Annotated in this window: 111 protein-coding genes and 9 tRNA genes (1 of these 120 only partly in view); 66 read left to right on the top strand and 54 right to left on the bottom strand. The window is 69.0% G+C overall.

Features of this window, described 5'->3' with window-relative positions; all coding sequences use genetic code 11:
* The 9 genes from BMZ45_RS09910 to BMZ45_RS09870 form a co-directional block, all read right to left on the bottom strand.
* Window positions 1-352, bottom strand: partial view of an aromatic ring-hydroxylating oxygenase subunit alpha gene (locus BMZ45_RS09910; RefSeq protein ID WP_091635686.1) — the 5' end (the start) only. It extends 749 nt beyond the left edge of the window; 352 of the gene's 1101 nt are visible here — the first part of the coding sequence; it begins with the start codon at window positions 350-352; its stop codon lies off the left edge, out of view.
* A 112-nt stretch (window positions 353-464) separates the two neighbouring features.
* A complete protein-coding gene (locus BMZ45_RS09905; RefSeq protein ID WP_056173035.1) occupies window positions 465-689 on the bottom strand; it encodes a hypothetical protein in 225 nt (74 codons plus the stop codon).
* 1 nt (window position 690) lies between these two features.
* The gene (locus tag BMZ45_RS09900) at window positions 691-1320 is read right to left on the bottom strand and encodes a peroxiredoxin family protein (protein ID WP_091635684.1); all 630 of its coding nucleotides are present in this window, start codon (window positions 1318-1320) and stop codon (window positions 691-693) included.
* 557 nt (window positions 1321-1877) lie between these two features.
* Window positions 1878-3869, bottom strand: coding sequence for a M2 family metallopeptidase (locus BMZ45_RS09895; RefSeq protein ID WP_091635681.1), 1992 nt, complete (start codon window positions 3867-3869; stop codon window positions 1878-1880).
* A gap of 1101 nt (window positions 3870-4970) precedes the next feature.
* On the bottom strand, window positions 4971-5471 hold the full coding sequence (locus tag BMZ45_RS09890; RefSeq protein WP_091635679.1) for a hypothetical protein: 501 nt from the start codon (window positions 5469-5471) through the stop codon (window positions 4971-4973).
* Window positions 5472-5574: 103 nt separating this feature from the next.
* Entirely contained in the window at window positions 5575-5841 is a 267-nt protein-coding gene (gene minE, locus BMZ45_RS09885) for a cell division topological specificity factor MinE (RefSeq protein ID WP_056173045.1), read from the bottom strand.
* Window positions 5842-5843: 2 nt separating this feature from the next.
* Window positions 5844-6653: a septum site-determining protein MinD gene (gene minD, locus BMZ45_RS09880; RefSeq protein ID WP_055901526.1), complete on the bottom strand. Its 810-nt coding sequence runs from the start codon at window positions 6651-6653 to the stop codon at window positions 5844-5846.
* Between the two features lie 25 nt (window positions 6654-6678).
* Entirely contained in the window at window positions 6679-7461 is a 783-nt protein-coding gene (gene minC / locus BMZ45_RS09875) for a septum site-determining protein MinC (RefSeq protein WP_091635676.1), read from the bottom strand.
* Window positions 7458-8072 (bottom strand): GNAT family N-acetyltransferase, encoded by a 615-nt coding sequence (locus tag BMZ45_RS09870; protein ID WP_056173054.1) that lies wholly within the window; start codon window positions 8070-8072, stop codon window positions 7458-7460. The genes minC and BMZ45_RS09870 overlap by 4 nt, the downstream gene beginning before the upstream one ends.
* A gap of 193 nt (window positions 8073-8265) precedes the next feature.
* Here BMZ45_RS09870 and BMZ45_RS09865 point away from each other — a divergent pair, with 193 nt between their 5' ends.
* From BMZ45_RS09865 to BMZ45_RS09845, 5 genes are all read left to right on the top strand, one after another.
* Window positions 8266-9471 (top strand): sensor histidine kinase, encoded by a 1206-nt coding sequence (locus BMZ45_RS09865; protein ID WP_091635673.1) that lies wholly within the window; start codon window positions 8266-8268, stop codon window positions 9469-9471.
* Window positions 9468-10145 (top strand): response regulator, encoded by a 678-nt coding sequence (locus BMZ45_RS09860; RefSeq protein WP_056173064.1) that lies wholly within the window; start codon window positions 9468-9470, stop codon window positions 10143-10145. The genes BMZ45_RS09865 and BMZ45_RS09860 overlap by 4 nt, the downstream gene beginning before the upstream one ends.
* A gap of 443 nt (window positions 10146-10588) precedes the next feature.
* Entirely contained in the window at window positions 10589-11665 is a 1077-nt protein-coding gene (locus BMZ45_RS09855; RefSeq protein ID WP_091635670.1) for an SRPBCC family protein, read from the top strand.
* A gap of 320 nt (window positions 11666-11985) precedes the next feature.
* Window positions 11986-12354 (top strand): DUF423 domain-containing protein, encoded by a 369-nt coding sequence (locus BMZ45_RS09850; RefSeq protein WP_091635666.1) that lies wholly within the window; start codon window positions 11986-11988, stop codon window positions 12352-12354.
* Window positions 12355-12357: 3 nt separating this feature from the next.
* Window positions 12358-13032, top strand: a complete 675-nt coding sequence (locus tag BMZ45_RS09845; RefSeq protein WP_091635663.1) for a DNA-3-methyladenine glycosylase family protein — start codon at window positions 12358-12360, stop codon at window positions 13030-13032.
* Between the two features lie 296 nt (window positions 13033-13328).
* Here BMZ45_RS09845 and BMZ45_RS09840 read toward each other — a convergent pair whose 3' ends face one another.
* The 13 genes from BMZ45_RS09840 to BMZ45_RS09785 form a co-directional block, all read right to left on the bottom strand.
* On the bottom strand, window positions 13329-14033 hold the full coding sequence (locus tag BMZ45_RS09840; protein ID WP_091635660.1) for a class I SAM-dependent methyltransferase: 705 nt from the start codon (window positions 14031-14033) through the stop codon (window positions 13329-13331).
* Window positions 14030-15121, bottom strand: coding sequence for an acyltransferase family protein (locus tag BMZ45_RS09835; RefSeq protein WP_175489023.1), 1092 nt, complete (start codon window positions 15119-15121; stop codon window positions 14030-14032). Before BMZ45_RS09835 ends, BMZ45_RS09840 begins: the two co-directional genes overlap by 4 nt.
* A 92-nt stretch (window positions 15122-15213) precedes the next feature.
* Window positions 15214-15699: a metal-dependent hydrolase gene (locus tag BMZ45_RS09830; protein WP_091635656.1), complete on the bottom strand. Its 486-nt coding sequence runs from the start codon at window positions 15697-15699 to the stop codon at window positions 15214-15216.
* Window positions 15700-15703: 4 nt separating this feature from the next.
* Complete coding sequence (locus BMZ45_RS09825; RefSeq protein ID WP_091635653.1) at window positions 15704-16138, bottom strand: GNAT family N-acetyltransferase; 435 nt, start codon at window positions 16136-16138, stop codon at window positions 15704-15706.
* A gap of 7 nt (window positions 16139-16145) precedes the next feature.
* On the bottom strand, window positions 16146-16451 hold the full coding sequence (locus tag BMZ45_RS09820) for an NIPSNAP family protein (RefSeq protein ID WP_091635650.1): 306 nt from the start codon (window positions 16449-16451) through the stop codon (window positions 16146-16148).
* Between the two features lie 69 nt (window positions 16452-16520).
* Entirely contained in the window at window positions 16521-17321 is an 801-nt protein-coding gene (locus tag BMZ45_RS09815) for a M15 family metallopeptidase (RefSeq protein WP_091635648.1), read from the bottom strand.
* 9 nt (window positions 17322-17330) lie between these two features.
* Window positions 17331-17876 (bottom strand): hypothetical protein, encoded by a 546-nt coding sequence (locus tag BMZ45_RS09810; protein ID WP_091635645.1) that lies wholly within the window; start codon window positions 17874-17876, stop codon window positions 17331-17333.
* A gap of 1 nt (window position 17877) precedes the next feature.
* A complete protein-coding gene (locus tag BMZ45_RS21645) occupies window positions 17878-18024 on the bottom strand; it encodes a hypothetical protein (RefSeq protein ID WP_175489022.1) in 147 nt (48 codons plus the stop codon).
* 44 nt (window positions 18025-18068) lie between these two features.
* Window positions 18069-18251: a DUF4177 domain-containing protein gene (locus tag BMZ45_RS09805; RefSeq protein ID WP_091635643.1), complete on the bottom strand. Its 183-nt coding sequence runs from the start codon at window positions 18249-18251 to the stop codon at window positions 18069-18071.
* Window positions 18248-18436, bottom strand: coding sequence for a hypothetical protein (locus BMZ45_RS09800; protein WP_056173091.1), 189 nt, complete (start codon window positions 18434-18436; stop codon window positions 18248-18250). The genes BMZ45_RS09805 and BMZ45_RS09800 overlap by 4 nt, the downstream gene beginning before the upstream one ends.
* Window positions 18433-18804 (bottom strand): hypothetical protein, encoded by a 372-nt coding sequence (locus BMZ45_RS09795; RefSeq protein WP_091635640.1) that lies wholly within the window; start codon window positions 18802-18804, stop codon window positions 18433-18435. The genes BMZ45_RS09800 and BMZ45_RS09795 overlap by 4 nt, the downstream gene beginning before the upstream one ends.
* Before the next feature lie 12 nt (window positions 18805-18816).
* The gene (locus BMZ45_RS09790) at window positions 18817-19680 is read right to left on the bottom strand and encodes an SPFH domain-containing protein (protein WP_056173098.1); all 864 of its coding nucleotides are present in this window, start codon (window positions 19678-19680) and stop codon (window positions 18817-18819) included.
* Window positions 19681-19942: 262 nt separating this feature from the next.
* Complete coding sequence (locus BMZ45_RS09785; RefSeq protein WP_091635637.1) at window positions 19943-20860, bottom strand: hypothetical protein; 918 nt, start codon at window positions 20858-20860, stop codon at window positions 19943-19945.
* A 106-nt stretch (window positions 20861-20966) separates the two neighbouring features.
* On the opposite strand from BMZ45_RS09785, the gene purT reads away from it, so the two are divergent.
* Both purT and BMZ45_RS09775 read left to right on the top strand, forming a co-directional pair.
* A complete protein-coding gene (gene purT / locus BMZ45_RS09780; protein WP_091635634.1) occupies window positions 20967-22166 on the top strand; it encodes a formate-dependent phosphoribosylglycinamide formyltransferase in 1200 nt (399 codons plus the stop codon).
* A 49-nt stretch (window positions 22167-22215) separates the two neighbouring features.
* Window positions 22216-22635: a hypothetical protein gene (locus tag BMZ45_RS09775; RefSeq protein ID WP_091635631.1), complete on the top strand. Its 420-nt coding sequence runs from the start codon at window positions 22216-22218 to the stop codon at window positions 22633-22635.
* Window positions 22636-23525: 890 nt separating this feature from the next.
* On the opposite strand, the gene BMZ45_RS09770 is transcribed toward BMZ45_RS09775, so the two are convergent.
* From BMZ45_RS09770 to BMZ45_RS09755, 4 genes are all read right to left on the bottom strand, one after another.
* The gene (locus tag BMZ45_RS09770; RefSeq protein WP_091636387.1) at window positions 23526-24749 is read right to left on the bottom strand and encodes an endonuclease/exonuclease/phosphatase family protein; all 1224 of its coding nucleotides are present in this window, start codon (window positions 24747-24749) and stop codon (window positions 23526-23528) included.
* Between the two features lie 109 nt (window positions 24750-24858).
* Window positions 24859-25302 carry a hypothetical protein gene (locus tag BMZ45_RS21640; RefSeq protein ID WP_091635629.1) on the bottom strand — a complete coding sequence of 148 codons (444 nt, stop codon included), beginning with the start codon at window positions 25300-25302 and terminating at the stop codon, window positions 24859-24861.
* Between the two features lie 166 nt (window positions 25303-25468).
* The gene (locus BMZ45_RS09760; protein ID WP_091635626.1) at window positions 25469-25798 is read right to left on the bottom strand and encodes a hypothetical protein; all 330 of its coding nucleotides are present in this window, start codon (window positions 25796-25798) and stop codon (window positions 25469-25471) included.
* A 116-nt stretch (window positions 25799-25914) separates the two neighbouring features.
* On the bottom strand, window positions 25915-26658 hold the full coding sequence (locus tag BMZ45_RS09755; RefSeq protein ID WP_091635623.1) for an arginyltransferase: 744 nt from the start codon (window positions 26656-26658) through the stop codon (window positions 25915-25917).
* Between the two features lie 138 nt (window positions 26659-26796).
* Here BMZ45_RS09755 and BMZ45_RS09750 point away from each other — a divergent pair, with 138 nt between their 5' ends.
* Window positions 26797-27438, top strand: a complete 642-nt coding sequence (locus tag BMZ45_RS09750; protein WP_091635621.1) for an EF-hand domain-containing protein — start codon at window positions 26797-26799, stop codon at window positions 27436-27438.
* A 159-nt stretch (window positions 27439-27597) separates the two neighbouring features.
* Here the strand turns inward: BMZ45_RS09750 and BMZ45_RS22195 are convergent, their stop codons facing one another.
* The 5 genes from BMZ45_RS22195 to BMZ45_RS09730 form a co-directional block, all read right to left on the bottom strand.
* The gene (locus tag BMZ45_RS22195) at window positions 27598-28728 is read right to left on the bottom strand and encodes a sigma-70 family RNA polymerase sigma factor (protein WP_091636384.1); all 1131 of its coding nucleotides are present in this window, start codon (window positions 28726-28728) and stop codon (window positions 27598-27600) included.
* A gap of 29 nt (window positions 28729-28757) precedes the next feature.
* On the bottom strand, window positions 28758-28928 hold the full coding sequence (locus tag BMZ45_RS21635) for a hypothetical protein (protein ID WP_175489021.1): 171 nt from the start codon (window positions 28926-28928) through the stop codon (window positions 28758-28760).
* Between the two features lie 272 nt (window positions 28929-29200).
* On the bottom strand, window positions 29201-30037 hold the full coding sequence (locus tag BMZ45_RS09740; RefSeq protein ID WP_091635618.1) for a hypothetical protein: 837 nt from the start codon (window positions 30035-30037) through the stop codon (window positions 29201-29203).
* A 1-nt stretch (window position 30038) separates the two neighbouring features.
* The gene (gene tesB, locus BMZ45_RS09735; RefSeq protein WP_091635616.1) at window positions 30039-30938 is read right to left on the bottom strand and encodes an acyl-CoA thioesterase II; all 900 of its coding nucleotides are present in this window, start codon (window positions 30936-30938) and stop codon (window positions 30039-30041) included.
* A gap of 92 nt (window positions 30939-31030) precedes the next feature.
* Window positions 31031-31603, bottom strand: coding sequence for an N-acetylmuramoyl-L-alanine amidase (locus tag BMZ45_RS09730; protein ID WP_091635613.1), 573 nt, complete (start codon window positions 31601-31603; stop codon window positions 31031-31033).
* Between the two features lie 41 nt (window positions 31604-31644).
* On the opposite strand from BMZ45_RS09730, the gene BMZ45_RS09725 reads away from it, so the two are divergent.
* From BMZ45_RS09725 to BMZ45_RS09705, 5 genes are all read left to right on the top strand, one after another.
* Window positions 31645-32145 carry an MOSC domain-containing protein gene (locus tag BMZ45_RS09725; RefSeq protein WP_091635610.1) on the top strand — a complete coding sequence of 167 codons (501 nt, stop codon included), beginning with the start codon at window positions 31645-31647 and terminating at the stop codon, window positions 32143-32145.
* 61 nt (window positions 32146-32206) lie between these two features.
* Window positions 32207-32737, top strand: coding sequence for an alpha/beta family hydrolase (locus BMZ45_RS09720; protein ID WP_091635607.1), 531 nt, complete (start codon window positions 32207-32209; stop codon window positions 32735-32737).
* Between the two features lie 97 nt (window positions 32738-32834).
* Window positions 32835-35021 carry a bifunctional 23S rRNA (guanine(2069)-N(7))-methyltransferase RlmK/23S rRNA (guanine(2445)-N(2))-methyltransferase RlmL gene (gene rlmKL, locus BMZ45_RS09715; protein WP_091635604.1) on the top strand — a complete coding sequence of 729 codons (2187 nt, stop codon included), beginning with the start codon at window positions 32835-32837 and terminating at the stop codon, window positions 35019-35021.
* Between the two features lie 11 nt (window positions 35022-35032).
* Window positions 35033-35620, top strand: a complete 588-nt coding sequence (locus tag BMZ45_RS09710; protein ID WP_217643179.1) for a class I SAM-dependent methyltransferase — start codon at window positions 35033-35035, stop codon at window positions 35618-35620.
* Between the two features lie 1006 nt (window positions 35621-36626).
* Entirely contained in the window at window positions 36627-37499 is an 873-nt protein-coding gene (locus BMZ45_RS09705) for a pirin family protein (protein WP_091635598.1), read from the top strand.
* A 70-nt stretch (window positions 37500-37569) separates the two neighbouring features.
* Here the strand turns inward: BMZ45_RS09705 and BMZ45_RS09700 are convergent, their stop codons facing one another.
* Window positions 37570-38466, bottom strand: coding sequence for an NAD(P)/FAD-dependent oxidoreductase (locus BMZ45_RS09700; protein WP_091635595.1), 897 nt, complete (start codon window positions 38464-38466; stop codon window positions 37570-37572).
* A gap of 183 nt (window positions 38467-38649) precedes the next feature.
* On the opposite strand from BMZ45_RS09700, the gene BMZ45_RS09695 reads away from it, so the two are divergent.
* Both BMZ45_RS09695 and BMZ45_RS09690 read left to right on the top strand, forming a co-directional pair.
* Window positions 38650-39105 carry an Rrf2 family transcriptional regulator gene (locus BMZ45_RS09695; protein ID WP_091635593.1) on the top strand — a complete coding sequence of 152 codons (456 nt, stop codon included), beginning with the start codon at window positions 38650-38652 and terminating at the stop codon, window positions 39103-39105.
* Window positions 39106-39243: 138 nt separating this feature from the next.
* On the top strand, window positions 39244-39501 hold the full coding sequence (locus BMZ45_RS09690) for a hypothetical protein (RefSeq protein ID WP_057161340.1): 258 nt from the start codon (window positions 39244-39246) through the stop codon (window positions 39499-39501).
* Between the two features lie 115 nt (window positions 39502-39616).
* Here the strand turns inward: BMZ45_RS09690 and aqpZ are convergent, their stop codons facing one another.
* The 9 genes from aqpZ to mfd form a co-directional block, all read right to left on the bottom strand.
* The gene (gene aqpZ / locus BMZ45_RS09685; protein ID WP_091635590.1) at window positions 39617-40327 is read right to left on the bottom strand and encodes an aquaporin Z; all 711 of its coding nucleotides are present in this window, start codon (window positions 40325-40327) and stop codon (window positions 39617-39619) included.
* Window positions 40328-40488: 161 nt separating this feature from the next.
* The gene (locus BMZ45_RS09680) at window positions 40489-40848 is read right to left on the bottom strand and encodes a hypothetical protein (protein WP_091635588.1); all 360 of its coding nucleotides are present in this window, start codon (window positions 40846-40848) and stop codon (window positions 40489-40491) included.
* A gap of 257 nt (window positions 40849-41105) precedes the next feature.
* Window positions 41106-41966, bottom strand: a complete 861-nt coding sequence (locus BMZ45_RS09675; RefSeq protein WP_091635585.1) for a pirin family protein — start codon at window positions 41964-41966, stop codon at window positions 41106-41108.
* A gap of 128 nt (window positions 41967-42094) precedes the next feature.
* Complete coding sequence (locus BMZ45_RS09670) at window positions 42095-42475, bottom strand: hypothetical protein (RefSeq protein WP_091635582.1); 381 nt, start codon at window positions 42473-42475, stop codon at window positions 42095-42097.
* Window positions 42476-42542: 67 nt separating this feature from the next.
* Window positions 42543-42911 (bottom strand): hypothetical protein, encoded by a 369-nt coding sequence (locus BMZ45_RS09665; RefSeq protein WP_091635580.1) that lies wholly within the window; start codon window positions 42909-42911, stop codon window positions 42543-42545.
* Between the two features lie 155 nt (window positions 42912-43066).
* On the bottom strand, window positions 43067-43741 hold the full coding sequence (nfi, locus tag BMZ45_RS09660; protein WP_091635577.1) for a deoxyribonuclease V: 675 nt from the start codon (window positions 43739-43741) through the stop codon (window positions 43067-43069).
* A complete protein-coding gene (locus tag BMZ45_RS09655) occupies window positions 43741-44256 on the bottom strand; it encodes a histidine phosphatase family protein (protein ID WP_091635574.1) in 516 nt (171 codons plus the stop codon). Before BMZ45_RS09655 ends, nfi begins: the two co-directional genes overlap by 1 nt.
* A 10-nt stretch (window positions 44257-44266) precedes the next feature.
* Window positions 44267-44683: a GlcG/HbpS family heme-binding protein gene (locus BMZ45_RS09650; protein ID WP_175489020.1), complete on the bottom strand. Its 417-nt coding sequence runs from the start codon at window positions 44681-44683 to the stop codon at window positions 44267-44269.
* Between the two features lie 317 nt (window positions 44684-45000).
* The gene (mfd, locus tag BMZ45_RS09645) at window positions 45001-48465 is read right to left on the bottom strand and encodes a transcription-repair coupling factor (RefSeq protein ID WP_091635568.1); all 3465 of its coding nucleotides are present in this window, start codon (window positions 48463-48465) and stop codon (window positions 45001-45003) included.
* A 570-nt stretch (window positions 48466-49035) separates the two neighbouring features.
* Here mfd and BMZ45_RS09640 point away from each other — a divergent pair.
* Window positions 49036-49509: a MarR family winged helix-turn-helix transcriptional regulator gene (locus BMZ45_RS09640; protein WP_091635566.1), complete on the top strand. Its 474-nt coding sequence runs from the start codon at window positions 49036-49038 to the stop codon at window positions 49507-49509.
* A gap of 122 nt (window positions 49510-49631) precedes the next feature.
* Window positions 49632-50057 (top strand): organic hydroperoxide resistance protein, encoded by a 426-nt coding sequence (locus BMZ45_RS09635; protein ID WP_091636382.1) that lies wholly within the window; start codon window positions 49632-49634, stop codon window positions 50055-50057.
* A 64-nt stretch (window positions 50058-50121) separates the two neighbouring features.
* Here the strand turns inward: BMZ45_RS09635 and BMZ45_RS09630 are convergent, their stop codons facing one another.
* Both BMZ45_RS09630 and BMZ45_RS09625 read right to left on the bottom strand, forming a co-directional pair.
* A complete protein-coding gene (locus tag BMZ45_RS09630; RefSeq protein ID WP_091635563.1) occupies window positions 50122-51171 on the bottom strand; it encodes a class I SAM-dependent methyltransferase in 1050 nt (349 codons plus the stop codon).
* A gap of 126 nt (window positions 51172-51297) precedes the next feature.
* Window positions 51298-51852 carry a GNAT family N-acetyltransferase gene (locus BMZ45_RS09625; protein ID WP_091635560.1) on the bottom strand — a complete coding sequence of 185 codons (555 nt, stop codon included), beginning with the start codon at window positions 51850-51852 and terminating at the stop codon, window positions 51298-51300.
* Between the two features lie 50 nt (window positions 51853-51902).
* Between BMZ45_RS09625 and BMZ45_RS09620 the strand changes: the two genes are divergently transcribed.
* The 4 genes from BMZ45_RS09620 (at window position 51903) to BMZ45_RS09605 (ending at window position 54801) form a co-directional block, all read left to right on the top strand.
* Window positions 51903-52253, top strand: a complete 351-nt coding sequence (locus BMZ45_RS09620; protein ID WP_056173206.1) for an MmcQ/YjbR family DNA-binding protein — start codon at window positions 51903-51905, stop codon at window positions 52251-52253.
* A gap of 91 nt (window positions 52254-52344) precedes the next feature.
* Window positions 52345-53259 carry a cation diffusion facilitator family transporter gene (locus BMZ45_RS09615; RefSeq protein ID WP_057162775.1) on the top strand — a complete coding sequence of 305 codons (915 nt, stop codon included), beginning with the start codon at window positions 52345-52347 and terminating at the stop codon, window positions 53257-53259.
* A gap of 109 nt (window positions 53260-53368) precedes the next feature.
* The gene (locus BMZ45_RS09610) at window positions 53369-54355 is read left to right on the top strand and encodes a YwqG family protein (protein WP_091635558.1); all 987 of its coding nucleotides are present in this window, start codon (window positions 53369-53371) and stop codon (window positions 54353-54355) included.
* Window positions 54355-54801, top strand: a complete 447-nt coding sequence (locus BMZ45_RS09605) for a GNAT family N-acetyltransferase (protein WP_091635555.1) — start codon at window positions 54355-54357, stop codon at window positions 54799-54801. Before BMZ45_RS09610 ends, BMZ45_RS09605 begins: the two co-directional genes overlap by 1 nt.
* Before the next feature lie 19 nt (window positions 54802-54820).
* Here the strand turns inward: BMZ45_RS09605 and rlmJ are convergent, their stop codons facing one another.
* Window positions 54821-55684 carry a 23S rRNA (adenine(2030)-N(6))-methyltransferase RlmJ gene (gene rlmJ / locus BMZ45_RS09600; RefSeq protein WP_091636379.1) on the bottom strand — a complete coding sequence of 288 codons (864 nt, stop codon included), beginning with the start codon at window positions 55682-55684 and terminating at the stop codon, window positions 54821-54823.
* A gap of 69 nt (window positions 55685-55753) precedes the next feature.
* Between rlmJ and creB the strand changes: the two genes are divergently transcribed.
* The 6 genes from creB to BMZ45_RS09570 all read left to right on the top strand — a co-directional run bounded on the left by creB (window position 55754) and on the right by BMZ45_RS09570 (window position 61470).
* Window positions 55754-56431: a two-component system response regulator CreB gene (gene creB / locus BMZ45_RS09595; protein WP_091635552.1), complete on the top strand. Its 678-nt coding sequence runs from the start codon at window positions 55754-55756 to the stop codon at window positions 56429-56431.
* A 9-nt stretch (window positions 56432-56440) separates the two neighbouring features.
* On the top strand, window positions 56441-57889 hold the full coding sequence (creC, locus tag BMZ45_RS09590) for a two-component system sensor histidine kinase CreC (RefSeq protein ID WP_091635549.1): 1449 nt from the start codon (window positions 56441-56443) through the stop codon (window positions 57887-57889).
* Window positions 57890-58093: 204 nt separating this feature from the next.
* Window positions 58094-59470, top strand: a complete 1377-nt coding sequence (gene creD, locus BMZ45_RS09585) for a cell envelope integrity protein CreD (protein WP_091635546.1) — start codon at window positions 58094-58096, stop codon at window positions 59468-59470.
* 58 nt (window positions 59471-59528) lie between these two features.
* A complete protein-coding gene (locus tag BMZ45_RS09580; RefSeq protein ID WP_091635543.1) occupies window positions 59529-59900 on the top strand; it encodes a hypothetical protein in 372 nt (123 codons plus the stop codon).
* Window positions 59901-59980: 80 nt separating this feature from the next.
* Complete coding sequence (locus BMZ45_RS09575; protein WP_091635540.1) at window positions 59981-60589, top strand: GNAT family N-acetyltransferase; 609 nt, start codon at window positions 59981-59983, stop codon at window positions 60587-60589.
* Window positions 60586-61470: a carbon-nitrogen hydrolase family protein gene (locus BMZ45_RS09570; protein ID WP_091635537.1), complete on the top strand. Its 885-nt coding sequence runs from the start codon at window positions 60586-60588 to the stop codon at window positions 61468-61470. The genes BMZ45_RS09575 and BMZ45_RS09570 overlap by 4 nt, the downstream gene beginning before the upstream one ends.
* A gap of 139 nt (window positions 61471-61609) precedes the next feature.
* Here the strand turns inward: BMZ45_RS09570 and BMZ45_RS09565 are convergent, their stop codons facing one another.
* Window positions 61610-62152, bottom strand: coding sequence for a phosphatase PAP2 family protein (locus tag BMZ45_RS09565; protein ID WP_091636376.1), 543 nt, complete (start codon window positions 62150-62152; stop codon window positions 61610-61612).
* 5 nt (window positions 62153-62157) lie between these two features.
* The gene (locus BMZ45_RS09560; RefSeq protein WP_091635535.1) at window positions 62158-63339 is read right to left on the bottom strand and encodes a glycosyltransferase family 4 protein; all 1182 of its coding nucleotides are present in this window, start codon (window positions 63337-63339) and stop codon (window positions 62158-62160) included.
* A 194-nt stretch (window positions 63340-63533) separates the two neighbouring features.
* On the opposite strand from BMZ45_RS09560, the gene BMZ45_RS09555 reads away from it, so the two are divergent.
* The 6 genes from BMZ45_RS09555 to mdoH all read left to right on the top strand — a co-directional run bounded on the left by BMZ45_RS09555 (window position 63534) and on the right by mdoH (window position 72798).
* Entirely contained in the window at window positions 63534-63944 is a 411-nt protein-coding gene (locus BMZ45_RS09555; RefSeq protein WP_091635532.1) for a GntR family transcriptional regulator, read from the top strand.
* 29 nt (window positions 63945-63973) lie between these two features.
* The gene (locus BMZ45_RS09550; protein ID WP_091635530.1) at window positions 63974-64903 is read left to right on the top strand and encodes an ABC transporter ATP-binding protein; all 930 of its coding nucleotides are present in this window, start codon (window positions 63974-63976) and stop codon (window positions 64901-64903) included.
* 28 nt (window positions 64904-64931) lie between these two features.
* Entirely contained in the window at window positions 64932-66749 is a 1818-nt protein-coding gene (locus tag BMZ45_RS09545) for a hypothetical protein (RefSeq protein ID WP_091635527.1), read from the top strand.
* Window positions 66750-66836: 87 nt separating this feature from the next.
* The gene (locus BMZ45_RS09540) at window positions 66837-69002 is read left to right on the top strand and encodes a S9 family peptidase (protein WP_091635525.1); all 2166 of its coding nucleotides are present in this window, start codon (window positions 66837-66839) and stop codon (window positions 69000-69002) included.
* Between the two features lie 371 nt (window positions 69003-69373).
* On the top strand, window positions 69374-70897 hold the full coding sequence (locus tag BMZ45_RS09535; RefSeq protein WP_091635522.1) for a glucan biosynthesis protein: 1524 nt from the start codon (window positions 69374-69376) through the stop codon (window positions 70895-70897).
* The gene (mdoH, locus tag BMZ45_RS09530) at window positions 70894-72798 is read left to right on the top strand and encodes a glucans biosynthesis glucosyltransferase MdoH (protein WP_091635519.1); all 1905 of its coding nucleotides are present in this window, start codon (window positions 70894-70896) and stop codon (window positions 72796-72798) included. The genes BMZ45_RS09535 and mdoH overlap by 4 nt, the downstream gene beginning before the upstream one ends.
* Before the next feature lie 25 nt (window positions 72799-72823).
* On the opposite strand, the gene BMZ45_RS09525 is transcribed toward mdoH, so the two are convergent.
* The 6 genes from BMZ45_RS09525 to BMZ45_RS09500 all read right to left on the bottom strand — a co-directional run bounded on the left by BMZ45_RS09525 (window position 72824) and on the right by BMZ45_RS09500 (window position 80873).
* Complete coding sequence (locus BMZ45_RS09525) at window positions 72824-73195, bottom strand: ExbD/TolR family protein (RefSeq protein ID WP_091635516.1); 372 nt, start codon at window positions 73193-73195, stop codon at window positions 72824-72826.
* A 101-nt stretch (window positions 73196-73296) separates the two neighbouring features.
* A complete protein-coding gene (ppx, locus tag BMZ45_RS09520) occupies window positions 73297-74826 on the bottom strand; it encodes an exopolyphosphatase (protein WP_091635513.1) in 1530 nt (509 codons plus the stop codon).
* Window positions 74823-76922, bottom strand: a complete 2100-nt coding sequence (gene ppk1 / locus BMZ45_RS09515; RefSeq protein ID WP_091635511.1) for a polyphosphate kinase 1 — start codon at window positions 76920-76922, stop codon at window positions 74823-74825. The genes ppx and ppk1 overlap by 4 nt, the downstream gene beginning before the upstream one ends.
* A gap of 40 nt (window positions 76923-76962) precedes the next feature.
* On the bottom strand, window positions 76963-78312 hold the full coding sequence (phoR, locus tag BMZ45_RS09510; RefSeq protein ID WP_091635508.1) for a phosphate regulon sensor histidine kinase PhoR: 1350 nt from the start codon (window positions 78310-78312) through the stop codon (window positions 76963-76965).
* Between the two features lie 11 nt (window positions 78313-78323).
* On the bottom strand, window positions 78324-79031 hold the full coding sequence (gene phoB / locus BMZ45_RS09505; RefSeq protein ID WP_055909545.1) for a phosphate regulon transcriptional regulator PhoB: 708 nt from the start codon (window positions 79029-79031) through the stop codon (window positions 78324-78326).
* A 198-nt stretch (window positions 79032-79229) separates the two neighbouring features.
* Window positions 79230-80873 (bottom strand): M48 family metalloprotease, encoded by a 1644-nt coding sequence (locus BMZ45_RS09500; RefSeq protein ID WP_254776589.1) that lies wholly within the window; start codon window positions 80871-80873, stop codon window positions 79230-79232.
* 230 nt (window positions 80874-81103) lie between these two features.
* Between BMZ45_RS09500 and grxC the strand changes: the two genes are divergently transcribed.
* The 4 genes from grxC (at window position 81104) to BMZ45_RS09480 (ending at window position 84851) form a co-directional block, all read left to right on the top strand.
* The gene (gene grxC, locus BMZ45_RS09495) at window positions 81104-81391 is read left to right on the top strand and encodes a glutaredoxin 3 (RefSeq protein WP_254776588.1); all 288 of its coding nucleotides are present in this window, start codon (window positions 81104-81106) and stop codon (window positions 81389-81391) included.
* A gap of 187 nt (window positions 81392-81578) precedes the next feature.
* The gene (locus BMZ45_RS09490; RefSeq protein ID WP_175489047.1) at window positions 81579-81914 is read left to right on the top strand and encodes a carboxymuconolactone decarboxylase family protein; all 336 of its coding nucleotides are present in this window, start codon (window positions 81579-81581) and stop codon (window positions 81912-81914) included.
* A gap of 253 nt (window positions 81915-82167) precedes the next feature.
* Window positions 82168-83181 (top strand): isocitrate dehydrogenase, encoded by a 1014-nt coding sequence (locus BMZ45_RS09485; protein WP_056173276.1) that lies wholly within the window; start codon window positions 82168-82170, stop codon window positions 83179-83181.
* A gap of 326 nt (window positions 83182-83507) precedes the next feature.
* The gene (locus BMZ45_RS09480; protein WP_091635497.1) at window positions 83508-84851 is read left to right on the top strand and encodes a Na+/H+ antiporter NhaC family protein; all 1344 of its coding nucleotides are present in this window, start codon (window positions 83508-83510) and stop codon (window positions 84849-84851) included.
* 64 nt (window positions 84852-84915) lie between these two features.
* On the opposite strand, the gene BMZ45_RS09475 is transcribed toward BMZ45_RS09480, so the two are convergent.
* A complete protein-coding gene (locus BMZ45_RS09475; RefSeq protein ID WP_091635494.1) occupies window positions 84916-85674 on the bottom strand; it encodes a Bax inhibitor-1/YccA family protein in 759 nt (252 codons plus the stop codon).
* A 155-nt stretch (window positions 85675-85829) separates the two neighbouring features.
* On the opposite strand from BMZ45_RS09475, the gene BMZ45_RS09470 reads away from it, so the two are divergent.
* From BMZ45_RS09470 to BMZ45_RS09415, 13 genes are all read left to right on the top strand, one after another.
* A tRNA-Pro gene (locus BMZ45_RS09470) sits at window positions 85830-85906 on the top strand.
* 41 nt (window positions 85907-85947) lie between these two features.
* A tRNA-Arg gene (locus BMZ45_RS09465) sits at window positions 85948-86024 on the top strand.
* A gap of 39 nt (window positions 86025-86063) precedes the next feature.
* Window positions 86064-86140 (top strand) — tRNA-His (locus tag BMZ45_RS09460).
* Between the two features lie 50 nt (window positions 86141-86190).
* Window positions 86191-86266, top strand: a tRNA-Lys gene (locus BMZ45_RS09455).
* Window positions 86267-86460: 194 nt separating this feature from the next.
* Entirely contained in the window at window positions 86461-86949 is a 489-nt protein-coding gene (locus BMZ45_RS09450; protein WP_139215453.1) for a hypothetical protein, read from the top strand.
* A gap of 604 nt (window positions 86950-87553) precedes the next feature.
* Window positions 87554-88330, top strand: coding sequence for a hypothetical protein (locus tag BMZ45_RS09445; RefSeq protein ID WP_139215452.1), 777 nt, complete (start codon window positions 87554-87556; stop codon window positions 88328-88330).
* 127 nt (window positions 88331-88457) lie between these two features.
* Window positions 88458-89342, top strand: coding sequence for a hypothetical protein (locus BMZ45_RS09440; protein WP_091635487.1), 885 nt, complete (start codon window positions 88458-88460; stop codon window positions 89340-89342).
* A 123-nt stretch (window positions 89343-89465) separates the two neighbouring features.
* Window positions 89466-89562: transfer RNA gene (locus BMZ45_RS21630), tRNA-Ser, on the top strand.
* A 289-nt stretch (window positions 89563-89851) separates the two neighbouring features.
* Complete coding sequence (locus BMZ45_RS09435) at window positions 89852-91936, top strand: alkaline phosphatase D family protein (protein WP_091635484.1); 2085 nt, start codon at window positions 89852-89854, stop codon at window positions 91934-91936.
* 126 nt (window positions 91937-92062) lie between these two features.
* Complete coding sequence (locus tag BMZ45_RS09430; RefSeq protein WP_091635480.1) at window positions 92063-92578, top strand: HIT family protein; 516 nt, start codon at window positions 92063-92065, stop codon at window positions 92576-92578.
* A 175-nt stretch (window positions 92579-92753) separates the two neighbouring features.
* Window positions 92754-93158, top strand: coding sequence for a hypothetical protein (locus BMZ45_RS09425; protein WP_091635477.1), 405 nt, complete (start codon window positions 92754-92756; stop codon window positions 93156-93158).
* Between the two features lie 279 nt (window positions 93159-93437).
* Window positions 93438-93980 carry a GNAT family N-acetyltransferase gene (locus tag BMZ45_RS09420; protein WP_217643178.1) on the top strand — a complete coding sequence of 181 codons (543 nt, stop codon included), beginning with the start codon at window positions 93438-93440 and terminating at the stop codon, window positions 93978-93980.
* Window positions 93981-94185: 205 nt separating this feature from the next.
* Complete coding sequence (locus BMZ45_RS09415; protein ID WP_139215451.1) at window positions 94186-94803, top strand: hypothetical protein; 618 nt, start codon at window positions 94186-94188, stop codon at window positions 94801-94803.
* Window positions 94804-94896: 93 nt separating this feature from the next.
* Here BMZ45_RS09415 and BMZ45_RS09410 read toward each other — a convergent pair whose 3' ends face one another.
* Entirely contained in the window at window positions 94897-95496 is a 600-nt protein-coding gene (locus tag BMZ45_RS09410) for a TetR/AcrR family transcriptional regulator (RefSeq protein ID WP_217643177.1), read from the bottom strand.
* A 140-nt stretch (window positions 95497-95636) separates the two neighbouring features.
* Here BMZ45_RS09410 and BMZ45_RS09405 point away from each other — a divergent pair, with 140 nt between their 5' ends.
* From BMZ45_RS09405 to BMZ45_RS09330, 16 genes are all read left to right on the top strand, one after another.
* Window positions 95637-96656, top strand: a complete 1020-nt coding sequence (locus BMZ45_RS09405) for an SDR family oxidoreductase (RefSeq protein WP_091635465.1) — start codon at window positions 95637-95639, stop codon at window positions 96654-96656.
* A complete protein-coding gene (locus tag BMZ45_RS09400) occupies window positions 96653-97351 on the top strand; it encodes an NAD-dependent epimerase/dehydratase family protein (protein ID WP_139215450.1) in 699 nt (232 codons plus the stop codon). The genes BMZ45_RS09405 and BMZ45_RS09400 overlap by 4 nt, the downstream gene beginning before the upstream one ends.
* Window positions 97344-98597 (top strand): MBL fold metallo-hydrolase, encoded by a 1254-nt coding sequence (locus BMZ45_RS09395; RefSeq protein WP_091635460.1) that lies wholly within the window; start codon window positions 97344-97346, stop codon window positions 98595-98597. Before BMZ45_RS09400 ends, BMZ45_RS09395 begins: the two co-directional genes overlap by 8 nt.
* Before the next feature lie 70 nt (window positions 98598-98667).
* Window positions 98668-99504: an SAM-dependent methyltransferase gene (locus tag BMZ45_RS09390; RefSeq protein WP_091635457.1), complete on the top strand. Its 837-nt coding sequence runs from the start codon at window positions 98668-98670 to the stop codon at window positions 99502-99504.
* A gap of 195 nt (window positions 99505-99699) precedes the next feature.
* Window positions 99700-100014 (top strand): DUF2845 domain-containing protein, encoded by a 315-nt coding sequence (locus BMZ45_RS09385; protein WP_139215449.1) that lies wholly within the window; start codon window positions 99700-99702, stop codon window positions 100012-100014.
* A 90-nt stretch (window positions 100015-100104) separates the two neighbouring features.
* Window positions 100105-100190, top strand: a tRNA-Leu gene (locus tag BMZ45_RS09380).
* Window positions 100191-100225: 35 nt separating this feature from the next.
* On the top strand, window positions 100226-100855 hold the full coding sequence (locus BMZ45_RS09375) for an alpha-ketoglutarate-dependent dioxygenase AlkB family protein (RefSeq protein WP_091635448.1): 630 nt from the start codon (window positions 100226-100228) through the stop codon (window positions 100853-100855).
* A gap of 170 nt (window positions 100856-101025) precedes the next feature.
* Entirely contained in the window at window positions 101026-102324 is a 1299-nt protein-coding gene (gene tig, locus BMZ45_RS09370) for a trigger factor (protein ID WP_091636373.1), read from the top strand.
* Between the two features lie 166 nt (window positions 102325-102490).
* Complete coding sequence (gene clpP, locus BMZ45_RS09365) at window positions 102491-103117, top strand: ATP-dependent Clp endopeptidase proteolytic subunit ClpP (RefSeq protein WP_056173335.1); 627 nt, start codon at window positions 102491-102493, stop codon at window positions 103115-103117.
* 185 nt (window positions 103118-103302) lie between these two features.
* Window positions 103303-104595, top strand: coding sequence for an ATP-dependent Clp protease ATP-binding subunit ClpX (clpX, locus tag BMZ45_RS09360; RefSeq protein ID WP_091636370.1), 1293 nt, complete (start codon window positions 103303-103305; stop codon window positions 104593-104595).
* 247 nt (window positions 104596-104842) lie between these two features.
* On the top strand, window positions 104843-107275 hold the full coding sequence (gene lon, locus BMZ45_RS09355) for an endopeptidase La (protein ID WP_091635445.1): 2433 nt from the start codon (window positions 104843-104845) through the stop codon (window positions 107273-107275).
* 222 nt (window positions 107276-107497) lie between these two features.
* Window positions 107498-107770: an HU family DNA-binding protein gene (locus tag BMZ45_RS09350; protein WP_056173345.1), complete on the top strand. Its 273-nt coding sequence runs from the start codon at window positions 107498-107500 to the stop codon at window positions 107768-107770.
* 11 nt (window positions 107771-107781) lie between these two features.
* A tRNA-Val gene (locus BMZ45_RS09345) sits at window positions 107782-107856 on the top strand.
* Window positions 107857-107935: 79 nt separating this feature from the next.
* A tRNA-Asp gene (locus tag BMZ45_RS09340) sits at window positions 107936-108012 on the top strand.
* Between the two features lie 111 nt (window positions 108013-108123).
* A tRNA-Asp gene (locus BMZ45_RS09335) sits at window positions 108124-108200 on the top strand.
* A 195-nt stretch (window positions 108201-108395) separates the two neighbouring features.
* The gene (locus tag BMZ45_RS09330; RefSeq protein ID WP_091635442.1) at window positions 108396-110387 is read left to right on the top strand and encodes a peptidylprolyl isomerase; all 1992 of its coding nucleotides are present in this window, start codon (window positions 108396-108398) and stop codon (window positions 110385-110387) included.
* Window positions 110388-110727 lie beyond the last annotated feature (340 nt).

Genomic DNA, 110727 nt, shown 5'->3' with positions numbered 1-110727 from the left:
CGTCCAGGCCGTAGGTCCAGCCGTGGTAGCGGCAGCGCAGCGAACGCGCGGCCAGGCCGTCGCAGCTCGCGATCGGTCCCGCGCGATGGCGGCAGACGTTGTGCAGCACGCGGATCTCGCCGTCCTCGCCGTGCACCGCGATCGCCGGCAAGCCGGCCAGGTCGGCGACGACGTGATCGCCGGGCTGGCGCAACTGGCACAGGTGCGCGACCAGTTGCCAGCCGGGGTCGAAGATCAGGCGCCGGTCCAGCGCCGCCATCGTCGGCTCGGTGTAGTAGCGCGCGGGCAGCGCGGTGGCGTGCTGCAGCGGCTGCGGCGCCAGTTCGGCGGTCGGGGCGGGGCGCGGGCTCATGGCCGCAGTATTGCGCCGCGCGCGTGCGCTCCGCAAAGGGGCGCGCCAACGCGACCGGCCGGCGGATCGCTCCGCCGGCCGGTCCTGGACTGCGATGGTGCCGGAGCGGGGCTCAGCCGCAGCAATAGCACTGCAAGGGCTGGCCCGGACCGCCGGGACCGAGGTCGCCGCCGAAGCCCTGGCATTCCTGGCGACAGGCCCAGGCGCTGCAGGCTTCGTTTTCGGCTTGTACGCCGCTGCCGTCGCCGGCGACGACCTGGAATGCGCCGAAGCTCATCGCGGTGGAGAACAGCAAGGCAGCCAGGGCGATGCGCACACTGCGTGTCCGATGCTTCATCTCAACTCTCCTTGGTGGTGGGGCCCGCCGCCGACGCCTCCTTGCGCCGCACCGCGGTCAGTACGCCGTTGACGCCTTCCTTGGTATTGATCGCGCCCACGCGCGCATAGCGCACGCGGCCGTCGTGGCCGATCACCAGCAGCAGGGGCACGTTGCGCGCGCGGAACAGCATCGCGCTGCGTCGGTCCTGGGTGGCGATCACCGGAAATCCGAAACCGTGCTCGCGCGCGTAGGCGCCCGCGGCGGCGGGCGGGTCCAGGGCGATGCCGATCATCTCGGCGCGTCCGCCCGAGGCGGCGTCGAGCTGGCCGGCGATGGCCTTCACCAACGGCGCCGAGGCGCGGCAGTGCGGGCAGCCGGTGGTGAAGAAATACAGCACCTGGTAGTCGCCCTCGGGCTGGCCCAGCGTGCGGCCGGCGCCGTCCAGCGAGGTCATCGCGATGCGCGGCACGTACATGCCGATGTAGGGCTGGGTTGCGCGCTGCGCCAGCCAGCGCTGATTCTCGCGCGCTTGATGCAATTGCCAGCCCAGCGCGACCACCAGCGCGCTGGCCAGCGCGAGCGCGGCGATCAGCAAGGGCAGGGTCCAGCGCGAGACCACCCGGCTATCCGTAGGCGTGGGGTTCGACATGTCGGCGACCGTAGCAGCGCATGCTCGGGCATAACTTGACGAGGCTCACAACGAAGCGATGCGGGGCGGGGCGAGATGCGCGCTCGCACTGCGCGATGCGCTGCATCTGTTGCGGAGCCGTCTCGTTTCCTTCCTTCGAAAAGGGGGCTGGGGGGCTTTGGTTTCGCACGAGCAACAGCAAATCCCCCGGCGCCGCGAGTAAAGGATCGACATCGATTCGTGCGGGGCGCCCGCCCCCTTCTTCGAAGGGGGCGATGAATGGCGGTTCCTTTTTGTGAGGCGGCGCGAGATGCGCTGTTCCGAAGTCGCCTCGTTCCCCCCTTTGAAAAAGGGGGGCTAGGGGAGGGGGGCTTTGGTTTCGCACCAGCAACAGCAAATCCCCCGGCGCCGCGAGTAAACGATCGACATCGATTGGTACGGGGCGCCCGCCCCCTTTTTTCGAAGGGGGCGATGAATGGCGGTTCCTCTTCGGGAAAGGGCGTGGTTCGTCGCGACGCCTGCAGAAAAAACGAAGGCCGGCGAATGCCGGCCTTCGTCAGGAACATGGCGTGCGGCGATCAGCCCTTGCCGGCCGCCGGCTTGGCCGCGGCGGCGATCTTGCCGTCGGGCTGCCAGCCGCAGGTCTTGCCTTCGTTCTGCTGCTTCAGCCAGGTCTGCAGCGGGGCGAAGTACTCCAGCACCGCCGAGGCGTCCATCTTCTCGCCGCCGGTGAGTTCCTTCAGGGTCTTCTGCCAGGGCTGGCTTTGGCCCTTGCTCAGCATGGCCTGGAACTTGGCGCCGGCTTCCTTGTTGCCGTAGAAGCTGCACTCGTACAGCGGGCCCTTGTAGCCCGACGCGTCGCACAGCGCCTTGTAGAACTGGAACTGCAGCACGTGCGAGAGGAAGTAGCGCGTGTACGGGGTGTTGCCCGGCACGTGGTACTTGGCGCCAGCGTCGAAGAATTCCTCGCCGCGCGCGGTCGCCGGGGCCACGCCCTGGTACTTGGCCTTCAGGTCCCACCAGGCCTTGTTGTAGTCGCCCGGCTTGATCGAGCCGTCGAACACGCCCCAGCGCCAGCGGTCGATCATCAAACCGAACGGCAGGAACGAGACCTTGGCCAGGGCCATGCGCATCTGCGCGTTGATCAGCGCCTCGTTGCTCTGCTGCTGATCGCCGACCAGGCCGATCGACTGCAGGTACTTGGGCGTCATCGCCAGCACGATGGTGTCGCCGATGGCCTCGTGGAAGCCGTCGTGCGCGCCGCCCTGGAACAGCGGCGGCTGCTTGTTGTAGGCCATGTAGTAATAGACGTGGCCGAGCTCGTGGTAGATGGTGGTGAAGTCTTCCTCGTTCGGCTTGATGCACATCTTGGTGCGCACGTCGCCGGCCATGTTCATGTCCCAGGCGCTGGCGTGGCAGACCACGTCGCGGTCGCGCGGCTTCACGAACTGGGTCTTGCTCCAATAGGTCTCGGGCAGTTTCGGCATGCCCAGCGAGACGTAGAAGTCCTGCGCGCGCTCGGTCATCTGGCGCGCGGTCGCGAGCTGGGCGTCGACCTCCAGCTGGGCCTGCTGCTCGGGCTCGCGCGAGTCCGGGTTCTTGGCCATCTGGGCGTCGAACTGCTGCTGGTACTGCGCGGCCAGGGCGCCGTTGACGTCCAGGCTGCCGGCGTTCTTGTACGGCGCCAGCACGTCCCAGAGGTTGCCCCAGTCCTGCTGCCACATGTTGCCCATCAGATGCGCGGGCAGCATGTTGCCGGCGACGTGGCCCTTGTCGGCGCCGTAGGTGGCTTCCAGCTTGGTGCGGGTGTAGCAGTGCAGCTGCTCGTACAGCGGCTTGACCTGGCCCCACAGGCGGTCGGTCTCGGCCGCGATCTCGGCCGGGCTCATGTCGTAGCCCGAGCGCCACATCTCGCCGGTGTCGGCGTAGCCCATGTCGCGCGCGCCTTCGTTGACCAGTTCGACGAAGCGCGTGTAGTCCTTGCGCATCGGCTGGGCGATGGTGTGCCAGCCCTGCCAGGCGTCGAGCTGGGCGTCGTAGTCGCGGCTGCTGCGCAGCACGTCCTCGAGGTCGCCGAGCTGGCGGCAGTTCTTGGCGTCGCCTTCGCCCGTGCAGTACTTGCCGGAGCCGTACATGCCGTCCATCTTGGTCGCGATCCGGGTCAGCTCGGCGAGCTTGGCCGGATCCTTCGGCGCCGGCATCGCGGTCAGCAGCTTGAGCAGTTGGATCGAACGCGCGGTGTCGGGCGACATCGGCTGGCCTTCGAAACGCTTGGACTGCTCGATCCAGCTGTTGAGCTGGGTCAGCCAGCGCTCGTTGCTCTTGGCCGCGATCATCGCGCTGTCGTCGTTGATGTAGGTGTTCGACAGCCACTGCGCCGAACTCATCTCCGGGTACATCGCCTTGTATTCGGCGTTGACGCGGGCAATGAACTGATCGGCGGTTTCGCCCTGGGGCACGGTGGTCGGCGCGGTGCCGGTGGTGGGCGGACTCGGTTCTTTCTTGCAACCGACCACACCGATCACGGCGGCGGTGATGCTGAGCGCGAGCAGGGCGCGTAAGGGCTTCATTGGGTGTTCTCTCCGGGACGAATGCACCGCGCCGGGCGCGGGGTGCCCCGAGGCTAGAGGCCTGTCCGATGCGGCGCAAGGCCAAAAAGGCCGAAGCCCGCGTGCCCGCCCGCCTCGGTGCGCGTGCCGCCGCGACGGCTTGCCCGTGCTTGCCGGACCGCTGTGCGCGCGGCGGCGGGCGGCTTGCCCGGTTGCGGCAAACCGCGGCGCGCGCGGTCGCGGTTTCGCGCAGCGCGGGTGGGGCGCGGGGCGGCGGTTAACGGAATCGGTGACGCAGAGCGGCAACAGGCGTGCCAGTTACGTACAGCTGGCGTTCATATTTGCGTGAAGAAGGGGTGAAGACCGCCATCGTTATGCCGTCAATTGGCGGTCTTTATGCTTCGTAATGGCGTTAACTGCGCGCAAGTCGATGCGAGATCGAGTGCGTGGAACCGGGGTTGTTGAAGCCCGAATCATCGACTAAAACCGACAGCAGTCATAAAAAAATCATTTGATTTGTGACGAAGAAGCGGGAAAGGTGACGCTCCAGGGCAGTGCTGCATGGCCATGGGGATGGTTGCCCGGTACGCCAAGGAAGGTCTGAACTCGCGCAGGCGCGCCTCGCGCCGCGCAAGACCGACCTGAAAGACGCCGGGGAGGGCGTCGGGAGTGCTGGGCGGCGGTGTTGCCCGGATCGTGAAAGGGGTTGTTAGGGAGCGGTAGCAAATGCTCGACGGCGTCGGCCTGGATGGCCGCGCCGAGCCATGGATGCTCGTCCGGCGCTCTGCGGAGCGGCGGGCGCGAGGTAGGAGATGGACCGGTCGTCGGCGGCTAGGGAAGCCGTCGGGACGTCAGCGGCGATGGTGGTGGGTGTGGAGTTACAGGCTCGGCGGCAACCTCCGGAGGACGGCGGCCGCGGCGAAGGATCGCACGGGTGCGCGGGCCGCCAGGCCGCGCAAAGCGGGTACCCATTGGATCGACCGTGCCAGGGACGGTATCGGATGCGGGGCTGTAGCGAGCCCCAATGCGTGCGCCCGGAGGGCGTGCGCGACGGCCGCGGTGGCCGTCGCCGGGCAGCGCCTGCGGGCGCGCTGCGCGGCGGCGCCGCGGTAGTCGACGGGATCAGGCGGTCGGCGTCAGGGACGACGTCGGCAGCAGCAGGACCCGCTGGGCGGCGTCGGCCAGGCCGCGCTCGTGCAGCCATTGCCAGGCCGCGTCGGCATCGTGTTCGACATAGGCCCGCGCCGAGCCCAGGCGGAAGGTATAGCCCCAGGCGTCCATGTCGGCGAGCACGCGCTCGCGACCCACGCCGGGCAGGGCCTCGCCGAGCAGGCTCTGCAGCACGCACACGGCGTCTTCTTCCTCGACCGAATCGGTGGCGTCGGTGTGCACCGCGGCGCGGCGCGGCGGCGGCAGCACGATCAGATGCGCGGCCTCGTGCAGCAGCGAGTGCACCGGCGTGTCGGCGCGCGCGTACACATCGCTGCCGATCAGGCCGGCCTCGCATTCGCCCCAATAGCTGCCCGGTATGGGCTCGCCGTCGGCCACCCGCACCAGGCTCAGTCCGTAGCGCGCGAGCAGGGCGGCGACGGCGTCGAAGTCGATGTCGGACAGGGTGAGCATGGAGCGGGTAACGAGCGGCCGGTAACGAGCAACTGATATGCGCGCAGCGCTTTTGCCGCTGCTCGCTACTGGCTACTCATCTCTGGTTACTGGCCGCTCCGCTTCACGCCTGAGCGGGATTGGTCCGGTCGGGCAGGGCCACGGAGATGTCGAGCACGTCGTGCTCGCCTTCCTTGACCAGGTCCACCTTGACCGACTCGACGTCGACGTTGACGTACTTGCGGATCACCTCGAGCAGCTCGCGCTGCAGCATCGGCAGGTACTCCGGGCCGCCGCGACCGGCGCGCTCGTGGGCGACGATGATGCGCAGGCGGTCCTTGGCGACCGAGGCGGTCTGCTTCTTGGCCAGCAGGAAGTCGAACAGTCCCATGCTCAACCTCCGAAGATCTTGCTGAAGAAGCCTTTCTTTTCCACTTGCACGAAGCGCATCGGACGGGTGTCGCCGAGCAGGCGCGCGACCGCGTCGTCGTAGGCCTGGGCTGCGTCGGACTCGGTTTCCAGGATCACCGGCTCGCCCTTGTTGGAGGCGTTGAGCACGTCGCCGGATTCCGGGATCACGCCGATGGTCTTGAGGCCGAGGATTTCCTCGACGTCGCCGACGCTGAGCATCTCGCCGGTTTCCACGCGCTTGGGGCTGTAGCGGGTCAGCAGCAGGTGTTCCTTGACGCGCTCGCCGTTCTCGGCGCGGCGGGTCTTGGACGCGAGCAGGCCGAGGATGCGGTCGGAGTCGCGCACCGAGGACACTTCCGGGTTCACCACCACCACCGCCTGGTCGGCGAAGTACATGGCCAGGAACGCGCCCTTCTCGATGCCGGCCGGGGAGTCGCAGACGATGTAGTCGAAGCCCTCGGCGATCAGATCGTCGAGCACCTTCTGCACGCCTTCCTTGGTCAGCGCGTCCTTGTCGCGGGTCTGCGAAGCGGCCAGCACGAACAGATTGTCGAAACGCTTGTCCTTGATCAGCGACTGCTTGAGCGTCGCTTCGCCGTTGACGACGTTGACGAAGTCGTACACCACACGGCGTTCGCAGCCCATGATCAGGTCCAGGTTGCGCAAACCGACGTCGAAGTCGATCACGGCGACCTTGTGGCCGCGGCGCGCGAGGCCGCAAGCGACGCTGGCGCTGGTCGTGGTCTTGCCGACGCCGCCCTTGCCCGAGGTGACTACGATGATTTCGGCCAAGTTGTATTCCTCCTAAAGTGCGGCCTCAATCCAGCGCCGCGATCATGATTTGTTCGTCTTCGAGCCAGACCTGCACAGGCTTGCCGCGCAGGGTCTTGGGAATGTCTTCCAGCACTTTGTAGTGGCCGGCGATCGCCACGAGTTCGGCATAGAACTCGCGGCAGAAGATGCGCGCCTGCGGATTGCCTTGCGCGCCGGCCAGGGCGCGCCCGCGCAGCGGGCCATAGATATGCACCGAGCCGTCGGCGATCACCTCGGCGCCGGCGCCGACCGCGGTCAGCACGGTCAGGTCGCGGTTTTCGGCGTAGATCTGCTGGCCCGAGCGCACCGGCGCGGACTGGATCAGTCCGGGCGCGGCCGCGGCGGCGGCCGGCTTGGCCGGCGCCGCGGGTGCCGGGGCTTCGCGACGCGCCGGAGCGGGCGCGGCGGCCGGCGCGGCGGGTGCCGGCGCGGCTTCCTCGTCGCCGCGCTCGTACTGGGCGCGGAACTTGGCCAGCAGCGGCAGGCCCAGCGCTTCGGACAGGCGCTCGGTCTCGCTGGTGCCGTAGGCCAGGGCGACCGGCAGCACGCCGGCGGCGCGCAGGCCATCCAGCAAGGCCTGCGCGGTGGCCGCGTCCGGGGTATGGCTGAGGCCGCCGAAGTCGATCACCACCGCGGCGCGCCCGAACAGCTTGGGTGCGCGCTGCACGCGGCCGCGCATTTCCTCGATCAGGCGCGCGACGTCGAGCGTGCGCACGCGCAGGTTGGCGATGCCGACCTGGCCGATCTTGAGTTCGCCCGCCTGTTCGTAATCCACCGCCACGCTCATGGGCAGGTGCCCGTCGGGCGCTGCGCCAGGGAGTCGTCGTGGGCGAGGGCGATGCGCGGACGGGTCAGCCAGGGCTGGTCGGGCAATTGGTCGCCGTAGGTGTCGCGCACCCAGGCGTAGCTGCACAGGGGCTTCATCAGCATCGCCGCGCGCACGTCGGCCTCGGCCATCACGTGCTGGCCGACTTCGCGGAAGCCGAAGCTGCCGTGAAAGAGCAGGGCCGGGTCGTTGCCACCTTCCAGGAACACCTCGCAGGCCAGCTGCGGGTAGCGCAGCTCGGCATAGCTCTGGGCGTCGGCATAGAACGCGCGACCGACGCCGCCGCCGCGACGGCGGCTGGCGACCACGATGCGGTCGATATAGAAAAAGTCCGGATAGCGCTCGCGGAACCAGCGGAAATTGCTGCTGTCGTGCTCGCAATGACTGCCCATGCCGATCAGGAAACCGGCCATGGTTCCGTCGCGCTCGGCGACCCGGAAGTACTCGGCGCGGTCGAAGAAGTGGCGCAGTCTGGCTGCATCCAACGGCAGGATGGCGGGTCCGGCGGCGTTGTTCAGTGCAAGGACGGAATCCAGCTCGTGCTCACGCACGTCGCGGACGACGATCGACATTCCGGGCTCCAGTATTCGAAGCCGGCCACGAAATAGGTGGCCGGCGGGCCGATTATCGCATGGCAGCCCCCTCCGGGCGACCGCCGCGGTGGTCGGGCGGCGAGATGCCGAATCGGGCCGCTGGACGGCGCCCTCAGGCGTTCCATTACTTTCGGACGGCTCCGGGGCGGGCCGCAGCCGTTAGCATGCGTTCATGCTGGCACGCCTCACCCATACCCGATTGCTGCGCTATGCGGGCCTGTTCACGTGGGGCCTGCTGGGTTGCTGGCTGCTCTCGATCTGGCTGGACCCGGGCTATTTCCAGCTCGAGCCGGGCCAGTCGCTGGTGCCGGTCTACCTGCAGGTGCTGCGCTGGGTCGCGGTCTACCTGACCTTCGGCGTCGTCTATTGGTGGATCACCCGTTCCCTGGGCGAACGCCAGACCGGCGTCGTCGATCATCTGTTGCTGCTGGTACTGACCGGCTGCGCGATCGGGGTCAGCTACTACTCCAATACCGGCCTGGGCAGCGTGCTGTTCATGGTCATCGCTGGCCTGCTGCCGTGGATGCTGCCGCTGCGCGTGGGCATCGTCTGGCTGCTGGTGGGCAACCTGGCGATCACCCCGGTGTTCGTGCAGGCGCTGGACATCCCGCCGCTGGTGGCGGTGCTGCAGTCGCTGCTGTACATGGGCTTCTCCAGCTTCGTGTTCGTGACCGCGCTGGTCGCCCTGCAGCAGACCCAGGCGCGCGAGGAGCAGCGCCGCCTCAACGCCGAACTGCGCGCCACCCGCGCCCTGCTGGCCGAGAGCGCGCGCATCAACGAGCGCACCCGCATCTCGCGCGAGCTGCACGACCTGCTCGGCCATCACCTGACCGCGCTGAGCCTGAACCTGGAGGTCGCCGGCCACCTGTCCGACGGCCGCGCCAAGGAACACGTGCAGCAGGCGCATACTCTGGCCAGGTTGCTGCTGACCGACGTGCGCGAAGCGGTCAGCCAATTGCGCGAGAACGGCGCGATCGACCTGGCGGTGGCCTTGCGGCCGCTGGCCGAAAACGTACCCGCGCTCGATATCCGCATGGACATCGAGTCCCCGCTGACCCTGGACGATCCCGAGCGCGCCCACGTGCTGATGCGCTGCACCCAGGAAATCATCACCAACGCCGTGCGCCACGCCGGCGCGCGTCATCTCGACATCCAGGTGCGTCGCCACAAGGACTGCATCGTGATGGACGCGCGCGACGACGGCCACGGCGCCGACAATCCCGTCTCCGGCAACGGCCTGCGCGGCATGCGCGAGCGTCTGGTCCAGTACGGCGGCGATCTGCGTATCGAAACCCGGCCGGAGGCGGGCTTTTGCCTGCATCTCATGTTGCCGGCCTCGGCGGCTGCGGCCGCCGCCTGTGAAGGAGTCACCGCATGACCCCCAGCTCCGACAATGCCCGTCCCGCCCGCACCATCCGCGTCCTGCTCGTCGACGACCAGACCCTGGTACGCCAGGGCGTGCGCTCGCTGCTGGCGCTGGCCGAGGGCATCGAAGTGGTCGCCGAGGCCGGCGACGGCCGCCAGGCGGTCGAGATCGTCCCGCAGGTGCGTCCGGACGTGGTCCTGATGGACATGCGCATGCCGGTGATGTCCGGCCTGGAGGCGCTGCAGGCCCTGGCCCGGGCCGGCAACCTGCCGCCGACCATCATCCTGACCACCTTCGACGACGACCAATTGGTGCTCGCCGGGCTCAAGGCCGGTGCCAAGGGCTACCTGCTCAAGGACGTGTCCCTGGAGCAGTTGGTCGGCGCGATCCAGGCCGTGGCCGACGGCGGTTCGCTGGTGCAGCCGGCGGTGACCCAGCGCCTGCTGTCGGGCCTGGAGCACATGCGCAACGATTTCGTCAGCCTGGACCGCCCGGATCCGCTGACCGAGCGCGAGACCGAGATCCTGCGCCTGATGGCCGGCGGCTTCTCCAATAAGGAGATCGCCAACTCCCTGGGCGTGGCCGAGGGCACGATCAAGAATCACGTGTCGAACATTCTTTCCAAGCTCGGCGTGCGCGACCGCACCCGGGCCGTGCTCAAGGCCTTCGAGCTGCAGCTGGTCTGATCGTCGGGCGTCCGGCCCGGCGCAGCGCGCCGGGCGTTCGCGGCCGTGCGAGCCGGTGGCTCGCACGCGACGGCCGCTCCCCAAACTCGGCGTGCGCGACCGTACCCGGGCGTGCGCAAGGCCTTCGAGCTGCCGTGGGTCTGAGGCTTGCGATCCACCGGCCCGGCGCGGCCGCCGGGCCTCGCCGGCAGGGCCTTAGCGCGCCCGTTGCGCCCACTATCCGGCCCCGATCGATGCGCCTGGCGACGCGTTCGCTGCGCGTCCTCGCACCGTGCTTTGCCGTAGCTTGCGATTTCGCCGGACCCCGGTCCGGGCCGTGCCCCGGCCCCGGCTTGCCCGCATCGGCCGGTTGCGACGTATGACTGCCCCGATTGCAGCTTCCTTGATACGATTGTGGGTCTGCGCCCCGGCCCGATCCGGGTCCCGGCCTTGGAGAAACCTGAATGACCCGTCTGATCGAGTTTTTGATTTCCCTGGCGATCGTCGCCGTGCTGTTCCTGGTCGTCGGCGTCGTGCTGCCGTCCAGCCGCCACCTGTCGCACTCGGTTGAGACCAACCGCAAGATGACGATCGTGTTCGACACCTTGAACAGCCTGCACCGGTTCAAGGATTGGAATCCGCTGGTCATGAAAGACCCGAACATGCAGCTGAAGCTGGTCGGCCCGGATGCCGGCGTGGGCGCGCGCCTCGAGTACTCCTCCAAGGAAAAGAACCTGGGCGACGGCAGCTGGGAAATCACCGCTTCCGAGCCGGGTAAGCGCGTCGCCTACAAGATCGACGACATCCTGCGCGGCAACAACAAGCGCACCGAATTCACCCTGCGTCCGACCGGCCGCAACAACCGCAACGTCGAGATCACCCAGACCTACGACGTCGAATACGGTTGGAACATGCTGGGCCGTTATTCCGGTCTGTACGTCAGCAGCAGCGTCGGCGAAGACATCAAGCTCGGCCTCTCGCGCCTGAGCAACATGCTGGCCGCGGTGCCGAACCTCGACTACGCCGACCTGAGCAAGGACAACCCGGCCAACAAGCCGAAGTTCGTCCAGCGCGAATCCGAGAACCTGCTGATCGTCACCGCCGCCGTGGACCGCGACAACGCCAAGGTCCAGGCCCAGATGAACAGCAACATCGAGTGGATCAAGAAGGTGATGGCCGCCAATGGCCTGGAAGCCGCCGGTCCGGTGCGCATCATCACCAACGAGTTCGGCACCGAGACCTATTCGTTCGACGTCGCCCAGCCGGTGCGCAAGATCGGCGCGACCGGTCCGGCCACCGAGCTGAAGGTCAACCTGGAAGGCCCGGTCAAGTCGGTGTTCCTGGGCCCGGCCAAGGTCGCCACCGTCCCGTTCAAGGGCCACATGGCCAACCTGGCCAAGGTCCGCGACGCACTGCGCGCCTGGGCCATGACCCAGGGCGACGAGACCATCGACCGTCCGTACGAGACCTGGAAGGCCGGCGTCGAGAAGAGCTTCACCGAGGAAGGCGACTACGACGTGTACTGGACCGTCAAGGAATAAGCTTTCCGGCCATGCGCTATACCGAACGCGCCGCGGATTCCGCGGCGCGTTTTTTTATGGGGTCGTTCGGCGGATGGATCGGCTCCAGCACCGGAGTGGCGATCGCGGCTTACGCCGCTCCCGCAGAAAGCGGCGACGCGGCTTCGGCTTTCTGTGGGAGCGGCGTAAGCCACGATTCGTTACCGGTGGAATTCGACTGGCCACGCAGCCGCCGAACACGCCCAAACCCGAACTCACCGCCACACCGAATCGCAAGCTGCGCCGCTTGCCACGCGCACCCCGCCTGCTATCGTGCCGACACGCACGAGCGGACCCTTCGCATGACGTCGCCCACCTCCACGCTTCCTTCCACGCGCGCGCTGGCCGTCGCCGGCGCGCTGCTCGCCGCGCTGTCGGTGGCGCTGTCGGCGTATGCCGCGCATGTCGCCGACCCGACCGCGCAGTCGCGCCTGCAGATGGCGGCGCTGTTCGCCTTCGGTCACGGCATCGCGTTGGCCGCGCTCGCGCCCGCGGCCGCGCGCCGGCTGGCGCGGATCGCGCTGGCGACGTTGCTGATCGGCGTGCTGCTGTTCGCCGGCGGCCTGGCCTCGGCCTACTTCTTCGGCACCAGCACGCGCATGCTGCCGTTCGGCGGCAGCCTGATGATCCTGGCCTGGCTGCTGTACGCGGCCGACGCGGCGAGGCGCTGAGCCATGCCGCGCCACAGCCGCGGCTTCGACACCGAGGCCGCCTACGCCCATCTGGCCAAACGCGATCGCAAGCTCGGCGCGTGGATGAAGCGGGTCGGCGCGATCGCGCCCGACCCGCGCTGGCGCAAGCGTTTCGATCCTGTCGACGCGCTGGCGCGCGCGATCCTCTATCAGCAGCTCAGCGGCAAGGCCGCCGCGACCATCGTGGGACGGGTCGAGGCGGCGATCGCCAGCGACCGTTTCCATTGCGACACGCTGGCGCGTTGCGACGACGCCACCATCCGCGCCTGCGGCGTGTCGGGCAACAAACTGCTCGCACTGCGCGATCTGGCGGCGCGCGAATCGCGCGGCGAGATTCCGGATCTGCGCCGCATGAGCGTGATGGACAACGACGCCATCGTCGAGGCGCTGGTGCCGATCCGCGGCATCGGGCGCTGGACGGTGGAAATGATGCTGATGTTCCGGCTAGGCCGCCCTGACGTGTTGCCGGTGGACGATCTGGGTATCCGCAAGGGCGCGCAGGCGGTGGACAAGGCCGCGCTCATGCCCACGCCCAAGGAATTGATCGAGATCGGCGAGCGCTGGGGCCCGTACCGCACCTACGCCAGCCTGTATCTGTGGCGCATCGCCGACCTGGCGGCGCCGAGCAAGACCGAGACCAAACGCTCGCAGGATTGATCCCCCGCGCCCCATAGGATGCGGTGAGCGCAGCGAACCGCATCATCGCGCCCACGCACCTAGGCAATTTCCGCCACGCAACGCGATGCGGTTCGCTACGCTCACCACATCCTACGAGCGTCGGCGCCAGGCAAGGTCCGCAGGAACCGATTCCGCGATCCGGATCAACCCGGTCGGTCCGCATTCGGACGCATTCCGTAGGATGCGGTGAGCAAAGCGAACCGCATCATCGCGACCCACACACCTTCGCGGGTTCCGCCGCGCGATGCGATGCGGTTCGCCACGCTCACCGCATCCTATGGTTGCGGATGGGCGCTACGAGTGCGAATCGGCTCGGCGATCAGGATCAACGAGGCCGGCTTGCCGGTGTGCGGATGCAGCGGTTCCTCCAAGGCGACGGTGCGCAGGCCGCAGCGCGCGAGCAGGGCCAGCCAGCCGCCCAGGGTGCGGAAGTACCAGGGCGCGGGATCGGCGAAGTCGCCGTCGCAGCCGGCCCAGGAGCCCGCGCGCCAGCCCTCGGCATAGGGCGGATCGCCGCAGCCGACGATCGGGTGCAGGGTCTGCACGATCGCGCGGCCGTCGGCGTGCAGCAGGCCGGGCAAGGCAGCCAGCAGGGTCTCGACCTCGGCCTCGCCGATCAGGGAGAAGTTGCACACCGCCAAGTCGTAGCGCGCGTCCAGCGCGCCTTGCGCGATCTGCGCGTAGGACAGCGCGAGATAACGTTCGCCACCGCCGGCCGCGCGCGCCGCGTCGACCAGTGCCGGCACCGCATCCACGGCGGTGACCGCGATGCCGCGCGCGCCCAGCGCGCGCGCCAGCCAGCCTTCGCCGCAGCCCAGGTCCAGCAGCGTGCGCGGCGCCTGCCGCAACACCGCGTCCACGATCGCGGCGTCGGTGACCAGGCGCCGGCTCTCGATGCCGCCCGCGCGCACGCTGTGCGTCCAAGGCGCGGCATTGCGGTGCCAGGCCGCGAGCACCGCCTCGTCGTCGGACGCGCTCATTCGCGTTGCGCCGCGGCCGGCGCGATGGCGGCGTCGTCGGCCACCGCCGGCGCATGCGGATCGCTGCGGCCGCCGAAGCGCGATTTCAGACGCAGCGCCGGGCGTTCGACCAAGTGCCAGGACAGTGCCGCCAGCATGCCCGCGATCAGGGTCGCCCACAGGGTATTCATCAGCGGCCCGGTGCTGGGCGCGTAGTACTGCACCAACTGCTGCGCGGGCCAGCCGTACAGATACAGCCCGTAGGACAGATCGGTGCGGCGGATCTGCGGCAGCCGTGGCACGAAGGCCAGGAACAGCGTGGTGTAGCTCAGGGCGACGAAGTAGCCCAGGTAGTAGTAGCTGCCGCCGCGCAGCAGCGCGGCCGCCGCCAGCACCGCGACCAGCAGCCACCAGCGCAAGGGCACGCGGTCGCGGTTGACCCAGGCCAGGCTGCCGGTGAGGAAGTAGGCCGTGCAGTACAGCCAGTTGATCTTCTCCGGCGACAGGCTCTGGCCGCCGTATTTGGCGAAGCCGAACACCAGCAGGCCCAGGCACAGCAGGTTGAAGCGCAGGCGCGGCAGCAAGCGCAGCAGCCCGATCAGCGCCAGCCACAGGTACAGACGCACTTCGATCGGCAGCGACCACAGCGAGCCGTTGATGGCGTGGCTGGGCAGGGTCTCGAACACGCCGGGCAGAAAGTACTGGGTGTCGCGGCTGAGCAGGGCGTTGGCGCTCAGGTATTTCCAGGTGACCGGCGAACGCCAGTAGTCGGCCGCGGTGCTCAGCAGCGGGCCCAACACCAGCACCGACAAGGCCACGCACACGATCAGGGCCGGGAAGATGCGCAGCGCGCGCGCGGCCAGATACCCGGGCAGGCGGTTGCGCTCCAGACTGGCCGCGATCAGAAAGCCGCTGATGACGAAGAACATGTCCACCGCGATGCCGCCGGCGAACTTGATCCGCACCAGTTGCAGCAGCAGGTCCTGGCCGCCGCTGGCGGTGACCGCGTAGCTGTGGCCGTAGATCACCAGCCAGGCGGCGACCAGGCGGATCAGGTTGAAGTTGTTGCGGGGCTGGGCGTGGCCCTCGGCCAGAGTGCGCGGCGTCATGAGTGGTGATCGGGTGGGAGGCGGTCGCCGAACACAGCGGGTCCGACCCATTGTGCCCGAAGCGGGCCGGTCGACGCCGCGGGCGCGGCGGCTTACTCCAGGCGGTTCCAGGCCGCCCGCACGACCATGAGGCCGATGCCGCACAGCCCCAGGCCCACGCACCACAGATGCAGTTCGTCCACGGAGATCCAGCGCAGCAGCGGATTGGCCGGCGACAGCGGCCAGGCCGGCTGCATGTCGTAATGCATGATCGCGTCCAGCAGCACGTGCGAGTAGGTGCCGATCAGGCCGCCCGCGAACGCGGCGCGCCAGGTGAACGGCGCATGCGGGATGCGCAGCCAGCGCAGGCAGGTCGCGCTGATCGGCCGTCCGATCGCGCCCGCGAGCAGACCGATCAGCAAGGCGCCGAGCAGGCTGTGGGTGCGGCCGTGTAGGACGGCCCAGCCGCGCAGAATGCCGATCAGCGGCTCGATGTCCATCAGCACCTGCGCGCCGCCGAACACCATGAAACTGAAATGGCGCCCGCCGATGGCCTTGAAGGCGAGACCGGGGCCGAGGTGGATGGGGGTGAACGGCATGCGCTCAGTCGACCCGATCCAAGGGCAGGCCGACCACCACCATCGCCGCCTCCTGGCCGCCGACCGAGGCGTACAGACCGCGCGCGGCGGCGTTGTCGAGTTCGGTGCCGACCCAGGCCTCCGTGCAGCCCAGGGCGCGCGCATGCGCGATCAGGGCCTGCAGCAAACGCCTGCCGATGCCGCGACGCTGTTGCGCCGCGCTCACGCCGACCTCGTTGATCCACAGCGCCGGCGCCTTGTCGGGGTGCACGTAATGCAGGGCCGAGGCCATGCCGACGACCACGCCGTCGAGCAGCGCGACCGCGAGATGGTGGCGCGGGTCGGCGAAGAACTCGCCGGCCCAGCGCGGGTCGATGGCGTGGTCGAACACGTCGGCGGCGACGCGCTCCAGCACCGCGATCTCGTCGCGGCCGAGCAGGCGCACCTCGACCTCGCTCATCGCGCGCTCACTCGAAGACCGGGCGGTAGAAGCTGCGTTCGTAGCTGAGGAAGCAGCGCGTGTCTTCGTAGTAGCGCATCGCGGCCTGGCAGTCCGGGTCCTGCGCGGCGCGGCTGCGGTAGCGCTCGTACTCGGCCAGGCTGGGGAAGGAGAACAGCGCCAGGGCGATGTTGCTGGGGCCTTCGCCGGGCAGGAAGTAACCGTGGTGGGTGCCGCCGAAACGCGCGACCAGCGGAATCCACATGCGCGCGTAGGTTTCGAATTCGGCCAGCTTGGCCGGGTCCAGCACGTAGCGCAGATAGCAGGTGATCAAGGCGGCACTCCCGGAGCGGCGCGCGCGGCGCGGGCCTGCATCCTAGCCCGAGGCCACGATGGCGACGAGTCAGGGCGCGGCGAAGCGCCAGTGCCAGGGTTCGTAGACGATGCCGTGCGGATTGTCGCGCGGGTAGCTCATGACGAAGCCGTAGCCGCCGGCCTGCGCGCGCAGCCAGGCGAAGGCGGCGGTGCGCTCGAAGGATTCCTCCGCCGGCGGTTCGTCGGGCGCGCCGATGTCCAGGGCCAGGCCGGAGTGGTGCTCGCTGTAACCGGGCGCGGCGTTGACGGTGAGGATCTGTTCGACGCTCTGGCCGCGCGCGAGCTTGCGTTCGAAGATGCCCAGTTGGTAGTCGTGGCTGCGGTAGCCGGAGATCGCTTCCAGCACCACGCCGTCGCGCAGCGCGGCCGCGTGCAGGTGGGCCCAGGCGCGCGCGGCCAGCGGATGCAGCCACAGCGGGCGGCGGTAGCGGTCGTGGCCGGCGAAACCCAGGCGGTCGGGTTCGGGCACCAGCGCCAGGCCGGTGCGCTCGCCGTAGCCCTCGTCCAGGCCCAGCGCGTGCAGGCGTTCTTCCAGGCGATCCAGCGGCAGCTCGCGCACGCGCTCCAGACCGGCGCGGCGGCTTTGGCTGTAGTGCTCCAGCGCGTCCAGCGCGGCGTCCAGGCCGGGCTCGTGGCCCAGGTGCGGGATCAGCGGCAGCAGGCCTTCGGGCAGGTCGGCGGCGAGGTACTGGCCGTCGCGCTTGCGCCGCAGCACGTGGCGCGCGCGCGCCAGCGCGCGCGCGTCGTGGTTGCTGCGCGCGCGCAACAGGCCGCCGGGCCAGAGCTCGATCTCGGGCGTGTTGATCAGTACCGGAACTATGCCGCGCATGCGCGCAGGTTAACGGCTGCGGGCGCGCCTTGCCACGTCCTGCAGCGCCTCCAGCAGAGCCTGCGGTTGCTCCAGCGACAGCAGCAGCGAGGGCCCCTCGTCGCGCTCGGGCAGCCACAGCACGCGCCGGCGCTGGGTCAGCAGGTAGAAAGCCTTGCGCCAGCGATCGCGCATGCGGAACCAGCCGGCCTGGTAGCCGGGCAGGGCGGTGCCGAAGGTCTTGATCGAGGGGCGCAGGCCGAGGTGTTCATCGAGGTCGACGATGCGCGCGCGTTCCAGGTCCAGCTTGGCCACCGCGACCCGCACGGTATGCGGCCCGGCCTTGACGATGAGCAGGCCGGATTCCAGTTCCACCGACCGGCGCCGCGCGCCCAGCCAGATCAGGCCGCCGACCAGGGCCAGCACCGGCAGCGCGATCCACAGCAACTGCAGCACCTTGGGATCCTGCGGCGCGCGCAGCACGGCGAAGACGATGCCGATCAGCACCAGCAGCAGCGAGACCGCGGGCACCAGCGCGGCGCCCGGTCCCGGTGCGGACACGGCGTAGCGGCTCATCTCAGCGCAGTTGCAACAGCACGCCGGCCATCAGCGCGGCCGCGGACAGCGCGAGCAGCGCCACCGTGGCCAGGCGCGCGAGCGGCGCCGGACGGGCCTCGCCCTGGCGCGGATAACGGCGTTCGATCAGTTTGACGATGTGCAGCATGACGGGCTCCCAGGTAGTGCGCGGCGGCGATTCGCCGCCCGCGGTCAGGCCGGCTTCTTGAAGTACAGCCAGGTGCTGGAGTTGTTGGAATTGTGAGCGACCGTGACCAGCTCCCAACCCAGGGCGCCGCGCTTGTCGAGCTCCTCGCGGATGCGGTCGAAGGCGGAAGCGCCGAACAGCTGCAGGCCGATCTCGGTGACGTGGTATTTCCATTGCGTGTGGTTCATGCGTCGTCCGTTCCTTCAGGGTTTGCGGGTTTTGGGTGGGGCAGCCTTCCGGCCTTGCGCAGCGCGTCGCGCAGCAGGTATTCGATCTGGGCGTTGAGCGAGCGCAGTTCGTCGTCGGCCCAGCGCTGCGCCGCGGCCAGCACGTCGGCGTTGATGCGCAGCGGGTAGGCTTTCTTCTCGCTCACCGGCGGCCGGCCCGTTCGTCGTCGCGCGGCTTGCGGTAGTCGCGCTTGGCCCGGGCCAGCGCCAGCATCAGGGCCACGGCCAGGCCGTTGACCGCGACCAGCAGCGCCACGGTGACCCACAGCGTGCGGCCGTCGTCGCCGTGCGCCCAGTAGTAGCCCAGCGCGGATACGAAGATCGCGATCGCCATCAGCGCCAGCAATCGTGCGAAACGCGCGGCGGTGGCGGCCGGATCGCGCAGGCGCGAGGCATCCAGGCCGTTGAGCAGGTGCAGGTTGCCGCGCGCGACCAGCACCGCGGCGATCAGGATCGGCAGCCCGCTGACCACGATGATCGCGGGCAGCAGCAGCGCTTGGGTGGACGGATCCATGCGTGCCTCGCCTCAATACAGGGTGCCGGCATTGACGATGGGCTGGGTGCTGCGGTCGCCGCACAGCACCACCAGCAGATTGCTGACCATCTGCGCCTTGCGTTCTTCGTCGAGCTGGACCACGCCGTTCTTCTGCAGCTCGGCCAGCGCCATTTCGACCATGCCGACCGCGCCGGCGACGATGCGGGTGCGCGCGGCGATCACCGCATTGGCCTGCTGGCGCTGCAGCATGGCGTGGGCGATCTCGGGCGCGTAGGCCAGGTGGCTGATGCGCGCGTCGTTGACCTGCACGCCGGCGTCGGCCAGGCGTTCGGCCAGCTCGTCCTTGAGGTGCTGGGAGATTTCGGCGGCGTGGCTGCGCAGCGCGAACTGGCCGTCCTCGTGCTGATCGTAGGGATAGCTGGTGGCCATCGCGCGCAGCGCCGACTCGGACTGGATGTGGACGAAGCTTTCGTAGTCGTCGACGTTGTAGACCGCCTCGGCCGAATCGACCACCTGCCAGACGATCACCGCGGCGATCTCGATCGGGCTGCCGTCGAGTTCGTTGACCTTGAGCTTGCCGCTCTCGAAGTTGCGCACGCGCTGGCTGATCTTCTTCTTGGCGTAGAAGGGGTTGTTCCAGCGCAGGCCGTTGTCCTTGACCGTGCCGACGTACTTGCCGAACAGGCTGAGCACCGCGGCCTGGTTGGGTTCGACCTTGTACAGGCCGGTCAGGGCCAGGAACACCAGGATGCCGACGACGATGGCGGCGCCGATCTGCAGGTCGGCCTTGGCCGCGACCCCGCCGATGAACAGCCAGAAGCCGAAGGCGCCGACCAGCAGTAGGAACAGCAGGGTCGGGATCCCGGGCAGGGAGTGGGTCGGGTTCTCTTTCATGGCGCGTGCTCGCGTCGTCGGTGGGTTCGACATGTGATATCAAAACGATATCAAGTATCGCAAGCGGTTTCGGACGAGCGGTAGGGCGCCTGATCCGGGTCCTGAGGGTAGGAGCGGCGCCAGCCGCGACCACGACCCCGCACGGTGCGGCGCAGGATCGCAGGCGGAGGGGCGATGGGAGGTTGAACGGCGTACGGGACCGAGGCGCCGGCGTTTCACTTGCGCGGTCGCGGCTTGCGCCGCTCCTACAGGGAGGCGGGGGCTAGGGCGTGATGCGGTACAGCGGCGCCGGCACGAATTCGCCGGTCGCGTACAGGCTGCGGCCGTCGGCGGACCAGCCCAGGGCTTCGGCCTGCGGCAGCCAGGGCAGGGTCAGTAGCTTCGGCGGCGCGGCCACGGCCGCGCTCCAGCTCTGGCCGCCGCGGCGCGGGTACAGCAGCAGATAGCGGTAGGTCATCACCGCCAGGGTGCGGCCGTCGGGCGAGACGTCGGCGGCGGTGACCTGGCTTTGCAGGCGCGCGCTGCGCGGGTTGCGCTTGAGGGCCTCGGCGCTGGGCTGCGGCACCCCGGCCAGGGCGCCGCTGCGTTGCGCGGTGAGCAGGCCGGTGCCGGCCGGGCGCAGCGGCAGGGTGAACAGTTCCGGCGGCTGGCGCTTCTTGGAGATCAGCAGGATGCGGCCATTGGCGGCGTCCACCGCCACCGCCTCGCAGTCGCGCGCGCCGTCGGGCCAGCGGAACGCGATCGACCAGGCCGGACGCAGGCGCGCGTTCTCCAGCTTGGCCGGCTCCTCGACGATGTGCAGTTGCAGGCTGCGCCGCAGGCCGCCGTTGTCGCCGGTGTCGGCGATCAACAGATAGTTGCGGCCGCCCAGGCGGAACGAGGAAACGTCTTCCCAGTCGGTCTTGGTCACGCCCTCGATGCGGAAGGTGGCCAGACGCTCGCCGTCGTCGGCGACCGCGAACAGGCGTTCGGGATTGCCGCCGTCGTCGATCATCCACAGCACGCCGGGGTGGCGGCGCGAGGCGGCCAGGCCGCTGATCTCGTCGAGCTGGCCGTCGACCAGGATGCCGCTGAGCTCGCTGCCGGATTCGCCGGGCTCGTGACGCGCGCAGGCGCTCGCCACGGCCAGGGCTGCGGCAAGTACGACGGCGCGCAGCGGTAGCGGCACGGAACGCGGCATGCCCACAGCATCGCATGCGGCCCCCGCGTCGATACAGATCCGGACCCGGTCGGGCGCGCGGAAAGTTAGACTAGCGTCAGCCTACGGCCCCCTCTCAGGAACGCGCATGATCACCCTCGGTACGCCTTTGTCCCCGCACGCATACCGCGTGCTGCTGCTCGGTTCGGGCGAACTCGGCAAAGAGGTGGCGATCGAACTGCAGCGCTACGGGGTGGAGGTGATCGCGGCCGATCGCTACGCCGACGCGCCGGCCATGCAGGTCGCGCACCGCAGCCACGTGCTGGACATGCTGGACGGCCAGGCCGTGCGCGCGCTGATCGCCGCCGAGCGGCCGCATCTGATCGTGCCCGAGATCGAGGCCATCCACACCCAGACCCTGGTCGAGCTGGAACAGGAATTCGCCGAGCGCGGCACCCACACCCGGGTGATCCCGACCGCGCGCGCGGCGCGCCTGACCATGGACCGCGAAGGCATCCGCCGCCTCGCCGCGGAAACCCTGGGCCTGCCGACCTCGCCCTACCGCTTCGTCGACACGCTGGACGATTACCGTGCCGCGGTCGCCGAGATCGGCGTGCCCTGCGTGGTCAAGCCGGTGATGTCGTCCTCGGGCAAGGGCCAGAGCCTGGTGCGCAGCGCCGACGACATCGACAAGGCCTGGGACTACGCCCAGACCGGCGGCCGCGCCGGCGCCGGCCGGGTCATCGTCGAGGGCTTCATCGATTTCGATTACGAGATCACTCTGCTGACCGTGCGCCATGTCGGCGGCACCACCTTCTGCGCGCCGATCGGCCATCTCCAGCGCGACGGCGACTACCGCGAGAGCTGGCAGCCGCAGCCGATGTCGACGCGCGCGCTGGCGCGCGCGCAGGGCATCGCGCGCGGCATCACCGACGACCTCGGCGGTTGGGGCGTGTTCGGCGTGGAGTTGTTCGTGAAGGGCGACGAGGTCTGGTTCAGCGAGGTCTCGCCGCGCCCGCACGACACCGGCCTGGTCACCCTGATCTCGCAGGACCTGAGCGAGTTCGCGCTGCACGCGCGCGCGATCCTGGGTCTGCCGATTCCGTTGATCCGCGAGCACGGTCCGTCGGCCTCGTGCGCGGTGCTGGCGCAGGGCCACGGCGTGCCGGTGTTCAACGGCGTCGACGCGGCCTTGAGCCAGGCCGATACCCAGCTGCGCCTGTTCGGCAAGCCGCGCGTGGAAGGTCAGCGCCGGGTCGCGGTGACGCTGGCCCTGGCCGAGGACATCGACGGTGCGCGCGAGCACGCGCGGCGCGCGGCCGCGGCACTGGACATCGAGCTGCGCTAGGCGCATCCATCCTTCATTCGAACCACGATCCTGACAGGGGGATCCGCCCATGGAAGAGTCCCGAGGCTACGCCGTATTCCTTTTTCCGCAGGCGATGGAGGCGTTGGGCGAGGCGATCAAGCCGTATCTGCTCGACGGGCCGGCCGGGCCGCATGTGCTGTGTCGTGAGATCGACACGGCGGGTGCGCTGATCGAGATGACCTTGGAGATGCAGACCAGCGAAGGTCGGCCGGTGTCGTTGGAATTGATGGTGCCGACCAGCATGGTGCGCATGATCGTGTCGGCGCGCAGCGACGAGGCCTTCGGCTTCGGGCCGCGGCCGGTGCATGCGTCGCATGCGGCATCGGCGCCGGCGGTGGTGGTGCCGGCGACGCCGGCTCCGGCGCCGACTCCGGCTGCGGCTGCGGCTCCCGAGGCGACTCCTGCGGTTGATCCCGTGCCGGCGGCGGCGAGCAAGCCCGAGGCTTGAGCTGATCCTGGGATCTGAAGTTGGCTCTGGCTCGTCGCTTCTCGCTCTTTGAATTCGCTTAGGTTTGGCTGTCGCTCGTCATCGCCGCGAAGGCGGGCTCGGCTTTGCTTCGGCGGAGCCGGAGGTCCAGTGCGTTTGGCGTCTTCCTGCCCGCAAGGCTGCGTCTTGCTTCTGGCTCCCTCCTTTGGAAAAGGGTAAAGCCGTGCGGCTTACGAACCGCGGGTTCGTGCGCGATTGAACGTCGGCAGGCACTTGCTCCTAGCTCCCTCCTTTGGAAAAGGGTGAAGCTGCGCGGCTTACGAACCGCAGGTTCGCGCGTGGCTGAACACTAGCAAGCTATTGCTCCCAGCTCCCTCCTTTGTAAAGGGAGGGTTGGGGAGGATTTGCTGTTGCTTTGCTGTCGTCTTTTCTGACCGAAGGTCAAAGGCTTCCGCCTGCTGCGCATGCGGGTCACTTTCTCTTGCTAGCCCAAGAGAAAGTAACCAAAGAGAAGGGCTAGCGTGACCAAAGCTCCCCTGCGGGTTCGGGGCTGGCGGCGTGATTTTTCGAATGGACATCCTTGTCCATTCGAAAAACGGCGCGCGTCCTGCGCGCCGCCCTTCGGGTCTACGGTTGTCTGTGTGAGTGCGGTGCTTTTGGACTTCAATGCCGCGGCAACGGCAACGGCAACGGCAACGGCAGCAGCAACAACAACAACAGCAAGTGCCAGTGCAACTGCAACTGCACCGCAGCCGCAGCCGCAGTCGTAGTCACAGTCGCAGCCGCAGCCGCAGCCGCAGTCGCAGTCGCAGCGATAGCGTCCCCTCTCCCGCTTGCGGGAGAGGGTTAGGGTGAGGGGAGTGCAGCGCCGAAGGCGCGAATGCCTTCGCGCTATGCCGGATGCGGGGCGGTTACGGCTTGCCCAGGTCGATCCAGACCAGGTGATGGTCGCTGCCGTCGGCGATCGCCGCGTCCGCGCTTTCGCGTGCGGGCCAGAACACGCCCGTGTCGAGTACCTTCAAACCGCGCGAAGGCAGCACGTAGTCCAAACGCAGGGTGCCGGACTTGGGGCCGAAGTCGCCGGTGTGGGTGGCGGTGTCGCCCTTGCGCGGGAAGCCGTAGTCGGCTGCGCGTTGCGGGGCGCCGGCGCTGCGCGGCACGTGGCCGGCGTCGACGCGCGGATGGTCGAGCAACTGCGCGATCGCGCCGCGCGCGCCGTCGCCGTCGACGGGATCGGCGTTCATGTCGCCCAGGATCACGAACGCGGCATCGGCGGGCAGGCCGCCGCACCGGCCGCGGTCGTCGCACAGCCAGGGCTGGTCGGTGGCCGACAGATACTCGGCCCACAGCCGCAGCTCGTCGTGGTTGCGCGCGCCGTTGCGGTCCTCGGGGCCGTCGAACACCGGCGGCGTCGGATGCGAGGCCAGGATGTGGATGACGCCCCGCGGCGTGCGCACAGGGACGTCCCAATGCGACTTCGAGGACAGCCGCAGCTGCGACCAGATCGCGGGCGGATACCAGGGCGCACCGCTGGCGGGATCGCGCGGCTGGCGCGCGCCGGGCAGGGCGCTCCATTTCAGCAACTGGAAGCTGCGCGCCTGGGCGGTGTCGATCGGGTAGCGCGACAGCAGCAGCATGCCGTACTGGCCGGGGTGCAGGCCGTAGCCCCAGGCGTCGTTGCCGCGCGCGCGACCGTCGCCGCCGACGCGGCCGTCGTGGTCCAGGTCCAGGCCGCTGGGCACGCCGGTGTTGACCGGCGCGAAGTAGCGATAGGCGTAACGCAGCGGTTCGCCGCCGTGCTGGGCGACGTCGAGATAGCGCTGCTGGAACAGATCGGCGGCGCGGCCGTCGGCGTCGTAATCGAATTCGTTGAGCAGGACCACGTCCGGGCGCACGCGCTGCAACACCGCGGCGATCTTGCGCGCGCCGGCATCGTCGCCTTCCAGGCGGCGCACCAGGCCGCCATCGGCGTCGTCGTACAGCGAGGTGTTGTAGGTGGCGATGCGCACGCCGGCGGTCTCGCTCATGGTCCCGGCCTGCGCCGCATTGGGGCCGCCGTGGACCTGGACGCGCACGCAGCCGACGGCGAAGGCGGCGAGCAGGAGGGGGATCAGCAGGAAGGGGCGGTTGCGCATGGCGCGCATGATCGCATGCGTGCGTGCGCGATCGATGACAGGCCCCGCGGCGCCGCAACGAAAAACGCCCCGGCGGACCGGGGCGTCGTTCGCAACGGGCTGTCGCGTATTACAGGGCGCAGCCGTAGGCGCCGAGCGCGGTCTTCATCTGGTCCAGCGCGGTCTTGCAGGTGCTGGCCAGCGCGGCCTTGGAGGCCGGGTTGGCGGCGGCCTGCTTCCACGCGGTGCGGCTGCTGTCCAGACCGGTCTGGAACATCGCGCGCTGATCGGCCGGGACCTTGTCGGCCAGGCAGGTGTTGACCTTGCTCAGATAGTCGTCGCACTCGGGGATGCCGACGCTGTCGGCGGCCGCGACCGCGGCCGGCGCGGTTTCGGCCGGAACCGAGGTGGCGGTGGGCGCGGCCACGTCGGTCGGCGCGGTTTCGGCCGGCGTCGAGGTGGCGGTGGCGGCGGCCGGATCGGCGGCGGCGTCGGCCGGCTTGTCGGCCGGCTTGGTGCAAGCGGCCAGCGCCAGGGTGCAGGCGGCGGCCAGGATCAGAGCGGTGTGCTTCATCGAATATCCCCGTAATGAATGGTAGGCGGCGGCTCCATGCCGAACACAGTGCCGACTCGGTCGTGCGTACACGACGGGCCACTAGGTACACGAGTCGGCGAAGTTGTGTGTTAGCGCCTCGTAAAACGGCATCGCTCGGGCCACGCACGCGCGACCGGCGCGGGCCTCACATCGCGCAGCCGTAGCGCGCGTATTCGTCCTTGGCCTGCTCTTCGGCGATGGCGCAGGCCTGCGGCAGGGCGGCGCGGTGGACCGGGTTGGCCAGCGCCTCCTTCCAGGTCGCGTATTCCTGGGACACGCTCGCGCGCAGCGGCGTGCGCTGCGCTTCGGGCACTTTCTGGTTGATGCAAGCGGCGACCTTGGCCAGGTATTCGTCGCATTGGACGACGCCGATCGCGTCGTCGATCTTGCCGCCGCTGCCGCTCGCGGGCGAGCAGGCGGCGAGCGACAGGCAGGCGGCCGCAATAGCGGCCAGGGACCAGGCGGATGAGTTCATGACGAGGGCTTCGCAGGGGTTCGTGGGGCGCGGGATCCGTCGCCGCGTCGCGCATCCGGTCGGCGTCGCGATGCGCGCGTCGAATCCGAAATCCCTGCCTATGTAAAGGAACGCGGTTACAGCTTGATGAAGTCGCGTATGTGCAGATCGCGCCACTCGTGGCCGTCGAAGCCCTCGAGCGGACGGAAGCGGCGCTTGTAGTCCATCTTCGGATGGCCGGCGATCCAGTAACCCAGGTACAGGTGTTCGCGGCGTTCGCGCTTGGCCCATTCGAGCTGGCGCAGGATCGCCAGCGTGCCCAGACCGCGCTCGGCCAGGTCGGGGTCGTAGAAGGTGTAGACCGCCGACAAGGCGGTATCGACCACGTCGGTCACCGCCACCGCGATCAGGCGACGCTGCTCGCGCAGTTCCAGGAAGCGGCCTTCGCTCCAACTGCCGATCAGGAACTGGTCGAACTCGGCCGCGCCGTGGCCGTCCATGCCGCCGCCGGCATGACGCGCGGACAGGTAGCGGCGGTACAAGGCCAGGTGTTCCTCGGTGCGTTCGGCCGGGCGCACGCGCATCTCGACTTCGGCGTTGCGCGCCAGGCAGCGGCGCTGGCTGCGGTCGGGCGCGAAGCGGTCGACCGGAATGCGCACCGCCACGCAGGCGCGGCAGCCGGCGCAGTGCGGGCGGTAGACGATGTCGCCGGAGCGGCGGAAACCCCAGCCCAGGGCGTGCGGGTACCAGGCGCGCAGGCGCGGATCGCGCGGGTCCAGCACCAGGTCGCGGGCGACGCGCTCCGGCCAATAGCCGCAGGCGTGCTCGCCGGTGTGGAACAGGCGCAGGTCCTCGCTGTCCGGCTGCGGTTGGGTGCCCATGGGGCCAGCATAGCGCCGTCCCAGCGCCGTGGCGCTAGCGCTGCGTTCACGTTTCCGGCATCGGCGTGTCAACCGACCGCCGGCGCGGGCGTTGACCACTGCATCGGCGCCGCCCGGCGCCTTGCAGGAGCCACCGCAATGAAACGTTCCACCTTGCTGGTCGCCGCGCTGGCGGCGGTAGTCGCCGGCGCCGCCCTGGCCGCGCCGCAGGGCGAGGGCCCGGACCGCCCGCAGCGTCCCTCCCTGGACCGCAACAACGACGGCGCCATCGATCGCGCCGAAGCCGCGGCGATGCCGCGCCTGGCCGAGAAGTTCGACGCCCTGGACAAGAACGGCGACGGCCGCCTCAGCGCCGACGAGCGCCCCTCCCACCGCGGTCGCGGCGGCAAGGGCGGCCACGGCGGCCATGGCCGTCACGGCGGCATGGGCGGGCTGATCGGCGCCGACGCCGACGGCGACGGCCGCATCAGCCAGGCCGAAGCGGCCAAGCTGCCGAAGCTGGGCGAGAAGTTCGCCCAGATCGACGCCAACCGCGATGGCTACGTGGTGCGCAGCGAGCTGCGCAGCTACCACGAGCGCGAGCGCCCGCAGCGCGAGGCCGAGCGCGCCAAGCGTTTCGACCAGCACTTCGCCGAAGCCGACCTCAACCACGACGGCAAGCTCAGCAAGATCGAAGTCGGCGAGAAGATGCCGCGCCTGGCCAAGGCCTTCGCCTTCATGGACGAGGACCGCGACGGCTATCTGACCCGCGAGGACCTGCGCCCTACGCCGCGTCGCTGATCGGTGGCCGCTGCCCAAAGCGTTTTACGTTGCACCCAGCAGTAGTAGCGAATGGAAGGATTGCCCCTCCAGATTCCCGTGCCGCGTCCCGCGGCACGGGTCTTTTTTTGCGCGCGGGTTTTCCTGCGCGCGATCGCGTCCAGGGCCTGAGGCGAAGCCTTACAGCCGACCGGACTGGATCAGACCCGCGATCAGTCCGCCCACCCCGCAGCCCACGCCGATGACCACGCCGATCCAGGCCTGGATGCGTTCGCAGCGCCGCCGGCGCGCGGCCGCGACCGGATCGCGCGCGGCTTCCAGAGCGTGACGGCGGCGCAGGATGCGCGGCTGCACCACCGCGGTCTGCCACAGGATCACCACGATGAAGCCCAGTGTGGTCAGGCTGGGCAGCCACCAGCCGCCGCCGCCGCTGTGCGCGATCAGCAGCAGCGCGGTCACGAACGCGATCGAGACCAGACCGCAGATCACCGCGCTGCGCACCAGCGCGTAACGCTCGGCGTCGTCGATCGCGCCCTTGAGCTGCTTGCGCAGGCCCAGGTAGATGCCGGCGAACGCCGCCACCACCGCGATGCCGATGCTGCCGGCCGCGCCCAGCACGATCTGGCCGAAGGTCTTGGCGCCGGCCGCCGCGCCGGCGGTGAGCAGGCCGGCCGCGGCGGCCGGCGGGCTGGCGACGGTGAGCGCGGTCGCGACCATGGTGGTGAAGGCCAACGAGGGCGCGCTGTCGACGGCGAAACGGCCGAAGCGCGCCAACATTTCCTCGCGCACGCTGGCGCGCGCTCGCGACAGGCGCTTGCGCACGGCGGCGTCGCTGAGGCCCAGCAGGGACGCGACCTGCTGCGAACTCTGGCCTTCGCGGTAGTACAGCAGCAGCACTTCGCGGCTGTCGTCGGGCAGGGCCGAGATCAGATCGGCGGCCATGTTCTGGCGCTCGTCGTCGAGCAAGCGCTCGCAGGGATTGGGCTGCGGGTCGGCCGCGGCCTCGATCGCCGCCTCGACGTCGTCGACCCCGCGCGGCGCGCGCCGCTGGCTGCGCAGGTGGTCGCGGGCGAGGTTGCGGGTGATCTGACGCAGCCACGGCAGGAAGCTGGACGGGCTCTGCAGCCGGCGCAGGTTCTGCCAGGCGCTGAGGAAGGCCTCCTGGGCGATGTCCTCGCTGGCCGGCACGTCGCGCACGATCGCCAGCGCGATCGCGGTGACCGAGTTCTGGCAGGCGGCGACGATGCGCGAATACGCGGCGCGATCGCCGGCCGCGGCGGCGGGCAGGTCGGCATCGATGGCATCGATCAGGCCGTCGGCGGCGGGGGTCGGGTAGGCGCTCAACGCAGGCAGCTCAGGCAGGCGGGCAGGGCGGCGACGGTCGGGTGGCCGTCGAGCGCGCCCAGGATAGCCAGTACCGCGGCGATCGCGGCGACGAGCAAGGGGCCCAGGACGTCGAGGAGCGCGGCGAGGGCGAGGCAGGCGGCGGAGAGAGGGGACGAGGTCGTCATGGCGGGTCCGGGCGGGGATACCTGGACCGGGACGACGGAGGGCGGCGGATGTGACCGGGGGGCTGCGGGCTCTTACAGCCTAAGAGCAAATCCTCCCCAACCCGCCCAGCCTGCAGGCGTTCAGCCGTGCACGAACCTACGGTTCGTAAGCCGCACCGCTTCACCCTTTTCCAAAGGAGGGCGTACCTGCGCAAGGAGGCGGAACCGCTTCCCCCTTTGAAAAAGGGGGATTGAGGGGGATTTGCTTTTAGCGCTTTCGCGCAAGAACCCCACTACATCGCGACGTGCTTGAGCGTCCGCGCCACCTGCCACTGCCCGTCCACCGACTTCACTTCCAGCGTCTTGTACGCGGCCGACATGCGATGGTGATAGGCCTCGTACTCGATCGTGCCGGACTCGCGGGTCTGCGGGCGGAAGGCCTTGACGTCGACCAGCAGCGCCGGGTGTCCGGACGCGCGATGCACGCTGCCCTGCTCGTCGTCGGGAATGCGCACGCACTCCGACAGCGGCACCACGCGACGGCCGCGCAGCCGCGCCTGCATGGCGTCGATCATGGCCTTGGACACGTCTTTGCCGTCGATCGACAGGCACAGGGTGTCGATCGGCGCGGCCTTGCTCAGCTCCTTCACGAACACCGCCGCCGCCAGCGGCTGCGGGATCGCCGCGACCGAGCCGTCGAGCGGGTGCTGGGCCAGCGCCGATTCGGCCGGGTCTTCGCGCAGCGAATGCACGATCGCCAGCACCAGTACCAGCACGATGCCGCCGAGCAGGGCCAGCTTGATCCGGAACGCGCGTTGCTGCGCCGGGTTGCGCGCGGGCGCGATCTGCTCCGGGGCGCGGAAACTGATCGCCGAATAGCCTTCGCCGCCGCGGGTGGAATCGATCAGGCCGGCCGCGCGCAGGATCTCGCGCGCGCGCACCTGATCCTCGGACTTGACCACCCACACCGCCGGCTTGGGCGAATCGTTGTCGCTGTAGCTGAAACCGCTGCGGCGGTTGCCCTTGTAGGAGCGGTTGTGGGTGACCCGCACTTCGATGTCGGCGTCGCGCAGCATCTGCGCCACCGACTCGACGTTTTCCAGGCGCGCGCTCGAAAAGACCTGTCTCATCTCAGTCCTTCGACGGCACGTGGGCGGCCGCGGTGGCGTCCTGCACGACCCGGATCAGGCCTTCCTGCGCGGTGCTCGCGACCAGATGGCCGTGGCGGTCGTAGATCTGCCCGCGCGCCAGGCCGCGTCCGCCCTGGGCGCTGGGGCTGTCGATCGAGTACAGCAGCCAGTCGTCGGCGCGGAACGGGCGATGGAACCACAGCGCGTGATCCAGCGAGGCCATCTGCACGTTGGGCTGGTAGTAGCTGATCCCGTGCGGGAAGGTCGCGGTGCCGAGCAGATGGAAATCCGAGGCGTAGGCCAGCAGCGCGCGGTGCAGCTCAGGCGCGTCGCCGACCGGCTCGCTGAGGCGGAACCAGACCTGCTGATAAGGAGGGCGCTTGGGCGGATTGAGCTCGTCGCGCGGATAGACGTGGCGGAACTCGAACGGGCCCTGGCGCGACAACCAGCGCTGGACCTTGGTCGGCAGCGTGGCCATCACCTCCGGCGGCACCGCCGGCGCCGGCGCGATGTCCTCGGGCTTGGGCACTTCCGGCATCGACAGCTGGTGTTCGCCGCCGTCCTCGTCCTTCTGGAACGAGGCGGCGAGGAAGAAGATCGGCTGGCCGTGCTGGATCGCCGTCACCCGCCGCACCGAGAAGCTGCCGCCGTCGCGGGTGCGGTCGGCCTGGTAAACGATCGGGGCCTCGATGTCGCCGGCCTTGAGGAAGTAGGCGTGCAGCGAATGCGCGCTGCGCGGCGCCTCCAGGGTGGCCTGCGCGGCCGACAGCGCCTGGCCCAGCACCTGGCCGCCGAACACGTACTTGGTGCCGATGTCGCGGCTCTGGCCGCGGAACAGGTTGTCTTCCAGCCGCTCCAGCGACAGCAGTTCGATCAGTTCGGAGACGGGCGATGAAGTCATGGGGCGTGCGCGGCAGGGTCGGTACGGTCCGGAAGTATACGGCGCGCCCCGCCGGGGCCTGCGGGCGCCGGTGCGGGCGCGGGGGCTGCGGCTCAGGCTTCGGGGCGCAGCCGCTGCAAGCCGCAGGCGTCCAGCACCCGCGGCCACGGAAAGCGCGGTCCCGGGTCCAGCTTGCGTTGCACCCGCACGCTCGGATCGTCGCTGGCCTCGACCCGGGTGGTGTCCAGGTCCTCGTGGCCGGCGATCCAGCGCAGCGCGGGCAGCTGCGCGCGCAGTTGCGCCAGCAGCGCGATCAGGGCCTCGATCTGGGCCTCGGTGTAGGGCTCGTCCATGGCCTGATGGCGCGAGTCCAGCCAATGCGGGTAGCGGCCGCTGTTGACCAGCTCGATCCCGACCGAGCGCGGGTTGTAGCCGCGGGTATGGTGGGCGACCCGCAAGGGCTCGACGTAGCGGTGCAGGCTGCCGTCGCGATCGACGTAGTAGTGGCCGCTGTTGCCGGTGCCCGAGGCCGGGTAGAGCACGCGCTCGCCGTACTCGCGCGCGGTCGCCAGATCGGGCAGTTCGGTGCAATGGATCACCACCAGATCCACCGTCTCGGCCGCGCGCGCGTCCAGCAGGGCCTCGTAGGGCAGGGGTTCCACGCGCGGCGGCGAAAGGGGCGGCATGGGGGCGGATGCTAACATTCGCCTTCGCACCGGAGCCCCCCATGTCCCTGCCGCCCGCCGACTCCGCCCTAGGACGTCTGATGGCCAACCTGCCGCGCCCCGGCCGGGTGGAGTGGATCGGTTTGCGCCCGAAGCGCGACGTGCCGATGGACCCGGTCCAGGAAGCCTGGGCCCAGACCGGCCTGGGTCTGGTCGGCGACCGCTATGCCAGTGGCAGCGGCAAGCGCGGCGTGACCCTGATCCAGGCCGAGCACCTGCCGGCGATCGCCGCGTTGTCCGGCCGCGACAGCGTCGAGCCGGCCCTGCTGCGCCGTAACGTGGTGGTGTCCGGGCTGCCGCTGGTGGCGCTCAAGGGCCGCCGCTTCCGCCTCGGCGAAGCGCTGCTGGAAGGCACCGAGGACTGCGATCCCTGCTCGCGCATGGAAGACGCGCTCGGCCCCGGCGGCTACAACGCGATGCGCGGCCACGGCGGCCTGTGCGCGCGCATCCTCGAAGGCGGACACATCCGGCGCGGCGACGCGCTGATCGTGCTCGCCGACTGAACTCCGCTGCGCCGAGCGACCGTCCCGTCCCGGCCCCCACCGATACGACGCCCCGACACGCATGAGCACGCGCGGACACTGCATCCTTTCCCATGGCTTCGAAAGCGGCCCCGACGCCACCAAGGTCACCGCCCTGGCCGAGGCCGCGCAACGCCTGGGCTGGAGCCACGAGCGTCCGGACTACACCGATCTGGACGCGCGCCGCGAGGTCAGCGAACTCGGCGACGTGCCGCAGCGGCTGCAGCGCCTGCTCGCGCTGGCCCAGGCCGCCGCCCAGCGCGGCCCGCTGGTGCTGGCCGGTTCCAGCCTCGGCGCCTACATCTCGGGCCTGGTTTCGCTGCAGGTGCCGGTGGCCGGGCTGTTCCTGATGGCGCCGCCGGTGCGGATGGGGCCGGCGCCGCGCCTGGAAGCCGCGCGCGTGCCGACCACGATCCTGCACGGCTGGGACGACGAACTGATCCCCGCGCAGGAAGTGGTCGACTGGGCCTGGTCGCGGCGCGCGCGCCTGCTGCTGGTCGACGACAGCCATCGCCTCTCGGCGCACGTCGACACCAGCGCCGAGGCCTTCGCGCAATTGCTGCAACGCTTGTGACGGCCGCGCCGCCGCCACACGCGCCCTTGACCGTCGATGCGGATACTCCGTGCTCGATGCTCACTCCGCTGTTCGCCATGCACATCAGGAAGTCTTCGTGAAGTTCTACGTCAGTTGCGGCAAGGGTCTGGAATATCTGCTGGCCGACGAACTGGTCGCGCTGGGCTGCGCGCGCGCGACCGCCGCCCTGGCCGGCGCCAACGCCGAGGGCGAACTGCGCGACGCGCAGCGCGCGGTGCTGTGGTCGCGCCTGGCCAGCCGCGTGCTGTGGCCGATCGCCGAGTTCGACTGCCCCGACGAGCACGCGCTCTACGCCGGCGTGGCCGCGATCGATTGGCCGCAGCATCTGGACGCGACGAACACGCTGGCCGTCGATGCGCACGTTTCCGGTACCGCGATCACCCATGCGCGCTACGCCGCGCAGCGGGTCAAGGACGCGGTGGTGGACGTGATGCGCGCGCGCACCGGCGCGCGCCCCGACGTGGACGTGGAGGCGCCCGACCTGCGCCTGAACCTGGTGATCCGCAAGAACCGCGCGATCGTCTCGATCGACCTGGGTGGCGGCTCGCTGCACCGCCGCGGCTGGCGCCTCAAGCAGGGCGAAGCGCCCTTGAAGGAAAACCTCGCCGCCGCGGTGCTGATGCGCGGCGGTTGGCCGCGCGTGTACGCCGAAGGCGGCGCGCTGATCGACCCGATGTGCGGCAGCGGCACCTTGTTGATCGAAGGCGCGCTGATGGCCGCCGACGTCGCGCCGGGCCTGCTGCGCCACGACGGCCTGGCGCCCACGCGCTGGCGCGGTTTCGACCGCGCCGCCTGGCAGGAGCTGTGCGAACAGGCGCGCGTGCGCGAAGACGCCGGCCGCGCCGCGCTGCGGCCGGTATTCCAGGGCAGCGATCTGGATCCGCATGCGATCCGCGCCGCGCGCGACAACGAAGTCATGGCCGGCCTGGCCGGGGTGATCCGCTGGCAGGTCGCTGCGGTCGAGCAGCTGCAGGAGCTGCCCGCGCCGACGGCCATCGAATCGGCCGAGGGCGAGCCCGTCGCCGCGACCGGCCTGGCGGTCTGCAATCCGCCCTACGACGCGCGTCTGGCCGCCGATCCCGCCCTGTATCGCGCGCTGGGCAACACCCTCAAGCGCCTGGCGCCGCAATGGCGCGCCAGCCTGCTGTGCGGCGACGCCGAGCTGGCCCAGGCCACCGGCCTGCGCGCGAACAAGAAGTACCAGCTGTTCAACGGCGCGATCGAATGCACCCTGATCGTGTGCGACCCGATCGCGCCGCGCGCGCGCGCCGAGAACGCGCCGGACGCGCCGCCGCCGGTCTTGTCCGAAGGCGCGCAGATGGTCGCCAACCGCCTGCGCAAGAACCTGCACAAGCTCAAGCGCTGGCGCGAGCGCGAGGCGGTCAGCTGCTACCGCGCCTACGACGCCGACCTGCCCGAATACTCGGCCGCGATCGACGTCTACGCCAGCGACGAGCCCGAACCGCAGCTCCACCTGCACGTGCAGGAATACGCCGCACCGGCCACGATCCCCGAAGCCGACCAGCGCCGTCGCCTCAACGAACTGATGGCGGCCGCGCGCGAGGCTTTCGCGGTGCCGCGCGAGCGCATCGCCCTCAAGACCCGAGCGCGCGGCAAGGGCGGCAGCAAGTACGGCCGCTTCGACCAGCGCGGCGAAGTCCTGGTGGTGCGCGAGGGCGCGGCCAAGCTGCGCGTGAACCTGCACGACTACCTCGACACCGGCCTGTTCCTCGATCACCGGCCGATGCGCCTGCGCATCGCCGAGGAGGCGCGCGGCCGGCGCTTCCTCAACCTGTTCGGCTACACCGGCGCGGCCAGCGTGCACGCGGCGGTCGGCGGCGCGGTGCAGACCACCACCGTCGACCTGTCGGCGACCTACCTGCAGTGGTGCGCCGACAACCTGCGCGAGAACGGCATCGGCGGCGCCGACCATCGCCTGGTCCAGGCCGACGCGGTGGCCTGGCTGGAAGCCGACCGCGGCCGCTACGACCTGATCTTCTGCGACCCGCCGACCTTCTCCAATTCCGCGCGCGCCGACGACTTCGACATCCAGCGCGAGCACGTGCGCCTGCTGCGCGCCGCGGTCGCGCGCCTGGCCGACAACGGCGTGCTGTATTTCTCCAACAACTTCCGCCGCTTCCGCCTCGAGCAGGAGGCGATCGCGGAATTCGCCGACTGCCGCGAGATCAGCGCCGAGACCATCCCGCCCGACTTCGCCCGCGATGCACGCATCCATCGTTGTTGGCGGCTGCAGCCGTTGTGAAGGACGAAGCCTTGAAAACGCGCAAGCCCGGTGCCTGGACCTTCTTCCGCCAATGGTTGAAGAATCCGCTGCGCACCGCCGCGGTGGCGCCGTCCAGCCCGGAGCTGGCGGCGGCGATGATCGCCGAGCTGCCCGACGACGCGCGCCGGGTGATCGAACTCGGCGGCGGCACCGGGGCGATCACGCGTGCGCTGCTCGCGGCGGGCATCGCCGACCGCGATCTGTTGGTGCTGGAGCTCAACGAGGAGTTGCACGCGCATCTGCATCTGCGCTTTCCGCAGGTACAGGTGTTGCTGGGCGATGCGCGTTCGCTGCCGGAGTTGGCGCGTGCGAACGGGTATCTGGATCAGGGGCCGGCGGATGCGATCGTGTCGGGGCTGGGTCTGTTGACGATGCCGCCGCAGTTGCAGCGCAGTCTGTTGGCGGCGGCGTTCGAGTGTCTGCGGCCGGACGGGACCTTCGTGCAGTTCACCTACGGGCCGGCGGCGCCGGTGGCCGATGCGGTGATGCGGGAGTTGGGGCTGCATGTGCGGCGCGGGGAGTTCATTCTGCGCAACGTGCCGCCGGCGACGGTGTATGTGTATACGCGCAAGGCGTAGGGATGTGTGGTTTCGCTGCCGGGCTTGAGGGGCTGCGCTGTCTTTCGATTCGGTGGCGACAGGTCGTTCGCCGCTATTGGGTAGGAGCGGCGCGTGCCGCGACCGTGAACTCCGGCTACTGCGTTGGCTGGTGTCGTTGAGATTCGGATCGCTTTCTTGCTCCTAGCTCCTAGCTCCTACCTCTTTGGCTCTTAGCTCCCTCCTTTGTCAAAGGAGGGTTGGGGAGGATTTGCTTTTGCTTTGCTGTCGCCTCTTCTGACCGAAGATCAAAGGCTTCCGCCTGCTGCGCATGCGGGTCACTTTCTCTTGCTCCTAGCTCCCTCCTTTGTCAAAGGGTGAAGCCGTGCGGTTTACGAACCGCAGGTTCGTGCACGGCTGAACGCCAGCAGGCGGTGCCTGCTGGCCGGGCGGGTTGGGGAGGATTTGCTTTTGCTGTTGCTTCGTCGGCTCGGCCCGAAGGTCAACGGCTTCCGCCTGCTGCGCATGCGGGTCACTTTCTCTTGCTAGCCCAAGAGAAAGTAACCAAAGAGAAGGGCTAGCGTGACCAACCCTCCCTTGCGAGTTCGGTGCGTGCGCCGGGATTTTTCGAATGGACGTCCCTGTCCATTCGAAAAACGGCGCGCGTCCTGCGCGCCGCCCTTCGGGTCTACGGTTGGTCGTGTGGGGGCGGGGCTTTTGGATTTGAATGCCGGGGCAACCGCAACCGCAACCGCAACGGCAACGGCAACCGCAACGGCAACCGCTGCGACTGCAGACGTGGTGCGTGATTGGCTATACGCGAATGCGAATAACAATTGCAAATGGTGATTATGGCCAGGGCGGTTTGAACGCTGGTGCCGCTGCCCTGTCATAGCCGGGTGTGCGGCCCCTGCGCCAATCTCGCCACATCAGGCTGATTGTTCCAAATTTGTAATAGATACTCCTGTGCTTAAGTGCTTCGTTCTGTTTTTGCGGTGCCATCCTATGCCTCAACGCCAATACGGCGAGCGAGACAGGAGAGAGGAGCATGTCCACCACCACTACCCATGACCTGGCCCCGCGCTATGCGCGCGTCGGGCGCAAGCTGCGTGGTCAGCCGACTTCGGATGGCGCCGGTGTGCGCCTGACCCGGGTGATCGGCGGGGCCGAGTTGCCGGATCTGGACCCGTTCCTGCTGCTGGACGAGTTCGGCACCGATCGCGCCGAGGACTACATCGCCGGTTTCCCGGAGCATCCGCACCGCGGTTTCGAGACCGTGACCTATATGCTCGACGGACGCATGCGCCATAAGGACAACCACGGCAACGAGGGCGTGCTGGTGCCCGGCAGCGTGCAGTGGATGACGGCCGGGCGCGGGCTGGTGCATTCGGAGATGCCCGAGCAGCAGGAGGGCCGCATGCGCGGTTTCCAGCTGTGGGTGAACCTGCCGGCGCGCGAGAAGATGACCGAGCCCAAGTACCAGGAGTTCGCGCCCGAGCGCATCGTCGCGTTGCAGCCGGCGCCAGGCGTGCAGCTGAAGCTGATCGCCGGTGCGATCGGCGATCTGCGCGGTCCGATCGTGCAGCCTGCGACCGATCCGGTCTACGTCGACGTCGCGCTCGCGGCCGGCGCCAGCTGGGAATACGACTTGCCCGAAGGCCACAACGTGTTCGTCTACGTGTACGAGGGCGGCGTGGAGATCGGCGACGGCCAGGACGCGCGTGCGGTCGACGCGCAGGAGTTGGCGGTGTTGTCCGGCGGTCAGCGCCTCAAGCTGCGCGACCTGGGTCGCGACAGCCGTCTGATCCTGGTCGGCGGGCGCCCGCTGCGCGAGCCGGTCGCGCGTTATGGCCCGTTCGTGATGAACACCAAGCAGGAAGTGATGCAGGCCTTCGTCGATTTCCAGGAAGGCAAGTTCTAAACCTCGCTCTCGAGGTCGACCCAACGATGGGGCCGCGCACCGCGCGGCCCCGTTCGTTTCTGCGCCCGGATCAAAACCCGAGCAGGGACTGGTGCGCGCCGACGCCGGCCAGGGTGCCGGCCGCGACCGCCAGGCTGACGCTGGCCATGGCGCTGCTGGCGTCGCCGGCCGCGTATACGCCGGCGACCGTGGTGCGCTTGAACTCGTCCACGCGCAGCAGCGGGCCCCACGGGCCCTCGTCGTAAGCGCAGCCCAGTTGTTCGGCCAGGGTATCGGCGGGGCGCGTGCTCGGCGCCACGAACAGGCCGGCCAGCGCCAGTTCGCGGCCGTCTTCCAGGCGCACGCCGGTGAGTCCGTCGTCGGGCCCCACGACCTCGACCACGCGGCTGCGTTCGATCGCGACGCCGCGCGCGGCCAGGCGCTGCGTTTGTTCGGCATCGGGCTCGAACGCGCCCTGGCTGAAGTAGGTGGTGGGGCCCCAATCGGGCACCAGCAGGGCCTGATGCATCGACGTGGCCTGGGTCGCGAGCACGCCCAGCGCGCCGCGCTCGAACTCGTAACCGTGGCAGTAGGGGCAATGCACCACGCTGCGGCCCCAGCGTTCGCGCAGGCCGGGGATCGCCGGCAGTTCGTCGCTCACGCCGGTGGCCAGGATCAGCCGCTGCGCGCCCAGCTCGCGGCCGTCGGCCAAGGTGAGCGCGAAGCCCTCGCCGTGCGCGCGCGCCTGCTGCACCTGGCCGGGCAGTTGTTCCACGCTGGGGTAGGTCGAGAGCTGGTAGCGGGCCTCTTCCAGCATTTCCGCCGGGGTCCAGCCGTCCATGCCGAAGAAGCCGTGCGAATGCGCGGCGTAGCGGTTGCGCGGCCGCCCGGCGTCGATCACCAGCACGCGTCGGCGTGCGCGCGCGAGCGGCATCGCGGCGGCCAGGCCGGCATAGCTGCCGCCTACGACGATGACTTCGTACTGCATGGTCCTGCTCCTGAGCTGGGCGACCGCGCCCGTCGACGCAGGAGGCGTCGCGAGCCTGACGGTCAATATGTATCAATTGAAGTTACGTTTTATCATCGGCGCCGGTCATGATGCAACTTCATGTGTTACATGATGTCCGCGACTGTTAAGCTGGGCCCGGACGACCACCCGCGAGCGCGCCGGATGAGAAACGACAACCGCCTGTCGCGCATGCTGCATGTGCTGATCCACATGGCCCAGCATCCGGCGCCGATCGCTTCCGAGCTGATCGCCAGCATCCTCAACACCAATGCGGTGGTGGTGCGCCGGACCATGGCCGGGCTGCGCGAGCGCGGCTACGTGCAGTCGGTGAAAGGGCACGGCGGCGGCTGGACCCTGGCCCAGCCGCTGGAACGGATCAGCCTGCTCGACGTCTATCGCGCGATCGGCGAACCGCCGGTGTTCGCGCTGGGCCTGTCCGACGATCACCCGCGCTGCCTGGTCGAGCAGGGCGTGAACGCGGCCTTGCGCGAGGCCCTGGACGAGGCGCGCGTGCAATTGCTGGCGCGCTTCGCCGCGACCACGCTGGACACGATCGCGCGCGAGTACGAGACGCGCATGCAGGGCCGCAAGGCGCCTCGCCCGTGGTGGGAACGCTGATCGGCGCGCGTCTGGCCGGCGTGCGCGGCCAGACGCGTTAGCTAGCTACGGCGCGTTTCATCGGACGAATCCGCCGATGGGCATCACGCGCCGGCGCGGCCGTCCGGTCGTGCCGTATCCGTGCGAAGGAGTGCAGTCATGCCCGGGATCGATCCCAACAAGTTCGTCATCGTCGCCAGTTTCGTATCGCCCGGCGTGAGCCAGGGCGCGGGCGGCTTCGCCATCGTCGGCGGCAAGATCGTCAAGATTCCGCCGCGCGGCATCAAGCTGCTGCAGGCCAGCTACCAGATGCTCGACGCCGCCGAGAGCGCCGGCAACCGCAAGCTCGCCGCGACCTTGCAGCAGGCCGCGCTGGACGCGGCCGAGGAAGCGGTGAAGCAGAAGGCGGCGCGCTGAGGCGCGCGACGCGGCGCCATGACGAAAGGGCCGCGCCCCACGCTCGACGGGGGCGTGGGACGCGGCCTCTCGTGGCTCGCGATACCGATAGCGGCGATGCGCCGCCGGCGATCGCTCAGTCCTTGTCGAACCAGCGGTAGATCACGCCGCCGAGCAGGCCGCCCAGGATCGGCGCCAGCCAGAACAGCCACAACTGCGAAATCGCCTGCGAGCCCGCGAACAGGCCCACGCCGGTCGAGCGCGCCGGGTTCACCGAGGTGTTGGTGACCGGGATGCTGATCAGGTGGATCAAAGTGAGGGCCAGGCCGATCGCGATCGGCGCGAAGCCGGCCGGCGCGCGCTTGTGGGTGGCGCCCAGGATCACGATCAGGAACATCGCGGTCATCACCACTTCGCACAGGAACGCCGCCGCGACCGAGTAGCCGCCCGGCGAATGCGAGCCGTAGCCGTTGCTGGCGAAGGCGCCGGCGGCGTTGGGATCGACCGCGAACTCGGGATTGCCCGACGCGATCTGCCACAGCACGAAACCGGCGAGCAGGCCGCCCAGCACCTGGGCGACGATGTAAGGCAGCAGGTCCTTGCCGGCGAAGCGTCCGCCCGCCCACAGCCCGAAGCTCACCGCCGGATTGAAGTGGCCGCCGGAGATATGTCCCAGCGCGTAGGCGCCGGTCAGCACGGTCAGGCCGAACGCCAGGGCCACGCCCAGGAAGCCGATGCCCAGCGGATTGCCGACCCCGCCGAAGTTGGCCGCGAGCACCGCGCTGCCGCAACCGCCGAGTACCAGCCAGAACGTGCCGATGAATTCGGCGCCGAGTCGTTTGATCATGATCTTCCTCCTGGAATGACGGATCGGGACCTTCGGGTCTGTGGTTTCACGCACCGGCGCGCACGCGCCTGCACACACGGTACGCCGCGCGCGCTCGCGAGCAAAGGGGAACGGTGCGATGACGGCGAGGGCGGATTGAGACCGCCGTCGCCGTCATCGGATCACTTGCTGCTCAGTCGGGCCGAAGGAAATCGCAGCCCCTGGGTCAGGCCCAGCACTTCGCCGAGCTTGTCGGGCGTGGGCGCCTGCAGCCAGATGTGGGCGACCCGGCCGTCGCCGAGATCGAGCAGGGTTTCGCGCACCTGCACATCGGGCTTGCCGGCGAGTTCGCCGCGGTACCAGAACACGGGTTTGCCGTCGATGTTGCTGGTTTCGCGGCGATCGCCGCGCTTGGGCACGAACGGCGACTTGTTGGAGATGTACATGCCGAACGCTTCGCTGCCGTCCTCGCGCAGAGCGCGGCAGAAATCCGAACCGGCGTTGGCCTTGTGTTCCCAGCTCAGTTGCGAAGTAGGCGGCAACTGCGGGCATCCATCCTGTTGTTGAGCCTGTGCGCTTCCTGCGTACAGGAGCCCGACGAGCACGGGCAGGATCGACATGCGGCATGCCGGCATTTTCACGACTGGATCCCCCTTGAGGTCTGGACGATAAAACGTGACCTGCGTCAGAACATAAGGCAGTTCCGGGGGATTGACAAATCCTGTGGTTTCAGATGCAACTGAATAGGCGGCCGGACGCGTTGACCGCGCCCAGGCGGGGTCAAGTCGGCGGCCCGGGCTCAGCGCTCGGGCAGGGGAATGAACTCGTCGTCGCCCGGGACCTGGCCGAAACGGCCGTCCAGCCAGTCCTGCTTGGCCTGCTCGATGCGCTCGCGCGAGCTGGACACGAAGTTCCACCACAGGTGGCGCGGGCCGTCCAAGGGCTCGCCGCCCAGCAGCATGGCCTTGAGCGGGGTCTTGGCGCGCAGCAGCGGGCGCGTGCCCGGGTCCAGCACCACCAGGTGCTTCTCGGGCAGGTCGGCGCCGTCCAACTGGGCCTGGCCCTCGAGCAGATAGAGCGCGCGTTCGGCGTGGCTGTCCTCGATCGCCAGCTCGGCGTCGGGGTCGAGATCGATGGCGACGTACAGGGTGTCGCTGAACACCTTGACCGGCGACTCCTCGCCGTAGCCGCGGCCGGCGACCACGCGCAGCCAGGCGCCGTCGCGGCGCAGCTGCGGCAGCGTCGCCGCACCGTGGTGGTGGAAGGCCGGCGCGGTCTCCTCGAACGAGCGCGGCAGCGCGACCCAGGTCTGCATGCCGTGCAGCGGATGCTCGCCCGCGCGCAGCGCCTGCGGGGTGCGTTCGGAATGGGCGATGCCGCGGCCGGCGGTCATCCAGTTCACGTCGCCGGGATTGATGTCCTGCACGCTGCCCAACGTGTCGCGGTGGCCGATGCTGCCCGACCACAGGAAGGTGACCGTGGCCAGGCCGATATGCGGATGCGGACGCACGTCGATGCCATGGCCGGGTTCGAACACGGCCGGGCCCATGTGGTCGACGAACACGAACGGCCCGACCGAACGGGCCTGGATCGAAGGCACGGCGCGACGGACCTGGAAACCGCCGAGGTCGTGGACGCGGGGGGCGACGATCGTGCTCATGGCGTGGCTCTCTGGCTGCGCGGATGCAAGGCCGCTAGCTTGTCACGGCGCCCGCGGCGCGAACGCGCCTTGCGCGCAACGGCGTGTTGCGGCGCCGGGACTTGGGCGCCGCAACACGCCGCGCGGCTTCAGGGCGTGGCGGCGATCTTGAGCGTGGCCGCCGGTGCCTCGCCGGGCGCCAGCGAAGTCAGCTCGATGGTCCAGGTGCCGGCCGTGAGCACGGTTGCGCGCTCGGTGTTGAAGTTCAGCGCCTGCGCGGCGCCCGCGGCGGGCGCGAATTCGAAATTCACGTCGGCGTCGCCGGCGCGGATGCATTGCACGTTCGGCGGGCAGCGCGAGTCGTTGCTGACGCCGATATAGCGCAGCTGCGAGCGATCGGCCAGGGCGATGCGCTCGCCCGGCTTGAGGGTGGCGCTGCGCTCGCCGCCGTCGGAGGGGCCGGCGCCAGGGCCGCTGGCGCAGGCGGACAGGGCGGTGAGCGACAGCAGGACGGCGAACAGACGGCTCATGGCGACGGCCTCGATGCGGGAGCCCCGGATCGTAACCGACGCCGTCGCGCGCGCCGCGACGCCGCGTTCACCGCGCCGCGGCGGTACGCTCGCGCGGCTGCCGTGCCTGCGCCCGGTAGGCGCGCTTGGAGCGCCAGCCCAGGATCAAGGCGCCCAGCGCGATCACCAGGGCCGGCGCGATCGACAGGGCCAGCACGCGTTGCGCGTAGCGGGCGTGCGCGACCGGCTCGGGCATCGCCGACATTTGCGAGTCGACGAAGGTGACCTGGGCCCAGAACACGAAGGCCAGCGTCGCCAAGGCCAGCGCGGTCAGACCGATCAGGCGCGGCAGGAAGGCCTCGGGTCCGGCGCCGAGCAGACCGCGCGCGAAATGGACGCCGAGGGTGTAGGTGCCGGCGTAGGCCAGCAATGCGGTCACGAACAGCACGCCTTGCATCGTGGGGACTCCTTGTCCCGTTAAGCATTGGGCATCGAGCTTAGGCGAGCGCGCGTACTCGCGCCGGTGAGACGCGGCCGACAGCGCCGAAGCGTGGCGCCGCTGCGCCCAGCCGGTGTCCGGTTCGGCGCCGCCGCTGCGTTGCGCCATGTCCTTCAGCCGCGGTCGCGGCGCGAGGCCAGGCGGTCGGCCAGACGCGTCGGTTCGGGCAGGCGATAGCCGCGCAGGCAGCGCAGGGTCAGGGCCAGCGCGCTGCTCATCGACACCCGATGGCCGGGCGAGACGATCAGCGGCCGGCAGCGCGGCTTGCTGCGCAGGACCTGGCCGATGGTGCGGCCGCGATACGCCAGCGGCGCGCAGTCGCCGCGCTCGGGTCCGGGCTCGTCGTGACGGCCGACCAGCACCTTCTTGGCCACGCCGATGCTGGGCAGGCCGGTGGCGACGCCGAAATGCGCGGCGATGCCCAGGCCGCGCGGGTGGGCGATGCCGTGGCCGTCGACGAAGGCCAGGTCCGGCGGCTCGCCCAGCGCATCCAATGCGGCCAGCAAGGCCGGCAGTTCGCGAAAGCTCAGCAGACCGGGCAGGTAGGGCATGCGGGTGGGAATGCGCGCGATTGCCTGCCGCAGCGGTTGCAGGCTGTCGGCGTCCAACAGCACCGCGGCGGCGCGCGTGATCGCGCCCTCGTCCTCGAAGCCGACGTCGAAACCGGCGATGCGGCGCAAGGGCGTGGGGAAGCCGTCTTCCAGCACGACGTCGCGCGCCAGGGTTTCCTGCAGCGCGCGCGCGGCGGCGACGTCGCCGTCCCAGTCCGGCAGCGCCGCCCGCGTCATCAATAGCGGGTCTCGCTCACGCGCGCGTGGCCCTGGGCGTCGAACACGATCGCGATGCGGCGGTCGAATTCGCTCTCGGCCATCGGCGCGACCGTGCAGGCGCACAGCGCCGCGGCGATCTCCGGCACGGTGTTGCTGTGGCCGACCACCAGCACCGTGCCCGTCGGATGGCGCGCGCGCAGTTGCGCGGCGAACTCGGCGGCCGGCCGCTTGGCGTCGTACACGGTCACCGCCGTCGCGTGCGCGGCGGCCGTGGGCGTGGCGGTGTCGCGGGTGCGCCGGTAGTCGGTGGCGTAGACGGCGAACACGTCCTGGCCGGCCAGGCTGTCGGCCAGGCGCTGCGCGCGCGCTAAGCCGTCCGGGCTCAGGCTGGGATCGCGCGGATCGTCGTTGGCCTTCTCGGCGTGGCGCACCAGCACGAATTCGAGCGCGGTGGCGGTCTGCGGCGGCGCGCTTGCGCAGGCGGCCAACAGCCATACCGCCAGCAGCGTCGACAGCGTTTTCGGCAAAGACATGCGTGGGTCCTCAAACGTCCAGCAGTTGCGTGCCGGCGCGCGCGATCTCGCCGTCCTGGGCCGCGGGCGCGCCGGACACGCCGATCGCGCCCAGGACCTGGCCCTGGTGTTGCAGACGCACGCCGCCTTCCAGCGGCAACGCCTGCGGCAGGCCGAGCACGACGGTATGGCCCTGCGCCAGCAGCTCCTGGTGGAACACGGTGTCGCGGCGGTAGTTGGCCGCGTGCTCGGCCTTGCGGATCGCGACCTCGACGCTGGCGTTGGGCGTGCCGTCCATGCGTCGGAACAGCAGCAAACGCCCCGCGTCGTCGACGATCGCGATCGCCACCGCATGCCCGCCCGCACGCGCCTGCGTTTCCGCGGCGCGGGCGATGCCGTCGGCGGCCGCCAGGGTGAGCGTGGTACGGGTGGACAGCAGTTCTTTCATCGGCGGTGCGTGGCGAGTGCGGAAGGGCATCGCATCGTACGCCGGAATGGCGGCGGCTAGGGGCGCCGGGCTTGCGTTGCGAGTGGCGTGGCGCGCGGTGGCGCGATGGTGCGGTTCGCCTTCGGCTCACCACACCCTGCGAGCGGCGTGGGGTGCGGTGGTAACCGCACCGGTGTTGAGTGCGGTGCATGGCGATGGTGCGGTTCGCCTTTGGCTCACCACACCCTACGAGGAGCGTAGGGTGCGGTGGCAACCGCACCGGCGTTGAGTGCGGTGCATGGCGAGGTGCGGTTCGCCTTGGCTCACCGCGCCTACGCTCAGGCCGCTTGTCGCAACACCGTGAGCAAGCCCTTGGCCGCGGCCAGGCGCGCGGGCGCGTCGGGCAGGTCGAGCTTGATCTTGAGCTTGTCCGCGCCGTCCATCTGGTAGAGCTTGGACTGGGTCTGGATCAGGCGGATCACCGCCATCGGATCCACGTTCGGCTTCTCGACGAACTGGACCCGTCCGCCCTTCTCGCCCAGGTCGAGCTTGCGGATGCCCAGCTCGGTCGCGGCCAGCTTGAGCTCGGCGACCGCGAACAGATGCTTGGCCGCGTCCGGCAGCAGGCCGAAGCGGTCGATCATCTCCACCTGCAGCTCGCGCAGCTGGTCGACGTCGCGCGCGCCGCTGACGCGCTTGTACAGGGTCAGGCGGGTGTGCACGTCGGGCAGGTAGTCGTCCGGAATCAGCGCCGGGATGTGCAGCTCGACCTCGGCGCCGCGCGCCTCGGTCGCATCCACGTCGGGCAGCTTGCCCTGGCGGATCGAACGCACCGCGCGTTCCAGCAGTTCGGTGTAGAGGCTGAAGCCGACTTCCGCCATCTGCCCGCTCTGGTCCTCGCCCAGCAGCTCGCCGGCGCCGCGGATCTCCAGGTCGTGGGTGGCCAGGGTGAAGCCGGCGCCGAGTTCGTCCATCGCCGCGATCGCATCCAGGCGCTTGCGCGCGTCGGCGGTGATCGAGCGTTTGTCCGGCACCACTAGGTAGGCGTACGCGCGGTGGTGCGAACGGCCGACGCGGCCGCGCAGCTGGTGCAGCTGGGCCAGGCCGAACTTGTCGGCGCGGTTCATGATGATGGTGTTGGCGTTGGGGATGTCGATGCCCGACTCGATGATGGTCGAGGCCAGCAGCACGTTGAAGCGCTGCTTGTGGAAATCCAGCATCACCCGTTCCAGCTCGCGTTCGGCCATCTGGCCGTGGGCGATGCCGATGCGCGCCTCCGGTACCAGCTCCTGCAACTGGCGTTGCATGCGGCCGATGCTCTCGACGTCGTTGTGCAGGAAGTAGACCTGGCCGCCGCGCGCGAGCTCGCGCTGGAAGGCCTCGCGCAACTGGGCGTCGTCCCATGGCACCACGAAGGTCTGCACCGCCAGGCGGTGCGCGGGCGGGGTGGCGATGATGCTCAGGTCGCGCAGACCGGCCATGGCCATATTGAGCGTGCGCGGGATCGGCGTCGCGGTCAGGGTCAACAGGTGCACGTTGGCGCGCAGCGCCTTCAGCGCTTCCTTCTGGCGCACGCCGAACCGCTGCTCCTCGTCGACGATCACCAGGCCCAGGTCGGGGAAACGCACGTCCGGCTGCAGCAGGCGGTGGGTGCCGACGATCACGTCGATCTTGCCCTCGGCCAGTTTCTCCAGTTCGGCCTTGATCTCCTTGGCGGTCTTGAAGCGCGACAGCACTTCCACGCGCAGCGGCCAGTCGGCGAAGCGGTCGCGGAAGTTGCGGTAGTGCTGTTCGGCCAGCAGGGTGGTCGGCACCAGCACCGCGACCTGCTTGCCGGCCGCGGCGGCGACGAAGGCCGCGCGCACCGCGACCTCGGTCTTGCCGAAGCCGACGTCGCCGCAGACCACGCGGTCCATGGGCTGGCTGCTGCCCAGGTCGCGGATCACCGCCTCGATCGCGGCGTGCTGGTCCGGGGTTTCCTCGAACGGGAACGCGGCCGCGAACGGCTCGTACATCACGCGGTCCAGATCCAGCGCCAAGCCGGCGCGGGCCTGGCGCTTGGCCTGGATCTCCAGCAGCTCGGCGGCGACGTCGCGGACTTTCTCGGCGGCCTTCTTCTTGGCCTTGGTCCATTGCTCGCCGCCCAGCGAATGCAGCGGCGCGGTCTCGACCGAGGCGCCCGAGTACCGGCTGATCAGGTGCAGCTGCGCGACCGGCACGTACAGGCGATCGCCCTTGGCGTATTCGATCTCGAGGTATTCGCCGGGCTGACCGCCGGCTTCCAGCACGATCAGGCCGCGGTAGCGGCCGACGCCGTGGTCCTCGTGCACGATCGGCGCGCCCTCGGACAGTTCGCCCAGGTCGCGGATGATGGCTTCGGGTTCGCGCCCGACGCGCTTGCGCCGGCGCGGCTGCGAGGCGCGGTCGGGGAACAGTTGGCGTTCGGTGAGCGCGGCCAGCGCCGGATCGGTGAGGGCGAAGCCGTCGTCCAGCGGCGCCACCGCGATCGCGAAACGCGCATCGCCGGCGGCGAACGCGCTCCAGTCGCTGAGCACCTCCGGGCGCAGCTCGGCGGCCTGCAGCAGTTCCAGCAAGGCCTCGCGGCGGCCGGCGCTGTCGGCGGCGATCAGTACGCGGCCGCGGTAGCTGCCCAGGAACGACTTCAGCGCCTGCGCGGGCGCCGCGTCCTTGGCCGCCAACGGCAGCGCCGGCGCCGGCTGGTCGCCCAGCGCGAGCGCGCGCTCGCGCTGCGGATGGCCTTCGCCGCAGACCTCGACGCGCTCGCCCTGATTGAGGCGTTCGCGCAGCGCGTCCGGCGACAGGTACAGCGTGTCGGGCGGCAGCAGCGGCCGTTCCAGATCGTGGCGGCGCTGTTCGTAGCGCTCGCCGGTGTTGATCCAGAACTGTTCGGCCGCTTCCAGCACGCCTTCGCCCAGCACCGGCAGCGCGCTCGCGCCGAGGTAGTCGAACAGGGTGGCGGTTTCGTTGAAGAACAGCGGCAGGTAGTACTCGATGCCCGAGGGCGCGATGCCGGCCTTCAAGTCCTGGTACAGGCCGCTGCGGCGCGTATCCAGATCGAAGCGATCGCGCAGCGCGTCCAGCGCGCGCTTGAGCGAGGCCTCGTCCAGCGGTACTTCGCGGCCGGGCAGCAGGCGCACCGCGTCGAACTTGTCCAGCGAACGCTGCGACTCCGGATCGAAGGCGCGGATGGTCTCGATCTCGTCGTCCAGCAGCTCGACCCGGAACGGCGTGTCCGCGCCCATCGGATAGACGTCGAGCAGGCCGCCGCGCACCGCGAAGTCGCCGGGGTCCAGCACCTGCGGCACGTTGCGGTAGCCAGCCGATTCCAGACGGCGCTTTTCCGCGTCCATGTCCAGGCGTTGGCCGACGCGCACGTCGAAACTGCCGCCGACCACATGCTTCAGCGGCGCCAGGCGTTGCAGCAGGGTCTGCACCGGCACCACCACGATTCCGCGCTGCAGATTGGGCAAGCGGTGCAGCGCGGCCAGACGCTGCGAGACGATGTCCGGGTGTGGACTGAACTGGTCGTAGGGCAGGGTTTCCCAGTCCGGGAACGGCAGCACCGGCAGTTCGCCGTCGCCGCCCAGCAGGGTGCGCAGGTCGGATTCCAACTGGTGCGCGGCGTGGTTGTCGCGCGCGATCGCGAGCAGCGGGCCGGCATGCGCGGCCGCCGCGGCGGCCAGGTGGAAGGCCAGCGCCGAGGGCGACACCGGCGCGCGCCACCAGGCGCGTTGTTGGCCGGCCTTGGGCAGCGGCGGAGCGGGGAACGGGAACTTGGGCATCGGGTTCGGCGGACGCTGGATCGATGAGGACGGAGGGCAAGGCGCTCGTCGCGGCGGCAGGCCAAAACGAGTGCAGCGCCGGCAGCCTTCGCCGCCAGCGCAATGGGCGCCGAGTGTACGCGAGGGCGGTGAGCGGCCCGTGCGCATTCGGGGGATTTACTTGTACCCGGCAGGCGTCGCAGAGCGTGAGACGGGCGAGCGTGGGGCGTCGCCATGCTGATTCGTTCCGGCGCGAGGCCGGGTCTGGAGCGCCTTCTGCGGGAGTGCCTTCGGGGGAAGGCTTTTCTCGGGACGGCCCTATGCGGGAGGGCTCTCTATTGGAGGGGCCCTGTGGGAAGGCTCTCTAGTAGCGTGGCTCGCTGTAGCGGTCCTCTTGTAGGACCGGCTCTCTGTGGGAGCGGCTCTCTGTGGGAGCGGCGTAAGCCGCGATCGCGCGAATCGAGCGGCGGCGCTACTGGAGGGCGCAATCGCGGCTTACGCCGCTCCCACAGGAAGCCGAGGGGATGAAAATTTATCGCACGTTCATAAAATAGCTTGCTATTAAATAGCGCGCTATGTAATTTACGCCCCATGAAGACGCCGCCCTCCGTCCCCCGGGTCGCACCGCCGCAGACCGCCTCGCTGAAGCTGGACGACCAGCTCTGCTTCGCCCTGTATTCGACCTCGCTGGCCTTGAACAAGGTTTACCGCAAGCTGCTCGCGGGCCTGGGCCTGACCTACCCGCAGTACCTGGCGATGATGGTGCTGTGGGAACGCGATCAGGTCACCGTGTCGGAGATCGGCGAGCGCCTGTACCTGGATTCGGCCACCCTGACCCCGCTGCTCAAGCGCCTGGAGGGCGCGGGCCTGATCAGCCGCACCCGCGCGCGCGACGACGAGCGCCAGGTCGTGATCGCCTTGACCGAGGCAGGCCGCGCGCTGCAGGAACCGGCGCGCGCGGTGCCGATGGGCATCTTCGGCGCGGCCGGTTGCGCGCCCGATCAGATCGGATCGATGAAGTCGCAGCTGGAATCGCTGCGCACGAATCTGATGCAGCACGTTTGAGCGAGCGGCGCGCGCGCAGCGTCGCCCATGTCCCATCGCAAGCCACGAATACGCACCACGAAACCGGCGACGGTGTCGCCAAACCGAACCAAACCGAACCCAACCCCCGCAGGAGCAAGCTCATGTCCCTCGACCAAGTCCTCTACACCGCCCATGCCACCGCCACCGGTGGCCGCGACGGCCGCGCCGTGTCCTCCGACCAGGTGCTCGACGTCAAGCTGACCACCCCGCGCGAGCTCGGCGGCGCCGGCGGCGACGGCACCAATCCGGAACAGCTGTTCGCGGCCGGTTATTCGGCCTGCTTCATCGGCGCGCTGAAGTTCGTCGCCGGCAAGGAAAAGATCGCCCTGCCCGCCGACACCTCGATCGAAGGCGCGGTCGGCATCGGCCCGATTCCGGCCGGTTTCGGCATCCAGGCCGAGCTCAAGATCTCGCTGCCGGGCCTGCCGCGCGAGCAGGCCGAGGCGCTGGTGCAGAAGGCGCACCAGGTCTGCCCGTACTCCAACGCGACCCGCGGCAACATCGACGTGACCCTGACCATCGTCTGATCGCGTCCATCGCCCGCGACACCCGATCCCGGCGCGGCGACGCGCCGGGATTTTTTTGCGCGCGCTAGGGCCGCGCTTCCAGCACCAGGTTGAAGGGCGTCTGGGTGGCGCGCCGGAACCGGCTGAAACCGCCCTCGCTCATCACCTGCTGCAGGCGCGCCTGTCCGGCCTGCGCGCCCAGCGCCGGGCCGTGCCGCGCCAGCGAGACCGGCACGCAGATCTGCGAGGACGCGCCGTAGTAGACCCGCCCGACCGGATTGAGGTTGTCCTCGACGCGGTCGCCGGCGAAGGGTTCCACCAGCAGGCAGTGCCCATCGGGCTTGAGCGCATCGCGCGCGTGGCGCGCGGCGCCGACCGGATCGCCCATGTCGTGCAGGCAGTCGAAGAAGGCGATCAGATCGAAATTGCGGCCGCTGTAGCTGGTGGCGTCTGCGACCTCGAAATAGGCGTTATCGATGCCGGCCTCCTGGGCGCGACGGCGCGCGGTCTCGATCGAGGCCGGGTGGTAGTCGTAGCCGATGAAACTGGTGTTCGGAAACGCCTTGGCCATCAGGGTGGTGCTGGCGCCGTGACCGCAGCCGACGTCGGCGACCTTGCCGCCCTGACGCAGCTTGTCGAGCACGCCGTCCAGCGCGGGCAGCCATTCGCCCAGCAGGTGCGCGTTGTAGCCGGCGCGGAAGAAGCGTTCGGTGCCGTGGAACAGGCAGGGGTGGTGCTCGCCCCATTCCATGCCGGCGCCGCTGCGGAAGTTGTCCTTGGTGCGTTCCAGCGCATGGAACGCGGCCTCGACGATGGAATAGGCGCCTGCCAGATCGACCGGCCCGCCCGGGTCGGCCAAGCACAAGGCCTGTTCCGCGCTGAGCGAGTAGTGCCCGCTCGCCGCGTCGTACTGCACGTAACCGCCGGCGGCCTGATTGCCCAGCCACTCGCGCGCGTAGCGTTCGTGGGTGCCGGTGCGCGCGGCCAGTTCGGCCGGGCTCAGGGCCTCCCTGGCCAGCGCCCGGTAGTAGCCCAGCTGATCGCCGACCAGGACCAGGCTGGCGCTGATGGCCGCGCCCAGGTCGCCGACTGCGCGGCCCAGGAATTCGTTGAGGCGTGCTTCGTCGATGCTCATATCCGCGTCCCGAACCTGTCCGTCCCTGGACGCGCGGCAAGGCCTGCCGCCAGCCCCATGCATGGGAACCAACGCGGGCGACGCATAAGGCAGGCCAGCCGCCGGTCGGCGGCGAGGCGGCCGGACTCAGTCCGGGCTGGGCTTGCGCAGGTCCAGCGAGACCCGGATCAGGCCGGGCGCGTCCTGCTGGAATTCGCGCTCGAAGCCCAGCGACTGGGCCAGCGCGATCATGGCGTGGTTGTGCTCGAACACGTCGCCATAGATGCGCTCGACCTTCTTGCCGCGCGCCCACTTCACCAGCCGCGTCATCAGATAGCGGCCCAGGCCCATGTTGGCGATGAAGTGGCTGACCAGGATCGCGAATTCCGCGTCCTTGCCGTTGTCGTCGATGGCCACGCGCGCGACCGCGCCGACCAGGGCTTCGCCGGGCGGCAGCGGCTCGGCCGCGACCAGGGCGAATTCGGTCTTGGGATTGATCCGGGTGAAGCGCTCGGCCATCTCCGGGGTGAGTTCCTTCAGCGCGTAGAGAAAACGCTGGCGGACCTCATCGGGTTGCAATAAGCCGAAGCCCGCGCGCAGCGGCTCGGCGTCCTCCGGTCGGATCGGACGGATGAGCAACTCGCGTCCGTTGGGGAGACGCTGACGCTCGTGCCAAGGCGGGAGTCTTTCGCGCGCGGCCATGCCCGGATATTGGCACACTGGAAGCCGTTGCGGCTTCATTTCGGGATCACATGGACGAAAAAACCTTGCGCGCCTGGGTCGGCGCCTGGCCCGGGGTGGTCGAAGACCTGAAGTGGAAGGAGGTGACGGTCTTCAGCGTCGGCGGGCGGATGTTCTGTGCCTGCCGGCTGCAGGGACCGGAGCCGGGCGGGCTCAGTTTCCGGGTCGAGGACGAGCGTTTCCTGGAGCTGACCGAGCGCCCCGGCTTCCGCCCGGCGCCGTTCCTGGCCCGCGCGCACTGGGTCAACGTGCTGCAGCCGCAGCGCCTGCCGGCGGCCGAGCTGCAGGCTTTGCTGCGCCGCAGCTACGAACTGATCCGGGCCCGCCTGAGCAAGAAGCTGCAGCGCGAACTGGCCGACTGACCGGCCCGCCGCAGGCGCCGCGCGCGCCGCCGGGGCGCCCGGGTGCGGATGCTAGACTCCGCCGCTTCCGAACCTCACGAGCAGGACGACCATGGCAGGTGGTGGTGATTCGACCCGCGCGATTCTGTTCGCGCTAGGCGCCAATTTCGCGATCGCGGTGGCCAAGGGCGTGGCCGCGTTCTTCACCGGTTCCAGCGCGATGCTGGCCGAGACCGTGCACTCGCTGGCCGATTGCGGCAACCAGTTGTTGCTGCTGCTGGGCCTGCGCCAGGCCAAGCGCCCGCCGTCGCCGGATTACCCGCTGGGCTACGGCAAGGCGATCTATTTCTGGTCCTTCCTGGTCGCGGTGATGCTGTTCACCGTCGGCGGCATGTTCTCGCTCTACGAGGGCATCCATAAGCTGCAGCACCCCGAGCCGCTGAAGCAGTGGTGGTGGGCGGCCGGCGTGCTCACCTTCGGCATCGCCGCCGAGGCGGTGTCGATGCGCGCCTGCCTGGTCGAGGTCAACAAGGCGCGCGGCAGCCGCAGCCTGTGGCAGTGGTTCCGCGAGAGCCGCCAGGCCGAACTGGTGGTGATCTTCGGCGAGGACCTGGCCGCGCTGCTGGGCCTGGTGTTCGCGCTGGCCGCGGTGATGACCGCGGTGATCACCGGCAACCCGATCTGGGACGCCATCGGCACCATCGCCATCGGCGCGCTGCTGATCGTGGTCGCGGTGTTCGTGGCGATCGAGGTCAAGGCGATGCTGATCGGCCAAAGCGTGGACCCGGCTCGTCAGCAGCAGATCCGCGACTTCCTCAACGGCCGTCCGGAGATCGCCCAGGTCATCAGCGTGATCACCCTGCAGTTGGGCAACGAGGTGATGGTGTCGGTGCAGGCGCGCATGCGCGAAGAGCACAGCGTGCCGGCCCTGACCGAGCAGATCAACGTGGTCGAACGAGCGATGAAGCAGGCCTTCCCGGAAGTGCGCTGGAGCTTCTTCGAGCCGGATACCAAAGCCGGCCTCTGACGCCGCGACGGCCGCGAATAAAGACGCCACGGGGCACAAATCCCGTGGCGTTTTTCATGGCCGGCGCTGGGCGATAATCGCCGCGATCGGGCAGGGAAGAGACGCGGGCATGAAGACGCTGCATGCGGTGCTGTTGTCGACGGGCTTGGTGGCGGCGATCGGCGGGGCGGTCGCCTACGCCGGTTATCGCGCCTACCTGCACACGCTGGACTCGGTCGCGCGCGCGGCCGTGGATTCGCCCCGCAAGCCCGACCCCGCCGCGCAGGCGCGCACCGAGCGCGCGGCCGAAGCGCTGCTGGCCTCGCTGCGCCCGCGCCTGGCCGCGAGCGAGCGCCCGGTGCGGCATATCGCGTTGACGGCGATGGCGCAGGACGAACGCAAGGCCAGCAAGGTCGGCGGCGTCGCCTACTGGGCCGCGGGCCGCGACTATCCGCGCGACCCCGACGGTCGGCCGCTGGTGCTGCTGGCCCAGGTCGACCTGGCCGAAGCGCGCCTGGACGGCGCCCCGCAGCAGGGCCTGCTGCAGTTCTTCATTTCCGATCGCGGCGACTACTACGGCGCCAACTTCGACGACCCCAAGCACGACGGCATGGATGCGCTGAGGCAGCCGCTGGGCTTCCGTGTGGTGCATTGGCCCGACACCGGCGCGCCCGCGCTGGCGCCGCCGACCTCGCCGGCTCAGCCGGCCGACGAGCAGCGTCTGCCGTTCGACCCGACCCAGCCGCGCCGCATGCGCTTCGTCGCCGGACGCGAAAGCCTGGGCAGCAACGACGCCGGCTGGCCCGCGGCGATGGGCGGGGCGCTGGACGAGCGCGTCGAGGCCTACGTGCGGGCACATCCCGGCCAGGACAGCGACGCCCTCAACGACGCCCTGTTCGAGACCTTGTCGCGCAGCGGCCACAAGTTCGGCGGCCATCCGGACTTCACTCAGAGCGACCCGCGCGAGGCCGGCGATCGCCAGGTGCTGTTGCTGCAGCTCGACAGCGACGAGGACATGATGTGGGGCGATTCGGGCATCGCCAATTTCTTCATCGACCCCGATGACCTCGAGCGCGGCGAGTTCGGCCGCGTCGCCTATCACTGGGATTGTTATTGATGCGGCTGCGGCCTTATCTGCCGACCGATCGTGCGGCCTGCCTGGATCTGTTCAGCAGCAACGTGCCCGACTACTTCGCCGAACTCGAACGCGCCGATTTCATCCAGACCCTGGACGAGATCGACGATTACTTCGTGATCGAGGCGCCGGGCGAGGGCCTGGTCGCCTGCGGCGGCTACGCGGCCCTGGACGACGCGCCCGAGGTCGCCGGCCTGTGCTGGGGGATGGTGCGGCGCGACCTGCAACGGCGCGGCTACGGCGAGCATCTGTTGCGCGAGCGTCTGCAGCGCATCGCCGCCGAGCCGGCGTTCGAGCGCATCGTGATCGAGACCACCCAATTCAGTCGCGCATTCTTCGCCCGCCACGGTTTCGTCGCCACGCGCGAGGTGGCCGACGGTTTCGCGCCCGGCTACGACCTGGTGGAGATGCAGCGGCCCGCACGCTAGCCGACCGCCCGCGACGCGCTCAGGCGTCGGTGCGCGCCAGCCACTGCAGTTGCGAACTGGCCGCCGGGGTTTCGCCCAGAGCCTTGCTCAGCAGGGGCAGCACCGCGCCCAGGGTCTGGTCCACCTGATAAGGCGGATTGACCAGCAGCAGGCCGCTGCCGTTCATGCGCAGCGGCGAATCGTCGGCGCGCACCAGCAGTTCGGCGGCCAACACCGACTTGGCCGGCAGCGCGGCGGCGCGGCGGTAGAACGGCTGCAGCGAGCGCCGCAGCTTGATCGGATACCACAGCGCGTAGCAGGCCTGCGGCCAGCGCCCCAGGCCCTCGCGCAGGGCGCCGATGGCGGTGTCGAACTCTTCCAGCTGGGCCTCGTAGGGCGGGTCGATCAGGACCAGGCCGCGGTTGTAGCGGGTGGCGCCGATCTTGGGCGGCAGCAGGGCTTTCATCGCCGCGTAGCCGTCGCGCTGGTGCACGGCCACACGCGGATCGCGGGCGAAGTTGTGCTCGAGCTGGGCGGCCTCTTCCGGTTGCAGCTCGCAGGCGGCGATGCGGTCGTCGGCGCGCAGCGCGTGCGCGAGCAGCCAGGGCGAGCCGGGGTAGGCGGAAGCGCCGTGCTCGGCGCGGCAGGCCTTGACCGCGCCCAGGTAGCGCGCGATCGCCGGGTGCTTGGGCGCCTCGGCCTGCAGGCGGGCGATGCCGCCCTCGGCCTCGCCGGTGCGCAGGGCCGAGTTGCCGTCCAGCGGGTAGAGCCCGCGCCCGGCATGGGTGTCGAGCGCGAACAGCGGCGCCGGCTTGACCGCGAGGGCGTCGCACAGCACCAGCAGGGCGACGTGTTTGAGCACGTCGGCATGGTTGCCGGCATGGAAGGCGTGGCGATAGTTCATGCGCATAGGGTAGCCCGTCCGCACCGGCGCTTGCTCTATGCTTGCCGCGGCCCCACCCCGAAACCCGCCATGCCCCGCATCCTGCTGGTCGACGACGAACCCGCGATCGCCGCCACCGTGCTCTACGCCCTGCGCGCCGAGGGCTTCGAGGCCGAGCACTGCCTGACCGGCGGCGAGGCCCTGCGCGAAGCCCAGCGCCAGGCCTACGATCTGGCGGTGCTGGACGTCGGCCTGCCCGATATCGGCGGTTTCGCCCTGTGCCGCGAGCTGCGCCGCGAGCGCGACCTGCCGGTGATCTTCCTGACCGCGCACGACGCCGAGGCCGATCGCATCCTCGGCCTGGAGATCGGCGCCGACGACTACGTGACCAAGCCGTTCTCGCCGCGCGAACTGGTCGCGCGCGTGCGCGTGGTGCTGCGGCGCGGGCGCGCCCAGGCCGAGGCGCCGGCCGCGGCCGAGAGCGCGTTCCGCCACGATCCGGAAGGCAAGCGCATCCGCTACCGCGGCCAGCCGCTGGACCTGACCCGCTACGAGTACGGCCTGCTGGCCGCGCTGCTGCAACGGCCGGGCGCGGTGCTGTCGCGCGCGCAGCTGATGGACCGGGTCTGGGGCGACGCCCTGGACAGCGGCGACCGCACCGTCGACACCCACATCAAGACCCTGCGCGGCAAGCTGCGCGAGATCGACGGCGAGTCCGATCCGATCCGCACCCACCGCGGACTGGGCTATTCGCTGGATGCGAACTGAGCGGCGCGCATGAAGATCGGGCTGCGCATCTTTCTGGGCTATTTCTGCATCGTCGCGCTGGCCGCGCTGCTGCTGACGCGGGTGTTCCTGGCCGAGGTCAAGCCGGGCGTGCGCCAGGCGATGGAAGACACCCTGGTCGATTCGGCCAATGTGCTGGCCGAATTGGCCACCGACGATTTCATCGCCGGCCGCATCAACGACGGCGCCTTCGCGCGGCGCGTGCGCGAACTGCGCGGGCGCGACTTCGGCGCCGAGATCTGGGGCTTCGGCAAGCGCGCCACCAACTACCGCCTGTACATCACCGACGCGCGCGGCGTCGTGGTGTTCGACAGCGACGGCCGCGACCTGGGCCGCGACTACTCGCGCTGGAACGACGTCTACCTGACCCTGCGCGGGCGCTACGGTGCGCGCTCCACGCCCAGCGATCCGGACGATCCCAACTCCAGCGTGATGCACGTGGCCGCGCCGATTCGCGACCCGGCCGGCCGCATCATCGGTTCGCTGACCGTGGCCAAGCCCAACCGCACCATCGCGCCCTTCATCGAGCGCAGCCAGCGCGTAGTGCTGCGCTGGGGCGGCGTGCTGATGGGCACCGCGCTGCTGATCGGCCTGTTCGCGGCCTGGTGGCTGTCGCGCCAGCTCAACGGCCTGCGCCGTTACGCGCACGCGGTCAGCGCCGGCCGTCGCGCCGAGCTGCCGGCCTCGGTCGGCGAGTTCGGCGAGCTCGGGCGCGCGCTGGAGAGCATGCGCACCCAGCTCGAGGGCAAGCAGTACGTCGAGCAGTACGTGCACACCCTGACCCACGAGATGAAGAGCCCGCTGGCGGCGATCCGCGGCAGCGCCGAGTTGCTGGAAACGCGGCCGGACGAGGCGCCGATGGCGGAGGAGGACCGCGCGCGCTTCGCCGCCAGCATCCGCCGCCAGAGCGACCGGCTGGCGCAGATGATCGACAAGCTGCTGGCGCTGGCCGCGGTCGAGCACCGCCAGCGCCTGGACAATCCCGAGCCGGTGGACCTGGCCGCGATCGCGCGCGAGGCCGCCGAACAGTGCGCGCCGCGCCTGGCCCAGGGCGGCTTGAGCCTCCGCCTGGACCTGGCCGAAGACCTGCCGCCGCTGGACGGCGACCCCTTCCTGTTGCGCCAGGCCCTGGTCAACCTGATCGACAACGCCGCCGATTTCTCGCCCGCGCAGGGCGAGATCGCGCTGCGCCTGTACCGCGACGGCGAGGCCCAGCGCGTCGACGTCGGCGACCGCGGTACCGGCGTGCCCGAATACGCGCTGCCGCGCGTGTTCGAACGCTTCTACTCGCTGTCGCGCCCGGCCGGCGGCAGCCGCAGCAGCGGCCTGGGCCTGTGCTTCGTGGCCGAGGTCGCGGCCTTGCATGGCGGGCATGCGGCGCTGGCCAACCGCGATGGCGGTGGTGCGCTGGCCAGCCTGGTGCTGTCGCGCGGCCTGTAGGCCGCGCGAGGAGTGAGCTTGGAGGAGCTAGGAGTAAGCGTGGAGGAGTGAAGAGTGAGCGAAAGCCAATAGCGCACTTACTCACGCCTCACTCCTCTAAGCTCACTCCTAGCTCCAACACTTCACCATCGCTTCACCGTTCCCCCATCCTCCCCACCCAGGCCGCGCCCATCCTGCCGTCACCGCAATGACAGGAGTGGGGACATGCGACTTTGGCTGAAAGTATTTCTGGTGCTGGGCATGACCCTGGCGATCCTGATTCCGCTGCTGCTGATTCGCGGCGTGATCAACGACCGCCAGAGTTATCGCAACCAGGCCGTGGCGAGCATCGCGCGCAGCTACGCCGGCGCCCAGGCCTTCACCGGTCCGGTGCTGGTGGTGCCGTACACGGACTTCATCGAAACCGATGAGAAGGACGAGAAGGGCTTCGTGCGCCGGGTCGTGCGCGAGGAAGCCGGTCGCTGGACCTATTTCCCGACCACTCTGGACGTGCGCGGCCCGCTCAAGCCCAGCACGCGCCGACTCGGCCTGCACGAGGTGCGGGTGTACGAATGGCAGGCCCAGGCCAAGGCCGATTTCCGCGCCGAGCTGCCCAAGCTCGCGCTGCCGGCAGGACATACCCGCAAGATCGGCCGGCCCTGGTTGAGCTACGGCTTCGCCGACGTGCGCGGCCTGCTGTCGACGCCGGTGCTGCGCATCGACGGCGCCCCGGTCGAGGTCGAGGAAGGCATGGGCAGCCGCGACGGCGGCGGCGTGCACACCCGCCTGGCGGTGCCGGAACCGGGCCAGGTGCTGAGCCTGCGCACCCAGCTCGACTTCAACCTCGGCGGCACCGAGTCGCTGGCGCTGGTGCCGCTGGCCAAGAGCAACCGCTTCGCGATCCAGTCCAGCTGGCAGCATCCGCGCTTCGGCGGCAGCTTCCTGCCGCGCACCCGCGACATCGGCGCCCAGGGCTTCAGCGCCGACTGGCAGGTGTCCTCGCTGGCCACCAGCGCGCAGCGCCAGTTCCTGGACGGCAAGACCGTGCCCAGCGTGGAAGGCAGCGAGATGGCCGGCGGCGAACGCGCCGACACGGTCGCCACCGGCGGCATCGATGCGGTGGCGGTGGCCCTGGTCGATCCGGTCAACGTCTATTCGCAGGCCGATCGCGCCAGCAAGTACGGCCTGCTGTTCGTGCTGCTGACCTTCATCGGCTTCTTCATCTTCGAACTCATCAAGCAGCTGCCGATCCACCCGATCCAGTACGGCCTGGTCGGCCTGGCGCTGGCGATCTTCTTCCTGCTCCTGGTCAGCCTCAGCGAGCACATCGCCTTCGCCTGGGCCTATCTGGCCGCGAGCGTGGCCTGCATCGGCCTGCTCGGCTTCTACCTCAGCGCGGTCTTGCGCAGCGTCGGCCGCGGCCTGGGCTTCGCGGCGATGCTGGCGACCTTGTACGCGGCGCTGTACGGCCTGCTGGTGTCGGAGGACAACGCGCTGGTGATGGGCGCGGGTCTGCTGTTCCTGATCCTGGCCGCGGTGATGGTGATCACCCGCAAGGTCGACTGGTACCAGCTCGCCGGCTCGCGCCCGCTGGCGCGCTGATTCGGCGATATCGCGGCCGCGGGCAGACGCCCGCGGCCGCACTTTATGAGGCCGACCCATGTGTGCCGACACCGAATCGCTGACGATGTTCCAACTCGCCGCCGACCTGCGCTGGGCCTTGCCCGCCATCGTGGCGGCGGCGACCGTCTGGCTGCCGCATCCGCGCCGCCTGGGTGTGCGCTGGCTCGTCGCGGTGCTGCTGGGCTGGACGATCAATGCCGCTTTCAGCGATGCGCTGCTCGATCCGGTCGGCTGGGCCGAGGCCATGGGCGACGACGAGGCGCATATGCGGTATCAGCCCAGCGCGCTCGCCGTCCATATCCGGTTCGGTTGGCTGCTGCCGGCCATCGCCGCGAGCCTGGCGCTGCTCTTCGCTGGAGCGCTGCAGTGGATGCGCGTCGCGTGCTTGCGTGCCGCCGCCACCCGATAGACGTCGGCCGCCGATCGGGCCGCTGCTGCGCCGGTCGGCCACCGAGTGTCCCGTGCCGCGCTTGGCCTAAACTGCCTGCCATGAACGTGTCTCCGATCGAAGTACGTTGCTACGTGGGCGCGGCGATCGCTCCCTATCTGGACGATCTCGCGCGGCTGCGCATCGCGGTGTTCCGCGAGTGGCCGTATCTGTACGACGGCGACAGCGACTACGAAGCCCAGTATCTGCAGACCTATCTGCGCTCCTGGCGCAGCGTCGCGGTGCTGGCCTTCGACGGCGATCGAGTCGTCGGCGCCTCCACCGGTCTGCCCTTGAGCGACGAGTCCGACGCCTTCCTGGCGCCGTTCGCCGGCAGCGCCGTCGATCCCGAGCGCGTGTTCTATTGCGGCGAATCCGTGCTGCTGCCGGCCTATCGCGGTCGCGGCCTCGGCCATCGTTTCTTCGACGAACGCGAAGCGCATGCGCGCTCGCTGGGCGGCTACGACTGGACCGCCTTCTGCGCGGTCGAGCGCGCCGCCGACGATCGGCGCCGGCCGCCGTTCCAGCGCGACAACGAGGCGTTCTGGAGCAAGCGCGGCTACCGCCAGCGCCCGGAGTTGCGCGCGAGCCTGCCCTGGCGCGAAGTCGACCGCGGCGAGGTCGCGCACACGCTGGGCTTCTGGCTGCGTGCGCTGGAGCGGCAGCGTTGAAGGTCGCGGTCGCCAAATACCGCATCGATGCGCCGCGCAGCTTCGCCGAGTTCGCCGACAAGCAGGCGCGCTGGCTGGGCGAGGCCAAGCGCGCCGGCGCCGAACTGGCGGTGCTGCCCGAATACCTGGCCCTGGAGCTGGGCGCGAGCTTCGGCGCCGCGACCCAGGGCGATCTGCACGCCTCGCTGATCGCGATTCAGGCCTATCACGACGCCTGGCGCGAGCTGTACGGCCTGCTCGCGCGCGAACTGCGCATGCACGTGGTCGCGGGCAGCTTTCTGCTCGACCACGGTCGCGGGCGCTATCGCAACCGCAGTTACGCCTTCGCGCCCGACGGCGGCGTGCTGTGGCAGGACAAGTTGCAGTTGACCGGTTTCGAGAAGCGCGCCGCGGTGATCGAAGGCGGCGACGCCTTGCGCGTGTTCGCGCTGGGGCAGGCGCGCGCCGCGATCGCGGTTTGCTACGACATCGAGTTTCCGCTGCCGGTGCGCGCCCAATGCGAAGCCGGCGCGCGTTTGCTGATCGCGCCCAGCTGCACCGACACCGAAGCCGGCGCCACCCGCGTGCGCGTGGGCTGCCTGGCGCGCGCGCTGGAGAACCGTTGCTTCGTCGCCCAGGCGGTGACCGCGGGCGATGCGGCCTGGAGCCCGGCGCTGGACACCAACACCGGCGAAGCCGCGATTTATGCGCCCATGGACGTGGGCCTGCCCGCGGACGGCATCGTCGCGATCACGCGCGGCGATCAGGCCTGGGCGGTGGCGGACCTGGATTTCGCCGCGCTCGAGGCCAGCCGCGCGCAGGCGCAGGTCGCCAACGATCGCGATTGGACAGGGCAGGGCGCGCCTGGGATCGAGCGCGCGGCGTTGATGGAGTGGGGTTGAGGCCCAGAGGCTGTCCGGGCCGCCCATTTTCCCGCGCGCGCTGGTAGCCCCTCTCCCGCCTGCGGGAGAGGGGTTGGGGTGAGGGCCGCCGCAAGCGAACGAACGGACAGCCAGTGACGCGCGAGAGAAGCGCCGTACCTCAACCAAACAACGACACCCCAGGCACCAGCCACAACGACAAGCCCGCCAGGCCGCTGCCGATCGCCGTCGCCGCCAGCACATCGCTGGGGTAATGCAGCCCCAGCACCACGCGCGACAAGGCGACGCTGGCGGTGAACGGCACCAGCAGCCAGGCCAGTACCGGGTAATGCGCCATCGCCACCAGACTGAAGGCGACCGCGTGCAGGGTATGCCCGGACGGGAAACTGAATTCGTCCAGCGGCGCGACCCAGGCGTGGATGCGGGTGTCGGACGCGAACGGGCGCGGCCGCCGCGTCCAGCGCTTGAGCAGCTTGTACAGCGTCAACGCGATCGCGCCGGTGGCGGCCAGATGGGCCGAGGCCAGCAGACCATCGTAACCGTCCACCAGCACCAGCGTGCCCATCAGCAGGTACCAGAACACCCCGTCGCCGAGGCGGCTGATCGCGGCGAAATAGGCGCGCGAGCCGCTGCGCTCGCAGACCCGGTTGGCGCGCAGGCACCAGCCCGAATCGCCGGCGTTGAAACGTTTGCGCAAAGGCATGCGGTTCATACCACCTCCCGTTCGTCTTGTACGGCCAGGGTCTTGCCGTGCCGCGGCGGGCGGCGCGGCGCGGTGTCGGCCAGCGCGCCGAGCAGGGCATCGAAATCGGCCGCGACCTGTTCGGGGCGCAGACCGGCGATCGCGGCGCGGCCGGCGCTGGCCATCGCCGCGCGCATCGCGTCGTCGCTGCCGATGCGCACGGCCGCGGCGATGAAGCCGTCCTCGTCGCCGTCGGCGATCGCGGCGCCGTGCTCGCCGTCGCGCAGATGTTCGTGGGCGGCGCCGTAGTCGAACGCGACCGTGGGCACGCCGCTGGCCATGGCTTCCAGGGTCACGTTGCCGAAGGTCTCGCTGCGGCTGGGAAACAGGAACAGATCGCCGCTGGCGAAATGCCCGGCCAGATCGGCGCCGCGCTGCACGCCGCAGAACACGAAGTCCGGTTGCTCGCGTTGCAGCCTGGCGCGCGCGGGGCCGTCGCCGACCCAGACGAAGCGCGCTTCCGGGCGTTGCCGCTGCAGCGCGCGGAATGCGCGCACGGCCAGATCCAGATTCTTCTCCGGCGCGATCCGGCCGACGTAGATCGCGGCCACGCCGCCCTCGGGGATGCCCCAGGCGCGGCGCAGCGCCTCGCTGCGCCGGCTCGGATCGAACAGCGCGGTATCGACCGCGCGCGGCAGCCGCACCACGTCCTCGAAGCCCTGCGCGCGCAGGAACTCGGCCAGCTCGCGGGTCGGCACCAGGGTGGCGTCGGCGTCGTTGTGGAAACGCCGCATCCAGCGCAGCGCGGTGCCGACCAGGAACGGCGCGCCGTAGTCGCGCATGTATTCGTCGAAACGGGTGTGGAAGCCGGTCGCGACCGGAATGCCCAGGCGCCGCGCCGCGCGCAGCGCCGACCAGCCCAGCGGACCCTCGGTGGCGACGTAGACCGCGTCAGGCGCCTGCGCGGTCCAGGTCTGGACCAGGCGCCCGGTCGCCGGCAGGCCCACACGCAGGCCGGGGTAGCGCGGCAGCGGCAGGCTGCGCACCAGCAGTTCGTGCTCGGCGCCCGCGCGTTCGTGGGCCTGGCGCGGGCGCACCAGATCGACCTGATGCCCACGCGCGCGCAGACCCTGCTCCAGACCTTGCACGGTCAGGGCCACGCCGTTGATCTCCGGCGGGTAGGTCTCGGTGACGATCGCGTAGCGCATGCGCGGCTCCCGGTTTGGGCAAGCCTGTTCGCAAGGCGTTAAGCGGCCATGTCAGGGCCATGACCGGGTCATGACGCGCGATGGCCGGCCCGTGCGACGAAACGCCGGATACGCCGACGAAGCCGATTGACAGGGAGGGCCGTTTCAACTGTACTAGTAACAACAGTACAGTTAGTACAGTCCAGGAGCGCTCCATGGCCCGCACCCGCCCGCTGATGATCCAGATCGCCACCGGCGACCCGCGCCCGATCGGCAAGCAGATCGCCGACGCGGTGCGCATGAAGATCGCCACCGCCGAGCTGGTCGCCGGCGACCAGCTGCCCAGCGTGCGCGGCCTGGCCCAGCAGCTGACGATCAATCCCAACACGGTGGCCAAGGTCTACGCCGACCTCGCCGCCGAAGGCTGGCTGGAGGCACGCCAGGGCCTGGGCCTGTACGTGGCGCCGGTGCGCCAGCGCCTGAGCGAGCCCGAGCGCGAGCGCCGCCTGGAGGAGGCCGTGCAGCGCTTCATGCAGGACGTGATCGCCCTGGGCTACGCGCCGGAGGAGCTGCAGGCACGCCTGCAGCGCGAGTTTCTCGCATTGGTTCCGCGCAAGACCGCCTGAACCCTGACGTTCGAACCAAGGCCGCCACCATGCCGACCACCGACGACTACGTGATCCAGACCCAGGCCCTCAGCAAGCGCTACGGGCGCAAGCTCGCCCTGGACCACCTCGACCTGAGCATCCCGCGCGGTCGCATCCACGCCATCGTCGGCGCCAACGGCGCCGGCAAATCCACCCTGTTCCGCATCCTGCTGGGCTTCCTGCCGCCGACCGCGGGCTCGGCCAGCATCCTCGGCCACGACAGTCAGCGCCTCACGCCCGGCGATCGTGCGCGCATCGGTTTCGTCAACGAAGAACACACCCTGCCGGGCTGGATGCGGGTCGCCGCGGTGGTGGACATGCACCGCCGCCAGTACCCGCGCTGGAACGAAACCGCGTTCCGCGGCGTGCTCGATCACTACCACGTGCTGCCCGAACAGAAGGTCGGCCAGCTCTCGCGCGGCGAGCGCGCGGGTCTGAACCTGGCGATCGCGTTGGCGCAGGGCCCGGAACTGCTGGTGCTGGACGAGCCCACCCTGGGCCTGGACGTGGTCGCCAAGCGCGCCTTCCTGGAGTCGCTGATGTACAGCAACGCCAGCGACGACTGCACGGTGGTGTATTGCTCGCACCAGATGGAGGAGATCGAGCGCGTCGCCGACAACCTCATCATCCTCGAGCGCGGGCAACTCAAGAACATGTCGGCGCCCGAGGATTTCTGCGCGCGCGTGCGCCACTGGGTCGCCGACATTCCGTTCAAGGGGCCCGATCCGCGCAGCGTGCCCGGCCTGCTGCAGGCGCAGCGACTGGACGGCCTGCACCACTACCTGGTGCTGGACCAGGACGAGGACTTCGCCGATTTCCTGCGCGCCAACGGCGCGCGCTCGGTGCAAAGCATGCCGGTCAGCCTGGACCGCGCGGTCAACGGCTTCCTGGCCAAGAACCACGCCGCACCGACCGCCGCCGTAAGCGCGGCGGGCTGACGCGGCTCGATCATTCGGGGACTACGCCATGTGGGATTTGTTCAAGGCCGAACTGCTGCGCTTCCGCGCCTGGGCCATCGCTTACGCCGCCGTGCAACTGGTGGTACTGGGTTTCATGAGTCGGGTCGTCGATCTGGCGCAACAGCCCTACGTGGTCTACCAGGTCATCGGCATCGTCTACGCAGTCAGCGGCTTGCTGCTGGGCCTGTACCAGATGGGCGGCTATCGGCGCCCGAACGCCTGGTTGAATCTGCTGCACCGGCCGCTGCCGCATTGGCGCGTGGCCCTGGCCCTGGTCGGTGCCGGCGCGCTGCTGCTGGCGATCGCGGTGCTGCTGCCGCTGCTGCTGGTCGCGGCCTGGCAGGAATGGATGACCGCGCGCGTGCTCGATCTGCGCCATCTGCTGCTGGCCGGCTCCGGCCTGCTGCTGGCGCTGTGCGCCTATCTGGCCGGCGGCTACGCGATGCTGGCCGACAAGCGCTACGGCTGGTCGGCGCTGGTGCTGGTGTTCGGCCTGCTGATCGCGCGCGCCACCGGCCTGGGCGCGATCGCGCTGCAGTGGTACCTGCTGGTCGTGCTGGCGGCGATGCTGCTGATCGCGTTCAAGCCCGACCTGAGTGCGCCGCCGCGCGGCGCCGCCGCCATCTTGCTGGTCGCGATTCCGCTGCAGTTCGCGATGTGGTTCGCATTGGTGATCGTCGGCTTCGGCGTCGAGTTCGTGTGGATCGCGCAGGGTTCGCACCCCAACAACATGGCGGTGGCGCCGCCGGGCGGCGAGAAGGAGTCCGAGTTCGCCGAGGGCAAGGACTTGATGCGCATGGGCCTGGCCGGCAGCCGCGATCCGCAGGCCGAGCTGTGGCGCGAACAGGCCCAGATCTCCGAAATCTACGCCACCGGCCCGGGCATACGCGGCTTGCCGCAGCGCCACCAGCTGACCAACCGCGTGCCGATGGAATTCGACGACGAGGCACGACGGGTGCGCTGGGTGTTCAGCCACGACAGCATGCGCTTCGAGGGTTACAGCCTGGTCGACAAGGGTGCGGTCGGCAGCCTCGGCGTTGACGGCAACGCCGCTTTCCCGCAGCCGGCGCAACCCGGTCCCGAGGGCCTGCTGGTCGCGCGCGATGCGGTCTACCAATACGACAGCGACGAGCGCCGCGTGCTGCCGCGCGCGCGCCTGCCGCGGGGCGAGATGCTGACCGGGATCGACAAGGCCGGCGATAGCGCGCTGGTGCTCAGCAATCGCGCGCTGTACTTCTACGACCTGCGCGAACTGGACAACGACGACAGCGTGCTCAAGCCGCGTCAGCGCGTGGCGCTGCCGGGCCGCAGCGGCGATCTGGTGCGCATCGATCTGATGGAGCTGCTGGACGGTTATCTGATCTCGTTCCTGTTCACCTTCTCCTCGCACAACGCCGAGGGCGCCTTGCCGTATCAGCAGCTGCTGCACGTGGACGAGGCCGGGCGGGCGACGCCGGTGGCGCGCCGCGCGCTGAGCCTGGATTACCCGATCGCCTGGCGCTACCAGAACTGGTACGCCTCGCCGCTGCTGTACCGCGCGCAAAAGGCCTGGCTGGACCTGTACTCGGGCTATGTCCCGGGGCGCGACATGGCGACGCCGCCGGTGCCGCGCACGGCCCTGTGGATCGCCGCCGTCTTGTCGCTGCTGTCGGTGCTGGGCGCGCTGTGGCGCCTGTCGCGCATCGCCGTGTCGGGGCCGGCGCGGATGGCCTGGCTGGCGGCCTGCGCGGCGATCGGCCTGCCGGCATTGATGAGTCTGTGGCTGATGTACCGGCCGCGCGAAACGCTGGACGAGGTGCCGTCGGCGCAAGCGGCGATGGCCTAGGCCGTCGCTCGCGCGCCGGGCCAGCACCTGACCGATCAAGAACATTCAACCGTGGGCCTGCGTAGGCGGGCCCCGCAGGAGAGGCCCATGAGCCCCAGTACGATCGCGCCGACGGCGCGGACGCGCCCGCCTGCGCGTGCGCCTCACCCGCCCTGGTGGCGCACCGCGCTGCGCGACGCTCTGATCATGGCGTTGCTGTGCGTGTGCGCACGCGCGCATGCCGACGAAGCCGCGCAGCTGCGCGCGGCGGTCGCCGTCGAGCGCGCGCGCAGCCCGGCACCGAGCTACACGCGCGCGGAGTTCCTGGCCCGCCCCGCGCTGCTGGGCGCCTGGCTGGCGCCGGACGGGCGCAGTGTCGCCTACCTGCTTCAGGGCGAGCGCAATCGCGGCGTCTGGCTGTTGCCGACCGCGGGCGGCGCGCCGCGCCGGCTGCTGGCGCATACCGAAGCCGATACGCTGAGCTGGTCGCGCGACGGGCGCTGGCTGTTGCTGCGGTCGGCGCAGCAGCTGTACGCGCTGGCCACGGCGGGGCAGCGCGGCTCGGGCGCGATCGCCAAGCTCGGCGGCCGCTGGGAACGCAGTTTCGAAGCGGTGGACCCGGTGCTGCCGGCCGCCGCGATCGTGCTGGAAAGCCCGCCGCACGTCTCGCGGCTGCCCAAGCGCTGGCGGCTGTACCGCGTCGATGTACAAGGTCGCCAGACCCTGCTGCACGAGTCCGCACGGGAGATCGTCGACAGCGCTTTCGACAGCGACGGACGCCTGCGCTATCTGACCCTGGTCGAAGGCGAGGGCTATACGCTCTACCGCAAGGACGGCGTGCGCCTGCGCGTGGCGATGCGTTGCACGCGCTTGCAGCGCTGCTCGATGCTCGCCAGCGATAGCGCGGGCCTGTGGCTGACCACCAATGCCGATCACGGCTATTTGCGGTTGGCGCACCTGGGCGAGGACGGCGCGCTGCGCACGCTGCATGCCGATCCGCGCGGCGAAGCGGACCTGGATCAGGTCGTGCTGGATCCGCAGAGCGGACAGCCGCTGATCGCCAGCTACCGCAGCGCCACGGCGGCCAACTACGGCCTCACCGCACAGGCGCAGGGTCAGGTCGCGGCGATCGAGCGCCGCTATCCCGGGCGCAACCTGCGCATCGAAGTCGGACGCGGCGCCGGCGCGCGCTGGCTGGTGCACGAGCGCGCGGGTTCGCAGAAGGGCGAGCGTCTGCATCTGTACGACCCGGCCAGCGGCGGCTTCCGCGAAGTCCTCGCCGACGCCGGGTTCCGTCACGGCCGCGACACGGTGACGCGCATTGCGGAGTCCTCGCTGGCGCGCAAGATCGCCTTCAGCTACCGCGCTTCCGACGGCATGCGCCTGCACGGTTTCGTGTCGGTGCCGCCGGGCGTGGATGCCGCGCGCGCGCCCCTGGTGGCCAATGTGCACGGCGGGCCCTTCAATCTGACCCGGCCGGAGTTCAGCGCCCAGACCCAGTTGCTGGCCAATCGCGGCTATGTGGTGTTCGAGCCCAATTTTCGCGGTTCCACCGGCTACGGTCTGGACTACATGCGCGCCGGTCGCGGCGATTTCGGCAACGGGCGCGTGCAGCAGGACATCGTCGAGGGCGTGCGCTATCTGCTCGCCCAGGGCATAGGCGACGGCGAACGCGTCGGTATCGTCGGCGCTTCCTTCGGCGGCTACTCGGCCTTGCAGGGGGTGACCTTCCAGCCGGAGCTGTTCAAGGTCGCGGTGGCGGCGGTGCCGCCGGCGGATTTCGGCTGGGTGCTGCGTTCCTATGCGCGCAGCCAGGATCAGTTCTCGCGCGGCATTCCGATGTCGGCCACGATGCGAGCGCTGGCGCTGGATCCGGCCGATCCGGCGATCGCCGAACGTCTGCGCGCGCAATCGCCGGTCGCCAACGCGCAACGCCTGCGCCGACCTGTGCTGCTTTTGGCCGGTGGCGACGACGAGCGCGTGCCGATCCGCAGCGTGCTGCATTACGCTGCTACGCTGCGCACCCTGGACAAGGACGTGAGCCTGTTCGTGGACGCGGGCGGCGGCCATCAGCTGGTCGATCCGCGCACGCGCGAAGCCTATCTGTTCCTGCTCGAAAGCATGATGCATCGCCGCCTCGGCGGCGCCGCGCCGCGCGCGCCGGATGCGCAGCTGCGCGCGCACTTGCGCAAGAACCTGCGTCTGGCCGGTCCCGATCTGGCGCCGCTGCGCGCCGCGACCGGCGCGTCAACCGCCGCCGCCGGCGCGCGTTGACGCCAGGTCGCCGATTTTTCGAACCGACGCGAGATCGTCTTGGTTCGTCCCCCAAACCCCGGCGCAAGCCGGGGTTTTTTTACATCTCCCCTTTGAAAAGGGGGGCAACGAACGAGCGCCACATCCATGCCTGCCCCTTTGAAGAGGGGGCTCAAGGGGGATTCGCTCCGGCTCCGCGGCGCGGACACGCCGGCACCTGTTCAAAACGAACGACCGCCATGCCTGCATCGCGCTTGCGCGGCGCCCCGCATCCTGTAAACGATTACTTGCAATCGAAGGCACATTTCGAGGCGGAAACCCGCCACAAATCGCGGTGGCCTTAACAACTCACTCCCTACAATCGCGCCCAGACGCTATTGGAAGGAGCGCGCATGCGCCGAAGAGAAGTGATCCTGGCCGGATTGTCGTGGCCCTTGCTGGGCCTGTGGGGCGCGAACGCGCTGGCGGCCAAACCCGCCGCGACGCCCGCGTCGGCCGCGTTCGGCGAGGACACCGTGCCGGCGCTCGCGCGCGCCCTGGCCGCGCAAGCGTTCAAGCCGCAGTCCAAGCAGCTGCCGGCCTCGTTGGAGAAAATCGGTTACGACCAGTACCGCGGCATCCGCTACAACCCCGACCAGGCGCTGTGGCGCGGGCTGGGGCTGCCGTTCCAGGCCCAGTTCTTCCATCGCGGCTTCTTCTTCCGCGATCGCGTCGACGTGTACGAAGTGGCGGATGGCCGCGCCCATCCGGTGATCTATAAGCCCTCGCAGTTCCGCTTCGAGGGCGTCGGCGCGCCCAGCGAGAACGATCTGGGCTATGCCGGCTTCCGCCTGCATGCGCCGCTCAACCGGCCCGAGTATTTCGACGAGATCTGCGCCTTCCTAGGCGCCAGCTATTTCCGCGCGGTCGCCAAGGGCCAGGCCTACGGTTTGTCCGCGCGCGGCCTGGCGATCAAGACCGCCGATCCGGCCGGCGAGGAATTTCCGGTGTTCCGCGCGTTCTGGCTGGAGCGGCCGGCGCGCGATGCGCGTCGCGCGATCGTGCACGCGCTGATGGACAGCCCCAGCGCCGCGGCCGCGTTCCGCTTCGAGATCGTGCCGGGCGCGGAGACCGTGTTCGACGTGAGCATGCGCCTGTACCCGCGCGTGAGCCTGGACCGCGCCGGCATCGCGCCGCTGACCAGCATGTACCAGTTCGACGCCAACGACCGCAACGGCATCGACGACTATCGCCCCGCCGTGCACGACTCCGACGGCCTGGCCCTGATCAACGGCCGCGGCGAACAGATCTGGCGCCCGCTGCACAATCCCGCGGTGCTGCAGGAAAGCGCGTTCGAGGATCGCGCGCCGCGCGGTTTCGGCCTGATGCAGCGCAAGCGCGAGTTCGCCGACTACGCCGACAGCGAGGCCCACTACGAGCGCCGTCCCAGCCTGTGGGTGGAACCGGTCGGCGATTGGGGCGAGGGCAGCGTGCGCCTGATCGAGATTCCGACCGCCGACGAATTCCACGACAACATCGTCGCCTACTGGCGTCCCGCGCAGGCGCTGGCGCCCGGGCGCGAGCATCGATTCGACTACCGCCTGCACTGGTGCGACCGCCACGAATGGCTGCCGCAACTGGCCACGGTCGCGGGCACGCGCATCGGCGCGGGCGGCAAGGGCGCGCGCCGGATCGTGATCGACCTGGCCGGCGGCGCGCTTGCGAAACTGCCGGCCGGCAGCGAGCCGCGCGCGGTGGTGTCCGCGTCCAAGGGCCAGGTCGCCAACGTGGTCGCGCACGCGATGCCGGCCCCAGGCGTCTGGCGCGTGGCCTTCGAACTCGATCCCGGCCAGGAGCGCAGCATCGAAATGCGCATGCGCCTGGAAGACGCAGGCGGCGCCCTGTCCGAAATCTGGCTCTACCGTTGGACCGCATGAGCACGACGGGCATGCACGCGAGCGTCGCCGACCTCGCCCCCATCCTGCCGCCGGAAACGCCGCTGGAGATGCCGATCCAGTCGCTGGGCGAGGGCGCCCTGGCCAATCCGCGCCTGCCGACCGAACCGCGCGGCATGGCCTGGCGACGCGCCTACATCGTCGGCGGCTCGGCGCTGATGACCCTGGTCGCGGCCTACCAGATCTGGTGGGTGCTGCGCGGCAACGGCCTCAACGTGCTCGAGGCGCTGCTGCTGGTGCTGTTCGTGGCCTTGTTCGCCTGGATCGCGCTGGCCTTCTTCAGCGCGCTGGCCGGCTTCGTCCAGATCGTCTCGCACCGGCGCGCGCGCCTGGGCCTGGGCGATAGCGGGCCCTTGCCCGAGCCGGGCGTGCGCACCGCGTTGCTGATGCCGACCTACAACGAGGATCCGCAGCGCCTGATGGCCGGGCTGCAGGCGATCTACGAATCGGTGGCGGCGACCGGGCACCTGGACCGCTTCGATTTCTTCGTGCTCAGCGACACCACCCGCGAGCCGATCGCGCAGGCCGAACGCGAGGCCTTCGCGGCCCTGCGCGAACGCACCGGCGGGCACGCGCGCCTGTACTACCGCCGTCGCGACGACAACGCCGAGCGCAAGGCCGGCAACATCGCCGACTGGGTGCGTCGCTTCGGCGGCGCCTACCCGCAGATGCTGATCCTGGACGCCGACAGCCTGATGACCGGCGAGGTGATCGTGCGCCTGGCGGTGGCGATGCAGCGCCATCCCGACGTCGCCTTGATCCAGACCCTGCCGATGATCGTCAACGGCAACACCTTGTTCGCGCGCATGCAGCAGTTCGCCGGCCGCGTGTACGGGCCGGTGATCGCGCACGGCGTGGCGTGGTGGCACGGCGCCGAGAGCAACTACTGGGGCCACAACGCGATCATCCGCACCGCCGCCTTCGCCGCCCACGCCGGCCTGCCCGAACTGCGGGGCTACCGTCCGTTCGGCGGTACCGTGCTCAGCCACGATTTCGTCGAGGCCGCTCTGCTGCGGCGCGGCGGCTGGGCCCTGCACATGGTGCCGGGCCTGGCCGGCAGCTACGAAGAGGGCCCGCCCTCGCTCACCGACATGCTGGTGCGCGACCGCCGCTGGTGCCAGGGCAACCTGCAGCACTCGGCGGTGCTGCCGGCCAAGGGCCTGCACTGGGTGAGTCGCTGGCACCTGCTGATCGGCATCGGCCATTACTTCACCGCGCCGATGTGGGCGATGCTGATGCTGATCGGCCTGGCGATTCCGCTGGAGCGCGCCGGTTTCGTCTGGGGCACGCTTTCGCTGCCGGGCTTCTCGCCCACCCGCTACTGGCGCGAGCAGGACCCCGAGCGTTTCACCTGGGTGTTCGTGGCGACCATGGCGGTGTTGCTGGCGCCCAAGGTCATGGGCTATCTGGCCTCGATGACCGACGGCGCGACCCGGCGCGGTTGCGGCGGCGCCGTGCGCGCGCTGCTGAGCATGCTGCTGGAAACCCTGCTGGCCGCGCTGATGGCGCCGGTGACCATGTACGTGCAATCGCGCGGCATCGCCGAGGTGCTGGCCGGCAAGGACTCGGGCTGGGAATCGCAGCGTCGCGACGACGGCACCTTGCCGCTGTCGGGGCTGGTGCGCAGCTACGGCGGCTCGACCCTGCTCGGCCTGCTGGCGCTGTTCATGGCCTATGCGGTGTCGCCGTCGCTGGCGGCGTGGATGTCGCCGGTGATCGTCGGCCTGCTACTGGCGATCCCGATCGTGGCCCTGACTTCGGCGCGTGCGCCGGGGCGCTGGCTGCGCCGCATCGGCATCTTCCGCACGCCCGAAGAGATCGCGCCGCCGCAGGTGCTGCGGCGCGCGGCGGAACTGCGCCGCGGGCTGCAGACGCCGCAGTGAAGCGGCGTACGTACCCGGCGCGCGCTCAGCCGCAGGCCGCGCCGCCGCCCTTGAGGGTGATGCGCTCGTAACCGCCGGCCTTGAGCGTGCGCAGGGCGAAGGTGATGTAGCGGTAGTCGATATCGGCTTTGCAGCCCTGCAGGATCACTTCGGTGGTCGCCGGCGGGCCCAGCGCGCGGATCGCCAGCGGCAGTTCGAGCGGACCCTGCGGGCTGTACACGCGGCCGTCGTCGAGCAGGTAGAGCGTGCGGCTGGCGGTCGCACCGTCGGCGGCCGGCGCGGTGGTCTTGGGCAGGTCGACGCCGCTTTTCTGTTGGGCATCGCAGGCGCCCAACGCGGACGCGGCGAACAGCAGGGTGCCCCAGGCCAGGGCGGAACGGAGACGGGACGGGGGCATGGGCGGTTCCGGTGGCGCAGACGCCGGCATGATCGGCGAGCGCCGCCACGCGCGCAATCGCGCGCGCGGCGGCGCGTGATCGCGCTCGCACTACCGCCGGTTCAGGCCGCCAGCAGCTTCAGCGCGATGCCCAGCCCGGCCGCGTCCTGCGGCTCGCCCTCGAGGTCGGCGCGCACCAGCGGGCGCGAATCCAGCCAGCGCTTGGACACGGTCAGGGTCAGGGTGTTGCCCTCGGCGTGGGCGTCCAACTGCGGGATCGGATCGCCCTCGTGGGCGCGGTGCAGCAGCACCGCCAGACGCAGCAGGGCGGCGCTGCGGCGCGCCGGAGCCAGCAGGCGATCGGGCAGGGCGTCGAAGGCGCTCTTGGGGATGCCGCGCCGATGCGTGCGCATCAGCGCGGCCAGGAACTGCTGCTGCTGGCGCGAGAAGCCGGAGATGTCGGAGTGCTCGACCACGTAGGCGCCGTGCACGTGGTACTGGCTGTGCGCGAGCGCCAGGCCCAGTTCGTGCAGGCGCGCGGCGCGTTGCAGCATCAGGCGGTCGTCCGGGTCCAGCGCCCAGGCGCCCGCGACCTGATCGAACAGGCGCAGCATGGTCGCCTCCACGCGCGCGGCCTGGCCTTCGTCGATGCCGTAGCGCTGCATCAGCGCGGCCACCGAGGCATCGCGCGGATCGTCCGCGCCGCCGCGGCCGAGCATGTCGTACAGCACGCCCTCGCGCATCGCCGCCTTGCTCACCGCCATCCGGGTCAGGCCCAGGGCGTTGAACGCGGCTTCCAACACCAGGATGCCGCCGGCGATCACCGGGCGGCGGTCGGCGGACAGGCCGGGCAGGTCGATCAGCTCGATGCGTTCGGCCTGCAGCAGACGGTCGCGCACCTGCGGCAGGGCCTCGGCGGTGACCGCGCCCTTGGTCAGCTTCATCGCCGCGCAAATTTCGCCGATCGCCTTGTTGGTGCCCGACGAGCCCAGCGCTTCCTGCCAGCCCAGCGCGCGGTAGGTGCCGGCGAACTGCTGGAACTCGGCGGTGACTTCGGTCAGCGCGTCGCGCCATTTCTTCTTCGACAGCTTGCCGTTCTCGAAGAAGCGGCGGGTGGTGGCGATGCAGCCCAGCTGCAGGCTTTCGCGCTCGATCGCCTCGAAGCCGCTGCCGATGATGCACTCGGTGGAACCGCCGCCGATGTCGATCACCAGGCGCAGCTCGCCGGGCTTGGACGGCTGGGCGTGGGCGACGCCGAGGTAGATCAGACGCGCCTCTTCGCGGCCGGCCACCACTTCGATGGCGTGGCCCAGCGCGGTTTCGGCCGGCATCAGGAAGCTTTGCGGCGCGGCCAGGCGGCGCACGGTGTTGGTCGCGATCGCGCGCACCCGTTGCGGCGGCACGTCGCGGATGCGCTGGCCGAAGCGCGACAGGCATTCCAGCGCGCGCTGGCGCACTTCCGGGGCCAGGCCACCCTTGCGGTCCAGACCTTCGGCCATGCGCACGGTCTCGCGCAGCCGGTCGACGATGCGCAACTGGCCCAGCACGTAACGCGCGACCACCATGTGGAAACTGTTCGACCCCAGGTCGACGGCGGCGAGCAGGTCGCCGTCCTGGAGCGGCAGGGCGGTGGTCGGGTAGGCGTCGTTCATCCGCAGATTTTCGCCAATAAGGTGGCTTGTGCGGAATGGGGCATGGCGTCGCCTTGCGGCACGACCCGCTCGTACTCGCCGTCGGCGCGCAGTTCCCAGGCGCTGAGGTTGTCGGCGAGGTAGTTGCTCAGGGCTTCGTCGTAGACGCGTTCGGCCAGGGCCGGGTCGAGGATGGGGAAGCCGGTCTCGACCCGGCGCAGCAGGTTGCGCTCCAGCCAGTCGGCGCTGGAGCAGAACAGGTCGGGTTCGCCGTCGTTGCCGAACCAGTACACGCGGTGGTGTTCGAGGAAACGGCCGACGATGGAGCGCACCCGGATGTTGTCGGACACGCCGGGCACGCCCGGGCGCAGGGTGCAGGCGCCGCGCACGATCAGGTCGATCTGCACGCCGGCCTGCGAGGCCTGGTACAGCGCGCGGATCACCTGCGGCTCGTTGAGGGCGTTCATCTTGGCGACGATGCGCGCGGGGCGGCCGGCGCGCGCGTGCTTGGTCTCGCGGTCGATGCGCTTGAGCACGCCCGCGTGCAGGGTGAACGGCGATTGCAGCAGGCGCTTGAGCTTCAGCGACGGCGCCAGGCCGGACAGCTGCTGGAAGATCAGGTGCACGTCGTTGCCGATGTCCGGGTCGGCCGTGATCAGGCCGAAGTCGGTGTAGGCGCGCGCGGTGCCGCTGTGATAGTTGCCGGTGCCCAGGTGCACGTAGCGGCGCAGCTTGCGCCCTTCGCGACGCACGATCAGCAGCATCTTGGCGTGGGTCTTGTAGCCGACCACGCCGTACACCACCTGCACGCCGGCTTCCTGCAGACGATCGGCGAGGCCGAGATTGGCCTCCTCGTCGAAGCGCGCGCGCAGCTCGACCACCACGGTGACGTCCTTGCCGTTGCGCGCGGCCTGGACCAGCTGCTCGACGATGGGCGAGTCCTTGCCGGCGCGGTACAGGGTCTGCTTGATCGCCAGCACGTTGGGGTCTTCGGCGGCCTGGCGGATCAGCTCCAGCACCGGCGTGAACGCGTCGAAGGGGTGGTGCAGCAGCACGTCGCCGTTGCCGACCTTCTCGAACATGCTTTCCACGCCCGCCAGCTGGCGCTGCTGGTAGGGCGGGAACTTGAGCTCGGGGCGCTGGACCAGATCGTAGACCTGGATCACGCGGTTGAGGTTGACCGGGCCGTTGATGCGGTAGACCGCGTTCTCGGGCAGGTCGAAATTCTCCAGCAGGCTGCGCACGATCGGCTTCGGGCACTGCTCGGCGATCTCCAGCCGCACCGCGCGCAGGTAGCCGCGGCCGACCAGTTCGTCGCGCAGGGCCAGGGCGATGTTGTCGACCTCTTCCTCGTCCACCAGCAGCTCGGAGTTGCGGGTCACGCGGAACTGGTAGGCGCCCTTGACGTCCATGCCCGGGAACAGCTCGTCGACGAAGGTCGACAGCACCGAGGACAGAAACACGAAGTCGTGCTTGCCGCCGGAGACGTTCTCCGGCATCTGGATGATGCGCGGCAGCGAGCGCGGCGCGCGCACGATGGCGAGGTTGCCGGCGCGCCCGAACGCGTCCTTGCCTTCCAGCACCACCACGATGTTGAGCGACTTGTTGAGGATCTTCGGGAACGGATGCGCCGGGTCCAGGCCCAGCGGCGACAGCACCGGCATGACTTCCTCGCGGAAGTAGTTGCGCAGCCAGCGGGTCTGGGCGGCGTTCCAGGAATCGCGGCCGAGCACGCGCACGCCGGCGTCGCGCAGGGCCGGCCGCACCACCTCGTTCCAGCATTCGTACTGGGCCTTGACCAGCTCGGCGGCGCGGTCGTGGATGCGCGACAGCACGGTCGCCGGCGGCAGGCCGTCGGCCCCCGGGATCAGGCCCAGGTCCTGGGCGTGGCGCAGGGTGCCGGCGCGGATCTCGAAGAACTCGTCGAGGTTGGTGCAGGAGATGCACAGGTACTTCAGGCGCTCCAGCAACGGCACCTGCGGGTCCTGCGCCTGCGCCAGCACGCGGAAGTTGAAGTCCAGCTGCGACAGCTCGCGGTTGAAGTACAGGCTGTGGTCGCGCAGCGGATCGCCGTCGTGATTGGCGTCGGGCAGCGCGTTGGTGAGGGCGGCGTTCATGGCGGACTCGAGGTTCACGGGTGGGGCGCGCTGGGAAAGATCAGGGTAGGGCGTCGGGCAGGGTATCGAGATAGGCGTGGTCGCGGCTGCGTACGCGGTCGATGCCGAAGTGGCAGGCGAAGCTGCTGCCGCGGCCGACTTCGCTGGCGATCTCCAGCCGCGCCTGATGCAGGTTGAGCACGTGCTTGACGATGGACAGGCCCAGACCGGTGCCGCCGCTCTCGCGCGAGCGGCTGGTGGACACGCGGTAGAAGCGTTCGGTGATGCGCGGCAGGTGCGCGGCGGGGATGCCGTAGCCGCTGTCGATCACCTCCAGCACCACCCCGCGCCCCATGCCCTGGTGCTCGGGGCGGAAGCGGATGCGGATCGAACCGCCGGCCGGGGTGTAGCGGATCGCGTTGCTGACCAGGTTGGAGAAGGCGCTGTGCAGTTCCTTGTTGGAACCCCACAGATCGACCCCGGCCAGGTCCTCCATCGCGATCTCGTGGCGGCCCTGGCTCAGCGCCATCGCCTCGCGCTTGAGCGTGGACAGCATCGACGACATCGACACGGTCTCTTCGGCCGGCAGGCTGTCCTGCGACTCCAGCCGCGACAGCATCAGCAGGTCCTCGACCAACTGGGTCATGCGCTGCGACTGGCGCTGCATCTCGGCCAGCATCGGCGCCCAGTCCGGGTGCTCGCTGGGGTCCAGCATGTCCAGATAGCCGTGCACCACGGTCAGCGGCGTGCGCAGCTCGTGCGAGACGTTGGCGACGAAATCGCGGCGCATCTGCTCCAGCTGCAGCAGGCGGCTGACGTCGCGCGCGACCAGCAGCCACAGGTTTTCCGAGTAGGGAATCAGGCGCAGGCTCAGGGTCGCGGCCGGATTCCACGGCGAGGCCGCCTCCAGCGGCTCGGCGTTACGGCCCGCGGCCAGCCAGTGCGCCAGCTGCAGCGGCTGCAGCTTCTGCGACAAAGAGCCGCCGATGTCGCGCGGATAGCGCAGGCCGAGCAGGCCGTTGGCGGCTTCGTTGAACCATTGGATGCGCTGGCTGTTGCGCTCCACCACCACGATCGCGTCGGGCAGCGCGGCGGCGGCGGCGCGGTAGGCGCGCAGCATCTCGATCAGGCGCCGCTTGCGTCCGCGCATCTCGGCCTGGCTGCGGTACAGCAGGCGGTCGAGCTCGTTCCAGATGCCTTCGCCCAGCGGCGGGGTCAGGCGCTGGCGCGCGGTCAGCCGGATCAGCACGCTGCGCAGGCGCCAGTAATGCCAGGCGACCACGCCCAGCGCCGCCAGGGTCACGATCGGCCAGGGCTGGCCGATCAGCAGCCCGGCCACGGCCGCGGCCACCAGGACCAGCAACAGCTGTCCCAGGGTGCGGAACCAGGCGGATCGGGCGCGGGGTGGCATACCCGCCAAGCTTACGCGGCGAGTGAGGCAGAAAAACGATAACCGGCGCCGCGTACCGTCTGGACCATGCCGTCGAGGCGGTGCGGTTCCAGGGTTTTGCGCAGGCGGCGGATATGCACGTCGACCGTGCGCTCTTCGACGTAGACGCTGCCGCCCCAGACGTGGTCGAGCAGCTGGGTGCGCGAATACACGCGCTCCGGATGGGTCATGAAGAAGTGCAGCAGGCGGTACTCGGTGGGTCCGATCTGCACCGCCTGGTCGCCGCCGTCGCCCTGGGCGAACACGCGGTGGGCGGCGCCGTCGATGCGCAGCGGGCCGATGCCGACGCTGCCGTCCTCGTCGTCCTCGCGCGAGCGCCGCAGCACGGCGCGGATGCGCGCCAGCAGTTCGCGCGCCGAGAACGGCTTGACCACGTAGTCGTCGACGCCGGCCTCCAGGCCGCCGACGCGGTCGTTCTCTTCGCCGCGCGCGGTCAGCATGATGATCGGGATCTCGCGGGTCAGCGATTCCTTGCGCCAGCGCCGGGCCAGCTCCAGGCCGCTGGTGCCGGGCAGCATCCAGTCCAGCAGGATCAGGTCGGGGACGCGGTCGGCGATCGCCGCCTGGGCCTCGCGCGCGTCGCCGGCATGGATCGGGTCGTACTCGCCCTTGCGCAGGGCGAAGGACACCATGTCGCGGATGGCGGGTTCGTCTTCGACTATGAGGATGCGCTTCTGCACGCGGTCACCGGGGGAGTGGAGGCGGGTCTGGGTGAGCCCTGGAAAACAGGGCTGCTCGAAACCGCGCCAGTACACTACCGTTTTGTGACGCCCGCGTGACACTGTCGCAAAGCGCTGTTACGCGCTGCGCGAACGGGAACGGGCTGCTCACAATCGCCGCCGGGGTGTCACATGGCCGGCCGGCGCGCGTTTGCGCGGCTAGCGCCGGCGCAGGTCCTCGTCCTTCACGCCCTGGCGCCGCAACTCCAGCACGGTCGGGGTGATCGCGGCGATCCGCGCCTCGATGCGGGCGCGCGCGTAGTAATCCAGCTCCGGGCGCTTCTTGAGCGTGTTCAGCTGGACCAGGGCCTGCTCCGGGCGACCGCCCAGGTAGGCGGCCTCGGCATAGGCCTCGCCGGCGCGGACCGGGTCGCCCGCGATCTCACAGGCGCGTGCGAACGCCTGCTGGAACAGGGCGTCCTCGCCGGCGCTGCCCATCAGCGGGCGCAGCACCGCCTGGGCGCGCTTGCCGGATTCCAGGGTGTTGCGCTCCGACAGGGTGCGCGCGTAGGTCAGGGCGACGGCGCGATTGTTGGGCATCTGCCGCAGCAGGGATTCGAAGCGGGCGTCGGCGGAGGCGACCTTGCCGCTCTGCGCCTCGGCCTCGCTCAGGGCCAGGCTCAGCCACAGGTGGCTGGGGTATTTCTCCAGCAGTTCGGCGAACACCGGCGCCGCCGCGCCGGCCTGGTTGGCGCGCATGCGCGCCACCGCCAGCCCGTAGCGCTGGGCCTCGTCCAGCTTGGCGCCCTTGCCCAGCCGTTCGTATTCGGCGATCGCGTCGCGCGCCGACTCGGCGCTGAGCACGCGCATGCGCTCGCGCGCGAACTCGAACAGGCCGGTGTCGCCGCCCGACAGCGCGTAGCCCTGCAGGCGCAGCGCGCTGGGCAGCAGCGGGTTGTCCAGCCCGCGCGCGTCGCCGGGCAGGCTGTAGCCGTTCTTGGGGATGCGCTCGCTGCGGGTCGCGTTGGGCGTGGTGGTGGTCGCGATCACCGTGCTTTGCGCGATCTGTTCGGCGCGCGCCTTGGCCTCGCTGATGCGGGTGGTGGTGACCGGGTGGGTCAGCAGATAGTCGGGGGTGGGGCCGAAATAGCCGGCCGCGTTGCTGCGCGACTTGGCCTGCATCTTGGCGAAGAAATCGGCCATCGCGGTGGGGTCGTACTGGCTGCGCGACAGGGTCTGGATGCCCAGGCGGTCGGCCTCGGACTCGTTGGAGCGGGTGTAGTCGATCTGGCGCTGCTGCATCAGGCCCATCGCCGACACCATCGCCGCCTGGGCGGCGTCGTCGGCGGAGTTTCCGCCCGCGGCCTGGGCGGCGACGATCGCGCCCAGCATGGCCAACAGGATCGGCAACTGGTCGCGCTGGGCGCGCTCGACCCCGCGCAACACATGCTGCTGGGTGACGTGGGCGATTTCATGCGACAGCACCGCGGCCACTTCGTCCTCGCGCTCGGCCGCCAGCACCAGGCCGACGTTGACGCCGATGTAGCCGCCCAGGGTGGCGAAGGCGTTGATCTGACGCTGGCGCATCACGAAGAAGGTGAAGGGCTGGCGCGGGCGGTCGCTGCTGGCGGCCAGGCGCGTGCCCAGGGTGTCCAGCCAGCTGTTGATCAGCGGGTCTTCCAGCAGGTAGTCGTAGTGGCGCAGCTGGGCCAGCATCATCGCGCCGTACTCGCGCTCCTGGGCCGGGGTCAGCAGTTCGCCCGCGGACGAGCCGATGTCGGGCAGGCTCGATTCCTGGGCCGGCGCGCAGACGCTGGCGACGGCGAGGGTGATGGCGGCGGAAAGCAGGGCGATGCGGCGCAAGCGGGTCTTCCTCGGTCGCGGGGTGGTCGCGGGCGGCAGGTGCACGTTCGCACGGCAGAATGCGGCCCGCCACGTCCGGCGGTGTGAATCATCCATTAATTCACTACCGTCCGCGGGCGCATGGAGGGTAGCGGTGGACGACAGCGTTCCGCAGGCGCGGTTTAATGGCGCACCGTGCGGGCCCATATTCGACCGCAACCAACCCGCCAAGTTTCATCTGGAGAACCGTCTTGAGCGCTACCGACACCGCGCCGCACGCGCAGGCCGAGAAGATCGTGATCTACACCACCGCGATCTGCCCCTATTGCGTCGCCGCGAAGAACTTCCTGAAGAGCAAGGGCGAGTCCTGGACCGAGGTCCGGATCGACCTGGACCCGGCGCAGCGCGAGAAGATGATGAGCCTGACCCGGCGCACCAGCGTGCCGCAGATCTTTATCCGCGGCACCCACGTGGGCGGCTACGACGACATGATCGCCTTGCATCGCGCCGGCGGCCTGGAACCTCTCCTGGCGGGGTGAGCGCGATCAGGCGGCACGGCCGCCTGCGCCCGCGAACGCCCGCCCAGGGATGGACGGGCCGGACGATCCGCAAGCCGGACCATAACGCCATGAACGTCAAGCGCGCCCCATCATCGAAGGAGTTTCCGTGAGCAACGACAGTACCGAAAGCGACCGCGTCGCCGAGTTCACCGCGTTCCGCAAGCGCATGAACGAACGCATCCTGGCCGAGCCCAACCAGGTCGTGCGGCGCTTCTTCGCCCTCGACACCCAGACCTATCAGCCCGGCGCGCTGGACCTGAAGACCAAGGAACTGCTGGGCCTGGTCGCCTCGATGGTGCTGCGCTGCGACGACTGCATCAGCTACCACGTCGCCCAATGCAAGGAAGCCGGGGTCAGCCGCGACGAAATGTTCGAGGCCTTCTCGGTCGGCCTGGTGGTCGGCGGCTCGATCGTGATCCCGCACCTGCGCCGCGCGGTCGATTTCCTCGACCGGCTGGAGCAGGGCGAGGCGGCGGCGCCGGCCGGGCACGATCACGGCTGAGGCCCGTCCATTACCTGGCCTGTGGGAGCGGCGTAAGCCGCGATTGGGCCTCCAGCTTGCGTCGCAACCGGCGGCCTATCGCGGCTTACGCCGCTCCCACAGGGGCGGTGCGCGCCGGATCGGGCCGTCCGCCACCCCGACCATCGTCCAATACGCCGCCGAATGCAGGGTCGGGCCGCTTCCGGCATAATTACGGGGCTCAACCTTGCGCCGCGCCGCTTGCGCCGCGCCCTATCGCTGGAAGAACTCCCTCATGACGCAAACCATTACGGTCATCCGTGGCGACGGCATCGGCCCGGAGATCATGGACGCCACCCTGCACGTGCTCGACGCCATGAACGTCGGCCTGTCCTACGAATTCGCCGATGCCGGCCTGGTCGCCCTGGAGAAGCACGGCGAGTTGCTGCCGGCTTCGACCATGGACTCGATCCGCAAGAACCGCATCGCCCTGAAGAGCCCGCTGACCACGCCGGTCGGCGAGGGCTTCAGCTCGATCAACGTCGAACTGCGCAAGCGCTTCGACCTGTACGCCAACGTGCGTCCGGCCAAGTCGTTCCCGAACACCAAGTCGCGCTTCCCCTCGGGCGTGGACCTGATCACCGTGCGCGAGAACACCGAAGGCGCCTACATCGGCGAAGGCCAGTCGCTGACCGCGGACGGCGAAACCGCCACCCTGGTGCAGAAGATCACCCGCCGCGGCTCCGAGCGCATCGTGCGCTACGCCTTCGACCTGGCCCGCAAGACCGGCCGCAAGAAGGTCACCGTGGTGCACAAGGCCAACATCCTGAAGTCGACCTCGGGCCTGTTCCTGAAGACCGCGCGCGAAGTGGCGCAGCAGTACCCGGACATCCAGTGCAACGAGATGATCGTGGACAACACCTGCATGCAGCTGGTGATGCGTCCGGAGCAGTTCGACATCATCGTCACCACCAACCTGTTCGGCGACATCATTTCCGACCTCTGCGCCGGCCTGGTCGGCGGCCTGGGCCTGGCCCCGGGCGCCAACATCGGCACCGACGCGGCGATCTTCGAGGCCGTGCACGGCACCGCCCCGGACATCGCCGGCCAGGGCAAGGCCAACCCCTGCGCCCTGTTGTTGGGCGCGGCGCAGTTGCTGGACCACATCGGCCAGCCCGAGAAGGCGACCAAGCTGCGCGAGGCCATCATCGCCACCCTCGAAGCCAAGGATTCGCTGACCCCGGACCTGGGCGGCGAGGGCAACACGATGTCCTTCGCCAAGGCGATCGCCAGCCGCGCCATCGCCTGATCCCAGGCCGACGCGGTACCGCCACGGGGCGCCTTCGGGCGCCTCGTTGCGTTTGGGGATCCCGATCGGGCGGCAGGGGCGGGTGGGGTGCGGCGACAGCCGCCGGCGCCGCGCCACGGCGGAGCACGCTGGCCGGCGATGGCCCTGCGCCTCCGGCAACGCGTGCTCGGCCTGCGCAGGTCCGCGTCGGACCGCTGCAGGCGTTGCTAGAAGGTATCCGGCCAGACGGGCGCCCAGACCTGAACCGTGGCCCCCATCCCGGCCCTCGACAGCGCCCATGTTGCACCGCAAAATAGACGGCTAACCTGTTCCATACGGATGAAGCGATGAATGCCCCGGTCCGCCCCAGCGCGCTCGCGCTGACGCCGCTGCTGCTGTTCCTGGCGCTGTTCTTCGGCGCGGGGATCTACTTCACCACCCACGGCGAAGCGATGGGCTTCTATCAGCTGCGCGCGCCGGTCGCGATCCTGCCCGCGCTGGCGCTGGCGGCCTTCATCGCCTGGCGCCGCAAGCTCAAGCCGCTGGACACCCTGCTCGAAGGCATGGGCGACAGCAATGTCGTGCTGATGTGCCTGATCTTCCTGCTCGCCGGCGGCTTCGTCGAAGTGTCCAAGGCGATCGGCGCCGTCGACGCGATCGTCTCGTTGGGCATCGGCCACGTGCATCCGGCGCTGCTGCTGCCCAGCCTGTTCCTGGTCGCGGGTTTCATCTCGCTGTCGTTGGGTACCTCGATGGGCACCATCGCCGCGGTCGCGCCGATCGCGCTGGGCGTGTCCGACGCCTCCGGCCTGGATCGCGCGCTGGTGCTGGGCGCGGTGATCGGCGGCGCCACCTTCGGCGACAACCTGTCGGTGATCTCCGACACCGCCATCGTCGCCACCCGCACCCAGGGCTGCACCATGCGCGAGAAGTTCCGCGAGAACTTCAAGCTGGCCCTGCCGGCCGCGCTGGCCACCCTGGTCGTGCTCGGTTTCGTCGGCGAAACCGCGCCGGTGGCGCCGCTGGAGCCGGTCTCGGCCTGGCTGATCCTGCCCTACCTGATCGTGCTCGGCATGGCCCTGGCCGGCGTCGACGTGATCGTGGTGCTGAGCGTGGGCCTGCTGGTGGCCGGCGGCTTCGGCTTCGTCATGACCGAGGACTTCGGCCTGGCCGCCTACGCCGGACACATCTGGGACGGCTTCGAGAGCATGGTCGAGATCACCCTGCTGTCGCTGCTGGTCGGCGGCCTGGGCGCGCTGATGAAGGCCACCGGCGGCCTGGCCTGGCTGGCGCAGGTGATCGGCAAGTTCGCGCGCGGGCACAAGAGCCGGCGCGCGGGCGAGGTCAGCATCGCCGCGCTGTCGGCCACCACCGACGTGTTCACCGCCAACAACACCGTCGCGATCCTGATCAGCGGCGGCCTGGCGCGCGACATCGCCCAACAGCACGGCGTGCCGCCGGCGCGCGCGGCCAGCGTGCTCGACATCTTCGCCTGCGTGACCCAGGGCATCCTGCCGTACGGCGCGCAGATCCTGCTGGCCGCCTCGCTGGGCGCGGTCTCGCCGCTGGCCCTGGCCGGCAGCGTGCACTACAGCTGGCTGCTGGGCGGTATCACCATCCTGGCCATGCTGTGGTCCTCGCGTAAGCGCGCGCCGCAACCCTTGCCGCAGGCCGCCGAAGAGCGCGGCTGAGGGCAGGGCGGAGGCGAAAAAAAGGGGCGCGATCGCGCCCCTTTTTCGTTTCCCGAGGCGTCGCTCAGTTGCGCGACTGCAGCTTCGACAGCAGACGCAGGAACTCGATGTACAGCCACACCAGGGTGACCATCAGGGCGAACGCGGCGTACCACTCCATGTACTTGGGCGCGCGCTGCTCGACGCCGGTTTCGATGAAGTCGAAGTCCAGCACCAGGTTCAGCGCCGCCACCACCACCACGAACAGGCTGAAGCCGATGCCGATCAGGCCGGACTCGTGGATGTAGGGCATTTCCTTGCCGAACAGGCGCATGCCGAAGCTGACCAGGTAAAGCACGAAGATGCCGCCGGTGGCCGCGGCCACGCCCAGCTTGAAGTTCTCGGTGGCCTTGATCAGGCCCGAGCGGTAGGCGAACAACAGGGCGAACAGGGTGCCGAAGGTCAGCATCACCGCCTGCATCACGATGCCCGGATAGCGCGCCTCGAACACCGAGGAGATCGCGCCCAGGAACAGGCCCTCGACCAGCGCGTAGGCCGGCGCGGTCACCGGCGCCCAGGTCTTCTTGAAGATCGTCACCATCGCCAGGGCGAAGCCGCCCAGGCCGCCGATCAGCATGAACGGCATCAGGCCGGTCGCGCCCTCGGGGGTGATGGTGATCTGGCTCCAGGCGTAGGCGGCGGTCAGCACCGTCAGCAGCAGCAACAGGCCGGTCTTGTTGACCGTGCCGTTCAAGCTCATGGCCTGGCTGTCGCCCTGAACCACCGAGCCCGTGGCCAGGTCGAGGAAGGTGGATTCCTTGAGTGCCGGATTGCCGCTGCGCATATTGGTCGCCCCTGTAGTCCCGAATGAACGGTTGTTCACGATGGCGGGAGCATACACGCAGGCCGCTTTCGCCGATGCCTCGTTGACAGCGGCGATGGCGCCGCCCAAACTAGTCGGCCTTTCGCGGCGTTGGCGCGCAACGAGAGTCCCGGCTTCGGGGTATAGCTCAGCCTGGTAGAGCGCCAGCTTTGGGAGCTGGATGTCGTGGGTTCGAATCCCTCTGCCCCGACCATCCGCTACCGGGCTGGGGCGTCAGTTAAGATGTTTGGACTGGCGCCCGTAGCTCAACTGGATAGAGCACCGGCCTTCTAAGCCGGTGGTTGTGGGTTCGATTCCCGCCGGGCGCGCCAAATTCGCAACCGATTTACGCTGTATGTCTACGTTTTACGGTGGCTGTAGCTCAGCTGGTTAGAGTACTGGATTGTGATTCCAGATGTCGGGGGTTCGAGTCCCCTCAGCCACCCCATTGTTGTAAGGACCGAAAAGCTTCTGCTACAATTTCGCTCCTGATGTATCGGGCCGTTAGCTCAGTTGGTAGAGCAGTTGACTCTTAATCAATAGGTCCAAGGTTCGAATCCTTGACGGCCCACCAAATCGAAGAAGCACTTGGACGCGAGTCCAGGTGCTTTTTTCTTTTCAGGGCTAGGCGCCGAGAATTCCGGCTCGGTGGATCGCTCGCCGGCGCCGCGCATCCGGTTGTCGCCCCGGCAGCGCGTCCGCTCCGTCTCGTGCGTGGCCTTGCTACAGTGGCTGCGTCGCAGGGACGCCACTGGCGCGGGGAAGGGCATGAAAGGGCTCACGGGATTCGTTCTGGTCGCCACGCTCTACGCCTGCGCGCTGGCGCGGGCCGATGAAACGCCGCCGCTGCGGCCGCCTTTGCCCTGGCACGTGAACGCCTACATCGGCTTCGAACGCGCCGCGGAGTTCGATCAGGCGGGCATGCCCGAGCGCTGGTACTACCAGAACGCGCTCCAGATCGAAGGTGCGCGCGTGAAGTTGCATAAGCAGACGGTGGTCTGCAAAGCAGGCCGTCTTTACTCTTCCGAGGGCGACGGTGGTGCGATGTCTTACGAGGGAGAGATGCTGGGCTCGCTCGAAGAGGGCCGGGCTGTCCTGCGTTACGCCGGATGCGACCAATGCATTCCTCCGGCGACAGCGCCGGAACCGCTCAATTTGCCAATTCGTCGGGTGTCGCCGAGCGTGATCCTGCTAGGGTCGGTCTCGTACAGCCGCGAGGCCGAGCCGTATCCGAAGCATTGCCCGTCCGGCGTCTAGGTATGCAGCGCGGGCCGGTCGATCGTCCGGATCGCAAGGTTTGCACGGCAGGCCCTAGCGACGCAGCCGCGGTGCTAGTCGCCTCATAGGCTTAGACCACAACATCGTGCTCTGCTTTCCTTATCCCCTGGAGATTCGCGCCTTCAGTCGTCGCATCCACTCGGGAGCACTTTGCGAATTCTCCGGCCATGCGGACACTGTCGTTCGATACGAATTTATCTTGGCCAGTTCTTGCTGCCAGGGCTGCTGCGTCAGGATGATCCGCCATGAATTAGTAGTCTGACCCCTGTTCTGTTGGCCAGGTGATGATCGGATGCTCGTCGTCCAGGCGCTTGCTAGCACGGACCAGTATGACCTCCAGGTACTCGTGAGTCTGGAGCCCGACCTCCGCGCCCTCAGCGTCGGCTGCGGCCTGGATCTCCTCGGCGATGCCTGTGTAGGCCGGCAGAAGTCGGTGTCGCCAGGGTAGGCTTCGATCAAATGCGGCAATTGGGCTCGTAATGCAGCCAGGCGCTCATAGACGGAGCGGGTATCCATAGGACACGGGTGGCAATCGATGTCGCAACAGCTGCGACAGGAGTTGGAGCCTACATGGGGGTAAGAAATGGCAGTGCCGGAAGAAATTCACAAGATTATTCGAGACAGTGGGAACAACTTCCACGCAAAGGTTGCACGATGGCTAGTTGAAGACGGTTGGCACATTCGTGTTAGTCCCTATTACATGGACCAAACGCAGAACAAGGCGCGCGAGATTGATTTGGTGGCCGAGAAGGCTTTTGAGATCCAATCCAACCCCGGTCAGCGATTCAGCGAGTTGGTGGTGCGTCTTTTCGTGGAGTGCAAATTTATTCAGGGACACTCCGTTTTCTGGTTGTCGGATAAGGACGAAGAGGCGGCAGAACGCCTCGTTTGTCATCAAGGCGGCGGTTTTCGGCCGTACAACTCATACACGAAGAGGCACCATTACCTTTCTGAGGCCAAGAAAGTTGCCAAACTATTTGCGACGACAAAGTCGCCAGAGCAGGATCCTTTCTACAAGGCACTCAATCAGGTCTTGAACGCCCAGGTTTCGATGAAGGGGCAGCAGCTTGCTGTTATCGATGGAAGCACCAGCACCGTTGGTGGGGTCCTCAATTATCCGGTGATTGTCTGCAGCACCTTTGATGGCGTGTACGCCACTGACTTCCTGAGTCATGCGGAGCCCACTCCGCTCCAGGAGAACTTCCAGTTGGAGGTCCAGTACGCCTATGCCAACAGCGCAGGGAGCGTGCGCGACGAATATTTCCTGATCGACATCGTGGAGTTCGCGCAGCTACAGAGCTTTTCCGAGGCTCTAGACAGAGACGCAAAGAGTGCATGCATGTTGCTGTCGCGGGGCTGAGTTTGCCGGGGGAAATGCGTCTGCAACTGCTTACGGTGAAAGGCTGGGCGTCGACCATGCGTGTGCGAATTACGGGTGTGGCAAGATCGTTGCGCTGGCTGCGGCGCGACTTGCAAGGGGAGGGCGAATGCGACAACACATTGCAGCGTGGAAGGCCGCGTTTGAGGGGGACGATCAGGCAGTGCTTCCGTTGTTGGTTGCGCTGGCGTCGCATCACGCTGCATTCAGCGCAATTGTAGAGTTAGTGCGTGTAGCTCCGGAAGACGATGCGGGGCGGAAGAAGCTCAACGTGCTCGTGCTAGATCTCGTCGCGACTGGGTATTGGACATCGGCGTTCTTGACGATTCGCCGCCTCTTAGACAAATACGAGCTCGATGGGCGACGGGGGGTAAATTCCCTCCGCGCGATCGTCAAAGATGTCAGAAAGTGCCGCGAGCGCTTAACTAGACGCGTGTTCGTCGAGGATATCGCCGGGATCGGTTACGACTACGTCAGCATGAAGGCGCGGTATGAGGAGTACGCTCGCAGACAGTCCGGACCGTTCTGGGTGCCCTTGGAATTGCGATATGAGGATTCCGTGAGGCGGCACGTCGAGTTCGATTGGTTGAGTGGTACATCGTCGGCCGCTCGCTCGGCCGATGATCTAATTTCCGAATCGGTCTTTGACCGTTTGGAGACCCGCCTCGCGCAGTTGGACCGGGTTGCGGAACATGCAACGCTTCGCCATGTCCATGCGGCAACGGAGGCCAGCAGAGCAGGCCGTGTGCTTGAAAATTGGGGGCTCAACGACGCCTTCGATGCTCTGAAGCTGCTGGTCCAGACTGCTGACCTTGTCGGGCGTTGGTTTTGTTATTCGGGTACCGGCAACGTCCTGCCACATCCAAATTTCGACCAGTTCGAATTCCTTGATCTGCCGATGTTCGTGGGAGATCGGGCGGTCCTGGAGCGTTGTTGGGAAACTTTCGCAGAGGAATGCGCTCGTTGGCCCTACATCGAGAACGACGAGCTTTAGTTCCCGAAGTCTGTGAGTCGGGGCCGTCGGTTCGTGCCTATTTCCTAGGCCGTCGCCCGCGGAAAACCGCGGGAAAATGGGACTTCCGATCCTTGTAGAACGCGCCTCTAAATGGCGAGTGCCGGGAAAATGAGCTAACTTAAGATATTGATCCTAAAGAAAAATTCAAGAGACTCTTAATCAAATTAGGTCCAAGGTTCGAATCCTTGACGGCCCACCAATTCGGAAAGCCCTGGCTGAAACGCCGGGGCTTTGTCTTTTCCGCTGCGCGAGAAACGAGACCGGGTGCGCTCGGCCTGTAGGGCGTTTGCTGCCATCGCAGTGCGGCGACCGCCGGTACAAGCGGTCGCATGCGGCCTGCCGGATGCAAGCGCCCGCATGCCGCGGAAGCCGACTCGCATCGCCTCTCGAGGGGGGCAGGCGCGCGCCGCGGTACTTCCGGCACGCTCACCTGCGCAGGTTGCGGGTCTAGCGTTGCGCCGACTCGACACCGCAAACGGTGGGCCGACATGCCGACACTCAGCCGTCGCAAGTTTCTGAAGCTCGCCGCCGCGTTGGGCGCGACCCTGGCCTGGGGCTGCGCGACGGTGCGTCCTTCCTCCAGCGGCTGGCGCGAGCGTCGCGACCTGTTTCCGCAAGGCGTCGCCTCGGGCGATCCCGATCACCACAGCGTCCTGCTGTGGACGCGGCGGCCCTATGCCGATGGCCGCGAGCGCGCCACCCTGCGGGTCGAAGTGGCGGAGGACCCGGCGTTCACGCGCGTGATCGCGACCGCGACGGCACCGGTGCTGGCCCAGGCCGACTGGACCTGTCGCGTGCTGGTCGGCGACCTGCCGCCGGCCGGCGAGTACTGGTACCGCTTCGTCGACGAGGACGGCAACGGCAGCCGGATCGGCCGGACGCTGACGGCGCCCGCGCCCGACGATGCGCGCCCGGCGCGCTTTGCCTTCGTCAGTTGCCAGACCATCTGCGAGGGGGCCCAGAACGCTTATCGGCGGATGATCTGGGAAGACGAGCGCGCCGCGCCCGCGGACCGGCTCGGCTTCGTGCTGCACCTGGGCGATTTCGTCTACGAAGTCGTGCAGTACCCGGACCAGGTCAAGAACGGCCACCGCTACGACCGTCTCATCAAGTTTCCGATCACGTTTCCCAAGGGCAAGACGGTCGCCAGGAACCGCTTCTGGGTGCCGGACTCGCTGCAGGACTATCGCGTCCTCTACCACGCCTACCTGCAGGACCCCGACATCCAGGATGCGCGTGCGCGCTGGCCGTTCGTGGCGATATGGGATAACCACGAATTCTCCTGGCAGGGCTGGCAGTCGATCCAGGAATTCCCTGGCGGCGAGGGCTGGGTGCCCGCGCAGACGCTCAAGGTCGCGGCTAACCAGGCCTGGTTCGAATATCAGCCGGCGCGCGTGTTAGCGCCGGGCGCCGCGCTGGAGGCCTTCGATGCGCCGAATGTCGTCGACACGCTGGTCCATGATTTCGACGATGACGGGCTGGGCACCGAAGCCAACAACCTGGCCGCGATCAACAGCCTGATCGCGTATCGCGGCTTGCGCTGGGGCCGGCACATCGACCTGCTGGTGACCGACCAGCGCAGCTTCCGCTCGCGCGATCCGGGCAATCACGACGAAATCAATCCGCTGTTCGAAGACGACACGCTGGGCTTCGTGCCCGAGGAGCTGATGCGGCAACTCGACGGCGGCCGCGACTACGCCGACGGCCATCCGCCGGCGAAGCTGTCGTTCGGCGCCAAGAGCGTGGCCAATTACCGCGTGGGCGAAGCCGCGCAGACGATGTTGGGGGCGAAGCAGAAGGCCTGGTTCCTGGCGCGCCTGCGCGGCGCGACGGCGACCTGGAAGATCTGGGGCAATTCGCTGGGAACCCCCGACTGGCGCGTCGATCCGCAGAACCTGCCGGCCGCGCTGGGCAAGTATCCCGAGGGTGCGGGCTTTGCCCTCATGGCCACCGGCGACTGGGGTTGCGCCTACCACGAACGCGCCGAGATCTTCGACGCGGTGCGCGATGCCGGCATCACCGGTTTCGCCATCGTGTCCGGCGATCGCCACAGCTTCTGGGCGGGCTACGCGGCCAAGGCCTTGCCGCCTGCGGCGTTCGAACCGGTGGGGGTGACCTTCGTGACCGGCTCGATCTCCGCCCCGGGCATGGCCGAAGCCAACGAGCACAACCAGAAAAAGGAAAATCCGCTGCGCCCGCTGTACATCGCCAACCCGGGCGACGGGGCGCCGCAGCCCACCGTCAACCTGCTGTTGCAGCACGGCGTGCGTTCGGCGCTGGAGTTCGCCAGCAGCGGCGACCTGCGCAAGGCGCATGCGGCGAGCAATCCCGACCTGGCGCCGCATCTGTCCTTCGTCGACATGGGCGGACACGGCTACACCACCGTGCGGGTCGATGCCGGCACGATGGCGACCGACTTCGTCTGCATCCCCAGGCCCCTTGAGCGCAGCCCCGGCGCGGACGGCGGGCCCTTGCGGTATCGCGTCCGCCACGAGGTGTCGCTGTGGCGGCCGGGCGAACGTCCGCGGATGCGGCAGACGATATTGGAGGGCGATCCCGGACTGGCGGTGTGAGGCGCGCCGTTGCGCTGATGCCTGCGCAGGCGACGGACTGGGCCCGTCTCAAAGACAGCTTGCTAGCCGCAACGCGGCACTACAATCGTTCCTGCATCGATCCGCCGACTGGATGGGAGTAGGAAATTGATCGAACTACCGATCAGAGACCCTTGCGACCTGTGCGAGGGGATGGCGGGGCGCGAAGAACGATGGGCGGTCGTGGATGAGGGCGAACATACGCTCACCGTGATCAATCCCTGGCAGTTCGAGGTCGGCCAGTGTTGCGTCATTACACGCAGGCACGTCGCGACGCTGCTGGATCTTTCCGACCCGGAATGCGGCGCGGTCATGGCCGCGGCCAAGCGAGTCGCGGAGGCGTTGGTCAGGGCGTATCGGCCGCTCGGAATACTCACGTTTCAAAACAACGGGGTCTTCAGCGGGCAGGAGACGCCGCACTTCCATTTCCACGTCGTGCCGCGGCAGCGCGGCAGCGATTGGGGCATAGGCCCGCCTCAACTCGCTACCTTCGATGGCGCCGGACGTCAGAAGGGGACGCTGCACGATCCCGGCGAAGATGCGCAGCGCCGGGAGCGGGTCCGCGTTTCTGCCGCCCAGCTGCTTGCGACCGCGAAGCTGATTAGTTCGAATTTGCCGGAGTAGCTGGGCTTGCGGTTGAGGATCCGCTTCTTCTGGCCGATAGTGGCCTTGGGGGCGGGGCCATGAGCGGTGCCGATACCGAGGCGCTCCGGTCCTAGGGGGCATTGCTTAAGAACGCGGAAGCGGCGTGATTCGGCAGCGCGATAGTCAGACAGAAGGACAGGAGTTCGGAATTCGAATGGAACACCCTCCGCAGGAGCCGGTGCCGCAGGTCAGCCTGGACACGGCCGTTACGCTGTCTTTCGACTACCTCAAGCACCTGGGCACGATCGCCATGACCGCTGCCGCCGGCCTGATCGCTTTGGTCCAGTTCGTCGACGGCGACAAGAAATTCTTCATCAAGATCATGGTCGCGGCCGCGCTCATGTTCCTGTCGGCCCTAATGGCCTTCTTCGTGCAGTTCTCGCTGATGGATCGGATCAGGCAGGGGCATGAGCTGTTGCGTACGCGCGAACGGGTCGGCTATTCCCAGAAAGGCGCGAAGCGGATCGAGGGGATCTTCGAGGGCGCGGCGCTGTGGCTGCTGTCCATCAGCATGGGCATCGCGTTCCACGCACTGATCAGTGCCGGCATGCCGGCCTGACAGCGTGACGTGGCCGAAGTCGCCGCGCGGCTTGGCGGCTCCATGGCTGCCGTCTTAGGCCTTGAGACGGTCCGATGCTCTAGTTGCGGACTTGCAAGCGTAAGCGGCCAATGCGTCCGCGCTACACAGCCCTTCGCGAAGCATGCATCGTGCGGGCGCCACCTACGATCGGTTACCCCCTTGTCCCTTATCGACCCCGAACTCGTTTTCGCCTGGCAGACAGCGCATTCCATCGCCCGAGGGGCCCCGGCCCCGGTGCGCGATCGCGGGGGCTATCGGGTGGATACCCACTCGGAAAAGGAAACCCGGCGCTGGGTATTCCCGCAGTTGTGCGATGGTCTGCGGGAACTCGCGCACGAACTTACGGCGCCGCGCCATTACTTGAAGCTGTGCGGCACCGACGAAGCGCTGCGCAGCGCGCTGCCGGCACGCTGGGAGCTGCAGCCGGCGAACTATTTCATGACGGCGGTGGCCGTCGGCCCAGATCCCAAACCCCTGCCGGATGGCTACCGGATGGAACTCCATCGCACCGGCCCGGTCACCCGCGCCTGCGTCCTGGCGCCGGATGGCGGCCTGGCCGCCAGCGGCTGCGCGGCGGAGACCGCGGAGGTCTTCATCTACGATCGGATCGAAACCGACCCGGATCACCGGCGCAAAGGATTGGGCATCGCGGTCATGAGCGCGCTGGGCGCCGCGCGAACATCCCTTGCGAACCGGCCCCTGCTGGTGGCCACGGCGGACGGCCGCGGCCTCTACGCCAATCTGGGCTGGACGGTGTTGGCGCCCTTCGCCGCGGCGACCATTCCGGAAACTGAGCGCTAGCCTGGGCGGTCCGGCCTGGCGGCGTTTGGCCATCCAGGGCGGCCGAGCCGGAGGCGCTAGGCCGCCACAACGGACAAGGCGTCTACCCATACGAGGCATGCGAAGTCTGGCGCCCTGTGGCGGGCGGTGCGGTCGCGCGCCGAACCGGTGCCTAGCGCTCGCGTAGCCGTCCTAGAATGCCGCTACGACGGACAAGGAAGGTGTCATGCCTAAGCTGCAAGGAATCGCGGCCGTTGCCGCACTGGTCATGGGGTTCAGCGGCGTCGCGGGCGCCATCGATAGCCGCGGGGCGGTGCGCGCGGCCAATATCTCGGCGGAGGCCCAGGCGGGCGACGACATCCAGTTCGACTATGCGGCGCGCCACGTCCAGATCGCGGACTTCGATCGCAACGGCGTGGACGAGGTCGTTTATCTGCAGACGGCGACCTGCCTCGGTGCGAACTTCGACTGCGAGAACGACATTATCGTAATGACGCCGATGCGAAAGGACGATTCGTTCTGGCGTCCCAGTTCGCTCGATAACGACTACATGGCGGATCTGAAGCGACGTGGCCGCCAGAGCGGATACGCATGGAATGCGTCCTTGCACGTGCCCGGCGAGGTGCGTGCCTTGGCGATCGTCGGCGACCGCATCCACGTCACCTTCGATGTCCTCCGCGATTCGCCGATCTGCAAGCGCTCGATAGAACGTGCAGCCAGCAATCCCTGCCCGGAACCGGGCCGCTACCGCTGGACGCTGTCGTGGCATCCGGGCCAGGTCTCGAAAACGAGCGAGGCCGTGATCGGCCGCGACGCGAAAGCCACGACCGCCAGCACCCGATAAGCGCGGCGCTTCTTCTTCCCGGCCCATCCGCGGGCGTCGGTTGGGCGGCCGCGCGGGAGCGCACGCGGTCCGCGGGCACAGCGCCGACCGCGGTTACTTGCCCGGCGTCTGGTCGGGCTCGATCAGGCAGTCGAACACGCGCGCAAGCAGGTCGGTCAGTTCGCTTTCCTTGGCGTTGGCCAGGGCCGACAGCCCCATCATCTGGCGCATCACCTGGAAGCCGGAAATCACCGACAGCAGCAGGGCCGCGCGTTCGCCGGTCAGTTCGCCGCGCAATGCGCGGGTCACGGTCTGCCAATGGTGTTCTTCGACCTTCTCGCGGCCGATGCGCGCCGCATCCGGGCTGGAGGCGGAGTGGAACGAAATCAGGAAGCCGTCCAGCGGCACCGCATCGGCGCGGGTCATTTTCACCAGTGCGCTGGCCAGGGCGTGGCCGGGGTTGGGCGCATCCATGATGCCGCTGGCGATCAGGCTGCCCTGGGTCATGGTCTGTTCGGTCACTTCGGCGAACAACTGCTGTTTGGAGCCGAAGTAGCGGTTGACCAGCATGGCGGTGACTCCGGCGCCCGCGGCGATTTCGCGTACGCCGGCGCCGTCGTAGCCCGAGGTGGCGAAGGCGCGGCGCGCCGAGGCCAGGATCGCGGCGCGGGTGGCGGCGGCGTCGCGGCGGCGGACGGGGGCCGTTTCAGGCACGGGTGCGGGCTGGGGGCGGGGCGTTTTCATGGCTTGAGTCTACATGTGTAGACAAGTCGCCACAAGCGATGTATACATTTGTAGACATCGCCCGTTCGGGAGGCCGGAGCGGATCCGGCAGGACGGGGTGGAGCGCTTACGTGAACGAAACCGTCCTGGTCACCGGCGGCACCGGCTTCGTCGCCGGCTGGTGCATCGTCGAACTGCTGCAGCGCGGCTACCGCGTGCGCGCCACCGTGCGCAGCCCAGCCAAGGAAGCGGCGGTGCGCGCCGCCGTCCGCCGACAGGTCGATCCCGGCGACCGGCTCGCATTCGCCATCGCCGATCTGACCCGCGACGAAGGCTGGGACGCGGCCGCCGCCGGTTGCGACTACGTGCTGCACGTCGCTTCGCCGATGACGACGGCGTCCTCGAACGATCCGCAGGCGCTGATCGCGCCGGCGCGAGAAGGCACTCTGCGCGTGCTCGGCGCCGCGCGCGCGGCCGGGGTGAGGCGGGTGGTGATGACCTCGTCCTGCGCCGCGGTCAATCAGGGGCTGCAGAGCGGCGACACCGACAACGACGAGACCGTGTGGGCCAGCGAACAGGACCCGGACCTCAACGCGTATCGGCTGTCGAAAATCCTGGCCGAGCGTGCGGCCTGGGATTACATGGCCACGCACGCGGGCGCGACCGAGCTGACCACGGTGCTGCCCAGCGCGATTTTCGGCCCGGTGCTGACCGCCGAGAACCTGGGCTCGGTCGCGCTGATCCAGCGCCAGCTGCAGGGCAGGATGCCGGGCATCCCCAATGTCGGCTTCTGCGTGGTCGACGTGCGCGACCTGGCCCGGGTGCATGTCGATGCGATGACCGCGCCGCAGGCCGCCGGGCAGCGCTTCATCGCCGCCGGCGAATTCCTGTGGATGCGCGAGATCGCGCAGACCCTGCGCGCGCGCCTGGGCGAGCGCGCCGCGAAGGTGCCCACGCGCCGTCTGCCGAACTGGCTGGTCAGAATCGGCGCGAACTTCGTCCCCGAGATGAGGCAGCTGCTGCCGATGCTGGGCCGCCGCCACATCTACCGTTCGGACAAGGCGCAGCGCGTGCTCGGCTACCGGCCGCGGCCGGCGCGCGACACCGTCGTGGATTGCGCGCAAAGCCTGCTGGCGGCGGAGGCGGTATGAGATTGATCCTGACCGGCGCCACCGGCTTCGTGGGCAGCGAGGTGCTGCGGCAGGCGTTGGCCGATCCCGCCATCGAACGGGTGGTGGTGCTGACGCGGCGCACGCTCGGCCGCGCGCATCCGAAACTGATCGAGGCGGTGCTCAGCGATTTCACCGACTATCAGACGATCCCCGTCGATCTGTTGCGCGCCGACGCCTGCATCTGGTGCCTGGGCGTTTCGCAGACCCAGGTGCCGCAGGCGCAGTATGTGCGGATCACCCTGGACTACGCGCTGGCCGCGGCCAAGGCGATGCGGGGCGTCGATCCGCGCATCCGGTTCTGCTTCGTCAGCGGGCGCAGCGCCGATCCGGACGAACGCGCCTCCGCGCTGTACGCGCGCATCAAGGGCCGCACCGAACGCAAGCTGGGCGAACTGGGCGGCGAGATCTACCGTTTCCGGCCGGGCTACATCCGGCCGACCGCGCGCAGCGTGGCGCGCAAGGATCCGGGCCGGTGGTTCGCGCCGATCGGCGCTCTGGTGTCGTTGTTCAGCCAGGACTACAGCGTCGACTGCGACCGCTTGGCGCAATGCTTGCTCGACGTGGCCAAGCATGGCGCCGCGCAGGACTTGTTCGATAACCGCACGATCCGAGGTTGGACGGCGCAGGCCGCGACCGACGCCAACGCCGGGTCGGGAGGTGCGTCCAATGGCTAGGACCACCGCGCAGGGCGCGTCCGCCGCGCGCGGCCGACGTCGCTGGCTGAAGTGGGGCGCATGGCTGGGCGTGGGCGCGGGCGGTCTGCTGTTGGCCCTGCTGGCCGCCGCGCTGATCAGCGGCTGCGCCTCGTTCGGCGCCAAGCCCGCAGGCGCGCGCCTGATCCGCGCGCAGGCGTCGGCGCAATGGGACGGAACGCAGTTCCGCAATCCGCAGCCGCTGTGGGCCGATACCGACGGCGCGTGGCGACGTCTGCTGTTCGGTCCGGCCACGCCCGCCGCGCAGCCCGACGGCGCCGTCGCCGTCGTTCGTCCCTCGGCCGCCGAACTGGCGCGGCCGCCGGCGTCGGGCTTGCGCATCACCTGGTTCGGCCATGCCTCCGCGCTGATCCAGATCGACGGCGGCAACGTGTTGATCGATCCGGTGTGGAGCGACCGCATCTCGCCGCTGAGCTGGGCCGGCCCGCAGCCGTGGTTCCGTCCGCCTGTGGCTTTGGAGCAGTTGCCGGACATCGACGCGGTGCTGATCTCGCACGACCACTACGATCATCTGGATCGCGCCACCGTCCAGGCCATGCGGGGCTGGCGCACGATATTCGTGGTGCCGCTGGGCGTCGGCGCGCATCTGGCGCGCTGGGGCATCCCCGAACATCGCATCGTCGAACTGGATTGGTGGCAGTCGGCGCGCGTGCGCGGATTGGAGCTGACCGCGACGCCGGCGCGCCACAAGTCCGGTCGGTTCCTGGGCCAGTCCAATCAGACCTTGTGGGCGGGCTATGCGATCGCGGGCGCGCGCCATCGCGTCTGGTACTCCGGCGACACCGGCTTCCACGATCAGCTGGCGTTGATCGGCGAGCGCCTCGGCCCCTTCGACGCGACCCTGATCGAGGCCGGGCAGTACGACACGCACTGGCCGGACACCCACCTGGGGCCGGAGCTGGCGGTGGAGGCGCATCGGCTGGTCCGCGGCAAGGCGCTGATTCCGGTGCATTGGGCGCTGATCCAGCAAGCCAATCACGCCTGGACCGAACCGGTGGAGCGGGTCCTGGCCGCCGCACGCTGCGGCGACATCCAGGTGCTGACGCCTCGCCCTGGGCAGATGCTGGAACCCGGACGCAGCGCGGCCATCGCGCCGTGGTGGCCGCGCGTGGCCTGGCATAGCGCCGCCGAGCGGCCGCTGATGACGACGCGTTCGGGCGATCCGAGCGAGCGCGTGCGGATCGAGGCCTGTGCGGGCCGCGCCTAGGTGCGTGCGGCAGGCGCGCGGCGACGCCGCCATCCTTTAGGCTTCGCGATCCCACCGCATCCGCCGTTCGATGACCGCATTGCACGCCTTGCTGGACACCCTGGAGCGGGATCCGACCCTGCTGGATCCGCAGGCGCTGCGCGAGCGTGCGCAGGCCCTGGACCGCCTGGAACGCGCTGCCGATCTTGGCGGCGGCGACGAGCCTGAGCGCGCGCGAGCGCAAGCCCTGCGGCTGCGCCTGGAAGCGCTGGACCGCGCGCTGTGCGAGCGTCTGCGCGAGACCCTGCGCGACGGCGGCGGCGCCGAGCTGCTGGACTGGGCCGAGCGCGATTTCGCCACCGCAACCGCGAGCGGCGAGCACTACGACCCCCTCGACGAACTCGTCAGCGGCGTGCTGCGCCTGCCTGAGCCCGGCGACGAGATCGGCGCGCTGGCGGAGGAGATGGTGTTCTATCAGCCCACGCCGGCGCGGCATGTGTTCGACCTGCTGCGACGCCTGCCGTTGAGCGCGGACGACGTACTGATCGACCTCGGCGCCGGCCTCGGCCATGTGCCGCTGCTGGTCGCGGCCTGCACCGAGGCGCGCGCGCACGGCGTGGAGATCGAACCGGCGTATGTGGCCAGTGCGCAAGCCTGCGCCGCCGAGCTGGGGCTGACGCGCGCCACGTTCGCCTGCGCGGATGCGCGCGCGGTCGATCTGAGCCACGCGACGGTCTTCTATCTGTACACGCCGTTCACCGGCACGATCCTGCGCCAGATGCTGGACGCGATCGCACGGCAGGCGCGATCGCGCGCGATCCGCGTCTGCACGCTGGGGCCCTGCACCGCGGTAGTCGCCGCCGAGCCTTGGCTTGCGGGCGACGCGCGGCCGCCGAGCGACCGCATCACGGTGTTCCGCAGCCGCTGACCTAAGCGGTCGCCGCGATCGCGAGCGAGTCGCGCCTGAGGCGATACCGGGAAATGAAGCAGGCAGAGGCGGCCGAGGCCCGCTAGTCCGGAGCGCTGGGCCCGCACACCGGTTCGTCGCATCGCGGGCAGCGGTTAAGCCCGCGCTAGGGTGGTGTGGGTAGCCTGACAGCATCCACGGAAGAGGAGGGCGGTCATGCGCAAGCTAGGGTGGGGACTGGTGGTGGGGTTGGCTTTGTCGACGCCGGTTTGGGCCGCCGACACGGTCGCGTTCGGCAACCGGGTGCTCGTGACCGGCGATGGGGTGGGGCAGGTCTATCAGGTCGCCGGCGCGCCCAGCCGGATCAAGAAGATCGAGAACAAACGCGGCGCCGAGGTCGGCGAGCGTTTCGAGTATTACCGCGACGGCAAGACCACGCTGATCACGATCAAGGACGGCAAGGTCGCGGCGATCGAGGAGGTCTACGGCTCCGCGCCCGTGCCCGCGCCTCCGATTCAGGCCGAGGACTGAGCGTCGGGCACGCGCCGCGCGCGGCCGCTTTGCGCAAGGCGCCGCCGCGCGCCTAGAATGCCCGGCCCGCGCTTGCGGGTCGGCGCGAACGCGAAAGTGGCGGAATTGGTAGACGCACTGGATTTAGGTTCCAGCGGGTAACCCCCGTGCGGGTTCGAGTCCCGCCTTTCGCACCAGCCCCGGCGCCGGCTACAAGGAGCGCCCACCGCGCATGCAGGACCTGTTCGCCCCGGCCGACGGTTTCCAGACCCTGACGATGGACGGCGCCGACGTGGCGCTGCTCGCGCGCCTGGACCTGGGCCGGCCCGACGCCGAGGTGCTGGCCGAGCTGATCGCGGAGGTGCCCTGGCGCGCCGAGCGCATCGTGGTGTTCGGGCGCGAGGTCGCGCAACCGCGCCTGAGCGCCTGGTACGGCGATGCCGATGCCGCCTACACCTATTCAGGCCTGCACCTGCGGCCGCGCCCCTGGACGCCCCTGCTGGCCGACCTGAAACAGCGGGTGGAGCGCGCCAGCGCAGCCGAATTCAACAGCGTCCTGCTCAACTACTACCGCGATCACCGCGACGGCATGGGCTTTCACGCCGACGACGAGCCCGAGCTGGGCCCGCGCCCGACCATCGCCTCGTTGAGCCTGGGCGAGCGCCGGGTGTTCGTGATGAAGCGCCGCCTCGCGCGCGGGGCGCCGCCCAGCGCGGTCGCGCCGGTGCGCATCCCCCTGGACTCCGGCAGCCTGCTGCTGATGCGCGGCCAGACCCAGCGCCATTGGCTGCATGGGGTGGCCAAGCTGGCCCGGCCCTGCGGGCCGCGGATAAACCTGACCTTCCGTCGCATCCTGCGCTGAGCCGCACCCGTACGATCCGTGCCGGCGGGCGCCCTTCGGACGCCCGGCTGGCAGCGCGGCCCGTAATCGGCGAAACTAGTAAGTTCCGCTGGAGGGCCTAGACCCGGCCAGCGGTCGGACAGGTCTTCAACATCGTGCCGCGACGGGCCGTCGCGGTAGCAGGAGTGGATATGCAAGTTTCGGTCGAATCGCTGGGTAATCTGGAACGCCGTCTGACCTTCAGTCTCCCGGCGGATCGCCTCGAGAGCCAGGTCGGCGGTCGCCTGCGCGAAATCGCGCGCGGCGCCAAGATCAAGGGTTTCCGTCCCGGCAAGGTGCCGGCCAAGGTGATCGAGCAGCGTTTCGGCGAGCAGGTCCGCGCCGAAGTGCTCGACGGCCTGCTGCGCGAAGGCTTCAGCAATGCCGTGCGCCAGGAGTCGCTGCAGATCGCCGGTAACCCGATGATCGAGCCGGCGGCCGCCGAGGGCGGCGAGCTGGCCTACGTGGCCACCTTCGAAGTGGTCCCGGATTTCGGCGACATCGACGTCGCCAAGCTCAATGTCGTGCGCAACACCTCCGAGGTGGCCGACGCCGACATCGACGCGATGATCGAGAACCTGCGCCTGCAGCGCCGCAGCTGGAACCCTATCGAGCGCGCGGCCGCCACCGGCGACGCGGTCGAGATCGAGACCTGGTCGCAGGTCGGCGACGAGCGCATCCCCGCCGAGGGCGTGGAGCGCGGCGCGACCGTGATCGGTTCGGGCGCGATGTTCCCGGCTATCGAAGAAGCGCTGGTCGGCCTCAAGGCCGGCGACGAGAAGGTCGCCCCGATCGAGTTCCCGGCCGAATGGCGCGTGCCGCAGTTCGCCGGCCGCACGGTCGAGGTTCACCTCAAGGCCACCGCGGTTTCCGAAGCGGTGCTGCCGGACGTGGACGCGGCCTTCATCAAGAGCTTCGGCATCAAGAGCGGCGACGCGGAGCAGTTCCGCTCCGACATCCGCAGCAACCTGGAGCGCGAGCTCAAGGGCGCGCTGATGACCCGTCTGCGCCGCGAAGTGGGCGAGCAGCTGATCGCCGCCTACCAGCACGTGGAAATGCCGCCGAAGCTGGTCGAGGGCGAGGCCCGCGACATGGCCCGCCAGACCGTCGAGCAGGCGCGCCGCCAGGGCCGCAACATCGAAGCCCCGGCCGACGCCTACCTGACCTTCATGGACAGCGCCCAGAAGCGCGTGCTGGTCGGCCTGCTGGTCGGCGAGATCGCGCGCCGCAACCAGCTGATGCTGGACCCGCGTCGCGTCAACGAGACCCTGAAGCTGATCGCCTCGACCTACGAGGAACCGCAGCAGGTGATCGAGCTGTACCGCAACGACCCGCAGCTGATGAACAGCCTGCAGGGCCGGGTGATGGAAGAGCAGGTGATCGACTGGATCGCCGAGCGCGCCCAGCACACCGAGCAGCCGCTCTCGTTCAGCGAAGCGATCCGCCAGTAAGTCCGGGCGACGATCCCGCAGGAAGCGAACGCGCCAGGCCGGCGTCCCGAACCCAGGACGCCCTTGCGTAGAGGCCCGGCAGGCCCCAAGTTGGGCCTAACCGGGAACCTTCGGCACCGCCGAAGGCTCTGCAAAGCATTCAACGTCAGCCATAGGTGCCGTCGAGATGGACAACCGAATCCAAGCCCTGAACCTCGTGCCGATGGTGGTCGAACAGACCAGCCGCGGCGAGCGCGCGTACGACATCTATTCGCGCCTGCTCAAGGAGCGGGTGATCTTCCTGGTCGGCGGCGTCGACGATCATGTCGCCAACGTCATCGTCGCCCAGATGCTGTTCCTCGAGGCCGAGAACCCCGAGAAGGACATCAGCTTTTACATCAACTCGCCGGGCGGCGTGGTCACCGCGGGCATGGCGATCTACGACACCATGCAGTACATCAAGCCCGACGTGAGCACGATCTGCATCGGCCAGGCCGCCAGCATGGGCGCGTTGCTGCTCGCCGCCGGCGCCAAGGGCAAGCGCTACGCGCTGCCGAATTCGCGGGTGATGATCCACCAGCCCTCCGGCGGCTCGCAGGGCCAGGCCACCGACATCGAGATCCAGGCACGCGAGATCCTGACCCTGCGTCAGCGCCTGAACGAGGTCCTGGCCAAGCACACCGGCCAGCCGATCGAGACCATCGCGCGCGACACCGAGCGCGACAACTTCAAGAGCGCCGAGGCTGCGCGCGAGTACGGTCTGGTCGACCAGGTGCTCGAGCGGCGTCCGGAAGACTCGATCCAGGCCGCCTGAGGCCGGGCCAAGCCCGCGCGCAAGCCGTTGATCGAACTCCTGTTTTCGGCAGGCAATGGACATGGCGACCGGCCCGGGGACGGGCCGGAGCGCTGTGTTATCCTCGGGCCGACAACGCACCACGTAACTCCGGACGCGGCCCGATCGGGCGCGCTCCGAGAACACCGCACCATTTGGGCAAAAGCATGAGCGACGATCGACAGGGACGCAGCACCGGCGATAGCAGCAAGATTCTCTATTGCTCGTTCTGCGGCAAAAGCCAGCACGAGGTCCGCAAGCTGATCGCGGGCCCGAGCGTGTTCATCTGCGATGAGTGCGTCGAGCTCTGCAACGACATCATCCGCGAGGAGCTCGAGGAGAAGGCGCAGTCGGCGCGCAGCCACCTGCCCAAGCCGCGCGAAATCCTCGAGGTGCTGGACCAGTACGTGATCGGCCAGCAGCGCGCCAAGCGCACCCTCGCGGTGGCCGTGTACAACCATTACAAGCGCATCGAGAGCCGTCAGAAGAACGACGACGTCGAGCTCGCCAAGTCCAACATCCTGCTGGTCGGCCCGACCGGCTCGGGCAAGACCCTGTTGGCCGAAACCCTGGCGCGCCTGCTCAACGTGCCGTTCACGATCGCCGATGCGACCACGCTGACCGAGGCCGGCTATGTCGGCGAGGACGTGGAAAACATCATCCAGAAGCTGCTGCAGAAGTGCGACTACGACGTCGAGAAGGCGCAGCAGGGCATCGTCTACATCGACGAGATCGACAAGATCTCGCGCAAGAGCGACAACCCCTCGATCACCCGCGACGTGTCGGGCGAAGGCGTGCAGCAGGCCCTGCTGAAGCTGATCGAAGGCACGGTCGCCAGCGTGCCGCCGCAGGGCGGACGCAAGCACCCGCAGCAGGAGTTCCTGCAGGTCGATACCCGCAACATCCTGTTCGTGGTCGGCGGCGCGTTCGCGGGCCTGGACAAGATCATCCAGCAGCGCAGCACCGAGGCCGGCGGCATCGGCTTCGGCGCCAAGGTCAAGAGCAGCGAGCGCAAGGTCGAGGTCGGCAAGATCCTGGCCGAGGTCGAGCCCGAGGATCTGATCAAGTTCGGCCTGATCCCCGAGTTCGTCGGCCGCCTGCCGGTGGTCGCGACCCTGGAGGAGCTGGACGAGCAGGCCCTGGTCACCATCCTGACCGAGCCCAAGAACGCGATCACCAAGCAGTTCAAGAAGCTGTTCGAGATGGAGAACGTCGAGCTGGAGTTCCGCGCCGACGCGCTCACCGCGATCGCGCGCAAGGCGCTCAAGCGCAAGACCGGCGCGCGCGGCCTGCGTACCATCGTCGAGTCGGTGCTGCTGGACACCATGTACGAACTGCCCTCGCTGGAGAACGTCAGCAAGGTGGTGGTGGACGAGTCGGTGATCGATCACAAGTCCGAGCCGTATCTGATTTACCAGACCCCGCCGGCCGCCGCGCCCAAGGTCGCCGCCGCGGACTGAACGCGGCCCCAGCGACGTTCCCGAACGGGCGTCGCATATCGGCTGTAACCGGCTGATTCCATGACGGTTTTTCTGCACGGCCCGCGCTGCGAAGCGCGGGCCGCTTGCATCCTATGGCGCAGGCCCCCATAACCGTCGCAAGGGGCTGCATCGCCCGCGATCCCGGCCGGGGACGCCGTCGAAGGCGTCCGGTTTCACCTGCCGGATTTCCAGTATTTTTTAAGTGTTTTCTCCCCCCGGAGCTGTCATGACCGAACCCACCGAACGCGACGTGCTGGATCTGCCGGTGCTGCCGCTGCGCGACGTCGTCGTGTTCCCGCACATGGTCATCCCGCTGTTCGTCGGCCGCGACAAATCGATTCGCGCCCTCGACCTGGCGATGGAGTCCGATAAGCGCATCCTGCTGGTCGCCCAGAAGTCGGCCGAGACCGACGATCCCGGCGCCGAGGACCTGTACTCGATCGGCACCCTGGCGCATGTGCTGCAACTGCTGAAACTGCCCGACGGCACCATCAAGGTGTTGGTCGAGGGCGTGTCGCGCGTCGAGGTCGACGCCGTGGCCGAGCGCGATGGCGCCCTGGCCGGCCAGGCCCACGTGGTCGAGCCCGCGATCGACCGCGAGGAGCGCGAGATCGAGGCGATCGCGCGCTCGCTGATGACCCTGTTCGAGCAGTACGTGAAGACCAACCGCAAGCTGCCGCCGGAGCTGATGCAGACCCTGTCGGGCATCGACGAGCCCGGCCGCCTGGCCGACACCATCGCCGCCCACCTGGGCGTGCGCATCGGCGACAAGCAGAAGCTGCTGGAGACGCACGCCGTGGGCGCGCGCCTGGAGCAGCTGGTCGGCCTGGTCGACGGCGAAATCGACGTGCAGCAGCTCGAGAAGCGCATCCGCGGCCGGGTCAAGTCGCAGATGGAGAAGAGCCAGCGCGAGTACTACCTCAACGAGCAGATGAAGGCGATCCAGAAGGAGCTGGGCGAGATCGACGACGCGCCCAACGACATCGACGAGCTCACCCGCAAGATCGCCGAAGCCGGCATGCCCAAGCCGGTCGAGACCAAGGCCCGCAACGAGCTCAACAAGCTCAAGCAGATGTCGCCGATGTCGGCCGAGGCCGCGGTGGTGCGCAATTATCTGGATTGGCTGCTGGGCGTGCCGTGGAAGAAGCGCAGCAAGGTGCGCAAGGACCTCAAGGCCGCGCAGGACGTGCTCGACGCCGACCATTTCGGCCTGGAGAAGGTCAAGGAACGCATCCTCGAGTACCTCGCGGTGCAGACCCGCGTGAAGAACATGAAGGGCGCGATCCTGTGCCTGGTCGGCCCGCCGGGCGTGGGCAAGACCTCGCTGGGCCAGAGCATCGCCAAGGCCACGAACCGCAAGTTCGTGCGCATGTCGCTGGGCGGCGTGCGCGACGAGGCCGAGATCCGCGGCCATCGCCGCACCTACGTAGGTTCGATGCCGGGCCGGATCGTGCAGAACCTCAACAAGGTCGGCAGCAAGAACCCGCTGTTCGTGCTGGACGAGATCGACAAGATGTCGATGGACTTCCGCGGCGATCCGTCCTCGGCGCTGCTGGAGGTGCTGGACCCCGAGCAGAACAATTCCTTCAACGATCACTACCTCGAGGTCGATCTGGACCTGAGCGAGGTGATGTTCGTCGCCACCTCCAACTCGCTGAACATCCCCGGTCCGCTGCTGGACCGCATGGAAGTGATCCGGATCCCGGGTTACACCGAGGAGGAGAAGCTCAACATCGCCATGCGCTATCTGCTGCCCAAGCAGATCAAGGCCAACGGCCTGAAGGCCGACGAGATCAAGATCGCCGAATCGGCGGTGCGCGACATCGTGCGTTACTACACGCGCGAATCGGGCGTGCGCAACCTCGAGCGCGAGATCTCCAAGATCTGCCGCAAGGTGGTCAAGGAAATCGCCCTGGCCGGCCCCAAGGCGAAGAAGAGCAAGGACGGTTCGGTCAACGTCGGCTCGAAGAATCTCGACAAATACCTGGGCGTGCGCCGCTTCGATTACGGCCGCGCCGAGGAACAGAACGAGGTCGGCCTGGTCACCGGCCTGGCCTGGACCGAAGTCGGCGGCGACCTGCTGCAGGTCGAAGCCACCCTGGTGCCGGGCAAGGGCCAGCTGCTGCTGACCGGCCAGCTCGGCGACGTGATGAAGGAATCGGCCTCGGCCGCCTTGTCGGTGGTGCGCGCGCGCGCCGAACGCCTGGGCATCGACGTGGAATTCCTGCAGAAGCACGACGTGCACGTGCACGTGCCCGAGGGCGCCACGCCCAAGGACGGCCCCAGCGCCGGCATCGGCATGGCCACCGCGCTGGTGTCGATGCTGACCAAGAATCCGGTCAAGGCCGACGTCGCCATGACCGGCGAAATCACCCTGCGCGGACGCGTGCTGCCGATCGGCGGGCTCAAGGAAAAGCTGCTGGCTGCACTGCGCGGCGGCATCCGCACCGTGATCATTCCGGACGAGAACAAGAAGGATCTCGCCGATCTGCCCAAGAGCGTGACGCAAGGTTTGAAGATCGTGCCCGCGCGTTGGATCGACGAGGTTCTGGACATCGCGCTGGAGCGTCCGGTGACGCCTACGCCGGTGGCCGGTCCGGGTGAAGTTCCGGTGCGCGATGGCGGACAAGCATCGCCTCAGCCGGACGTCAAGCATTGACGGATTCCGTTGGTCGGAAAGCGATCGAATCGGCTGGAAGGCCCGTCGTTATTAGCTTTCAGGCTTGCACCCCCAAAATGCCGCTGGTATAACGACCGCAACCGCGCGAAAGCTGCCAAAAGACGCAGTAGGCGCGGCAAACTCGATCGGCGTGGCCCGCTCGCGCAGCGCGCCACGCCGATTCTCAGAACACGCGGTAACACCGCACAGGGAGTCCAAAGAATGAACAAGGGTGAATTCATCAGCGCCGTCGCCGATGCTGCCGAGCTGTCCAAGACCGACGCAGCCAACGCCGTCGACGCCGTTATCGGCGTGATCACGAAGGCGCTGAAGAAGGGCGACACCGTCACGCTCGTGGGCTTCGGTACGTTCCAGGTCCGCAAGCGCGCCGCGCGCCAGGGCCGCAACCCGAAGACCGGCGCCACCATCAAGATCAAGGCCTCGAAGAACCCGGCGTTCAAGGCTGGCAAGGCGCTGAAGGATGCTGTAAACTAAGCGACTCGCTCGGGTGCTTAGCTCAGCGGTAGAGCGTCTCCTTTACACGGAGAGGGTCGGGGGTTCGAAACCCTCAGCACCCACCAGATCAGACTGGCCCTACTGCTAAGCCGCCCGCCGGAAACGGTAGCGCCGCGAGGCGTAAGGCCAAAGTTTCAAAAGTGCGGAGTGGTAGTTCAGTCGGTTAGAATGCTGGCCTGTCACGCCGGAGGTCGCGGGTTCGAGTCCCGTCCACTCCGCCAGTTTCGCCAAAAGCGCCGGAAACGGCGCTTTTGTTTTTATATAAGTGAGAGCCCTCGATTTTGTTGCATAGCGGTAGAATCGTCGGCCCGAGTTTCCAGGGTTCAAACAGCGGAGTGGTAGTTCAGTCGGTTAGAATGCTGGCCTGTCACGCCGGAGGTCGCGGGTTCGAGTCCCGTCCACTCCGCCAGTTTTGCCGAAGGCGCCGGAAACGGCGCCTTCTTTTTTGCCTGCGCCGCGGGAACCGGGCCCCGGCCCGGTTTCTCCGACGCCGTTCGCGGTTTCGTCCCGGCCCACCCCCGGCGGCCCCGCCTGGGCCGCCCGGCCCGCGCGCCCGGCCCCAAGCGCGCTAAACTGTCCGGCTTACGACCTACGCGACCCGGATATGCTGCAGAAACTTCGCGACAAGACTTCCGGCTGGATCGCCACCGCGATCCTCGGCCTGCTGATCATTCCCTTCGCCTTCGTCGGCATCGAGCAGTACATGGGCGCGCGCACCGATACCTCGGTCGCGCATATCGATGTGCCGCCCTCGTACTGGCAGAGCGCGCCGTCGTGGTGGCCGGTGTCGATGCTGTGGCAGCACGAGAAGATCGACTCCACCGATTTCCGCACCGCTTTCGAACAGGAGCGCCAGCGCCGCCGCGCGGCCGAAGGCGAGGCCTTCGATGCGCGCGATTTCGAGAGCAAGGAAAACAAGCTGGCGATCCTGGACCAACTGATCGATCGCCGCGTGCAGGAACTGGCGTCCAAGAGCGAAGGCCTGGTGGTCAGCGACGCGCTGGTCAAGAAGACCCTGGCCGAAGTGCCGGCGTTCCAGGTCGACGGCAAGTTCAATCTCGACCGCTACCGCCTGGCCCTGGCCTCGCAGGTGCCGCCGCAGACCCCGACCCAGTTCCAGGAAACCGTGCGCCAGTCGCTGCAGCAGTCGCTGCTGGCCGGCGGCCTGGTCGAGAGCGAGTTCGTGACCTCGGCCGAGATGGACCGCCTGATCCGCCTGATGGGCGAGACCCGCGACGTCGGCCTGGTGATGCTGCCGCAGCCGGCGCCCGACACCGGCGCGGTCAGCGCCGCCGAAATGCAGGCGTGGTATCAGGGCCACAGCGCCGATTACCGCGCGCCGGAAACCGTGACCCTGGAATACGTGGAAGTGAATGCGGCCAGCGTGCCGCCGCCGGCACCGGCCGACGAGGACACCCTGCGCAAGCGCTACGAGCAGGAAAAGAGCCGTTTCGTCGCCCAGGAACAGCGTCTGGCCTCGCACATCCTGGTGCGCGTGGCCGACGGCGCCGACGCTGCGGCGCAGAAAGCCGCTGAGCAGAAGGCGACCCAGTTGACCGCGCAGGCCAAGGCCGCCGGCGCCGACTTCGCCGCGCTCGCGCGCGCCAACAGCGACGACACCGGCTCCAAGGCCGGCGGCGGCGACCTGGGCTGGGTCAACAAGGGCATGATGGTGGCGCCGTTCGAACAGGCGTTGTTCGCCGCGCCGCAGGGCGCGATCGTGGGTCCGATCAAGACCGACTTCGGCTGGCACGTGATCCAGGTGCGCGAGATCAAGGCCGGCCAGCAGGAAACCTACGAGCAGGCGCGCGAAGCGCTGCTGCGCGAGCAGACCGAGGCCGACAACGAGCGCGCGGTCAGCGATTTCACCGGCCGCCTGGTCGATCTGGTCTACAAGAACCCGTCCTCGCTGGCGCCGGCCGCGCGCGAGATGAAGCTGCCGGTGCAGAAGCTGGGCCCGCTCACGCGCAACGGCGCGCGCAACGGCGCCCAGGGCCTGGCCGCGAACGCCACGCTGCTGCGCTCGGCGTTCTCCGACAGCCTGATCCAGAACGGCACGGTCAGCGATCCGATCGAGATCGCGCCCGGCCACAGCGTGCTGATCCGGGTGACCGCGCATACGCCGGAACGCTCGCAGCCGCTGGCGCAGGTGCGCGATCAGGTGATCGCCGCGGTGCGCGCCGATCGCGCCACCAAGGCCGCGACCAAGGACGCCGACGCGCTGCTGGCGCGTCTGCGTGGCGGCGAAACCCTGGAAGCGGTGGCGACCTCCAAGCAGTTGCCGGCGCCGCACGCGATCCCGAACCTGCCGCGCGGCGCGCCGATTCCGGACCCCAGCGTGAGCGAGGCCGTGTTCGCGGTCGCGCCGCCCGCGGCCGGCAAGGTCACCCCGGGCAGGGCGATGCTGCCGGACGGCCGCGCGGTGCTGTTCGCGGTCAGCAAGGTCACCCCGGGCGACCTGGCCCAGGTCCCGCCGCCGCAGCGCGAGCAGATGCAGACCCAGCTGGCGCAGATCAGCGGCGCCGACGACATCAAGGCGCTGGTCGCCGCGCAGCGCAAGCGCATGAAGGTAACGGTGGTCGATCAGAACCTCTGATCGGTACCGGCCGTATCGCAACAAAAAGCCCGGCATCTCGCCGGGCTTTTTGTTTTTGGGTTCTTGATGGCGGCGCTTGCGACTCGCTGCTCCCGCTTGCGGCGGCCGCAGGAACCGCAAAGCCGAGAAAGCGCCCGGGAACGGATGAGGGCAACGCGTGCGGCTGCGCGCTTGCTGCGACGATCCGCACCCCAGCCCGACCGCACCGCGATCGGGCGTTCGGTGCCGCTCAAGCCGATGGCTCGCAAGGCCGGCCCCTCACTCCGCAAGCGGCAGAGGAGCTAAAGCGCTGAGGCGACTTCGCTATCCCTTCTCCCGCCCGCGGGAGAAGGTGCCCGAA

It is taken from the genome of Lysobacter sp. cf310 (assembly GCF_900114355.1).
Lineage (GTDB): Bacteria > Pseudomonadota > Gammaproteobacteria > Xanthomonadales > Xanthomonadaceae > Lysobacter.
This window is presented reverse-complemented; position numbering and strand designations above follow the sequence as displayed.

Coding starts and splice junctions, on each gene's coding strand:
- BMZ45_RS21640 (WP_091635629.1), bottom strand. CDS start 25,302: ATGAAGCACACCGCTCTGATCCTGGCCGCCGCCTGCACCCTGGCGCTG.
- BMZ45_RS09900 (WP_091635684.1), bottom strand. CDS start 1,320: ATGTCGAACCCCACGCCTACGGATAGCCGGGTGGTCTCGCGCTGGACC.
- BMZ45_RS09575 (WP_091635540.1), top strand. CDS start 59,981: ATGAACGTGTCTCCGATCGAAGTACGTTGCTACGTGGGCGCGGCGATC.
- BMZ45_RS09385 (WP_139215449.1), top strand. CDS start 99,700: ATGCGCAAGCTAGGGTGGGGACTGGTGGTGGGGTTGGCTTTGTCGACG.
- BMZ45_RS09755 (WP_091635623.1), bottom strand. CDS start 26,658: ATGGGCACCCAACCGCAGCCGGACAGCGAGGACCTGCGCCTGTTCCAC.
- BMZ45_RS09725 (WP_091635610.1), top strand. CDS start 31,645: ATGTCCCTGCCGCCCGCCGACTCCGCCCTAGGACGTCTGATGGCCAAC.
- clpP (WP_056173335.1), top strand. CDS start 102,491: ATGGACAACCGAATCCAAGCCCTGAACCTCGTGCCGATGGTGGTCGAA.
- BMZ45_RS21645 (WP_175489022.1), bottom strand. CDS start 18,024: ATGCTGCACATCGTCAAACTGATCGAACGCCGTTATCCGCGCCAGGGC.
- BMZ45_RS09475 (WP_091635494.1), bottom strand. CDS start 85,674: ATGCGCAGCGGCAATCCGGCACTCAAGGAATCCACCTTCCTCGACCTG.
- rlmJ (WP_091636379.1), bottom strand. CDS start 55,684: ATGAACTATCGCCACGCCTTCCATGCCGGCAACCATGCCGACGTGCTC.
- BMZ45_RS09750 (WP_091635621.1), top strand. CDS start 26,797: ATGAAACGTTCCACCTTGCTGGTCGCCGCGCTGGCGGCGGTAGTCGCC.
- BMZ45_RS09630 (WP_091635563.1), bottom strand. CDS start 51,171: ATGAGCATCGACGAAGCACGCCTCAACGAATTCCTGGGCCGCGCAGTC.
- BMZ45_RS09675 (WP_091635585.1), bottom strand. CDS start 41,966: ATGAGCACGATCGTCGCCCCCCGCGTCCACGACCTCGGCGGTTTCCAG.
- BMZ45_RS09550 (WP_091635530.1), top strand. CDS start 63,974: ATGCCGACCACCGACGACTACGTGATCCAGACCCAGGCCCTCAGCAAG.
- BMZ45_RS09790 (WP_056173098.1), bottom strand. CDS start 19,680: ATGAAAGAGAACCCGACCCACTCCCTGCCCGGGATCCCGACCCTGCTG.
- creB (WP_091635552.1), top strand. CDS start 55,754: ATGCCCCGCATCCTGCTGGTCGACGACGAACCCGCGATCGCCGCCACC.
- tig (WP_091636373.1), top strand. CDS start 101,026: ATGCAAGTTTCGGTCGAATCGCTGGGTAATCTGGAACGCCGTCTGACC.
- minE (WP_056173045.1), bottom strand. CDS start 5,841: ATGGGACTGTTCGACTTCCTGCTGGCCAAGAAGCAGACCGCCTCGGTC.
- BMZ45_RS09540 (WP_091635525.1), top strand. CDS start 66,837: ATGAGCCCCAGTACGATCGCGCCGACGGCGCGGACGCGCCCGCCTGCG.
- BMZ45_RS09535 (WP_091635522.1), top strand. CDS start 69,374: ATGCGCCGAAGAGAAGTGATCCTGGCCGGATTGTCGTGGCCCTTGCTG.
- BMZ45_RS09705 (WP_091635598.1), top strand. CDS start 36,627: ATGTCCACCACCACTACCCATGACCTGGCCCCGCGCTATGCGCGCGTC.
- BMZ45_RS09835 (WP_175489023.1), bottom strand. CDS start 15,121: ATGACGCCGCGCACTCTGGCCGAGGGCCACGCCCAGCCCCGCAACAAC.
- ppx (WP_091635513.1), bottom strand. CDS start 74,826: ATGAACGACGCCTACCCGACCACCGCCCTGCCGCTCCAGGACGGCGAC.
- BMZ45_RS09425 (WP_091635477.1), top strand. CDS start 92,754: ATGGAACACCCTCCGCAGGAGCCGGTGCCGCAGGTCAGCCTGGACACG.
- ppk1 (WP_091635511.1), bottom strand. CDS start 76,922: ATGAACGCCGCCCTCACCAACGCGCTGCCCGACGCCAATCACGACGGC.
- BMZ45_RS09565 (WP_091636376.1), bottom strand. CDS start 62,152: ATGCCTTTGCGCAAACGTTTCAACGCCGGCGATTCGGGCTGGTGCCTG.
- BMZ45_RS09650 (WP_175489020.1), bottom strand. CDS start 44,683: ATGAAAGAACTGCTGTCCACCCGTACCACGCTCACCCTGGCGGCCGCC.
- BMZ45_RS09785 (WP_091635637.1), bottom strand. CDS start 20,860: ATGCCGCGTTCCGTGCCGCTACCGCTGCGCGCCGTCGTACTTGCCGCA.
- BMZ45_RS09760 (WP_091635626.1), bottom strand. CDS start 25,798: ATGAACTCATCCGCCTGGTCCCTGGCCGCTATTGCGGCCGCCTGCCTG.
- phoR (WP_091635508.1), bottom strand. CDS start 78,312: ATGCCACCCCGCGCCCGATCCGCCTGGTTCCGCACCCTGGGACAGCTG.
- BMZ45_RS09375 (WP_091635448.1), top strand. CDS start 100,226: ATGCAGGACCTGTTCGCCCCGGCCGACGGTTTCCAGACCCTGACGATG.
- BMZ45_RS09850 (WP_091635666.1), top strand. CDS start 11,986: ATGACGTCGCCCACCTCCACGCTTCCTTCCACGCGCGCGCTGGCCGTC.
- mdoH (WP_091635519.1), top strand. CDS start 70,894: ATGAGCACGACGGGCATGCACGCGAGCGTCGCCGACCTCGCCCCCATC.
- BMZ45_RS09665 (WP_091635580.1), bottom strand. CDS start 42,911: ATGCAAGGCGTGCTGTTCGTGACCGCATTGCTGGCCTACGCCGGCACC.
- BMZ45_RS09560 (WP_091635535.1), bottom strand. CDS start 63,339: ATGCGCTACGCGATCGTCACCGAGACCTACCCGCCGGAGATCAACGGC.
- BMZ45_RS09625 (WP_091635560.1), bottom strand. CDS start 51,852: ATGGCCGCGCGCGAAAGACTCCCGCCTTGGCACGAGCGTCAGCGTCTC.
- BMZ45_RS09815 (WP_091635648.1), bottom strand. CDS start 17,321: ATGCGCGGCATAGTTCCGGTACTGATCAACACGCCCGAGATCGAGCTC.
- clpX (WP_091636370.1), top strand. CDS start 103,303: ATGAGCGACGATCGACAGGGACGCAGCACCGGCGATAGCAGCAAGATT.
- BMZ45_RS09415 (WP_139215451.1), top strand. CDS start 94,186: ATGCCTAAGCTGCAAGGAATCGCGGCCGTTGCCGCACTGGTCATGGGG.
- BMZ45_RS09770 (WP_091636387.1), bottom strand. CDS start 24,749: ATGCGCAACCGCCCCTTCCTGCTGATCCCCCTCCTGCTCGCCGCCTTC.
- BMZ45_RS09400 (WP_139215450.1), top strand. CDS start 96,653: ATGAGATTGATCCTGACCGGCGCCACCGGCTTCGTGGGCAGCGAGGTG.
- BMZ45_RS09670 (WP_091635582.1), bottom strand. CDS start 42,475: ATGAGCCGTCTGTTCGCCGTCCTGCTGTCGCTCACCGCCCTGTCCGCC.
- tesB (WP_091635616.1), bottom strand. CDS start 30,938: ATGACTTCATCGCCCGTCTCCGAACTGATCGAACTGCTGTCGCTGGAG.
- BMZ45_RS09640 (WP_091635566.1), top strand. CDS start 49,036: ATGAAGACGCCGCCCTCCGTCCCCCGGGTCGCACCGCCGCAGACCGCC.
- minC (WP_091635676.1), bottom strand. CDS start 7,461: ATGAGCGTGGCGGTGGATTACGAACAGGCGGGCGAACTCAAGATCGGC.
- BMZ45_RS09895 (WP_091635681.1), bottom strand. CDS start 3,869: ATGAAGCCCTTACGCGCCCTGCTCGCGCTCAGCATCACCGCCGCCGTG.
- BMZ45_RS09890 (WP_091635679.1), bottom strand. CDS start 5,471: ATGCTCACCCTGTCCGACATCGACTTCGACGCCGTCGCCGCCCTGCTC.
- BMZ45_RS09440 (WP_091635487.1), top strand. CDS start 88,458: ATGCGACAACACATTGCAGCGTGGAAGGCCGCGTTTGAGGGGGACGAT.
- nfi (WP_091635577.1), bottom strand. CDS start 43,741: ATGACGCGGGCGGCGCTGCCGGACTGGGACGGCGACGTCGCCGCCGCG.
- BMZ45_RS09435 (WP_091635484.1), top strand. CDS start 89,852: ATGCCGACACTCAGCCGTCGCAAGTTTCTGAAGCTCGCCGCCGCGTTG.
- creC (WP_091635549.1), top strand. CDS start 56,441: ATGAAGATCGGGCTGCGCATCTTTCTGGGCTATTTCTGCATCGTCGCG.
- BMZ45_RS09330 (WP_091635442.1), top strand. CDS start 108,396: ATGCTGCAGAAACTTCGCGACAAGACTTCCGGCTGGATCGCCACCGCG.
- BMZ45_RS09390 (WP_091635457.1), top strand. CDS start 98,668: ATGACCGCATTGCACGCCTTGCTGGACACCCTGGAGCGGGATCCGACC.
- BMZ45_RS09480 (WP_091635497.1), top strand. CDS start 83,508: ATGAATGCCCCGGTCCGCCCCAGCGCGCTCGCGCTGACGCCGCTGCTG.
- BMZ45_RS09730 (WP_091635613.1), bottom strand. CDS start 31,603: ATGCCGCCCCTTTCGCCGCCGCGCGTGGAACCCCTGCCCTACGAGGCC.
- BMZ45_RS09840 (WP_091635660.1), bottom strand. CDS start 14,033: ATGAGCGCGTCCGACGACGAGGCGGTGCTCGCGGCCTGGCACCGCAAT.
- creD (WP_091635546.1), top strand. CDS start 58,094: ATGCGACTTTGGCTGAAAGTATTTCTGGTGCTGGGCATGACCCTGGCG.
- BMZ45_RS09810 (WP_091635645.1), bottom strand. CDS start 17,876: ATGAGCCGCTACGCCGTGTCCGCACCGGGACCGGGCGCCGCGCTGGTG.
- BMZ45_RS09865 (WP_091635673.1), top strand. CDS start 8,266: ATGCTGGCACGCCTCACCCATACCCGATTGCTGCGCTATGCGGGCCTG.
- BMZ45_RS09350 (WP_056173345.1), top strand. CDS start 107,498: ATGAACAAGGGTGAATTCATCAGCGCCGTCGCCGATGCTGCCGAGCTG.
- BMZ45_RS09805 (WP_091635643.1), bottom strand. CDS start 18,251: ATGAACCACACGCAATGGAAATACCACGTCACCGAGATCGGCCTGCAG.
- BMZ45_RS09580 (WP_091635543.1), top strand. CDS start 59,529: ATGTGTGCCGACACCGAATCGCTGACGATGTTCCAACTCGCCGCCGAC.
- aqpZ (WP_091635590.1), bottom strand. CDS start 40,327: ATGATCAAACGACTCGGCGCCGAATTCATCGGCACGTTCTGGCTGGTA.
- BMZ45_RS09555 (WP_091635532.1), top strand. CDS start 63,534: ATGGCCCGCACCCGCCCGCTGATGATCCAGATCGCCACCGGCGACCCG.
- BMZ45_RS09395 (WP_091635460.1), top strand. CDS start 97,344: ATGGCTAGGACCACCGCGCAGGGCGCGTCCGCCGCGCGCGGCCGACGT.
- BMZ45_RS09490 (WP_175489047.1), top strand. CDS start 81,579: ATGAACGAACGCATCCTGGCCGAGCCCAACCAGGTCGTGCGGCGCTTC.
- BMZ45_RS09445 (WP_139215452.1), top strand. CDS start 87,554: ATGGCAGTGCCGGAAGAAATTCACAAGATTATTCGAGACAGTGGGAAC.
- BMZ45_RS09855 (WP_091635670.1), top strand. CDS start 10,589: ATGACCCGTCTGATCGAGTTTTTGATTTCCCTGGCGATCGTCGCCGTG.
- BMZ45_RS09605 (WP_091635555.1), top strand. CDS start 54,355: ATGCGGCTGCGGCCTTATCTGCCGACCGATCGTGCGGCCTGCCTGGAT.
- mfd (WP_091635568.1), bottom strand. CDS start 48,465: ATGCCCAAGTTCCCGTTCCCCGCTCCGCCGCTGCCCAAGGCCGGCCAA.
- BMZ45_RS21635 (WP_175489021.1), bottom strand. CDS start 28,928: ATGACGACCTCGTCCCCTCTCTCCGCCGCCTGCCTCGCCCTCGCCGCG.
- BMZ45_RS09775 (WP_091635631.1), top strand. CDS start 22,216: ATGGAAGAGTCCCGAGGCTACGCCGTATTCCTTTTTCCGCAGGCGATG.
- BMZ45_RS09610 (WP_091635558.1), top strand. CDS start 53,369: ATGAAGACGCTGCATGCGGTGCTGTTGTCGACGGGCTTGGTGGCGGCG.
- BMZ45_RS09615 (WP_057162775.1), top strand. CDS start 52,345: ATGGCAGGTGGTGGTGATTCGACCCGCGCGATTCTGTTCGCGCTAGGC.
- BMZ45_RS09695 (WP_091635593.1), top strand. CDS start 38,650: ATGAGAAACGACAACCGCCTGTCGCGCATGCTGCATGTGCTGATCCAC.
- BMZ45_RS09870 (WP_056173054.1), bottom strand. CDS start 8,072: ATGTCGATCGTCGTCCGCGACGTGCGTGAGCACGAGCTGGATTCCGTC.
- BMZ45_RS09825 (WP_091635653.1), bottom strand. CDS start 16,138: ATGAGCGAGGTCGAGGTGCGCCTGCTCGGCCGCGACGAGATCGCGGTG.
- BMZ45_RS09690 (WP_057161340.1), top strand. CDS start 39,244: ATGCCCGGGATCGATCCCAACAAGTTCGTCATCGTCGCCAGTTTCGTA.
- BMZ45_RS09845 (WP_091635663.1), top strand. CDS start 12,358: ATGCCGCGCCACAGCCGCGGCTTCGACACCGAGGCCGCCTACGCCCAT.
- purT (WP_091635634.1), top strand. CDS start 20,967: ATGATCACCCTCGGTACGCCTTTGTCCCCGCACGCATACCGCGTGCTG.
- BMZ45_RS09905 (WP_056173035.1), bottom strand. CDS start 689: ATGAAGCATCGGACACGCAGTGTGCGCATCGCCCTGGCTGCCTTGCTG.
- BMZ45_RS09860 (WP_056173064.1), top strand. CDS start 9,468: ATGACCCCCAGCTCCGACAATGCCCGTCCCGCCCGCACCATCCGCGTC.
- BMZ45_RS09545 (WP_091635527.1), top strand. CDS start 64,932: ATGTGGGATTTGTTCAAGGCCGAACTGCTGCGCTTCCGCGCCTGGGCC.
- BMZ45_RS09450 (WP_139215453.1), top strand. CDS start 86,461: ATGAAAGGGCTCACGGGATTCGTTCTGGTCGCCACGCTCTACGCCTGC.
- BMZ45_RS09830 (WP_091635656.1), bottom strand. CDS start 15,699: ATGCCGTTCACCCCCATCCACCTCGGCCCCGGTCTCGCCTTCAAGGCC.
- BMZ45_RS09485 (WP_056173276.1), top strand. CDS start 82,168: ATGACGCAAACCATTACGGTCATCCGTGGCGACGGCATCGGCCCGGAG.
- BMZ45_RS09740 (WP_091635618.1), bottom strand. CDS start 30,037: ATGAGACAGGTCTTTTCGAGCGCGCGCCTGGAAAACGTCGAGTCGGTG.
- BMZ45_RS09620 (WP_056173206.1), top strand. CDS start 51,903: ATGGACGAAAAAACCTTGCGCGCCTGGGTCGGCGCCTGGCCCGGGGTG.
- lon (WP_091635445.1), top strand. CDS start 104,843: ATGACCGAACCCACCGAACGCGACGTGCTGGATCTGCCGGTGCTGCCG.
- BMZ45_RS09525 (WP_091635516.1), bottom strand. CDS start 73,195: ATGCCCCCGTCCCGTCTCCGTTCCGCCCTGGCCTGGGGCACCCTGCTG.
- BMZ45_RS09720 (WP_091635607.1), top strand. CDS start 32,207: ATGAGCACGCGCGGACACTGCATCCTTTCCCATGGCTTCGAAAGCGGC.
- BMZ45_RS09795 (WP_091635640.1), bottom strand. CDS start 18,804: ATGGATCCGTCCACCCAAGCGCTGCTGCTGCCCGCGATCATCGTGGTC.
- BMZ45_RS09700 (WP_091635595.1), bottom strand. CDS start 38,466: ATGCAGTACGAAGTCATCGTCGTAGGCGGCAGCTATGCCGGCCTGGCC.
- BMZ45_RS09655 (WP_091635574.1), bottom strand. CDS start 44,256: ATGTCTTTGCCGAAAACGCTGTCGACGCTGCTGGCGGTATGGCTGTTG.
- BMZ45_RS09635 (WP_091636382.1), top strand. CDS start 49,632: ATGTCCCTCGACCAAGTCCTCTACACCGCCCATGCCACCGCCACCGGT.